Annotated in this window: 112 protein-coding genes and 3 tRNA genes (2 of these 115 only partly in view); 62 read left to right on the plus strand and 53 right to left on the minus strand. The window is 62.3% G+C overall.

The window, feature by feature from the left end; translation table 11 throughout:
* The 6 genes from addB to regB all read right to left on the minus strand — a co-directional run.
* Positions 1-2,476 carry the 5' portion of a double-strand break repair protein AddB gene (gene addB, locus TP2_RS07425; protein ID WP_038075448.1) on the minus strand. The gene continues 491 nt to the left of window position 1, outside the view, so only the first 2,476 of its 2,967 coding nucleotides appear in the window; it begins with the start codon at positions 2,474-2,476; its stop codon lies off the left edge, out of view.
* Entirely contained in the window at positions 2,466-3,152 is a 687-nt protein-coding gene (locus TP2_RS07430) for a nucleotidyltransferase family protein (protein ID WP_038075450.1), read from the minus strand. Before TP2_RS07430 ends, addB begins: the two co-directional genes overlap by 11 nt.
* Positions 3,136-4,122 carry an aminoglycoside phosphotransferase family protein gene (locus tag TP2_RS07435; protein WP_038075452.1) on the minus strand — a complete coding sequence of 329 codons (987 nt, stop codon included), beginning with the start codon at positions 4,120-4,122 and terminating at the stop codon, positions 3,136-3,138. The genes TP2_RS07430 and TP2_RS07435 overlap by 17 nt, the downstream gene beginning before the upstream one ends.
* Complete coding sequence (gene tsaE, locus TP2_RS07440) at positions 4,115-4,582, minus strand: tRNA (adenosine(37)-N6)-threonylcarbamoyltransferase complex ATPase subunit type 1 TsaE (protein WP_038075456.1); 468 nt, start codon at positions 4,580-4,582, stop codon at positions 4,115-4,117. Before tsaE ends, TP2_RS07435 begins: the two co-directional genes overlap by 8 nt.
* Positions 4,583-4,621: 39 nt before the next feature.
* Positions 4,622-6,217: a PAS-domain containing protein gene (locus tag TP2_RS07445; RefSeq protein ID WP_051692312.1), complete on the minus strand. Its 1,596-nt coding sequence runs from the start codon at positions 6,215-6,217 to the stop codon at positions 4,622-4,624.
* A 91-nt stretch (positions 6,218-6,308) separates the two neighbouring features.
* Positions 6,309-7,691: a sensor histidine kinase RegB gene (gene regB / locus TP2_RS07450; protein WP_051692314.1), complete on the minus strand. Its 1,383-nt coding sequence runs from the start codon at positions 7,689-7,691 to the stop codon at positions 6,309-6,311.
* Positions 7,692-7,801: 110 nt separating this feature from the next.
* Here regB and TP2_RS07455 point away from each other — a divergent pair, with 110 nt between their 5' ends.
* The 3 genes from TP2_RS07455 to TP2_RS07465 all read left to right on the plus strand — a co-directional run bounded on the left by TP2_RS07455 (position 7,802) and on the right by TP2_RS07465 (position 9,450).
* Positions 7,802-8,464, plus strand: a complete 663-nt coding sequence (locus TP2_RS07455; RefSeq protein ID WP_038075459.1) for an SCO family protein — start codon at positions 7,802-7,804, stop codon at positions 8,462-8,464.
* Between the two features lie 54 nt (positions 8,465-8,518).
* Positions 8,519-9,073, plus strand: a complete 555-nt coding sequence (locus TP2_RS07460; protein WP_038075463.1) for an ActR/PrrA/RegA family redox response regulator transcription factor — start codon at positions 8,519-8,521, stop codon at positions 9,071-9,073.
* A gap of 86 nt (positions 9,074-9,159) precedes the next feature.
* Positions 9,160-9,450 (plus strand): H-NS histone family protein, encoded by a 291-nt coding sequence (locus tag TP2_RS07465; RefSeq protein WP_240473722.1) that lies wholly within the window; start codon positions 9,160-9,162, stop codon positions 9,448-9,450.
* A 50-nt stretch (positions 9,451-9,500) separates the two neighbouring features.
* Here the strand turns inward: TP2_RS07465 and TP2_RS07470 are convergent, their stop codons facing one another.
* Positions 9,501-10,085: an HD domain-containing protein gene (locus tag TP2_RS07470; RefSeq protein ID WP_038075468.1), complete on the minus strand. Its 585-nt coding sequence runs from the start codon at positions 10,083-10,085 to the stop codon at positions 9,501-9,503.
* Positions 10,086-10,236: 151 nt separating this feature from the next.
* Between TP2_RS07470 and TP2_RS17940 the strand changes: the two genes are divergently transcribed.
* The 4 genes from TP2_RS17940 to TP2_RS07490 all read left to right on the plus strand — a co-directional run bounded on the left by TP2_RS17940 (position 10,237) and on the right by TP2_RS07490 (position 13,096).
* On the plus strand, positions 10,237-10,734 hold the full coding sequence (locus TP2_RS17940; RefSeq protein WP_051692316.1) for a hypothetical protein: 498 nt from the start codon (positions 10,237-10,239) through the stop codon (positions 10,732-10,734).
* A 75-nt stretch (positions 10,735-10,809) separates the two neighbouring features.
* The gene (gene ahcY / locus TP2_RS07480; RefSeq protein WP_038075471.1) at positions 10,810-12,201 is read left to right on the plus strand and encodes an adenosylhomocysteinase; all 1,392 of its coding nucleotides are present in this window, start codon (positions 10,810-10,812) and stop codon (positions 12,199-12,201) included.
* Between the two features lie 109 nt (positions 12,202-12,310).
* Positions 12,311-12,655, plus strand: a complete 345-nt coding sequence (locus TP2_RS07485) for a TraR/DksA family transcriptional regulator (protein WP_420804604.1) — start codon at positions 12,311-12,313, stop codon at positions 12,653-12,655.
* 99 nt (positions 12,656-12,754) lie between these two features.
* Positions 12,755-13,096: a DUF2853 family protein gene (locus TP2_RS07490; RefSeq protein ID WP_038075472.1), complete on the plus strand. Its 342-nt coding sequence runs from the start codon at positions 12,755-12,757 to the stop codon at positions 13,094-13,096.
* Between the two features lie 54 nt (positions 13,097-13,150).
* Here TP2_RS07490 and TP2_RS07495 read toward each other — a convergent pair whose 3' ends face one another.
* On the minus strand, positions 13,151-13,768 hold the full coding sequence (locus TP2_RS07495) for an enoyl-CoA hydratase/isomerase family protein (RefSeq protein WP_038076183.1): 618 nt from the start codon (positions 13,766-13,768) through the stop codon (positions 13,151-13,153).
* Between the two features lie 114 nt (positions 13,769-13,882).
* Here TP2_RS07495 and TP2_RS17945 point away from each other — a divergent pair, with 114 nt between their 5' ends.
* From TP2_RS17945 to TP2_RS07510, 3 genes are all read left to right on the plus strand, one after another.
* Positions 13,883-15,370: a DUF2125 domain-containing protein gene (locus TP2_RS17945; RefSeq protein ID WP_051692317.1), complete on the plus strand. Its 1,488-nt coding sequence runs from the start codon at positions 13,883-13,885 to the stop codon at positions 15,368-15,370.
* Between the two features lie 69 nt (positions 15,371-15,439).
* A complete protein-coding gene (locus tag TP2_RS07505; RefSeq protein ID WP_038075475.1) occupies positions 15,440-16,789 on the plus strand; it encodes a TldD/PmbA family protein in 1,350 nt (449 codons plus the stop codon).
* Complete coding sequence (locus TP2_RS07510) at positions 16,776-17,561, plus strand: 3'(2'),5'-bisphosphate nucleotidase CysQ (RefSeq protein ID WP_038075478.1); 786 nt, start codon at positions 16,776-16,778, stop codon at positions 17,559-17,561. Before TP2_RS07505 ends, TP2_RS07510 begins: the two co-directional genes overlap by 14 nt.
* Before the next feature lie 3 nt (positions 17,562-17,564).
* Here the strand turns inward: TP2_RS07510 and TP2_RS07515 are convergent, their stop codons facing one another.
* Both TP2_RS07515 and TP2_RS07520 read right to left on the minus strand, forming a co-directional pair.
* Positions 17,565-18,194 carry an NrsF family protein gene (locus TP2_RS07515; protein WP_038075481.1) on the minus strand — a complete coding sequence of 210 codons (630 nt, stop codon included), beginning with the start codon at positions 18,192-18,194 and terminating at the stop codon, positions 17,565-17,567.
* Complete coding sequence (locus TP2_RS07520; protein ID WP_240473723.1) at positions 18,191-18,766, minus strand: sigma-70 family RNA polymerase sigma factor; 576 nt, start codon at positions 18,764-18,766, stop codon at positions 18,191-18,193. Before TP2_RS07520 ends, TP2_RS07515 begins: the two co-directional genes overlap by 4 nt.
* Before the next feature lie 132 nt (positions 18,767-18,898).
* Here TP2_RS07520 and TP2_RS07525 point away from each other — a divergent pair, with 132 nt between their 5' ends.
* The 5 genes from TP2_RS07525 (at position 18,899) to TP2_RS07545 (ending at position 21,904) form a co-directional block, all read left to right on the plus strand.
* Positions 18,899-19,171 carry a BufA1 family periplasmic bufferin-type metallophore gene (locus TP2_RS07525; RefSeq protein WP_038075483.1) on the plus strand — a complete coding sequence of 91 codons (273 nt, stop codon included), beginning with the start codon at positions 18,899-18,901 and terminating at the stop codon, positions 19,169-19,171.
* A gap of 51 nt (positions 19,172-19,222) precedes the next feature.
* Positions 19,223-20,065, plus strand: a complete 843-nt coding sequence (bufB, locus tag TP2_RS07530) for an MNIO family bufferin maturase (RefSeq protein ID WP_038075485.1) — start codon at positions 19,223-19,225, stop codon at positions 20,063-20,065.
* Positions 20,049-20,822, plus strand: coding sequence for an HvfC/BufC N-terminal domain-containing protein (locus TP2_RS07535; protein WP_051692319.1), 774 nt, complete (start codon positions 20,049-20,051; stop codon positions 20,820-20,822). The genes bufB and TP2_RS07535 overlap by 17 nt, the downstream gene beginning before the upstream one ends.
* Positions 20,819-21,286 (plus strand): DoxX family protein, encoded by a 468-nt coding sequence (locus TP2_RS07540; protein WP_038075487.1) that lies wholly within the window; start codon positions 20,819-20,821, stop codon positions 21,284-21,286. Before TP2_RS07535 ends, TP2_RS07540 begins: the two co-directional genes overlap by 4 nt.
* Before the next feature lie 81 nt (positions 21,287-21,367).
* Positions 21,368-21,904: a flavin reductase family protein gene (locus tag TP2_RS07545; protein ID WP_240473734.1), complete on the plus strand. Its 537-nt coding sequence runs from the start codon at positions 21,368-21,370 to the stop codon at positions 21,902-21,904.
* Here the strand turns inward: TP2_RS07545 and TP2_RS07550 are convergent.
* From TP2_RS07550 to TP2_RS07565, 4 genes are read right to left on the minus strand one after another with little or no spacing between them, the layout of a single operon-like run.
* Positions 21,892-22,455 (minus strand): PqiC family protein, encoded by a 564-nt coding sequence (locus TP2_RS07550; protein ID WP_038075493.1) that lies wholly within the window; start codon positions 22,453-22,455, stop codon positions 21,892-21,894. The two genes, TP2_RS07545 and TP2_RS07550, sit on opposite strands and share 13 nt — an antisense overlap.
* A gap of 12 nt (positions 22,456-22,467) precedes the next feature.
* Positions 22,468-24,507, minus strand: coding sequence for a PqiB family protein (locus TP2_RS07555; protein WP_051692321.1), 2,040 nt, complete (start codon positions 24,505-24,507; stop codon positions 22,468-22,470).
* The gene (locus TP2_RS07560) at positions 24,507-25,139 is read right to left on the minus strand and encodes a paraquat-inducible protein A (protein WP_038075495.1); all 633 of its coding nucleotides are present in this window, start codon (positions 25,137-25,139) and stop codon (positions 24,507-24,509) included. Before TP2_RS07560 ends, TP2_RS07555 begins: the two co-directional genes overlap by 1 nt.
* On the minus strand, positions 25,115-25,750 hold the full coding sequence (locus TP2_RS07565) for a paraquat-inducible protein A (protein ID WP_038075497.1): 636 nt from the start codon (positions 25,748-25,750) through the stop codon (positions 25,115-25,117). Before TP2_RS07565 ends, TP2_RS07560 begins: the two co-directional genes overlap by 25 nt.
* Before the next feature lie 124 nt (positions 25,751-25,874).
* On the opposite strand from TP2_RS07565, the gene TP2_RS07570 reads away from it, so the two are divergent.
* The 5 genes from TP2_RS07570 to TP2_RS07590 all read left to right on the plus strand — a co-directional run bounded on the left by TP2_RS07570 (position 25,875) and on the right by TP2_RS07590 (position 31,740).
* Positions 25,875-26,723, plus strand: a complete 849-nt coding sequence (locus tag TP2_RS07570) for a flagellar motor protein MotB (protein ID WP_038075500.1) — start codon at positions 25,875-25,877, stop codon at positions 26,721-26,723.
* A gap of 97 nt (positions 26,724-26,820) precedes the next feature.
* Positions 26,821-28,155, plus strand: a complete 1,335-nt coding sequence (locus TP2_RS07575) for a flagellar hook protein FlgE (protein ID WP_038075502.1) — start codon at positions 26,821-26,823, stop codon at positions 28,153-28,155.
* Between the two features lie 30 nt (positions 28,156-28,185).
* Positions 28,186-29,640: a flagellar hook-associated protein FlgK gene (flgK, locus tag TP2_RS07580; protein ID WP_038076198.1), complete on the plus strand. Its 1,455-nt coding sequence runs from the start codon at positions 28,186-28,188 to the stop codon at positions 29,638-29,640.
* A 1-nt stretch (position 29,641) separates the two neighbouring features.
* A complete protein-coding gene (locus TP2_RS07585; protein ID WP_038075504.1) occupies positions 29,642-30,643 on the plus strand; it encodes a flagellin in 1,002 nt (333 codons plus the stop codon).
* Positions 30,643-31,740 (plus strand): flagellar basal body P-ring protein FlgI, encoded by a 1,098-nt coding sequence (locus TP2_RS07590; RefSeq protein WP_038075507.1) that lies wholly within the window; start codon positions 30,643-30,645, stop codon positions 31,738-31,740. Before TP2_RS07585 ends, TP2_RS07590 begins: the two co-directional genes overlap by 1 nt.
* A gap of 147 nt (positions 31,741-31,887) precedes the next feature.
* Here TP2_RS07590 and TP2_RS07595 read toward each other — a convergent pair.
* From TP2_RS07595 to TP2_RS07610, 4 genes are all read right to left on the minus strand, one after another.
* Positions 31,888-31,963, minus strand: a tRNA-Thr gene (locus TP2_RS07595).
* 52 nt (positions 31,964-32,015) lie between these two features.
* On the minus strand, positions 32,016-33,485 hold the full coding sequence (locus TP2_RS07600) for a heme biosynthesis protein HemY (protein WP_038075510.1): 1,470 nt from the start codon (positions 33,483-33,485) through the stop codon (positions 32,016-32,018).
* A gap of 10 nt (positions 33,486-33,495) precedes the next feature.
* The gene (locus tag TP2_RS07605; RefSeq protein WP_038075513.1) at positions 33,496-34,800 is read right to left on the minus strand and encodes a COG4223 family protein; all 1,305 of its coding nucleotides are present in this window, start codon (positions 34,798-34,800) and stop codon (positions 33,496-33,498) included.
* Between the two features lie 69 nt (positions 34,801-34,869).
* Positions 34,870-35,592, minus strand: a complete 723-nt coding sequence (locus TP2_RS07610) for a uroporphyrinogen-III synthase (protein ID WP_038075516.1) — start codon at positions 35,590-35,592, stop codon at positions 34,870-34,872.
* A gap of 73 nt (positions 35,593-35,665) precedes the next feature.
* On the opposite strand from TP2_RS07610, the gene tsaD reads away from it, so the two are divergent.
* The 11 genes from tsaD to phoB all read left to right on the plus strand — a co-directional run bounded on the left by tsaD (position 35,666) and on the right by phoB (position 45,362).
* Positions 35,666-36,760, plus strand: coding sequence for a tRNA (adenosine(37)-N6)-threonylcarbamoyltransferase complex transferase subunit TsaD (gene tsaD, locus TP2_RS07615; RefSeq protein WP_038075519.1), 1,095 nt, complete (start codon positions 35,666-35,668; stop codon positions 36,758-36,760).
* A complete protein-coding gene (locus tag TP2_RS07620) occupies positions 36,757-37,713 on the plus strand; it encodes an NAD(P)H-dependent glycerol-3-phosphate dehydrogenase (RefSeq protein WP_038075522.1) in 957 nt (318 codons plus the stop codon). The genes tsaD and TP2_RS07620 overlap by 4 nt, the downstream gene beginning before the upstream one ends.
* A 1-nt stretch (position 37,714) precedes the next feature.
* The gene (locus tag TP2_RS07625) at positions 37,715-37,984 is read left to right on the plus strand and encodes a YciI family protein (RefSeq protein ID WP_038075525.1); all 270 of its coding nucleotides are present in this window, start codon (positions 37,715-37,717) and stop codon (positions 37,982-37,984) included.
* The gene (locus tag TP2_RS07630) at positions 37,984-38,406 is read left to right on the plus strand and encodes an EVE domain-containing protein (protein WP_038075527.1); all 423 of its coding nucleotides are present in this window, start codon (positions 37,984-37,986) and stop codon (positions 38,404-38,406) included. Before TP2_RS07625 ends, TP2_RS07630 begins: the two co-directional genes overlap by 1 nt.
* A 314-nt stretch (positions 38,407-38,720) precedes the next feature.
* Entirely contained in the window at positions 38,721-39,344 is a 624-nt protein-coding gene (locus TP2_RS07635; RefSeq protein WP_240473724.1) for a CbiX/SirB N-terminal domain-containing protein, read from the plus strand.
* A gap of 130 nt (positions 39,345-39,474) precedes the next feature.
* Positions 39,475-40,515 (plus strand): substrate-binding domain-containing protein, encoded by a 1,041-nt coding sequence (locus TP2_RS07640; protein ID WP_038075533.1) that lies wholly within the window; start codon positions 39,475-39,477, stop codon positions 40,513-40,515.
* Between the two features lie 72 nt (positions 40,516-40,587).
* Positions 40,588-41,796, plus strand: coding sequence for a phosphate ABC transporter permease subunit PstC (gene pstC, locus TP2_RS07645; RefSeq protein ID WP_038075536.1), 1,209 nt, complete (start codon positions 40,588-40,590; stop codon positions 41,794-41,796).
* The gene (pstA, locus tag TP2_RS07650; RefSeq protein WP_038075539.1) at positions 41,793-43,142 is read left to right on the plus strand and encodes a phosphate ABC transporter permease PstA; all 1,350 of its coding nucleotides are present in this window, start codon (positions 41,793-41,795) and stop codon (positions 43,140-43,142) included. The genes pstC and pstA overlap by 4 nt, the downstream gene beginning before the upstream one ends.
* A gap of 12 nt (positions 43,143-43,154) precedes the next feature.
* Complete coding sequence (pstB, locus tag TP2_RS07655; protein ID WP_038075542.1) at positions 43,155-43,952, plus strand: phosphate ABC transporter ATP-binding protein PstB; 798 nt, start codon at positions 43,155-43,157, stop codon at positions 43,950-43,952.
* Positions 43,953-43,964: 12 nt separating this feature from the next.
* On the plus strand, positions 43,965-44,666 hold the full coding sequence (phoU, locus tag TP2_RS07660) for a phosphate signaling complex protein PhoU (protein ID WP_038075545.1): 702 nt from the start codon (positions 43,965-43,967) through the stop codon (positions 44,664-44,666).
* 3 nt (positions 44,667-44,669) lie between these two features.
* On the plus strand, positions 44,670-45,362 hold the full coding sequence (gene phoB, locus TP2_RS07665; RefSeq protein ID WP_038075547.1) for a phosphate regulon transcriptional regulator PhoB: 693 nt from the start codon (positions 44,670-44,672) through the stop codon (positions 45,360-45,362).
* Here phoB and TP2_RS07670 read toward each other — a convergent pair.
* Together TP2_RS07670 and TP2_RS07675 are read right to left on the minus strand one after the other, a co-directional pair.
* On the minus strand, positions 45,347-46,231 hold the full coding sequence (locus TP2_RS07670) for a ribokinase (RefSeq protein ID WP_038075550.1): 885 nt from the start codon (positions 46,229-46,231) through the stop codon (positions 45,347-45,349). The genes phoB and TP2_RS07670 overlap by 16 nt on opposite strands.
* An 81-nt stretch (positions 46,232-46,312) precedes the next feature.
* A complete protein-coding gene (locus tag TP2_RS07675; RefSeq protein WP_038075553.1) occupies positions 46,313-48,580 on the minus strand; it encodes an NADP-dependent malic enzyme in 2,268 nt (755 codons plus the stop codon).
* Positions 48,581-48,696: 116 nt separating this feature from the next.
* Between TP2_RS07675 and mutS the strand changes: the two genes are divergently transcribed.
* Positions 48,697-51,342, plus strand: a complete 2,646-nt coding sequence (mutS, locus tag TP2_RS07680) for a DNA mismatch repair protein MutS (RefSeq protein ID WP_038075556.1) — start codon at positions 48,697-48,699, stop codon at positions 51,340-51,342.
* 57 nt (positions 51,343-51,399) lie between these two features.
* Here mutS and TP2_RS07685 read toward each other — a convergent pair whose 3' ends face one another.
* Together TP2_RS07685 and hrcA are read right to left on the minus strand one after the other, a co-directional pair.
* The gene (locus tag TP2_RS07685) at positions 51,400-51,948 is read right to left on the minus strand and encodes a nucleotide exchange factor GrpE (protein ID WP_038075559.1); all 549 of its coding nucleotides are present in this window, start codon (positions 51,946-51,948) and stop codon (positions 51,400-51,402) included.
* 5 nt (positions 51,949-51,953) lie between these two features.
* Positions 51,954-53,015: a heat-inducible transcriptional repressor HrcA gene (gene hrcA / locus TP2_RS07690; protein ID WP_038075560.1), complete on the minus strand. Its 1,062-nt coding sequence runs from the start codon at positions 53,013-53,015 to the stop codon at positions 51,954-51,956.
* Positions 53,016-53,135: 120 nt separating this feature from the next.
* Here hrcA and rph point away from each other — a divergent pair, with 120 nt between their 5' ends.
* The 5 genes from rph to TP2_RS07715 are packed head-to-tail and all read left to right on the plus strand — an operon-like array spanning position 53,136 to position 56,346.
* A complete protein-coding gene (rph, locus tag TP2_RS07695; protein ID WP_038075563.1) occupies positions 53,136-53,849 on the plus strand; it encodes a ribonuclease PH in 714 nt (237 codons plus the stop codon).
* On the plus strand, positions 53,846-54,454 hold the full coding sequence (gene rdgB / locus TP2_RS07700) for an RdgB/HAM1 family non-canonical purine NTP pyrophosphatase (RefSeq protein WP_038075566.1): 609 nt from the start codon (positions 53,846-53,848) through the stop codon (positions 54,452-54,454). The genes rph and rdgB overlap by 4 nt, the downstream gene beginning before the upstream one ends.
* 1 nt (position 54,455) lies before the next feature.
* A complete protein-coding gene (locus tag TP2_RS07705) occupies positions 54,456-54,839 on the plus strand; it encodes a RidA family protein (protein WP_038075568.1) in 384 nt (127 codons plus the stop codon).
* Complete coding sequence (gene hemW / locus TP2_RS07710) at positions 54,839-55,993, plus strand: radical SAM family heme chaperone HemW (RefSeq protein ID WP_038076200.1); 1,155 nt, start codon at positions 54,839-54,841, stop codon at positions 55,991-55,993. Before TP2_RS07705 ends, hemW begins: the two co-directional genes overlap by 1 nt.
* Positions 55,993-56,346: a YbaN family protein gene (locus TP2_RS07715; RefSeq protein ID WP_038075571.1), complete on the plus strand. Its 354-nt coding sequence runs from the start codon at positions 55,993-55,995 to the stop codon at positions 56,344-56,346. The genes hemW and TP2_RS07715 overlap by 1 nt, the downstream gene beginning before the upstream one ends.
* On the opposite strand, the gene TP2_RS07720 is transcribed toward TP2_RS07715, so the two are convergent.
* The 7 genes from TP2_RS07720 to TP2_RS07750 all read right to left on the minus strand — a co-directional run bounded on the left by TP2_RS07720 (position 56,347) and on the right by TP2_RS07750 (position 63,731).
* Positions 56,347-57,228, minus strand: a complete 882-nt coding sequence (locus TP2_RS07720; RefSeq protein ID WP_038075574.1) for a ParB/RepB/Spo0J family partition protein — start codon at positions 57,226-57,228, stop codon at positions 56,347-56,349. It abuts the gene before it with no gap.
* A 3-nt stretch (positions 57,229-57,231) separates the two neighbouring features.
* A complete protein-coding gene (locus TP2_RS07725; protein ID WP_038075577.1) occupies positions 57,232-58,047 on the minus strand; it encodes a ParA family protein in 816 nt (271 codons plus the stop codon).
* Positions 58,040-58,669 (minus strand): 16S rRNA (guanine(527)-N(7))-methyltransferase RsmG, encoded by a 630-nt coding sequence (gene rsmG, locus TP2_RS07730; RefSeq protein ID WP_038075580.1) that lies wholly within the window; start codon positions 58,667-58,669, stop codon positions 58,040-58,042. Before rsmG ends, TP2_RS07725 begins: the two co-directional genes overlap by 8 nt.
* Entirely contained in the window at positions 58,666-60,528 is a 1,863-nt protein-coding gene (gene mnmG, locus TP2_RS07735) for a tRNA uridine-5-carboxymethylaminomethyl(34) synthesis enzyme MnmG (RefSeq protein ID WP_038075584.1), read from the minus strand. The genes rsmG and mnmG overlap by 4 nt, the downstream gene beginning before the upstream one ends.
* Before the next feature lie 12 nt (positions 60,529-60,540).
* On the minus strand, positions 60,541-61,824 hold the full coding sequence (gene mnmE / locus TP2_RS07740; protein ID WP_038075587.1) for a tRNA uridine-5-carboxymethylaminomethyl(34) synthesis GTPase MnmE: 1,284 nt from the start codon (positions 61,822-61,824) through the stop codon (positions 60,541-60,543).
* Positions 61,825-61,858: 34 nt separating this feature from the next.
* Entirely contained in the window at positions 61,859-63,130 is a 1,272-nt protein-coding gene (gene rho, locus TP2_RS07745) for a transcription termination factor Rho (RefSeq protein WP_038075590.1), read from the minus strand.
* A 136-nt stretch (positions 63,131-63,266) separates the two neighbouring features.
* Positions 63,267-63,731: a CopD family protein gene (locus TP2_RS07750; protein ID WP_038075593.1), complete on the minus strand. Its 465-nt coding sequence runs from the start codon at positions 63,729-63,731 to the stop codon at positions 63,267-63,269.
* Positions 63,732-64,134: 403 nt separating this feature from the next.
* Here TP2_RS07750 and TP2_RS07755 point away from each other — a divergent pair, with 403 nt between their 5' ends.
* From TP2_RS07755 to nadC, 7 genes are all read left to right on the plus strand, one after another.
* Positions 64,135-64,728, plus strand: coding sequence for a Maf family protein (locus TP2_RS07755; RefSeq protein ID WP_038075595.1), 594 nt, complete (start codon positions 64,135-64,137; stop codon positions 64,726-64,728).
* Entirely contained in the window at positions 64,725-65,564 is an 840-nt protein-coding gene (locus TP2_RS07760) for a shikimate dehydrogenase (protein WP_038075599.1), read from the plus strand. The genes TP2_RS07755 and TP2_RS07760 overlap by 4 nt, the downstream gene beginning before the upstream one ends.
* Entirely contained in the window at positions 65,561-66,160 is a 600-nt protein-coding gene (coaE, locus tag TP2_RS07765; protein ID WP_038075601.1) for a dephospho-CoA kinase, read from the plus strand. The genes TP2_RS07760 and coaE overlap by 4 nt, the downstream gene beginning before the upstream one ends.
* A complete protein-coding gene (dnaQ, locus tag TP2_RS07770; protein ID WP_038075603.1) occupies positions 66,153-66,851 on the plus strand; it encodes a DNA polymerase III subunit epsilon in 699 nt (232 codons plus the stop codon). Before coaE ends, dnaQ begins: the two co-directional genes overlap by 8 nt.
* A 102-nt stretch (positions 66,852-66,953) precedes the next feature.
* Positions 66,954-68,006 carry a quinolinate synthase NadA gene (gene nadA / locus TP2_RS07775; protein ID WP_038075606.1) on the plus strand — a complete coding sequence of 351 codons (1,053 nt, stop codon included), beginning with the start codon at positions 66,954-66,956 and terminating at the stop codon, positions 68,004-68,006.
* Complete coding sequence (locus TP2_RS07780; RefSeq protein WP_038075611.1) at positions 68,003-69,553, plus strand: L-aspartate oxidase; 1,551 nt, start codon at positions 68,003-68,005, stop codon at positions 69,551-69,553. Before nadA ends, TP2_RS07780 begins: the two co-directional genes overlap by 4 nt.
* A 1-nt stretch (position 69,554) precedes the next feature.
* Positions 69,555-70,391: a carboxylating nicotinate-nucleotide diphosphorylase gene (gene nadC / locus TP2_RS07785; RefSeq protein ID WP_038075612.1), complete on the plus strand. Its 837-nt coding sequence runs from the start codon at positions 69,555-69,557 to the stop codon at positions 70,389-70,391.
* A 4-nt stretch (positions 70,392-70,395) separates the two neighbouring features.
* Here nadC and TP2_RS07790 read toward each other — a convergent pair whose 3' ends face one another.
* The 7 genes from TP2_RS07790 to TP2_RS07820 all read right to left on the minus strand — a co-directional run bounded on the left by TP2_RS07790 (position 70,396) and on the right by TP2_RS07820 (position 77,349).
* Positions 70,396-70,881 (minus strand): RNA pyrophosphohydrolase, encoded by a 486-nt coding sequence (locus TP2_RS07790; protein WP_038075613.1) that lies wholly within the window; start codon positions 70,879-70,881, stop codon positions 70,396-70,398.
* 32 nt (positions 70,882-70,913) lie between these two features.
* Positions 70,914-72,308 carry a S41 family peptidase gene (locus TP2_RS07795; RefSeq protein ID WP_038075614.1) on the minus strand — a complete coding sequence of 465 codons (1,395 nt, stop codon included), beginning with the start codon at positions 72,306-72,308 and terminating at the stop codon, positions 70,914-70,916.
* Positions 72,309-72,310: 2 nt separating this feature from the next.
* Positions 72,311-73,453: a murein hydrolase activator EnvC family protein gene (locus TP2_RS07800; RefSeq protein ID WP_038075615.1), complete on the minus strand. Its 1,143-nt coding sequence runs from the start codon at positions 73,451-73,453 to the stop codon at positions 72,311-72,313.
* Complete coding sequence (gene gpmI / locus TP2_RS07805) at positions 73,450-74,973, minus strand: 2,3-bisphosphoglycerate-independent phosphoglycerate mutase (protein WP_038076202.1); 1,524 nt, start codon at positions 74,971-74,973, stop codon at positions 73,450-73,452. Before gpmI ends, TP2_RS07800 begins: the two co-directional genes overlap by 4 nt.
* Positions 74,974-75,032: 59 nt before the next feature.
* Positions 75,033-75,500, minus strand: coding sequence for a 23S rRNA (pseudouridine(1915)-N(3))-methyltransferase RlmH (rlmH, locus tag TP2_RS07810; protein ID WP_038075616.1), 468 nt, complete (start codon positions 75,498-75,500; stop codon positions 75,033-75,035).
* A gap of 10 nt (positions 75,501-75,510) precedes the next feature.
* Positions 75,511-75,867, minus strand: coding sequence for a ribosome silencing factor (rsfS, locus tag TP2_RS07815; protein WP_038076204.1), 357 nt, complete (start codon positions 75,865-75,867; stop codon positions 75,511-75,513).
* Between the two features lie 138 nt (positions 75,868-76,005).
* A complete protein-coding gene (locus TP2_RS07820; protein WP_038075626.1) occupies positions 76,006-77,349 on the minus strand; it encodes a mechanosensitive ion channel family protein in 1,344 nt (447 codons plus the stop codon).
* Between the two features lie 246 nt (positions 77,350-77,595).
* On the opposite strand from TP2_RS07820, the gene leuC reads away from it, so the two are divergent.
* The 5 genes from leuC (at position 77,596) to TP2_RS07845 (ending at position 82,402) form a co-directional block, all read left to right on the plus strand.
* Positions 77,596-79,020, plus strand: a complete 1,425-nt coding sequence (gene leuC, locus TP2_RS07825) for a 3-isopropylmalate dehydratase large subunit (protein ID WP_038075628.1) — start codon at positions 77,596-77,598, stop codon at positions 79,018-79,020.
* 12 nt (positions 79,021-79,032) lie between these two features.
* Positions 79,033-79,638, plus strand: a complete 606-nt coding sequence (gene leuD / locus TP2_RS07830; protein ID WP_038075630.1) for a 3-isopropylmalate dehydratase small subunit — start codon at positions 79,033-79,035, stop codon at positions 79,636-79,638.
* A gap of 117 nt (positions 79,639-79,755) precedes the next feature.
* Positions 79,756-80,268: an HdeD family acid-resistance protein gene (locus TP2_RS07835; RefSeq protein WP_051692322.1), complete on the plus strand. Its 513-nt coding sequence runs from the start codon at positions 79,756-79,758 to the stop codon at positions 80,266-80,268.
* Positions 80,269-80,537: 269 nt separating this feature from the next.
* The gene (locus TP2_RS07840) at positions 80,538-81,365 is read left to right on the plus strand and encodes a hypothetical protein (RefSeq protein WP_038075633.1); all 828 of its coding nucleotides are present in this window, start codon (positions 80,538-80,540) and stop codon (positions 81,363-81,365) included.
* 68 nt (positions 81,366-81,433) lie between these two features.
* Entirely contained in the window at positions 81,434-82,402 is a 969-nt protein-coding gene (locus TP2_RS07845; protein ID WP_240473725.1) for an endonuclease/exonuclease/phosphatase family protein, read from the plus strand.
* Here the strand turns inward: TP2_RS07845 and TP2_RS07850 are convergent.
* Positions 82,366-83,286, minus strand: coding sequence for an NAD-dependent epimerase/dehydratase family protein (locus tag TP2_RS07850; RefSeq protein WP_051692324.1), 921 nt, complete (start codon positions 83,284-83,286; stop codon positions 82,366-82,368). The genes TP2_RS07845 and TP2_RS07850 overlap by 37 nt on opposite strands.
* Before the next feature lie 215 nt (positions 83,287-83,501).
* On the opposite strand from TP2_RS07850, the gene leuB reads away from it, so the two are divergent.
* From leuB to TP2_RS07890, 8 genes are all read left to right on the plus strand, one after another.
* Positions 83,502-84,605: a 3-isopropylmalate dehydrogenase gene (gene leuB / locus TP2_RS07855; RefSeq protein ID WP_038075635.1), complete on the plus strand. Its 1,104-nt coding sequence runs from the start codon at positions 83,502-83,504 to the stop codon at positions 84,603-84,605.
* A 115-nt stretch (positions 84,606-84,720) separates the two neighbouring features.
* A complete protein-coding gene (locus tag TP2_RS07860; protein ID WP_038075637.1) occupies positions 84,721-85,704 on the plus strand; it encodes a DMT family transporter in 984 nt (327 codons plus the stop codon).
* 52 nt (positions 85,705-85,756) lie between these two features.
* A tRNA-Pro gene (locus TP2_RS07865) sits at positions 85,757-85,833 on the plus strand.
* Between the two features lie 100 nt (positions 85,834-85,933).
* A complete protein-coding gene (gene rfbC / locus TP2_RS07870) occupies positions 85,934-86,506 on the plus strand; it encodes a dTDP-4-dehydrorhamnose 3,5-epimerase (RefSeq protein ID WP_038075640.1) in 573 nt (190 codons plus the stop codon).
* Positions 86,503-87,540, plus strand: coding sequence for a dTDP-glucose 4,6-dehydratase (gene rfbB, locus TP2_RS07875; protein ID WP_038075642.1), 1,038 nt, complete (start codon positions 86,503-86,505; stop codon positions 87,538-87,540). The genes rfbC and rfbB overlap by 4 nt, the downstream gene beginning before the upstream one ends.
* Positions 87,537-88,382: a dTDP-4-dehydrorhamnose reductase gene (gene rfbD, locus TP2_RS07880; protein WP_038075645.1), complete on the plus strand. Its 846-nt coding sequence runs from the start codon at positions 87,537-87,539 to the stop codon at positions 88,380-88,382. The genes rfbB and rfbD overlap by 4 nt, the downstream gene beginning before the upstream one ends.
* On the plus strand, positions 88,379-89,248 hold the full coding sequence (rfbA, locus tag TP2_RS07885; RefSeq protein WP_038075646.1) for a glucose-1-phosphate thymidylyltransferase RfbA: 870 nt from the start codon (positions 88,379-88,381) through the stop codon (positions 89,246-89,248). Before rfbD ends, rfbA begins: the two co-directional genes overlap by 4 nt.
* 6 nt (positions 89,249-89,254) lie before the next feature.
* The gene (locus TP2_RS07890; RefSeq protein ID WP_038075647.1) at positions 89,255-90,169 is read left to right on the plus strand and encodes a glycosyltransferase; all 915 of its coding nucleotides are present in this window, start codon (positions 89,255-89,257) and stop codon (positions 90,167-90,169) included.
* A gap of 3 nt (positions 90,170-90,172) precedes the next feature.
* Here TP2_RS07890 and TP2_RS07895 read toward each other — a convergent pair whose 3' ends face one another.
* A complete protein-coding gene (locus TP2_RS07895) occupies positions 90,173-90,811 on the minus strand; it encodes a ChrR family anti-sigma-E factor (protein WP_038075650.1) in 639 nt (212 codons plus the stop codon).
* Positions 90,808-91,395, minus strand: coding sequence for a sigma-70 family RNA polymerase sigma factor (locus tag TP2_RS07900; RefSeq protein WP_051692381.1), 588 nt, complete (start codon positions 91,393-91,395; stop codon positions 90,808-90,810). The genes TP2_RS07895 and TP2_RS07900 overlap by 4 nt, the downstream gene beginning before the upstream one ends.
* Before the next feature lie 189 nt (positions 91,396-91,584).
* Here TP2_RS07900 and TP2_RS07905 point away from each other — a divergent pair, with 189 nt between their 5' ends.
* Genes TP2_RS07905 through TP2_RS07920 form a run of 4 tightly spaced genes read left to right on the plus strand, consistent with a single transcriptional unit; the run spans position 91,585 to position 95,375 of the window.
* The gene (locus TP2_RS07905) at positions 91,585-92,895 is read left to right on the plus strand and encodes an NAD(P)/FAD-dependent oxidoreductase (protein WP_038075652.1); all 1,311 of its coding nucleotides are present in this window, start codon (positions 91,585-91,587) and stop codon (positions 92,893-92,895) included.
* A complete protein-coding gene (locus tag TP2_RS07910) occupies positions 92,892-93,644 on the plus strand; it encodes a DUF1365 domain-containing protein (protein WP_038075654.1) in 753 nt (250 codons plus the stop codon). Before TP2_RS07905 ends, TP2_RS07910 begins: the two co-directional genes overlap by 4 nt.
* Positions 93,644-94,807, plus strand: coding sequence for an SAM-dependent methyltransferase (locus tag TP2_RS07915; RefSeq protein ID WP_038076212.1), 1,164 nt, complete (start codon positions 93,644-93,646; stop codon positions 94,805-94,807). The genes TP2_RS07910 and TP2_RS07915 overlap by 1 nt, the downstream gene beginning before the upstream one ends.
* A gap of 1 nt (position 94,808) precedes the next feature.
* Positions 94,809-95,375 carry a DUF3833 domain-containing protein gene (locus TP2_RS07920; protein ID WP_038075657.1) on the plus strand — a complete coding sequence of 189 codons (567 nt, stop codon included), beginning with the start codon at positions 94,809-94,811 and terminating at the stop codon, positions 95,373-95,375.
* Here TP2_RS07920 and mtgA read toward each other — a convergent pair whose 3' ends face one another.
* The 8 genes from mtgA to TP2_RS07960 form a co-directional block, all read right to left on the minus strand.
* Complete coding sequence (mtgA, locus tag TP2_RS07925) at positions 95,376-96,119, minus strand: monofunctional biosynthetic peptidoglycan transglycosylase (protein ID WP_038075660.1); 744 nt, start codon at positions 96,117-96,119, stop codon at positions 95,376-95,378.
* Positions 96,120-96,150: 31 nt separating this feature from the next.
* Entirely contained in the window at positions 96,151-97,077 is a 927-nt protein-coding gene (locus TP2_RS07930) for a Hint domain-containing protein (protein ID WP_038075663.1), read from the minus strand.
* 138 nt (positions 97,078-97,215) lie between these two features.
* Positions 97,216-97,791, minus strand: a complete 576-nt coding sequence (locus TP2_RS07935) for a DUF1269 domain-containing protein (protein ID WP_051692326.1) — start codon at positions 97,789-97,791, stop codon at positions 97,216-97,218.
* 75 nt (positions 97,792-97,866) lie between these two features.
* Entirely contained in the window at positions 97,867-102,405 is a 4,539-nt protein-coding gene (gltB, locus tag TP2_RS07940; RefSeq protein WP_038075666.1) for a glutamate synthase large subunit, read from the minus strand.
* Entirely contained in the window at positions 102,402-103,160 is a 759-nt protein-coding gene (locus TP2_RS07945; RefSeq protein WP_206198329.1) for a hypothetical protein, read from the minus strand. Before TP2_RS07945 ends, gltB begins: the two co-directional genes overlap by 4 nt.
* Before the next feature lie 36 nt (positions 103,161-103,196).
* Positions 103,197-104,630, minus strand: a complete 1,434-nt coding sequence (locus TP2_RS07950; RefSeq protein ID WP_038075669.1) for an NAD(P)-dependent oxidoreductase — start codon at positions 104,628-104,630, stop codon at positions 103,197-103,199.
* Positions 104,631-104,849: 219 nt separating this feature from the next.
* Positions 104,850-105,647 carry an undecaprenyl-diphosphate phosphatase gene (locus TP2_RS07955; RefSeq protein WP_038075672.1) on the minus strand — a complete coding sequence of 266 codons (798 nt, stop codon included), beginning with the start codon at positions 105,645-105,647 and terminating at the stop codon, positions 104,850-104,852.
* A gap of 64 nt (positions 105,648-105,711) precedes the next feature.
* Positions 105,712-106,698: a complex I NDUFA9 subunit family protein gene (locus tag TP2_RS07960; RefSeq protein WP_038075675.1), complete on the minus strand. Its 987-nt coding sequence runs from the start codon at positions 106,696-106,698 to the stop codon at positions 105,712-105,714.
* A gap of 160 nt (positions 106,699-106,858) precedes the next feature.
* Between TP2_RS07960 and TP2_RS07965 the strand changes: the two genes are divergently transcribed.
* Positions 106,859-106,943, plus strand: a tRNA-Leu gene (locus TP2_RS07965).
* 150 nt (positions 106,944-107,093) lie between these two features.
* On the opposite strand, the gene TP2_RS07970 is transcribed toward TP2_RS07965, so the two are convergent.
* From TP2_RS07970 to TP2_RS07995, 6 genes are all read right to left on the minus strand, one after another.
* Positions 107,094-107,444, minus strand: coding sequence for a hypothetical protein (locus tag TP2_RS07970; RefSeq protein ID WP_038075687.1), 351 nt, complete (start codon positions 107,442-107,444; stop codon positions 107,094-107,096).
* An 11-nt stretch (positions 107,445-107,455) separates the two neighbouring features.
* Complete coding sequence (locus TP2_RS07975) at positions 107,456-108,226, minus strand: DUF6478 family protein (RefSeq protein ID WP_240473726.1); 771 nt, start codon at positions 108,224-108,226, stop codon at positions 107,456-107,458.
* Between the two features lie 162 nt (positions 108,227-108,388).
* Positions 108,389-109,048 carry a hypothetical protein gene (locus TP2_RS07980; protein ID WP_038075688.1) on the minus strand — a complete coding sequence of 220 codons (660 nt, stop codon included), beginning with the start codon at positions 109,046-109,048 and terminating at the stop codon, positions 108,389-108,391.
* A 67-nt stretch (positions 109,049-109,115) separates the two neighbouring features.
* Positions 109,116-109,754 (minus strand): ATP-binding cassette domain-containing protein, encoded by a 639-nt coding sequence (locus TP2_RS07985; RefSeq protein ID WP_038075689.1) that lies wholly within the window; start codon positions 109,752-109,754, stop codon positions 109,116-109,118.
* On the minus strand, positions 109,751-111,406 hold the full coding sequence (locus TP2_RS07990) for an ABC transporter permease (protein ID WP_038075692.1): 1,656 nt from the start codon (positions 111,404-111,406) through the stop codon (positions 109,751-109,753). The genes TP2_RS07985 and TP2_RS07990 overlap by 4 nt, the downstream gene beginning before the upstream one ends.
* A gap of 7 nt (positions 111,407-111,413) precedes the next feature.
* Positions 111,414-111,880: the 3' end of an ABC transporter substrate-binding protein gene (locus tag TP2_RS07995; RefSeq protein ID WP_038075693.1), read on the minus strand. The gene runs 721 nt beyond the window's last position; only the last 467 of its 1,188 coding nucleotides appear in the window; the start codon falls outside the window, past its right edge; its stop codon occupies positions 111,414-111,416.

The raw sequence follows: 111,880 nt of genomic DNA on the forward strand, positions 1-111,880 counted from the left end.
CCGGGGTTCCTTTGACTCGTCGGCCCTCCTCGTCGCGGCAGAATTTCTCGGCAATGCCATGGATGCGTGCGAACCAGATGCGTTGCGTGCTGGGCCAGGGAATTTTGGCTTCGAGAACCTCCTGCGTGATTGCGAGAAGGCGCGTACGAGCGGCGTCGAGTGTCTCGCCCTCGACATGGGTTTTCACGAAGGTTTCGACGATCTCATGCAGCACCTGACCACGCAGGAGCGGATCGGGCTCGGGGCGCAACGGATCGAGCGGACGAAGACGCAGGATTCGGCGCGCATAGATCGCATAGGGGTCGCGGATCAGGGTCTGAATCGCGGTTACGGGAAGCTCGCGTGGGCGATCCTCGACCGGGGGCTTCGGCGAGGGGCGCGGCGCAGGCGTAAGCGTGATCTTCGGCCGCTCCAGCTCCTGCGCGAGATCGATCCAGCGCTGCCCGCGCGCTTCCATCGCCTTGAGCGCGGCCGCCCCGTTCTGCTCGGGCAGCCCTTTGATCAAGTTCAAAAGACGATTGAGCCAGCGCGAGGGAATCGTCTGTGCCTCGGCATCACGCCCGGCGCGGCTGAGGATGACCTGCGGCGCAGCTACGGCCTGCTGGAAGTCATGTGCGGAAAGGCCAATCTGCCTTTCAGGCAATAACAGACCCGATTCCAACCGCATCTGGCGGCTGAGCCACGGGTCGGGCGCTGGCGCCTCGGGCCAGCTTCCCTCGTTCAGACCGCCACAGATCACAAGCTCCGCACCTTGCGCGCGCGCCTCCAGCGTTCCCCAGATCGCGATCAGCGGATGGGCCGTCAGCGTCTGGCGGACCATCCCGCCTTGCAGATGCCGATTGATCAGATCGGCATAATCGGCGGCGCTGACATCCCCGGCATGTTCGGCCTGCTCGCGCAGATCGCTCATCAGGCGGAGCGCCTCGCGCCCACCCGCTTCGCGCCAGAGCTCGCTTGCAGCCGGATCGCCACCTGGGCCCGCGGCGATCGCTTCGCAAAGTGCAAGATGCGCCTCGACTCGAGTGGGGAGGTGATCGGGCAACGGGGCCACGATCTGCGACAGGATCCCGGCGAGCCATTCCGCCCAGATTCCGCGCTCCTCCGGGGATTTCGCAGCCCAATCGGCAAGCGCATCCGCGTCCGGGAAGGCCGGCCCGTTCCGGCGCAGATAAAGCTCCAGTTCGCGCGTGTTGCGCAGGTGACGGCCGCGCGCCTCACCCCCCGCCCCGGTTGCGCTGAGCGGATGCTTGAGCAGTATCATCAGCTCGGCAATCGGCAATTGCTGCCCGCCGATCTGAGCGACATGACGCAGCAGCCGCCCCGGCGCGGTCTGCTGGAGCGGCTGGCCCGCGCTGTCATCGGGCACAATCCCCCAACGGTCGAGCGCCGCCGCGACGCGCCGCGCAAGAAGCCGGTCGGGGGTGATCAGCGCCGCCTGTACCTGCCGTTCCGTCGCCTCGCGCAGGGCCAACGCAATCGCCAGCGCCTCCTCGCGCGGGTCACGGGCCGTAATCAGCGAGAGCCCAGTACAAGCCGTTTCGAGATCACCAAGCGAACCGCCCTCTTCGCGCCACTGATCGGTCACCGGCGCAGGCCGCAAAGCAAGCGAGACCAACCGGTTGCGCGCAGGATCGGGGGCCGCAATCGCGCGCCAATCCTGAACCGATGTAGGCGTGAGATCCAGGCCGCGCAGCAGTGCGAGAAAGCGATATTGGGGGTGATCTTCGATAGGAAACAGGCTGGAATCGAGACTATTCCATGCTTTATCCGTCATATCCCGGTCGAACCCTGGCAGGACGACCAGCCCTTCGGGCAGATGGGCCACCAGCCGCATGAACAGCGCCGTCGCGCCACGCGACCCCGTCGAGCCGGCAACGATCACCGGATCCGCGGACGGAGCGTCGCGCCAGGTCTGGGCCAGCGTCTCGACCACCAGCCTCTGACGCGCTTCGGCATCGAGCTCGCCATCAGTTTCGAAATAGCGCGCGATGATGCGAATGAAGGCGAGGCTCTGTTGCCAATGGCGCGCATGGGTCTCGGCGATATCGAGCCGGTCGAGCCTTTCGGGATGCACGCCCTCGCTCTGCATCTCGGCCATGAGGCTCGCGAGGCTTTCTGCCAGCGCGAAATGGCTAGATCCTGCCTCGAATTCCGGCAGACGGCGGGTCAGCTCCTCGACGAGGCGGGTCAATTCGAGTTTGCGGCGCAGGCTCGGGACCGGCATCGGCAGGCCCGCGAGCGGATCGGCGCCAAGATCGCTGATCAGCAAGAGCTGCGGCAGATACCGTGCACCACTCTCAAGGAAGTACTCGCGGACGCGCCGCCGCATCCGGCCGGAGTTGAGATAAAGCCGCACCCGCGCCATCGCTTCGGGCGGGCGGTCCGCGAACCGCTCAATCAGACCCGCGACCAGCTCGCGCGGGAAATCCACCCCGGGCGGCAGGGCGAAAATATGCGCGCCGGGGTCAACCACCATTGAGCATCCCCTCGGCCAGCGGGATCGACTCCGGGCGACCCACATCGCACCAGCCGCCCTCATGCACGATCCCGTAAAGCCGGCCCTCTGCGATCATCTGGTTCCAGAGCAGGTTGAGCGAGAATTTTTCCTCGGAAATCGTCTCTATTCCAGCAGGATTGATGATTTGCGCGCCTGTATAGACATAGCCCGGACCACGCGTCAGTCGCCCCTCTTCGTCGCAGGTAAAGTCCCCCGCGCCGGTATGACCCAATGCCCGGTCGGGTGGCACAAGCATCAGGAGCGCGCTCATCCGATCAGGATCCCAGGCGGCACGCAGCCGCGCAATCGCGTTCGGACCAGTCCAGATCGCATCGGTATTGAGCGTGAGAACCGGTCCCTCTCCCAGAAGCGGCAGCGCCTTGCGCAATCCGCCGCCGGTCTCAAGGATCTCGTCGCTTTCGTCCGAAATCACCACTCCGCGCCCAGCCAGATGCGCGACCATCTGATCAGCGAAATAATGGACATTCGCCACGATGCGGCGCGCACCGCCCGCCTGCGCCTGATCAAGCGCATGATCGATCAGCGGCTTTCCCGCCACTTCGACGAGCGGCTTGGGGCGGTCATTGGTCAGGGGGCGCATCCGCGTGCCCAGGCCCGCCGCGAAGACCATCATGGCGTCAGGGGCTGGGGGCATCGGCTTGCAGCTCCTTGATCAGATCCGGCGTGGGGCGCGGATAGGCCGCGCGCAGGAGCGCGGCAATATGGCCCAGAGTGGGATGGGAAAGGTTGCGCTCTATATAGGCCCAGACGCGCGGCATGAAGGCAAGGTAATGGGGCTTGCCATCGACCCGGCAGAGCTTGGCGAAGATGCCGAGGATGCGCAACGCGCGCTGGGTACCGAGAAGGGCGTAGATCGCAGTGAAGCGATCGAGGTCGAGCCCCGTCGCAGCGGCGTAATGCGCAATCTCGGCGCGTTCGACCGACGGAGAGACGTCGCGACGCGCATCCTGAAGGGCCGAAACGAGATCATAAGCCGGATGCGCCTGCACCGCGTCCTGAAAGTCGAGCAGCCCCAGCCGGGCAAGGCCTGGCCGGTCAAGAAGGATGATATTCTCGGCATGGAAATCGCGTAGGCACATCACGAACGGTTCTTGCGAGAGCGTCTCGAATGTCTCAGCGATGGCGGATTTCAACTGCGCGGCAGCGGTCTGATCCGTGCAGGGGTAATGAGCGGGCACGAGATCGAGAAGGGATGCGAGACCCGCCCCGTCAAGCCGTGCGAGATCCTCGGGCGGCGCGTGGCGATGCAGCGCGAGAAGCATCTCGGTGATCTCACGATACAGCGCGGGTTCTTCCTCAGGATGATCGGCCAAACGCCGCGCCATCAGGGCATCGCCGAAATCCTCAAGAAGCAGCAGCCCGTCCTCATCCGAGCGCGCCAGCGGTTGCGGCGTCGAAAACCCGGCCTCGGACAGCCACGCCCCGATCCGCAGGAAGCGCGCGATTTCGGGCCCGGGCGGAGCCTTCATCAGCACAGCGGTCTCCCCCGCGCGGGTCAGGCGTTCGTAACTGCGCGCCGAAGCATCGCCTGCGAGCGGCGCCCGGAGGGCATCTGACCATCCGGCGCGGGCGAGAAAGGCTGGAATAGAGCCTTTTTCAGTCATCCCACGCCTCCAGAACGGCGCTGACCAAGGGCGTTTGCGCGCTGAAACAGACCCGCCGGGCGGCCCCGTCGTCTGTTTGTTCAAAACGCAGATGCAAAGCGCCCTCGGGACTGGTGGAGCCCAAGCGGTCGGGCCATTCGATCAGGCAGATCGCGGACTCGAAAGCGGTGTCGAGGCCGAGCTCGTAAACCTCGTCGGGATGGCTCAGGCGATAGAGATCGGCATGCCAGATTTCGCAATCGGCCTCATAGGTCTGGACGAGGGTGAAGGTCGGCGAGGGCACGTCCTCCGCGCGGCCCAGCCGTGCCTGGATCAACGACCGCGCGAAATGAGTTTTTCCTGCGCCGATTGGCCCTTCGAGCAACAAGACATCGCCGGAATGCGCAAAATGCGCGAAAAGCGCCCCGAGGCGGGTCGTGGCATCCGGATCGGGAAGGTCAAGGCAAGGCGTCGAGGGCATGGCGCAAGTTTTAACCTGCCCCACGTCCGCTGCAAGCGGTTAACCCTGCCCGAGAACCGCCATCGCTTTGTGCTCGGCCATCGCGGTCTCGCGAGGTACGGGTTCGGAAAAACGAACCATCACGGCTCCGCTTGGCAGGCTTTGCAACGCGCAGCTGACGCGAAGCCCGTTCGTCAGGGCAATCATCTCAGAAAACGCTTCGGGCCGACCAAATTCGCGCGCCACCGCGCGCAGACGCGACCAGAGCGCGGTCGGTTCGGCCAGCGCCTCCCATTGGGCGATCGCATCCGACAGGGTGATCCGACCAAGTGTGGTTTCCGGCTCCAGCCCCCAGAGATGTGCATAGGCGGTATTGGAAAGTGCGAGCTCCCCCGACGGGTGGAAAACGACGACGGCATCGGGCAGCGCATCGAGCACATCCTGCCCCATCTCGATCTCGCCCCGAAAACGTCGGGTCAGCGAAACTTCGGCCGAGATATCCTCGAAGAGAAACGCCACAGCGCCGTCGGCATGCGGGCGACCGGTGACACGGTAGGTCTGGCCGTTGGGCAAGTTCCAGGTCTCGGAATGGAAGCCCGAGGCGGCGGCCTGCTCAAGCTCGGTCATCTGGATGCGCCAGCTACGGTAATCCTTCGGCTCGGGCATCATCCGGGTCTCGCGCAACCGGTCGAGAAAGGCATAGAGCGTCGGACGGCCTGTGAGGAAGTCCGGGCCGAGTTGCAGCAGATCGATCAACGCGGGATTGAACAGCTGAAGCTGGCGGTTACGGTCGAAAATCGCGAGCCCCGTGGTGAGATCGGCAAAGATCTTGGTGAGGGTTTGCACGAACTCACGCAACTGCGCTTCGGCGCGCACGGTCGCGTCGGCGGGCAGGGCAAAATGGATCGCGCCACCGGTCAGGGTGAAAGACTGGCAGTCATACCAGCGCGTACCCTCCTCTTTCTCCATCAGTTTCACGCGGACATGACCGGCCTCTTCATGCCCCTGCGCAGGCAGGTCGAAGAGGACCGGCAGAGGCCATGTGAACCCTTCGCCATCCTCCTCGAACGCGTCCGCACGCAGCAGATAGGCGCGATTGGCCCAGGTTACGGCACCTGTCGCATCACTGCGCCAGATCATCACCGGCGAGCGATCAAGCGTGGAGCGCATCATTTCCAGCTCGTCTTCAAGTGCACGTTGCGACAGGGAATCGACCCGAATTCCGCGCCCTTCCGCGCCCGGATCGATCAGGGTTATCCGGGCGAGGCCGCCGACATCTTCCGCGATCAGCCGCATGCGCTCGGAACCCGGTGTTTCCGAGCGTTCCGTCATTTCGACCTGCCCATGTTCGGCGAGACCCGCGATGCGGGTGTGAAAATCGGAAAACCGCGGCGCGATGAAGGCCGAGAGCCGCGCCCAGTCGCTGATCCCGATGGGCGTCGCCTCAAGCAGACGCCGCGCCGAAGGGGTCGCATCAACCAGCTCCTCATTGTCGAAGAGGAAAACCGTCTCCTCCAGCCCGTCGGAACTGGCGGGCTCCAGGCCTTGAGCGCGTTTGCGGCCGATCATCAGCCAGACGATCAGGAGCGCGATGACCGTCGCCCCGACCGAGGTCAGGGCAATCAATGCGGCTTCGAACCATGCGCTGTTCATCATCGGGCGCCTCCAAGCTATCCGGCTCGGAGCATGCCGCTCAAATAGTTAATTCCGCGTTAAGTCTTATTTTGCGTCTAAATCCGCGGGCGGATCAGAGCTCGATCGGCTGATTGAACCCCAGCGCCCCTTCCTGCTGCGCAAGGATGCGCTGGGCGGGCCAGACCACCTCGACCACCGCACCCGAGCGGGTCGGATTATCGGAGGCCGAGGCATAGGGCGCATCTCCATTCGCAAAGCTCAGCCGTCCACCGGTACGCTCGATCAGCGTCTTGGCGATGAACACGCCGAGGCCCATCCCCTCGTAATCCTTGCGCTCAGACGCGTTCGAGCGCGGCTGCAAGAACGGGTCGCCAATGCGGTTGAGCACATTCGTCGGAAAGCCCTTGCCGTCATCGATGACCCGCACGGTGATGCGTTCGGAATCCCATTCGGCCTCGATCCAGACGGTGGAGCGCGCGAAATCCACAGCATTCTGAATGAAGTTGCGCAGGGCATGGATCAGCTCGGGATAGCGATAGATCGTCGGCTGGCGATCAGAGCCCCCCTCGGCCGGGTGAGCATCGAAGATGATGTCGATGCCACGCTCGAGATGCGGGTCGGCCGCCTCGCGCAATACCGCCAGAAGGGGTGCGGTGCGCATGTGCAGATCATCTTTCCCGACACGCCCCATCGAATGCAGGATATCACGGCACCGATCCGCCTGCTCGCGGATCAGTAGCGCATCGTCGCGTAGCTCGGGCTTGTCGTCGAGCTCGTCGGCCAGCTCGGAACTCACCAGCTTGATCGTTGCAAGCGGTGTCCCCAGCTCATGCGCGGCCGCGGCGACGACGCCACCGAGATCGGTCAGCTTCTGCTCACGTGCGAGGGCAAGCTGGGTCGCACGCAGCGCATCTCCCATCGAGCGTACCTCCGTCGAGACCTTGTGCGCATAGGCCCCGAGGAACGCCACGCCAATGATGATCGCGAGCCAATAGCCGAATTCGAACACCTGAGGCACCGCGATCACCTCGCCGGTCTTGCTGACCAAAGGCAGGTAGATGACGGCCACGATTGAGATCATGACCATCGTCGAAAGACCCAGGAAGATCGTCGCGGAACGTTCGAGCGCGGTTGCGGCGATCGTTACAGGCACAAGGATCAGAAGGGCGAAGGGGTTGTTCATCCCGCCGGTGATCGACAAGAGCAGCGCCAGCTGCGCCATATCGAAAAGCAGCGTCGCAGCGGCTTCGGTCTGAGTCAGACGCTTGGTATCGGGAAACAGGAAGATCGCCACGAGGTTTGCCGCCACCGCCGCGCCGACCGTTGCAAGACAAAGTGGAAGATCCAGCCCGATATCATAGACATAATAGGTGACGAGGATCGCACCGAGCTGTCCAAGGATCGCCGTCCAGCGCAAAATGATGAGCGTGCGAAGCCGCACCCAGTCGTGATGCGTCTCGGCCGGGCCGGGCTGGGCCTCCAGGCGTTGGGCCATGTTTCCTCCGCGTCGAAACCGCGCAACGCGAAAGAAACGCTGCACGAAAACATTGATAATCGGCCCTCTTCGCGCGATCAATGCACCGCGGACACGAGGGAGACGAGCAAATGAACACTGTCGCGAAATATTCGGCCATTGGCGCCGCGATTGCCGTGGTGGCCGGGCTGGGGATTACCTGGTTTGCCAGCACCCGCGTCGCGAATGACGATATCTTCGCGCAATGCCGCTCGAGCGTGGTCGCAGGCGGCACGGGTCAGATCGGCGGGCCCTTCACCCTCACGGACGAGAACGGCAAGACGGTGACCGACAAGGATGTGATCACCGAGCCGAGCATAATCTATTTCGGCTATACCTATTGCCCCGATGTCTGCCCCCTCGACAGCGCGCGCAATGCCGAAGCAGTCGCCATTCTGGAAGGCCGCGGCTATTCGGTCACGCCGATCTTCATTTCAGTCGACACGGCGCGCGACACGCCCGAGACGCTGCGCGCCTTTACCGAACTTATGAGCCCGAAGATGATCGGCCTCACCGGCACGCCCGAGCAGATCCGACAGGCCTCTCAGGAATATCGTACCTATTTCAAGGTTCAGGATCCGGGCGACCCCTATACGCTGATCGACCATTCGACGCAGAGCTATCTCGTATTCCCGAAAATCGGCTTCGTCGAATATTTCAATCGCGACACCACGCCCGAGCAGATGGCTGACAAGGTGGGCTGCTTCGTCGATGCGTGGAAGAAAGCCGGAGAGACCGCCGAAAGCGGAAATTGACCCCGAAGGGTCAAGAGCTTAAAACCGGATCAGCAAAACAGGACGGGGGCTCTCATGGCCGAGGATAAAAGCGCGGATATCGGACCGGACAAGTCGCTTCTCATCGTGGATGATGACGTGCCGTTCCTGACGCGGCTTGCCCGCGCGATGGAAAAACGCGGCTTCGAGACGCAGACTGCCGAAACCGTCGCCGCCGGACGCGCGATCGTTCAGTCCAATCCGCCCGCCTACGCGGTGATCGACCTGCGTCTCGAGGATGGCAACGGGCTCGATGTGGTCGAGGCGCTGCGTGAAAAGCGCGCCGACGCGCGGATCGTGGTGCTGACTGGCTATGGGGCGATTGCCACCGCCGTCGCCGCGGTGAAGATGGGCGCAACCGATTACATCGCCAAACCCGCCGATGCGACCGACGTGACCAACGCGCTTCTGGCCAAGGGCGAAACCGCCCCGCCGCCGCCGGAAAACCCGATGAGCGCCGATCGCGTTCGCTGGGAACATATCCAACGCGTTTACGAATTGTGCGACCGGAATGTCTCGGAAACCGCGCGTCGTCTGAATATGCATCGCCGCACGCTTCAGCGTATTCTGGCGAAACGCAGCCCGCGTTAATTAAAAAAAAACCACTTGAAATTAAAGTTGGTATGTTATGAATGCTCCGGAAAAATTCCGGAGCATTTCTCATGAATCTCGAAACTATGAGCCTCGACGAACTGAAAACCCTGCGCAAACAGGTCGACAAGGCCATTGCCGGTTATGAAGACCGCAAGAAAAAAGAAGCGCTGGAACAGCTGGAAAAAGCAGCCCGCGATATGGGGTTCTCGCTGGCGGAACTGACCGGTGGCTCGTCGAAACCGCGCCGGACAGTTGCTCCGAAATACGCAAATCCCGACGATGCCAGCCAGACCTGGACCGGCCGTGGCCGCAAGCCGCGCTGGGTTGAAGCAGCGCTCGCAGCGGGTAAATCTCTGGACGATCTCGCGATTTAAAATTCGCGCCAGAATTGAAAATGCCCGCAATCCGCGGGCATTTTTATTTTTCAGATTTCCGCCAATAGCGCTTCGTGCCGCGCCGTATAATCCTTTCGGACTTCCGAAGGCGGGCGCAAATGAATTTTGAATCGCTCGGTAAATTCAGGGGCGATCTTGCCGAAAATCTTGTCGGCCTCCTGAGTCGAGAATCCCGCGATCTGTTCAGCCTCGAGCCGCGCGGAAACGATATCGGCCTTCTTGATCGCCCGCTTGATTTTCACTGGCAAAGCAGCAGGCAGGCCGAAGCGGATATGCACCGCCGCATCGAGCTTGGCGTCGAGTACACCATAGCCCTCGCCGATCGCGGCCTTTACCGGGCTGATCATGTCGCCCAGCACATATTCGGGCGCATCATGCAGCAGCGCCGCAAGTTTCCAGCGCGGGTCGATCTTCGGGTTCTGATAGGTGAAGATCTGTTCAACCAGAAGCGAATGCTCGGCCACCGAATAAGGCCAATCCCCGAAAGTCTGCCCGTTCCAGCGCGCCACGAAGGCCAGGCCGTGCGCGATATCCTCGATCTCGATATCGACAGGCGTCGGATCCAGAAGATCGAGCCTGCGCCCCGAAAGCATGCGTTGCCAGGCACGTTTCATGAGAGCCTCTCTGAATGGGTATGACGGCGCATTGGCCGGGTTTTCCTGCACTACCCAAACCGCCCCCGCCTGTAAACGCCAGAGCCTTTGGGAACATTTTGTCGCACCCAGAGTTTGCTTCCCGACACGGAGAGAAAAGGGGGGACGCATCATGCACGCCTCGAAGACATCCATTCTTTTAGCCGGGATCGCCATCGTTTCGATCCCAGCGACCATCGCGATCGCTAAGGTCACGAACGACATCGCCCCGCTGGAGAAAACCCCGCGGCAGATCATGCTCGACGGATATCAGGGTGACGGGCGTCCGATGGACGATATCGGCTCGAATATCCCCTATGGCGACCTGTCAGCTTTCGACAAGATCACGACGATCGGCGCCGCCCAAAGCCCCGATGTGCCCTATTGCGACCAGCGCGCGACTCTGCTGGAAACGCTCGATCACGATTTTGCGGAAAGCCCGCGCGTGAAGAAAGCTGTTGGCAAAAATCGCTCGGTGGAGCTTTGGGCGTCATCTGTCATGGGCACCTGGACAGCGGTTTACACCCGCGCGGATGGTGTATCCTGCGTCGTCTCGTCGGGGATGGGCTGGGAGCAGGGAGACAATCCGGTTGCGCTGCTCCATCGCGAGGGAATTCTGCCCGCGGCGTGACGGCACGGCAGGTTTCATTGCCGGTTCACCATTGCGGTGCTACATAGCGCCCAAATTCAGATTTGGGAGCCGCAAATGGCCGACTACATCATCAAGGATATCGCCCTGGCCGAGTATGGCCGCAAGGAGCTCGACATTGCCGAAACCGAGATGCCGGGCCTGATGGCTTGCCGCGCCGAATTCGGTGAGAGCCAGCCGCTGAAGGGCGCGCGCATCGCGGGCTCGCTGCACATGACCGTGCAGACCGCCGTGCTGATCGAGACGCTCAAAGCGCTCGGCGCGGATGTGCGCTGGGCCTCGTGCAACATCTTCTCGACGCAGGACCACGCAGCGGCGGCAATCGCCGCGGGCGGCACCCCGGTCTTCGCGATCAAGGGCGAGACGCTCGAGGAATACTGGTCCTATACCGACAAGATCTTCCAGTTCGAGGAAGGCACCTGCAACATGATCCTCGACGATGGCGGGGATGCGACGCTCTACATCCTGCTTGGCGCGCGCGTCGAGAATGGCGAGACCGATCTGATCGAAGTGCCCACCTCGGAAGAGGAAGAGGCGCTGTTCGCCCAGATCAAGAAGCGCATGAAGGAAAGCCCCGGCTGGTTCACCCAGCAGCGCGACGCGATCAAGGGTGTCTCGGAAGAAACCACGACCGGCGTGCATCGCCTTTACGATCTGCACAAGAAGGGCCTGCTGCCCTTCCCGGCGATCAACGTGAACGACTCCGTCACCAAGTCGAAATTCGACAACAAATACGGCTGCAAAGAGAGCCTCGTGGACGGCATCCGCCGCGCCACCGACACGATGATGGCCGGCAAGGTCGCCGTCGTCTGCGGCTATGGCGATGTGGGCAAGGGTTCGGCCGCGAGCTTGCGCGGTGCAGGTGCGCGCGTGAAAGTCACCGAAGTCGATCCGATCTGCGCGCTGCAGGCCGCGATGGACGGGTTCGAGGTCGTCGTGCTGGAAGACGTCGTGGACAGCGCCGATATCTTCATCACCACCACCGGCAACAAGGACGTCATCCGGATCGAGCATATGCGCGCGATGAAGGATATGGCGATCGTCGGGAACATCGGCCATTTCGACAATGAAATTCAGGTGGCCAGCCTGAAGAACCACAAATGGACCAACATCAAGGACCAGGTGGACATGATCGAGATGCCCTCGGGCAGCCGGATCATCCTGCTGTCCGAAGGCCGCCTGCTGAACCTCGGCAACGCGACCGGCCACCCGAGCTTCGTGATGTCGGCGAGCTTCACCAACCAGGTGCTGGCGCAGATCGAGCTGTGGACCAAGGGCGAAGAGTATGCGCCGGGCGTCTACATCCTGCCCAAGCATCTCGACGAGAAGGTCGCACGCCTGCACCTCGCGCGGATCGGCGTGAAACTCACCGAGCTGCGCCCCGATCAGGCCGAGTATATCGGCGTCACGGTCGAAGGGCCCTTCAAGCCCGAGCATTACCGCTACTGATCGACGCGAATTTCGCTTCGACAAGGCCGCGCCTTCGGGTGCGGCCTTTGTTTGTCGCAAGCGGGACTCCGCGTTAGGCTGCCTTATCCAACGGGTGAGGGAGGCGCGCGTGGAGCCGGAAGAGATGGCCGGGGTTTTCCGGCCCAGACTGGAAACCGAGCTTGCAGACCTGCGCTCGGACTCCGAAGACACCGCCGAGGCGCGCAAACCGGTCGAGCTGGATCAGCAAAGCGTCGGGCGACTGTCGCGGATGGATGCGATGCAGAACCAGGCGATGGCCAATGCGCTCGATGCACGGCGTCATGCCCGTATCTCCGCGATCGAAGCCGCGCTGGCCCGGATCGAGGAGGGTGAATTCGGCTATTGCGACAGCTGCGGTGAGCCGATCCCCCTCCGCCGGCTTGAACTCGATCCGACCTTCACTCAATGCGTCTCGTGTCGTGGGGGAAAGTGACTCGGCTTTTCCCAAGATTTTGGCTTTGTAATTTCTGGCGCTGGGCTTACCCTGCGCCTGCCTCGGCTTCAGAGGACACAATTATTACAGGTGGGACTTATGGGAAAAAGAGACGAGCTGATCGAAAAATATGCCGACGATCTGAAGAACAAGTGCGGCATGACCCCCGACATGGATCTTCTGACCAAGGTGACGATCGGCTGCGGCCCGTCGATCTATGATGCCGACGCGTCGACCGTGGCCGGTTCGGACAAGGGCGAGCTCGAAACCGTGAAAAACAATTTCCTCGTCAAGAAGCTCGGCCTCGCGGATGGCCCCGAGCTGATGGATGCGATCGACAGCGTCATCGAGACCTATGGCCGTTCGGAGCGCAACAAGTATCGCGCCGTGGTCTATTACATGCTGACCAAGCATTTCGGCAAAGAAAGCGTCTACGCCTGAGCGGACGCCTTTTGAGCCATGCATTCGGCCCGGGGTTTCCCGGGCCGTTTTCGTTCAGGGGATAAGCGCCTTGATCCCCGCGACATGCGACGGCTTGGCCCCGCGCGCATCCGCCGCGAGCCCCGTCACAGTCTCCATCAGCGCCTCGGGGGTCACGATGCGGTCGATCAGCCCCCAGCCCAACGCCTCCTCGGCCTCGACCTTCTGACCCGCCATCAGGATCATCTTCGCTCGCGCGGGCCCGATCAGCGCGGCCATGCGCGGCGGATCGGATGGCTGCGGCAGGAACCCGAGCTTCATCACCGGGTAGAAGAACTTGGCGCCGGGCACCGCGATCCGCAGATCGCAGGCGAGCACCATCCCCATCGCGCCGCCCGCCAGCGTGCCGTTGAGCGCGGCGATCGTCAGGCAGGGCAGTGCCGCGATCGCACCCGAGAGCCGCTCCCAAACCGGATCGGTCGCCAGCGTGCCACTGCGGGCCTCTTCCAGATCAGCCCCCGCGGAGAACACTTTCCCAGTGCCCGTCAGCACGAAAACCCGCGCCTCCTCGGCCTTGGCGCGCTCGGCGAGATCGGCGATTTCACTCAGCATCGCCTGCGTCAGAGAATTGGCCTTTTCGGGCCGGTCAATCGTCACGGTCCAAAGCCCGTCCTCGATCTGGTGGCGGATCATCACAATCTCCCGCTTTGCCATCTTCCCTTCGATCTAACAGCGATACCGGGCCTTGACCATTGCGCATCCCCACGGGAGGATGAGCCGATTTTGTTTCTATCGAAAGGTATCGTCATGTCCTGGTTGAAACCCGCCGGAACCGGCGCGGTGATTTTCACGCTTCTCTCGACCACTGCCGGTTTCGCGGATGTCACGCCCGAGCAGGTTTGGGAAGGCTGGCAGGAAGGCTATCAGAGCTACGGCTATGACGTGATGGTCGGCAGCTCCGACCGCAGCGGCGATACGCTTACCATCACCGATGTGAAGCTCACGAACGAGATGGACGGTACCAGCTTTGCAATGACGATCCCCGAGCTGAAACTGCGCGACCGCGGCGATGGCACGGTCGAAGCGACGATGTCGGAAAAGATGACCGGCGTCGCAAGCTCGGACCTGCCCGATCAACCGGCGCTGTCGCTTGATATGGTGATGACGCAGACCGATAGCTCGGTCGTGGTCTCGGGTACGCCCGAGGACATGATTTACACCATCGACGCACCCAAGGTGACCATGGAGATGGACCAGAGCGGCGATGCCGGCGATCAGGCGATCCCGGTCAAGGTCTGGCTCTCGATGGAAAACACGACCGGCACCTACGAGATGAAGATGGGCGAGGCACATGACGTGACCTCGGCGCTCAAGACCGGTCTGGTGAAATTCACCGCCTCGGGGGCCGATCCCGAAGGGGGTGGCACCTTCACGCTCGATGGGCAGGTCTCGGATATCACCTATGACGGTCGCTTCGTGCTGCCCAACGGCGTTCCGATGGAGAAGCTCGACGAGGCGCTCAATGCCGGGGCGAATATCCAGGTCGCGCTGAAATATGCGGGCTCGGAATATGCCATGAACGTGGACAGTCCCGACGGGCCGGTTTCGCAGAAGACCACCGACAATGGCGGCACGCTCGATATCGGCATGTCGAAGGACGGCATTCACCTCGCCGGCACGAGCGACGGCAGCGAGGTCCAGATGACCACGAAAGAGCTGCCCTTCCCGATCAATCTCGCACTGGAATCGGCCAATATGGATTTCGCGATGCCGGTGTCGAAAGGCGATGCAGAGCAGGATTTCAAAGCGAAGTTCGCGCTCAACGGGCTGACCGTTTCGGATGACCTGTGGAACATGTTCGATCCGGGCCAGAACCTGCCGCGCGATCCGGCAACGCTGAAGATCGACGTGACCGGCAAGATGCAACTGACCGACGATCTCTTCTCGCCGGCCGTCGCCGCCATGCCCGTGCCGCCGATGCAGGTGAACTCGGTCGACATCAAGGACGTGCACCTCTCCGTCGTCGGCGCGGAGCTTAACGGCTCTGGCGCGTTGGAAATCCAGAATGGCGGGCCGGTGCCGATGCCCAAGGGCGCGATCGACCTCAGCCTGACCGGGGCAAACGCGCTGATGGACAAGCTTGTCGCAATGGGTCTGGTTCCGCAGGACCAGATCATGTTCGGCCGCATGATGCTGGGGCTTTACGCCAAGCCGACCGGCGATGACGCCTATGAATCGAAGGTCGAGTTCAAGGATGGTGGGGAAATCCTCGTCAACGGCCAGCGCGTCCAGTAAGGACAATACATAACGGCGCGGAGCCGTCCGGGACACCCGGGCGGCTCCGGTCTTTCTCAAGAGGTGGAAATGTCCGAGCAGTCCCTGTCCGATCTGACCCAGGCGCTTCTGGAAGCTGCGAAACGCGCTGGCGCCCCTGCGGCGGATGCGATCGCGGTGGACGGACGGTCGGTCGCGATCGACGTGCGCGAAGGCAAGCTCGAACAGGCCGAACGCTCCGAAGGGATCGAGATCGGTCTGCGCGTGCTCTTTGGCGGCAAGCAAGCCTGCGTGTCCGCCTCTGATATTTCCAGCCGCACCCTTGACGAGATGGCCCAGCGCGCGGTCGCGATGGCGCAAGAAGCGCCCGACGATCCCTTTGCCGGTCTCGCCGATCCAACGCAGCTATCGGCCACTCGCGATGCCGCGGGGATGGAACTGGCCGATCCAAGCGCCGAGCCCTCCGCCGCCGATCTGCAACGCGATGCCTTGGAAGCCGAAGCGGCGGCATTGACTGTCGAGGGCGTCTCGCAGGTGCAATCCGCATCGGCCGCCTATTCCTACCGCCGGATGCATCTCGCCGCCTCGAACGGTTTCGCAGGCGGATACGATCGCAGTGCGCGATCGGTTTCGGCAGTCGCGATCTCGGGCGAAGGCCTGTCGATGGAGCGCGATTGGGCCGCCGAAAGCCGTGTGTTCCAAGCCGATCTGCCCAGCGCGCGCGAGGTTGGCCAACTGGCAGGCGAGCGTGCCGTGGCCCGCGCCAATCCCCGCCGCCCGAAAACCGGCGCCTATCCGGTCCTGATCGACGAGCGTGTCTCGGGCAGCCTGATCGGGCATCTGCTTTCGGCAATCAACGGCCAGTCGATCGCGCGCGGAGCCTCCTGGCTGCGCGATGCGATGGATCAGCCGGTGCTTCCCGATCATCTCTCGCTAAGCGAGGAACCCCATCGCAAGCGCGTCTCTGGCTCACGCCCCTTCGACGCCGAAGGCCTGCCGACTGCGCGCCGGATGATCGTCGAGAACGGCGTTTTGAAAGGCTGGACGCTCGACTTGGCCACCGCGCGCAAGCTGGGACTGCAATCGACCGCCAATGCCGGTCGCGGAACGTCAGCGCCACCTTCGCCCGGGGTCGGTAACGTCACCCTGACCCAAGGCGACCAGAGCCGCGAGGATCTGCTGGCCGAGATGGGCACCGGGCTTCTGGTGACATCTTTCATCGGCGCAACGATCAACCCCAATACGGGCGATTACTCTCGCGGGGCCTCGGGCTATTGGGTCGAGAATGGCGTGCCGGTCTATCCGGTCAATGAATGCACGATCGCGGGCAACCTGCGCGAGATGCTGCGCAGCCTGCGGCCCGCCAACGATGCGCGCCTGCACCTGAGCCATATCGTGCCCTCGCTGCTTCTCGAAGGGATGACGCTTGCCGGAGACTGATCTGACGCTGCTGACCGAGGCCGCGAAGGAGGCCGGGAAGCTCGCCCTGAAATACTGGAAGAAAGCACCGGCCTCTTGGGAAAAGGATGACGGGGCAGGCCCTGTGTCCGAGGCCGATCTCGCGGTGAATGCCCAACTCGAAGAGCATCTGCGCGGCGCGCGGCCCGATTACGGCTGGCTGTCCGAGGAAAGCGCGGACGATCCGGCGCGGCTTGCAGCGCCCGCGACCTTCATCGTCGATCCGATCGATGGCACCCGCGCCTTTCTCAACGATGATGGCAGTTTCGCCCATGCGCTTGCGGTCGCGCGCGGCGGCGAGGTCGTTGCGGGTGTGGTGCACCTTCCCGTTCACGACCTCACCTACACCGCGACAATTGACGGCCCGGCGCTGCTCAATGGCGTGCCGATTGCGCCAGGCGCGCGCGCTGAACTTGAGGGGGCGACCGTGCTCACCTCGAAGCTCTCGGACAATCCGACCCACTGGCGGCATGGTCTACCGGGCTACAAGCGCAGCTTCCGCTCATCGCTCGCCTGGCGTCTTTGCCTCGTGGCCGAGGGCAAGTTCGATGCGACGATTTCCCTGCGCAAGGCCTGGGAATGGGATATCGCCGCGGCCAGCCTGATCGCGCAACGCGCGGGGCTGCTGGCGACGGACCGGCATGGAAAGGATCTGCACTTCAATCGCGCGCCGCCGCTTTCGAACGGTGTGATCGTCTCGAATGCGAAGCTGCATGCCGCATTTCTCGAAAACCTCGCTTTCTGGCCGGAATAGAGCCTACCAGCGCAACAAGACCCGTCCCAAAAGCGCCCCCGCGATCACCGTGATCGCGATCCCCGCACCATACCAGGTGACGTAGAAAAGCGGACTGTCCTCGGTGCAGTGAAGCGCATAGATCGCCGTGCCGAGCCCCCCGGCCGCAAGTCCCGCCGCTACCCCCGCACGCTGGGGTGCGATCACCGCCCCCTGACGCAGACTGGTCAGGACAGCGACAAGGATCGGCGCTGAAAACAGCGGGATCGAGAGCAAGCATGGCAGGATCGTTTTGCCGCGGAAATCCATCATGCGCTGGCTTTCAGGTGTCGTGACAAAGGCATAACCGAGCAAGAGCAGTCCAATCGCCGGAAAAACCCATGCCCAGCTCAGCCGTACCCGTGCCAGCGGACGCGCGAATTTCACCGCGATCGGCATTGCAATCACCCCGAGCAGGAGCGGCAGGTAGAATTTCGGCGCGATCTCGGGCGTCATCAGGGTCTTTTCCATCGGAAACCGAACACCCAGTATCCCCGCCATCGCCAGCGCGGACAGGATCAGCGCCGGGATGAGCCAGCGCCAGAGCACCTGGCCTGCACGCGGCTCGCGCAGCTCGTCCTTCTCCAGCATTTCCAACAGGTCTTCGGTCTTCATATCTCGATCAGCCTCTCTCGAAGCGCGGCCAGTTTCTTGAGCGAACGATGCAACATCACACGCACCGCCCCCTCGCTCATATCCATCGCATCCCCCGTCTCGGCGATGCTCTTCCCCTCGAGCCCGATGGCACGGACCAGATCCGCGGCGCGCGGCTCGAGATGACTCAAAAACGTCTCTATATCGGCCTTTTCCGTTGGATCGGCCTCTGGGGCGGCGGGCAACATTTCCGCGAAATCCTCGACCGGCAGATGGATCCGCCGACCGCGCTTGCGAAACGCGTCCACCACCTTGTGCCGCGCGATCGCGTAACACCAGGGGGCCGCCGGTTCATCTTCGCGCCAGGTGTGGCGCTTGAGATGGATCGCGAGCAGAACCTCCTGAACCACATCCTCGCAATCGGCTTCCGGCAGGCCCGCCCCACGTGCCCGCACAACCGACCGCAGCACCGGCGTCACGGCTTGTAAAAACAGACCATAGGCACGCGTATCACCCGCGTTGGCGGCCCTGAGAAGCCGCGTCCAGTCTGCTTGCCGATCATGCATCATCGCCATCCATTCGTTGTCGATCATGCCTTCGTTACAGCGCTTGTGAAAAACTTTTTTCGATCACAGCGGCGTGAGCCTGTAACGACGCCGCGATCGGTCCCGAAGAGAGATCAGGACCGCAACGGGTCCGATAACGATCCAATCAGGGAGATCACCATGAAGACCGAAACCACTCTTGGCATCGCTGCCGCTCTGAGCTGTGCGATGGGCATCGCGAGCGCTGCCCATGCAGACGATATGAAGATGGAGAAGTGTTACGGCGTCGCGATGGCGGGTCAAAATGACTGCGCGGCGGGCCCCGGCACGACCTGCGCAGGTACGGCGACGATGGACTACCAGGGCAACGCCTGGAAACTCGTCCCGGCCGGCACCTGCGAGACGATCGAGACACCGCACGGGATGGGCTCGCTCATGCCGAAGGAAATGTGATCACAGGTCGGGGCGGATTGGTCCGCCCCTCCTCTTTCAAGGGAGGCCACGATGACTTTGCCGCGCAAACCTGGGCTGGGTTTCAAGCCCGAGCATTTCCCCGCCATCGCAGAAACCAAGCCCAATCTGGGTTTCTTTGAAATCCATGCCGAGAATTACATGGGCGCGGGGGGCATGCCTCATGCGATGTTACAGCGGCTGCGGGAGGATTACGCAGTTTCGATCCATGGGGTCGGCCTCTCGATCGGTGGCCCCGATCCGCTCGATCGCGACCATCTCGCAAGGCTGAAAACGCTTTGCGATCGCTACGAGCCCGAGAGTTTCTCCGAACATCTCGCCTGGGCGAGTCATGGCGGGGTCTGGATGCATGATCTGCTGCCCCTGCCCTATACGCAGGAGACCCTAGCGATCGTCTGCGATCATATCGACGAGCTGCAGGACCATCTCGGCCGCCGGATGCTGCTGGAAAACCCCGCGACCTATGTTCTCTTCGATAATTCCGACATTCCCGAGACCGAATTCCTGACCGAGATCAGCCGCCGCACCGGCTGCGGGCTGCTCTTGGATGTGAACAATGTTTTCGTCTCCTGCGTGAACCACCGACAGGACCCACGCGCTTATCTCGATGCCTTCCCGCTCGCCAAAATTAACGAGATCCATCTCGCCGGACATGAAGAGGAAGAGCTGCCCTCGGGACCGCTCCTGATCGACAGCCACGGCCGTGAGGTCGCGGAGCCGGTTTGGGCGCTTTATGGCGAAATAGTCTCGAAAATTGGACCTTTGCCCAGCCTGATCGAATGGGACAACGACGTGCCGGCCTTCGCGGTTCTGATGGCCGAAGCGGAGCGTGCGCGCTCCATATTGGAAGGACAGAGCCATGCTCTCGCATCGTGACTTCGCGCGCAGCTTCCGCGATGCGATCAATGGTGGCGCCGCACCCGAGAACGCAACCGCGCGCCAGCCGGGCGAGACCGAGCGCCGCTTCGATGTCTATCGCAACAATGTCGCGCATGGGCTCTCGCGGGCCCTGGCGCGCCATTATCCGGTGATCGAGCGGCTTCTGGGCGATGAATGCTTCAAGGGGGTGGCGCGGCTTTTCATTGACCGGCATCCACCGCAAACGCCGCTCCTGATCGCGTGGGGCGAAGAGTTTGCGGCATTTCTTGCTGAAATAGAGACGTTTCAGTCGTTGATCTACCTGCCCGACGTCGCACGGATCGAATGGGCGCGCAGCCGTGCCTATCATTCCTCAGATGCGCAGCCTGTGCCGCCTCAGAAATTGCAGGCGATTGCGCAAGAGGCCGGTGAGGACTTGCAGCTTTTCCTCCATCCGTCGGTGCAGGTTTTGCAGATGCTTACTCCGGCAGGGTCGATCTGGGTTTCGCAACAACCGGGTGGGCCGCCCGCGCCGACAGCCGCGCAATGGGCGCCTGAGACGGTTCTGATCGCACGCAAAGGGCTCGACGACGTGATCACCCAAGCGGTGCCTGCGCCGATCGGGCGTTTCATATCCGCCCTCGCCTACGGTCGCACCGTGGCCGAAGCCCAGGCATCCACAGGAGAGGGATTCGAGTTGAATGCAGCATTCCTGTTGCTCGTGAAGAACGCGCTGATCATCGGCGCGGACAAAAAGGGAGGAGACACGACATGACCAGCACATTCGGGACGAATCCGCCAAAACAAGGTCTGCCTCGGCTTTATCAGGGCATCATCAGGGCGACATCCTACATCCCGCGTGAGGTCATCCTGCTCGCCGCCCGGCTCTTTCCGGCCACAGTTTTCTGGATGTCGGGACGCACCAAGGTCGATGGGTTCATGATCAAGGACTCGACCTTCACTCTCTTCCAGTATGAATACGCCCTCCCCTTCATCCCGCATCACTGGGCTGCGGTCATGGCGACCTTTGCCGAGCATTTCTTCCCCATGCTTCTCATCCTCGGCCTCGCGACACGACTCTCGGCGCTGGCGCTTCTGGGGATGACCTTGGTGATACAGATCTTCGTCTATCCGGGCGCCTGGGTGACGCATGGGCTCTGGGCCGTGGCCTTTCTCACCGTGATCACACAAGGTCCGGGGCGGTTTTCTCTCGATCGGGTGATCGGATTGGAACGCTGAGCCTTGCCCTCCCCGCCCGGGCCATTATGTCTGGGCGCAGAGGGAGATCGGATGAGCGAAAGCGACGATATCGATGCCGCCATGAACCGGGCGGAACGCACGGTGCCTGGCGGGCAAGCGCCCGACCCGTTCGATGCACGACGCCTGCGTGATGCTTTGGGGCGTTTCGCCACCGGGGTAACCGTGGTCACGGCCTGTGAATGCGACGACCATCACGGGCCGGTCGGGATGACGGTCAACAGCTTTGCCTCGGTCTCGCTCGATCCTCCGCTGATCCTGTGGTCTGCGGCGCGCAGTTCGATCCGCCATGCCCATTTCACCCAAACGCCAGCATTCGCGGTGCATGTGCTGCGTCACGATCAGGAATATCTCGCGCATCGCTTCACGCGACGCGGCAACGGGTTTTCGGGGCTGGATTACACCCAGAACGAAGCGGGCGTACCGCTTCTGGCAGATGTCCTCGCCCGGTTCGAATGCGTCACCGAGGCACGCCATGATGGCGGCGATCACACGATCATCATCGGCCGGGTGACACGGTTCGAGAGCACCACGGATGGCGCGCCACTCATCTTCTCGGGCGGGCAGTTCGGCAGCTTCCGCCCCGATCAGTCGAGCTGAGCGATCCGCCGCGCGAGCACCGTCACCGCCGCGCTTTGCGCCTTGGCAATCGTGCCGGGCTCCTGATCCGCGATCGGCACGGTGAAATCGAAGCGCCGCACAACATCGCGCCCGCCTTCATAGCCTGCGGGCGTCACGAAATAGACCCCTGCGACATGCAGCTGACCATCCGCACCGGGCAGCATCTGCTCGATCCGGACCTCGACCCGACGCGCGGGCGGATCGGCGAGCGGCCAAGGCTCCGAGATCACGGTCGCGCCAGAGAGCGCCGAGATCTGCCGTGCCAGTGACAAGGTGAAAGCGCGGGCCGGATCATCCGCCCAGAGATTGTCCGGGTTCGAACGCAGCGCGCCATCGGCGGTCTGGAAAGCGATTTCCTGTGCGGTCGCGTATTGCGGCATCGAAACCTCGCGCAGCTCCGCCCGGCCCAGCCGGTTCGGCACTGCCTTCTCCGCGGTGGGCGGGTCGATCGGATAGCGCGCGATCTTCTCAGGATCCGAACAGGCGGCGAGCGCCAGCAGGCAGAGCGGCAAAATCTGGAAGGGTTTCATCGTCATCTCCTGTCAGCGGCCCAGAATGAAGGCCTGCGGATTACGTTCGATCATCCGCGCGAGCGAGCCGATATCGGCAATCGACCGGCGCAGCTCACGCAGCATATTGACCGTCTCGTTCGAGAAGTTCGAGCCCCGGCCATAGGTCGCGACCAGCGCCTGCGCCTGATCGACGAGCGATTGCAGCTGCCGGGTCAGCTCGGGCAGGCGGTCGGTCGCTTTCGAAACCGATTGCGCGGCGCTTTGGGCGGCATCGAGCGTCTCGTTGAGCTTGTCGGCGGCGCCCGCCTGACGCAGCTGCTCAAGGATCGCCGCGGTCTGCTCCAGCGTCGCATTCAGAGATTGCGGCAGATCCTGCGTGCCCGGCTTGTTCAGAAGGCCGTTGATATCGGCAAGAATCGTGTCGAGTTTCTCGCCCATATCCTTGAGCGGCATATCTGCGATGGCCGATGCGGCACGATCGGCAGAAGCCAGCGTCTGATCAAGGCCGGAGATTTCCTCAAGTACCGAACTGGCCGCCTCGGTGACCCGATCGAGCGCCGCCACGGTCTTGTCGGCCGCATCCTTCTTGTTGAGGTCGGCCGCGAAGGTCTTGAGCTGTTCGAGCAAGCCCGAAAGTTCGCCCGGCACCTTGCGCGTGTCCTCGCTCTCGGCCACGGCGGAGATCGAGTCGAGCGTGCGGATCGCGGAATTCATGAGGTCCTCGATCGGCAGCCCCTCGATGCGCTTGAACACGCCCTTGGCCGATTTCGCCAGATCGTTCTCGGAGGCCGGTGCGGTCGGGATCGACGGGAAGGGATCTGTCTCGAGATTCATCTCGGCCGCGGCCACATCAGGCACGTCGGAAAGCTCCACCACCATCGTCCCGCCCAGAAGACCGATCGCCGCGATACGGGCGCGCAGCCCGCCCTCGACCTCGCCTTGCAGGAATTGCGTGACCGATTCCGCATCGGCATCGCGCGCGAGCCCGAGCCGGTCGGGCGAGAGCGCAATCGTGACCTGCTGCTGGGCATAGCGCTGGCCTGTCGCATCGGTATGGATCTTGATCGCAAGCGCGGTCACCTCACCTGCCTCGACGCCGCGGAACTGTACCTTGGAGCCGACTTCCAGCCCCTGCACCGGGTCGTCGAAGAGAAGCGTGTAGCGCGGCGGGTCGACCACGTCGGACTGGAAGACCGAGTTCTCGGCCGTGTCCTTGCTGCCATAGAGCCTAAACGCATGGCCATTCTCGACGATATCCCCGCCCGAGGTGAACGTCTCGAACTCCACCCCGCCCTGCACCAGCGTCGCGAGCGAACGCACGTCGAGCGTCAGGCCCGAGGCATCGAATTTCACCGAGAAGCCTGACGTGTCCCAAAACCGTGTCGCGGTGGTCAGTAGCTGGTTATGCGGCGCCTCGATGAACGCATCGACCACGACGCCCGAGCCATCCTTGTCGAGACGCAGATTTTGCAGATGGCCCACCGTCAGCCCGTGATAAAGAACCGGCGCGCCATCGACGATCCCGCCCGCATCCTTGGCGCGCAGCTCGATGATCGTGCCGCGGGTCGGGTCGGGAGAGATCGGCGGCTGCTCGAGCCCTTCAAATCTCGTCTGCGGCGTGGCGGGCTTGTCGTTCCAGAAGCCCTCGATATAGGTGCCCGACAGCACCGTGCCGAGATTTTCGATCCCACGCGCGGAGACCTCGGGACGCACCAGCCAGAACTTCGTCTCGTTATCGACATAGGGCGCAACATCCTTGTCCACCCGCACGCCAAGCCGCACCTTTGTCAGGTCCGGCGTGAAACCGATCGTCTCGACCTTTCCGACCTCGACCTCGCGGAATTTCAGCGGCGTACCGATCTCGACGCCGGTGGCATCCTTGAAATCGATCTCGATCAGCATGCCCCGGTCGGAAAACGTCTTCCATGCAACCCCAAGGGTGATCAGAAGTGCGATCAGCGGCACGACCCAGACGACCGAAAGCCGCGTCCAGATCGGGCGTGGCGCTTCGGAGGTTTCGAGCTTGGCGGGCATGGGCCCGGAGGAGCCAGGATCAGAATTATCGCTCATCAAATCACTCTTTCAGGGCCACGCCATATCAGACGCGGGTCAAAACTTTGGGCGGAAAGCATGGTGAATGCAACCGACAGGGCGAATGAGGCCGCCGCCGGTCCGGGATGGATGGAGGCAACGAAGCCCAATTGCACAAGAGCCGAGAGGATCGCCACCACGAACACGTCGATCATCGACCAGCGACCGATGAACTCGACCACCTCGTAGAGATGCAGATGAGGATGTCCACCGCGGCGTTTCTCATTGCCGACGGCGAGCGCAAGATAGGCAACTGCGATGAACTTGCCGATCGGGATCATCACCGAGGCGACGAAGACGATCGTGGCCACGCCGTAATTGTGGTGCTTCCACAGCTCGATCGCGCCGCCGACGATGGTGTTTTGTTGTTCGGCTCCCAATGTCGCGGTGCGCAGCATCGGATAAAGGTTCGCCGGGATGTAGAAGATGAGCCCGGCCCACCACCAGGCCCAGACCTTCTGCAACCCGCTCTTGTCGACCGGACGCAGCGCCGCTCCGCAGCGCTCGCAATAGCCGTGATCGGGCGTCCAGACCTTGCCGCAACGCGTGCAGCCGATCAGCCCCGCATCGGTCGCTGTCAGCACGTTTACTTGCGTTCGATCGCGTCCCATATCGTCCACTTGCTAACAAAAGAATCTTTCAACGCGATCACGATGATCAACACGCAAAACGCCCAGAAGGCAGGCCCGAGCGAGACCTTGGCGAGCCCGGCGAGCTTCACCAGCGCCACAGCCGTCCCGATGATGAAAATCTCCGCCATCGCCCAGGGCTGGGACTCCTCGGCCAGACGGAACATCGTTGCCGCATGTGGCCAGGCGGGCTTGCCATTGGCCAGTGGCCAGAGCGTGTAGATCAGCGCGGCAAAGCGGAACACCGGGAGGGCCACGATCATCGACAGTACCGCAAAGGCCAGCGGTGCGAGCCAGCCCTCGGAAAAGGCCATCGCGACACCGAAGATCGAGCTTTCATGATGAAGGCCTCGGGTCGAGATCTCGAGAAACGGGAAGAAGATCGCCCCGATCATCAGGATCATGCCCGTAAAGGAAAACGCGATCACGTGCAGGAAAGACCGCTCGCGCGGAGAAATCAGAATCGTCCCGCAGCGTACGCAACGCGCACGCTGTCCGTCCGGCAGATGCTCCGCCTGATGCAATGCATCGCATTGCGGACAGGCCATCAACTGCGCCGGATCGAGTTTGGGTGGGGAGGTCTGAAAGCTCATTCGACAAATCTAGCAATTGGCCGCGCGACGACAAGCGATCCACGAAATAGGGCGCATTTTATCCGTAAACGGCCTGTTAATGCGGCGTTGCTACATCGGTCTGTGGGTGAAAAGAGGTGGTGGGATGAGCAACCGCGACAACGCGGCGCCAATCATCATCAAGCGTAAGAAGGTTTCGGGGGGCGACGGTCACCACGGTGGGGCGTGGAAAGTGGCCTATGCCGATTTCGTCACCGCCATGATGGCCTTCTTCATGCTGATGTGGTTGCTGAACGCGACAACCGAGAAACAACGCAAGGGGATCGCGGATTACTTCAATCCGACGATCCCGATCAACCGCATCTCCGGCGGCGGCGAGGGCGCCTTCGGGGGCGATTCCGTCTTTTCCGAAGATCAGATTGCCCAGACCGGAACGGGGGCAGCATCGTATCGGCCGACTGAGGAACGTCAGGCCCGCGGGCAGTCCTCGGCCGAGGACAAGCAGGACACCGACAAGGCTCAGTTCGATCAGATGGCCAAGTCGATTGAGCAGGCGCTGATGGGTGTGGGTGGCGAGTCGATGGTGACGCAGCAACTCGCGCGGCATATCGTGACCAAGGTGACGGACGAAGGGTTGATCGTCGAGTTTTTCGATCTGCCCGGAGAGCCGCTTTTCCTTGCCGACAGCTCTGCGCCCGCGCCGATCCTTCAGGAGCTGGCCGCCATGCTCACGCGAGTCTTCGGTCTGGTGCACAATGATCTCGCGATCAACGGACATACCCGTGCCTATCCGCAGATGCTCGCCCGCGATCCCGTCTGGGAGCTGTCGAGCGCCCGGGCGCAGGCGATGCGCGGCCTACTTGAAAATTCCGGTTTCGAGAAGCGCCGGATCCAGCGGGTCACTGGATTTGCCGATCGCAAACCGTCGGTGCAGCAGCCGATGGACGGGCGCAACAACCGGCTGGAAGTGATCTTGCTACGCGACCGGCGCTAACCCTGATTTCGAAATTTTGCGGATGTTAGGGGGATCTTAAACACCCGTGCGCCAGTGTGGCTGCCAATTTCGGACGCAGCAGCAGAAAGGCGCACTCATGTCCATTTCCTCCTCGCTGAACGCGGGCGTTGCCGGGCTGGCCGCGAATGCCACCCGACTCGCCACGATTTCGGACAATATCGCGAATTCGGGTACCTATGGCTACAAACGGGCGATTGCCGAATTCGAGAGCATGGTGATCAATCAGGCGCGTGGCGCGGGTTCTTATTCAGCGGGCGGCGTACGCGCAGCAACCACGCGCCTGATCGAAGAACGCGGGTCGCTTGTCTCCACCGCGAATGCTCTTGATATCGCGGTCTCAGGGCGCGGGATGCTGCCAGTAATCCCCTCGGTTTCGCTCGACAACACCACCGGCGATCAGCCGATGATGATGACGACCACGGGTGCCTTCCGCACCGATGCGGATGGGACGCTGAAGACGGAATCGGGCCTCGTTCTGCTCGGCTGGCCCGCCAATGCCGATGGTACGATCCCGGTTCTTCCGCGCGACACGACGGCGGGGCTCGTGCCGGTGGTGATCAATGCCAACCAGACCGCGGGCGATCCAACCACGCGGATGAATCTCGGGGTAAACCTGCCCGCCGTCGACACCGAGGCCGGCGCAACCGGAGAGGCATTGCCGCTCTCGGTCGAATATTTCGGCAATCTGGGCACCTCGGAAACACTCGACATCTCCTTCACGCCGACGATTCCGGCCACAGGTTCATCGAACACCTGGACGATGGTCATTCGCGACAGCGCGACCGTCGACGATCCGGCGACCGCCGCAACCGATGAAAGCATTATTGGCGAATATACACTGACCTTCGACGACAGCCGCGGCGCGGGAGGCACGCTCGCCTCGGTCACCGTGGTCTCGGGCGGCACCTATGACACCGCCACCGGAGCGCTCTCGCTCACCGTCGCTGGCGGCCCTCTCGAAGTGACGATCGGCAAGATCGGCGACACCAACGGCTTGACCCAACTCTCCGACAGTTTCGCGCCGACTTCGATAACCAAGGATGGCTCGCCAGTGGGCAATCTCACTGCAGTCGAGATCGATGAGAACGGCTATCTCAAGGCGACTTATGACACTGGCTTTATCCGCACCGTCTATCAAATCCCGCTGGTCGACGTGCCGAACCAGAACGGGTTGATCGCGCTCGACAATCAGACCTTTCAGGTCTCGCCAACCTCTGGGTCATTCTTTCTGTGGGACGCAGGTGACGGACCGACCGGCTCGATCGAAGGCTATGCGCGCGAAGGGTCAACGGTCGATGTCGCTCAGGAGCTGACCAATCTGATCCAGACGCAACGCGCATATTCCTCGAACGCGAAGGTGATCCAGACCGTCGACGAGATGTTGCAGGAGACCACGAATATCAAACGCTGATCCTGAACGGATCCGTCTGCGGAGGCCATGATGAGCATTTCTCAGTCCCTTTCCAACGCCTTGTCGGGGCTCAACGCTGCCTCACGCATGGCCGAGGTCGTGGCCTCCAACACCTCGAACGCCCTGACCGAAGGCTACGCGCGGCGAGAGATCCGTCTGGGCGCCCAGGTTCTGGGGGGCGACGGGGCAGGTGTCCGCGTGCTCAGCGTCGATCGCATGGTGAACGAGAGCCTGCGTAGCGATTTGCGACTCGCCGATGCCGCGGTCGGAAACGCGTCCCTGCGCAGCGATTTTCTCACGCAGCTCGAAGGTTGGCTCGGGACGCCCGAGGATCCGAATTCACTGTCACAGAAGCTCGCCGATTTCGAGGCGACGCTGATCGAGGCCTCAAGCCGCCCCGACAGCAACGAGCGCCTCGCAGCCGTTCTCGATAGCGCGGACGCAATCGCGACCCATCTCAACACAGTGTCGCGAAGCCTTCAGCAGAGCCGGATCTCCGCTGACCAGCAAATCGCCGATCAGGTCGCCTTTCTCAACGAGTCGCTCGCCCAGATTGACGAATTAAACGCAACCATCCTCTCCGAACGCGCCTCGGGCCACGACGCCAATGCGCTTCTCGACCAGCGACAGGCGCTCGTCGATCAGGTCTCGCAGATCGTTCCAGTGCGCCAGGTCGCACGCGAAAACGATCAGATAGCCCTCTTTACAACGGGCGGCGCCGTTCTGCTGGAGGGAAACCCTGCGCAAATCGGCTTCACCCCGACAGGCATCATCACCGCGGATATGACACAAGACACGGGAGCGCTTTCGGGCCTCACGTTGAACGGCATGGCGATTTCGAGCGCCGACGACCGGGTTATGGGCGGTGGCACGCTCGGCGCACTATTCGCGATCCGCGACGAGATCGCCCCTGAAGCCCAAAGCCAGATCGACGCATATGCCCGCGACCTGATCACACGCTTCTCCGATCCTGCGGTCGATCCCACGCTCCCGCTAGGCGCACCCGGTCTGTTTACCGAGAATGGCGGGCCGCTCGATCCTCTGAACGAGATCGGACTGGCGAGCCGGATCAAGATTAACGGGCTCGCCGATCCCGCCCAAGGCGGCGCGCTCTGGCGCTTGCGCGACGGTCTGGGTTCAACGGCGCCCGGCCCGGTAGGCAACTCAGAGCAGATCTCGGCGCTCGCGGATGCGCTACGACAGGAAACCCTGCCCGCCTCTGGCGATTTCGGTCCGTCCCTGCGCAGCAGTTCTGGTCTCGCCGCCGATATGCTGTCCCGCGTTTCGAGCGCCCGCCAATCCGCTCAATCACGCGAAACCTTTGCCTCAACACGCCATGAAACGCTCAACACGATGGCCCTCTCGGAAGGTGTCGATACCGATCAGGAAATGCAGAACCTGCTTCGGGTCGAAGAGCTTTACGCCGCCAATGCCCGCGTGATCCAGACTGTCGACGCGCTGATCCAACAACTTCTGGAGCTGTAAGATGAACTACCTTTCCGTCGGTGACATGGCGCAGAGCTTCCAGATGCGTCAGCATAACCTGCAACTGAAAACCGCGATGGCCAAGCTGACCGAGGAAGTGATGACCGGGCTCAAGCAAGATCTTGGGGTGGTGGTTTCCGGGGATTTCACTTCGCTTGCTGGCATCGACCGGAGCCGCTCGGTTCTCGATTCCTATGATATCGCGACGAGCGAGGCTGATCTGGTCGCCGGCACCGTGCAGAATTCGCTGCAAACGATCCGGTCGCTCAATGACGGTATCGGCGTTGCTCTGCTTTCGGCGGCAACAACCGCGACCAAACCGATGATCGACGCGACCGTCAACGACGCGGCGACACGGTTCGATACGCTGATCTCAATGTTGAATAGGAATGTCACCGGTCGCTATCTGTTCTCCGGAGGCGCCACGGATACACGTCCTTTGCCCGACTCCGTGTCAATTCTTGCTGCGCTGTCGGCAGAACTTGCCGGCGTAACCGATGCCAACGACGCGGTCGCACGGATCGACGATTGGTTTGATGATGCAGCCGGTTTCTCCGCCACGCAGTATCAGGGGAGCACGCCCCAATCCGAATTCCGGATCGCCGAGGGCGAAACCGCACGGATCGAGATCACCGCGAGCGATCCGGCTCTGCGCGATGCGATGAAGGGTATCGCGATGGCGGCGCTGCTGTCAGACGGCTTGTTTTCCGGCAATCTCGAAGCCCGCAGCAGCATGGCCAATGCTGCCGGGGCGCGGGTGATCGAAGGGGATGATGCGCTTGCCGGTCTGGCGGCCAAACTCGGAACAATCGAGGCCAAGATCGCCGATGCCGCAGTACGAAACGCGGCGGAGCGTTCGGCACTGGAGATCGCGCGCAACGAGCTGATCGGAGCGGACCCCTATGAGAGTGCAAGCGCGCTCGAAGCGGTCCGCACCCAGCTTGAGACTCTCTACACGCTCACATCGCGGCTCTCGTCGCTTTCGATGACGGATTATATGTAATGAAATTTGTCCTTCTGATCCTCACCTTGCTTTTGCCTGGGCTCGCAAGCGCTGCGCCGATCCGGATCAAGGATCTCGTCGAATTTGACGGGGTCCGGGGCAATGATCTGATCGGCTATGGGCTCGTGGTCGGGCTCAATGGCACAGGAGATGGGCTGCGCAATGCGCCTTTCACGGAAGAGATCATGTCGAACATGCTCGAACGGCTCGGCGTTAACGTTACCGGAGAGCAGTTTCGGCCGAAAAACGTCGCAGCGGTGATGGTGACGGCGACCCTGCCGCCCTTCGCCCGTGCAGGCAGTCAGATCGACGTGACGGTCTCGGCGATTGGCGATTCCAAAAGCCTTCTAGGCGGAACGCTGGTGATGACACCACTCAAGGCCGCTGATGGCGAGATTTATGCGGTCGCACAGGGCATGATCATTGCCGGCGGCGCAAGCGCCGAAGGACAGGGAGCTTCGGTGACACAAGGCGTACCGACATCAGGCAATATTCCCTCGGGCGGCCGCGTTGAGCGCGAAATCGATTTTGCGATCAACGATCTCTCGACTATCCGTCTTGCTTTGCGGACACCCGATTTTACCACCGCTGCGCGGATCGAGACCGCGATAAATCGCGACTACGGCAGACGCGTTGCCGAGATGATGGATGGCGGAACGGTCGCACTGAACATCCGCTCGACCGGAGCACGCTCTGTCGCTCATGCGATCGGCCGGGTCGAGAATCTCTCGGTAGAGCCTGAACAGCGCGCCCGCGTCGTTGTCGATCAGCGCTCAGGCACGATCGTCATGGGGCAAGACGTGCGTATTTCCCGCGTGGCCGTCAGCCAGGGGAACCTAACGCTCAAAGTCGAAGAACGCCCTCTCGTCGTGCAGCCAAACCCCTTCGCGCAAGGCGAGACGGTGATCGTGCCGCGCTCTCAGGCAACGCTGACCGAAGAACCCGGCATTCGCATGGCCGAAGTGTCTGAGGGAAGCTCCCTCTCCGAGGTGGTTGCCGGGCTCAACGCGCTCGGCGTGAGCCCACGCGACATGATCGACATCCTCAAAAGCATAAATGCAGCCGGTGCGTTACACGCTGAATTCATTGTGAATTGAGGTCGTCGGCACCAATATCGGTATGGCGCCCCATCGAGTCAGCCGTCGAGGCTTCATTCAACGCCTCGACCCGCGATCTTTTCGGTTATCGAGACGAAAGAAGCCGCCCCTTGGGACGGCTGTCTTCTCGACTATCTCGGAGGATAGTGGTGCCGGTGAAGGGACTCGAACCCCCGACCCCATCATTACGAATGACGTGCTCTACCAGCTGAGCTACACCGGCACTGTGGCGGGCGATTAGCATGCCATTTCGGGGATGTGTAGCCCCAAAATGCTCACTTCGTCGCGGTTTCCGCCTCTTCCTTTCCGTCTTCGGCCCCCTCGACGATCTCCGCCTCGGGAATCTCGGCATCCACCATCGGCTCGCTCGGCTTGCCCACGATCAGCGGCAGCATCTCCGCACCGTGCGGCAGCGGCGCGGAACCCTGCTGCGGTTCGCGCCAGCTCAACGTGTCAAAGCCACCGCAATTGTCACAGGTCGGCGCCCATTCTGCCTGAATGTTCTGACACTTGTCACAGCACCATTGCGGGCCGCGCGGCGCCGTCAGCGCCCGAGCCAGCCAACCGCGCACAACCACATCTTCCGCGCCTTCACCACGTTCGACCGCCGCCATGATCGTCAGCACGCGCGCGGTGGGATGGGTTTCGACCAGATCGCCCAGCGCACGGCGTGCTGCCGGAAAATCTTCGGCGGCGATATTCAGCTCGGCTTTCAGCAGGCGAGTCTCTTCGTGATCGGGCCGCGCCGAGAGGAAGGTCGCGAAACGTTTGAGCCGCGCCTCAGCGCTCTCGTCGGGCTTGATCTCGGCATAGGCGGCAGCAAGGTCGGGATGCGGTTGCGCCTCCCATGCCTTGCGCAAAATCCGCTCGGCAGCGCGCGGCTTACCCTTGTCGATATAGGCACGCGCCGCCATCACCACGGCCGGGATCAGGTCGGGCGAGGATTTCGCCGCAGCGATCGCTGCCTCTCGTGCCTCGACGCTCGCGCCTTCCTCCATCACGCCTTTGGCTTCTTGCAAGGCGAGCACAGCATCGCGACGCTTGTGCACATCACGCGGCAATTCACCCTGACGCAGCTTGGCCTGAAGAATCTCCCGCGCGCCTTTCCAGTCACCCTTTTCGGTCTGGAGCGACAACAGCGTGTCCTGCATCTCACGATGACGCGGCTTGAGCGCGTAGGCTTTCTGCGCCAGCTTAAGCGCGGTCTCGGTGTCGCCCTCTTCAAGCTTCTGGCGAAGCAGCCCTCGGATACCGACAAAACGCGTGCGGTCATCCGACAGCAGTCGCTTGTAGCCCTCGGTGGCGCGCTTCTTGTCCCCCGCGATCTCCGCCGCCTGAGCCATAAGAAGGTTCGTCAGTTCGGGACGTTGCAGATACCGCTCGGCCTTCGCCGCCTTGGAAAGCGCCAGGCGCCCCTCTCCGGAGGCTGCCGCAAGCATGCCCTCAGAAAGCGCCTGATAGCCTTTGCGTTCGCGATTGCGGTCGAAATAGCGGGTGATCGCCGTTTCATCTCCCGCGAGAAACCGCAGGAAAGCGACGACCAGACCGACAATCTTGATCACCAGCCAGATCAACACGAAAACGACGATCGCCGCGATCACCGCCTGAAGCGGTCCAAGGGTGAATTCCATGCCCATCGTGGTGAGCCGCAGCCCGCCAGACATATCGGCAAGATGGGCAAGCCCCAACGTGGCCGCCGCAACGACGATCAGGAAGAGCGCGATTTTGATGAAAGACCAAAGCATCTGCGTCTCCTTACTGCGCCGCGCCAAGCTGGTTGGCCGCGTCGATCGCCGCCACCCGCACCTGCGCCTTGCTCACCCAATCGGCCAGCGGTGCTTGCGCGGGCTCGGGCAGTTTACCGATTTCCTCAAGCGCGGCACCGATCTGCCCCGCATCCACATCCGCCTGCGCCCGCGAGAGCACCGCATCGGGTCCATCTCCGTCTTTCGGGGAGACCGAGCGGGCACCAATCTGCGACAGTAGGAAGGCGCCGGCGCGATCGCCGAGGCTGGACCCAGCTTCGGCCCTCCGCGCCGCATCAAGCGAAGCGCGCGCCGCATCCGGGAAGCTCGCCTGAAGCGATTGCAGGGTCGGAATGTCACCCGAAAGCGCCGCAGGAACCGCGATTCCGGCTGCGCGCATATCCGCCAGTGGCGCGTCGAGCGGCACACCCGCATCAAGCGCAGCCTTTACCCGGGCCGCCGCGGCTTGGATCATCGCAGCCTTGGCCGCCGCCTCCGATTGCGCCTTGAGAGCTTGTGCCTGCTCTTCGGCTTGCTTGATTCGCTCCTCCGCCGCTTTCGCCGCAGCCTCGATCCCGGCCTGCGCGGCGGCGTTATCGCCTTGAACCATGCCTGCGATCTGGGTCTTCAGATCTTCGACCGCGGATTTGTTTCCGCGAACTTCAGCCGAAATCTGGTCCAGCGCCGTTTGCACGCCCGAAAGATCCGGGGCAGGCGGCTGAGCCGATTTAAGGCTTGCAAGCTCCTCGCTGAGCGCATCGATCTTATTGGCCTGGGCATCGAGCTTGGCCGCAAGCGCCGCCTGCAGGTCGGCGCCTTGGGTCGAACCACCCAATCCCAGCTTTTCCGTGATGGAGGGAGGCAATTGCGGCAAGGCGTAGATCGCAACCCCTGCACCGATCACCGCAGCCGCGACACCGCCAAGCAGGGCAGAACCGAAACCACCTTTCTTGACGACAACCTGTTCAGGCTGCGTCATCGGTTCGGGGCTCGGTTCGGGTTGAGTTTCAACCTCTGCGCTTTCTTCCGGCTCCGGCGTATCGATCGTCTCTGAATAGCCTTCAGAGCTATCCTCGGTCGCAGCTTCTGCATCTGCGACTTCGGTTTCTGCCGCCGCGCTCTCGACCGTATCGCTTTCCGTCGTCTCGGTTACAGGATCGGTCGCCTCGACCGCCTCCTGCGCCGAAGCGTCCTCGGTTGGGGGCGTATCATCAATCTTGGGGGTCTCGGTCGCCGCCTCTTCAACCACGGCATCTTCCTGCAGATCTCCCGGCTTGTCTTCACTCTTGGAACTGCGGGTTGTTCGTTTCGCCATGATCTGCACCCTCCACTGCCGCACTGAAATTGCGCGTCGAAATCAATCTAGAAGCCCGTCTCGTTCGGCTCAACCCGCCTTTTGCGCGCGCAGCAAGGCAGCGAGCGCGTCGAGCATTCCCTCCAAATCGGGTCGCGGCGCGACTTGCATCGCCGTGAAACTAGGGTTTTTGCAGGCATTGGCCACTGCCTCGCTCATCATGGCGACCCACAGGGGCCCGGTCTTGGGCGGCAAGATTTCGCAAAGCCGCCGGGCCGCATTTGGTGAAAACAGCGGGATGAGGCAGGGCGCATCTCCGGTCAGCGCAGTCATCGCCGCATTGCTGGGAGGCAGGGGTTCCTGACGGTACAAAATTGCCTTTTTCGTCTCTATTCCAGCGGAACTAAGCCAATTTCCCAGATCGAATGCCACCTCTTCCCCCCGCGCGAAAAGCAAAGCTCCCTGCGGTTTTTCCGCGACAATCAACTCTCCGAGGGCTTGCGCATCACCCGGCCCGGTGACGGGGACGAAACCCGCCGCGCGGGCAGCTTGCGCGGTGCGTTGACCGACGCAATAGGCGACCCGGCCTGCGCCTTGCTCGCGCGCGGCCAAAGCTGCAACCGCATGCTGGGAGGTGAAGATCACCGCATCCGCCGACGGAATATCCGCTTCAATTTGCCGTATCCGCATCAGGGGTGAGAGCACGATGGGCCAATCGGCACCGAATCTCTCACGAAACCGCGCCGCAAAGCGCTCGGCCCCGGCACCGGGCCGGGTCACGAGAAGAATCGGTCGCGCGAGCTCCTGGACCATTCGCCGCCCCGGGATTGTGTGAACGCTCCCCCGGTGTTACCTGCGTTGAAACACCCACGCAACATGGCGCCGGATGACGAAGACGCTCACCTTTCTCGGTCTGGAATCGAGCTGCGACGATACCGCGGCGGCGATCGTGCGCGTCAATGACGGCCAGCCCGAGATCCTGTCCTCCGTCGTCGCCGGCCAAACCGAGCTGCACGCGCCCTTCGGAGGGGTTGTCCCGGAGATCGCCGCACGGGCCCATGCTGAAAAGTTGGATCTCTGTGTCGAGGAGGCGCTGGAGCAAGCCAATCTGGGGATCGATGCGCTCGACGGGATCGCCGTGACGGCAGGTCCCGGGCTGATCGGAGGCGTGATGTCGGGCGTGATGTTCGCCAAGGGCATTGCTGCCGGATCTGGGCTGCCGCTGGTCGGCGTCAATCACCTCGCAGGCCACGCGCTGACACCGCGACTGACTGATGGGCTGGCCTTTCCCTACCTGATGCTGCTCGTTTCGGGAGGGCATTGCCAGTTCCTGATCGCGCATGGGCCGGAGGACTTCACCCGGCTTGGCGGCACGATCGACGACGCACCGGGCGAGGCTTTCGACAAGGCCGCGAAACTGATGGCGCTGCCGCAGCCCGGCGGGCCTTCGGTCGAGGCTGAAGCCGCGAAGGGCGATCCGAAAGCCTTCGCCTTCCCGCGCCCGCTGCTTGATCGCCCGGGATGCGATATGTCTTTCTCCGGGTTGAAGACCGCTCTGCTGCGCGCCCGCGATCAGGTCGTGGCGGCGCATGGCGGGCTGCCGCGTCAGACGCGCGCCGATCTCTGCGCGTCGTTTCAACAGGCCGTGGCCGATGTCCTGGTCGAGAAATCGCGCCGTGCCCTGGCCGAATATCTTACGCATGACCCTGGTCATCCGGGCTTCGCCGTGGCGGGTGGCGTGGCTGCAAATAAGGCAATTCGTGCCGGTTTAGAGACTGTTTCTCAGGAAATGGGCGCAAGATTTCATGCTCCGCCCCTGCGGCTTTGCACCGACAACGCGGCCATGATCGCCTGGGCGGGGATCGAGCGCTATGAAAGCGGGGCACGCGACGGGATGGACCTGATGGCCCGCCCGCGTTGGCCGCTCGACAGAACCGCGGCGCCCCTGCTGGGCTCGGGCAAGAAAGGGGCGAAGGCATGAGCATCGCAGTTCTCGGAGCGGGCGCTTTCGGCACAGCCCTCGCGGCCAGCCTCGCGCAGAAAGGGCCGGTCACACTCTGGGCGCGCGATCCCGATCAGGCGAAGGCGATGCAGACGACGCGCGAGAATACGCGGCGGCTTGCGGGCGTAAAGCTGCCCGCGAACGTCTCTGTTACTTCAGAAATCGCATCGGCTTTCGCATCCGATACCCTGCTTCTCGCAATGCCGATGCAGCAGATGGCCGGGTTTCTGAACTCCCATGCCGAGACGCTTACAGGCAAGACTCTGGTGTCCTGCTCGAAAGGGATCGACCTGGCGACCGGTCAGGGCCCGACCGGACTGATCCGCTCGCTCGTGCAGGGCGCGCGCGCGGCGGTGCTCACGGGGCCGAGCTTTGCTGCCGATATCGCGCGCGGCCTGCCGACGGCATTGACGCTCGCCTGCGCGGATCACTCCGAGGCGCTTCAGGCCGAACTCTCGACCCCGACGCTCCGGCTTTACCGCACCACCGATACGACCGGGGCGGAGCTGGGGGGCGCGCTGAAGAATGTCTACGCAATTGCCGCTGGCACGGTGATCGGTGCGGGTCTTGGCGATTCCGCGCGCGCGGCACTGATGACCCGAGGCTTCGCCGAGATGTTGCGCGTCGCACTGGCACTGGGTGCGCGGGCCGAGACGCTTTCGGGCCTTTCGGGCTTCGGGGACCTCGTGTTGACCTGCACCTCCGAGCAGTCGCGCAATTTTCGACTCGGCTATGCGCTCGGATCGGGAGCAGGTTTCGATGCCGCAATCACCGTTGAAGGCGTCGCCACCGCGAAGGCGCTCAATGCGCTGGCCGAAAGACATCAGATCGAAATTCCGGTCGCGGCGATGGTCAACGCCCTGACCCAGCAGGAAATCAGCGTGAGCGAGGCAATGCAGATCCTGCTCGCGCGTCCCTTGAAGGAGGAATAATATGTTCTTTGCCGTCATCTGCCGCGACAAACCCGGCGCGCTTCAGATCCGTCTCGACACCCGCGAGAAGCACCTCGCCTATATCAAGGAGACGGGCATCGTCTTCATGGCGGGTCCGTTCATCGAAGAAGGCCAGATGGCTGGCTCTCTCGTGATCCTCGAAACCGACAGCCTCGACGCTGCAAAAGAATGGGCGGCCGGCGATCCCTATGCCGCAGCGGGCCTTTTCGAGACCGTGAGCGTGCAGGAATGGAAGAAGGTGATCGGCTGATGCGCTACTGGCTGTTCAAATCCGAGCCCAATAAATTTTCCTGGGACGATCTCGTCGCGAAGGGTGATGCGGGCGAGGAATGGGACGGAATTCGCAATTATCTCGCGCGCAACAACATGCGCGAGATGAAGATCGGTGATCGCGGCCTCTTCTATCATTCGAATATCGGTAAGGAAGTCGTGGGGATTTGCGAGGTTGTAGCCGAGAGCCATCCCGATTCGACCACCGACGATCCGCGCTGGGATTGCGTGGATCTCAAGGCGGTGCGCCCCTTCACCAAGCCCGTCACTCTGGCCGATGTGAAAGCCGAGCCGCGCCTGTCGGACATGTCGCTGGTGACTTCCATGCGCCTCTCGGTACAGCCAGTGACCGAGGAAGAATGGAACATCGTCTGCGCCATGGGCGAGACTGATCCAAACTGACTTGAAAAGACATGGAGGGTTCCGGCACCCCTACCAGAACCCTCCGTCACCCACGTGCTCCCCTACGCACCACACGTGAAACTGTAAATCGGGTCTGGCCATCCTGGCCGGTCTCTTTTGCATAGCCGAACGGCTGGCTTCGCGCAAATTTATAGTCCTGCAAATCTTTCTCAAATTCAGGCTGTTATTCTTTTTCTGCTGCTATCTCCGAGCCGTTTGCACATCGACCAAAGACCGTTAGTTTACTCGCTATGAACCCGGTCATCCTCATCGCGCACGGCTCGCCGTCTGATCCCGAACCCCAAGAAAAGGCGTTGCGCGCTTTGGCCGAGGCGGTCGGCGCGCTTTTGCCCGATCGCGAGGTCCGGGGCGCGACGCTGGCGATGCCTGGCTCGCTCGAAGCCGCGCTCGATGGGCTCGATGCACCGTGGATCTATCCGTTCTTCATGGCAGAGGGCTGGTTCACCCGCACGGAATTACCGCGCAGACTGGCCGCGCTGGGGGTGGAGGCTCGCCAACTCGCACCGTTCGGAGTGGACCCGGCCCTGCCCGCTCTGATCACGCGGGTCTTGGAAGCTGCGGCACGCGAGACCGGCAATCGTTTGTCCGACTCACCGCTGATCCTCGTCGCGCATGGGTCGAAAATTGCACGCAAATCGCGCAACTCCGTCTACGATATGGCGGAAACCCTACGCCAAAATCCCGACATGCCCGCGGTGCATGTCGCGCTGATCGAAGAGCCGCCTTTTCTGAAAGACGTGGCCGAAAAGGTGCCGGACGGGCTTTGCCTGCCCTTCTTCGCCCTGCGCGCGGGTCATGTCATGGGCGATATTCCCGAGGCACTTCAAGAGGCTGGCTATCGTGGGCAGCTCTTGGCTGAGATCGGTGCCCATCGTGAGGTGCCCACCCTTATCGCGCAGGCGATTTCGCGCGGTTGATCACGGTCATTCACGCAAGCGTGGATTGTCATTAACCTGTTACAAAAGGTTTGCATAAGCGTCACCCAAGCGCCGTAGGACCCCCTCGAGGCCCAAGTTGGCCCGAGTATATGAACACTGGGAGTGATCCATGAAATCCGTGAAACTCGCCGTCTCCGCGATCGCGATCGTCGCCGCCACCGGCACCACCGCCTTCGCCCGCGACAACATCCAGGTTGCCGGTTCCTCGACCGTGCTGCCCTACGCCTCGATCGTCGCCGAAGCCTTCGGCGAGAACTTCGACTACCCGACCCCGGTCGTGGAATCCGGCGGCTCGTCCTCGGGCCTGAAGCGTTTCTGCGAAGGCGTTGGCGAAAACACGATCGACGTGGCAAACGCCTCGCGCAAGATCAAGGACAAGGAAATCGCGACCTGCGCCGAGAACGGCGTGACCGATATCATGGAAGTCCGCATCGGCTATGACGGCATCGTCTTCGCCAGCCAAAAAGACGGCCCGGCTTTCGACGCCTTCGACCCGTCCGACATCTACAACGCGCTCGGCGCGAAGGTGATGAAAGACGGTCAGCTCGTCGACAACACCTACGCGAAGTGGAACGAGTTCAACGCAGCCCTTCCCGACGCTGACATCATCGCCTTCATCCCGGGCACCAAGCACGGCACCCGCGAAGTCTTCGAAGAGAAGGTTCTCGAGGCTGGCTGTGAGGCCACCGGCGCCATGGAAGCCTATGTCGCTTCGGGCATGGACGAGAAAGCCGCCGCGAAAGAGTGCATGAAAGTGCGCACCGACGGCAAGGCCGTGGACATCGACGGCGACTACACCGAAACCCTCGCCCGTATCGGCTCGAACCCGAACGGCATCGGCGTCTTCGGTCTGGCCTTCTACGAGAACAACACCGACAAGCTGAAAGTCGCGACCATGTCCGGCGTGACCCCCTCGACCGAAACCATCGCTTCGGGCGACTACCCGGTGTCGCGTCCGCTCTTCTTCTACGTGAAGAAAGCACATATCGGTCAGATCCCGGGCCTGAAGGAATATGCCGAGTTCTTCGTCTCCGACGACATGGCTGGCGCCGATGGTCCGCTCGCTCAATACGGCCTCGTGTCGGATCCGGAACTGGCCCAGACCCAGGAAGCCGTGGCCGCCGAGACCACGATGAACTCGGGCATGTAAACCTTGCCCCGGGGGCGGCCCAGCGCCGCCCCCAACGCCTTTTTGGTCCTTTTCCAAAGACAAGAGTTCCCGATGGCTGTTTTGTGGATCGCTGTGCTCCTCGCGGCACTGACGCTTGGCGGGTTTTTCGCCGGACGTATGCGTGCGTTGCAAACCGCAGGCGGCGACCCTCGCCTGCTGCATTCCCTGCCGAGCTATTCGGGCATGCTGGTCGCGATGGCGACGCTCCTGCCCGCGCTCGTTCTCTATGTGCTGCTGGTTATCTTCCAGGCCAATCCGATCCTGCAAATCGTGGTGACGGCAATCGCCGCGCTGATTGGCCTCGCGTTGAGCCTGCGGCTGATCGCGCGCGATTTCCGCGCCCGCAACGCGGTCGAAGCAGGGATCAAGGGTCTGCTGATCGCGGCGGCAAGCCTCGCAATCCTGACCACGATCGGCATCGTTCTTTCGCTCGTCTTCAACACGATCGAGTTCTTCCGCCTCTATCCGATCACCAAGTTCTTCTTCGGCACCGAATGGACCCCGAGTTTCGGTGGCGGGTCGGAGCTGGGGATCCTGCCGCTTCTGTGGGGCACGCTTTATATTTCCTTCATCGCCCTCGCGGTCGCCGTGCCGATCGGGCTATTCGCGGCGATCTACCTCTCCGAATACGCGACACGCTCGGTGCGCGGCGTGGTCAAGCCGCTGCTCGAGGTGCTCGCGGGTATCCCGACCATCGTTTACGGTCTCTTTGCGCTTCTCACCGTCGGCCCGTTCCTGCTGTCGATCTTCGGTCCGGCCGGTCCCACGGCCGCTTTCGCCGATGGTGGCTGGATGCATGCGGGTACTGCGGTGATGACCGCTGGCCTCGTGATGGGGATCATGCTTATCCCCTTCGTCTCCTCACTCTCCGATGACATCATCAACGCGGTGCCGCAGAGCCTGCGTGACGGTTCCTACGGGCTGGGCGCGACAAGATCCGAGACCATCAAGCAGGTCGTGCTGCCCGCCGCCCTTCCCGGCATCGTCGGCGCCGAACTGCTGGCCGCATCGCGCGCGATCGGCGAGACGATGATCGTCGTGCTCGGCGCCGGTGCTGCTGCTCGTCTCAGCATGAACCCGTTCGAAGCAATGACGACCGTCACCGCGAAAATCGTCAGCCAGCTCACCGGCGATGCCGATTTCGCATCGCCCGAGGCACTGGTCGCCTTCTCGCTCGGCATGACGCTCTTCATCCTGACGCTGGGGCTCAACATCTTCGCGCTCTACATCGTGCGCAAATATCGGGAGCAATACGAATGAGCGACGCGACCCTGCACGACGCGCAGCCGACGAAACGCTCGCTGCACCAGATCGACGCGCGCACCAAGCGCCGAAACGCCGCCGAGTCCCGCTTCAAGATGCTCGGCATCGGCGCAATCGGCATCGGTATCGCCTTTCTGATCATCCTGCTCTCGACGATTGTCGTGAACGGCGCTTCTGCCTTCCAGCAGAGCTTTCTCGAAGTGCCGGTCTACCTGGACCCGGCGAAGCTCGACAAGAAAGGCAATCGCGACCCGGCCGATCTGAAGAAGGCGACGACCTTCACCTATGCCCCGCTGATCGAAAAAGGGCTGCTCGACGCGGTTCAGAGCGCCGGGATCGAGACTCCGCTTTCGAAGACAAAGGACATGAAGAACCTGATCTCCAGCTCGGCCGCGGCCCAGCTGCGTGATCGCGTTCTCGCCGATCCCTCTCTGATCGGGCAAACGGTAACCGCGAAAATCCTCGCCTCCTCGCGGGTCGACGGTTACCTCAAAGGCCGGGTTCATCGTGCCGAGATCGCGCAGGACAAGAACATCACCGTCGAACAGCTTGATCTCGCCGACGCGCTGATCAAGGCCGGGATCCTGCACAAGAGTTTCAACCTCGATTTTATCCTCGGCTCCGACGCGTCCGACAGCCGCGCCGAACAGGCCGGTATCGGGGTGTCGATGCTCGGCTCATTCTACATGATGCTGGTGGTGCTGGTGCTGGCCCTGCCGATCGGCGTCGCCGCTTCGATCTATCTTGAGGAATTCGCGCCGAAAAACCGTTTCACCGACCTGATCGAAGTGAATATCTCGAACCTCGCGGCTGTCCCCTCGATCGTCTTCGGGATCCTCGGCCTCGCGGTGTTCATTCAGTTCGCGCACCTGCCGCAATCGGCCCCGCTGGTCGGTGGCCTCGTGCTGACCCTGATGACGCTGCCGACGATCATCATCTCGACCCGCGCTGCACTGAAGGCCGTGCCGCCCTCCATCCGCGATGCGGCGCTGGGCATCGGCGCCTCGAAAATGCAGGCTACGTTCCACCACGTTCTGCCGCTCGCGATGCCCGGCATCCTGACCGGCACGATTATCGGTCTTGCTCAGGCGCTGGGTGAAACCGCTCCGCTCCTGCTGATCGGGATGGTGGGCTTCATCGCCACGAATGCGCCGGACGGGTTCTGGGACGGTTTCGTCTCGCCGAACTCGGCCATGCCCGCGCAAATCTACGAATGGGCCAAGCGCGCCGACCCGGCATTTTACGAACGCGCTTGGGGGGGTATCATCATTCTGCTGATCTTCCTTCTGGGCATGAACATCATCGCCATCATCCTGCGCCGCAAATTCGAGCGTCGCTGGTAAGGAGGCAGGATCATGAACGATATGACGTTTACGGAGAGAGCCGTGACTACGGACGAGATCAAGATCACCGCGCGCGACGTGCAGGTCCACTACGGCGAGACCCACGCCATCAAGGATGTCAGTGTCGATATTCTCGACAAGACGGTCACCGCCTTCATCGGCCCGTCGGGCTGCGGGAAATCGACCTTCCTGCGCTGCCTGAACCGGATGAACGACACGATCGACATCTGCCGCGTAGATGGCGATATCCTGCTCGATGGCGAAGATATCTACGACAAGCGCGTCGATCCGGTGCAGCTGCGCGCGAAGGTGGGCATGGTGTTCCAGAAGCCGAACCCCTTCCCCAAGTCGATCTATGACAATGTCGCCTACGGGCCGAAGATTCACGGGCTGACCCGCTCGCGCGCCGAACTCGACGAGGTGGTGGAGAGCTCGCTGCGCAAGGCCGCTCTCTGGAACGAGGTGAAGGATCGCCTCCATGCGCCCGGCACCGGCCTTTCGGGTGGTCAGCAGCAGCGCCTGTGCATCGCGCGTGCCGTCGCGACTTCGCCTGAAGTGCTTCTGATGGACGAGCCGTGCTCGGCACTCGACCCGATCGCTACCGCCCAGGTCGAGGAATTGATCGACGAGCTGCGCGCGAATTTCTCTGTGGTGATCGTGACGCACTCGATGCAGCAAGCCGCGCGCGTGTCGCAGAAGACGGCCTTTTTCCATCTCGGCAACCTCGTGGAATACGACGATACCGACAAGATTTTCACCAATCCGACCGACCCGCGGACGGAAAGCTACATTACCGGCCGCATCGGCTGAGGAGGAACAGGCATGAGCGAGCATATTCTTTCCGCCTTTGACCGCGATCTGGAGAAAGTTCAGGCGCTGGTCGTGAAAATGGGCGGTCTTGTTGAAGAGCAGATCCTGGAAAGCGTCCGCGCATTAGAAGAGCGCGATGGCGAACTTGCACAGCGCGTCCGCGATCAGGACAAGGCCGTCGATGCGCTGGAAGAGACGATCAATGACGAGGCTGCGCGCCTGATCGCCCTGCGCGCCCCGGCCGCGCGTGACTTGCGCGTGACCCTTTCGGTCATCAAGATCTCCGCCAGCCTCGAGCGCGTCGGTGACTATGCCAAGAACATCGCCAAGCGCAGCCAGGTTCTGCTTGAAAGCCCCCAGATCAACGGCACAACCGCCGCGATCCGCCGCATGGCGCAAGCGACCGAATCGATGCTGCGTGACGCGATCGACAGTTATATCCAGCGCGACGCACAGCTCGCCGCGGATGTGCGCGGCCGCGATATCGAAGTCGACCAGATGTATAACGCGCTGTTCCGCGAATTCCTGACTTACATGCTGGAAGATCCGCGCAACATCACGCCCTGCATGCACCTGCACTTCATCGCCAAGAATATCGAGCGTATGGGCGACCACGCGACCTCGATCGCCGAGCAAGTGATCTATCTCGTCACCGGCGAGCTCCCCGAGGATTCGCGCCCGAAAAGCTCGAGCGTGGTGAAGACGGAGTCCTGATAGATGTCGCCCGCTCAACAGCCCTGCGTTCTTGTCGTCGAGGATGAATCCGCCCAGCGCGAGGTTCTCAACTACAACCTCGAAGCCGAAGGATTCCGTGTCGTGATGGCGGAAAATGGCGACGAAGGGCTGCTGCTCGTGAACGAGGAAAAGCCCGACCTTATCGTGCTGGACTGGATGCTGCCCAATGTTTCGGGCATCGAGATCTGCCGCCGCGTCAAGGCCAATTCCGAGACCCGCAACATCCCGATCATCATGCTCTCAGCGCGCTCCGAAGAAGTGGATCGCGTGCGCGGGCTGGAAACCGGCGCCGATGATTACGTCGTGAAACCCTATTCGGTTGTCGAGCTGATGGCCCGCGTGCGCACCCAGCTGCGCCGCACCCGCCCCGCCACGATGGGTGAGAGACTCAGCTACGAGGATATCCTGCTTGACGCCGAGGAACACCGGGTCTTCCGCGACGGCCAGCCCCTGAAACTCGGGCCGACCGAGTTCCGCCTGCTCTCGACCCTGATGGAAAAGCCCGGTCGCGTCTGGACGCGCGATCAGCTTCTAGACCGGGTCTGGGGCCGCGACATCTATGTCGATACCCGCACGATCGACGTGCATGTCGGGCGGTTGCGCAAGGCGCTGATGGCCTATGGCGGCTCCGATCCGGTACGCACGGTGCGCGGAACCGGTTACGCCCTCGGCTGAGCGGACAGGAAATCGGCAACCTCGGCACCGGTTGGAATCGCATCCGCCGTGCCGGACCGGGTGACTTTCAGCGCCGCAGCCGCAGCCGCGACCCGCATCGCTTCATCCACGGCGAGCCCTTCCGAAAGGCTCGCGACGAGGTAACCGGTATAGGTGTCGCCCGCGCCGGTCGTATCGACCGCCTCGACAGGAAACCCCTTAACCCGGATCTCGTGGCCCCGAGCGACATCATGCCAGACGGCACCCTTGGCCCCGAGCGTCACCAGAACATTCTCGACCTCAAGCTCCCCAAGCGTCACGCCAAGCGCCGAACAAAGCTGCGCGGCCTCGATCTCATTCACGATAAGGAGCGAGACAAAGGGCAGCACCGCCCGCGTCGCTTCCGCATCGAAAGGGGCCGCGGAATAGATCACGAATAGACCCTGTTCCTGCGCAAATCGCGCCGCCTCGACCTGCAACCCTGTCTCATTCTGCAAGATCAGAGCATCACCCGCCCCGGCGCCATCGAGAGCCTGTTTCACATGCGACTCCGCGATCTCGCGGTTCGCACCGGCATGGATCACGATGGCATTCTCACCACCCGCATCGACCGTGATGATCGCGTGCCCCGAAGCGCCTTCGACTTCGCAAACATGGGCGCAATCGACCCCGGCCGCCTCCAGGCGCTCGAGCATCCAACGCCCATCGGCCCCGATCGCCCCGATATGGCGCACCTTTGCCCCGGACCGTGCAATCGCGACAGACTGGTTCGCACCCTTGCCACCAAGACCCAGCGTATAGCTCTCGGCTGCGAGCGTCTCTCCCGGTGCGGGCAAGTGTTCGAGCCGATAAAGATGGTCCGCATTGATCGATCCGAGATTGTAGATCATCGGCCCATCCTTCTTCTTGATATCAAATATCTCGGGGGCTGCGCGCGAGCGCAGCGGGGCAGAGCCCCTCCCCGTCCAGAATCAATCCTTCAGACAGAGCTTGCACGACGCCAGTGCCGCCATGTTCAGGATGTCGTTCACCGTCGACGAGGTCGAGCAGAGCTGAACCGCATGGCTCGTTCCAGTCAGGATCGGCCCGATCACCGTGGCCCCTGCCATCTCCTGCATCAGCTTCACCGAGATCGAGGCCGAATGGCGCGCCGGGACGACAAGAATATTCGCCGGACCGGTCAGACGACAGAACGGGTAGTTCTTCATCTGATCCATGTTCAAGGCCACATCGACGGTCATCTCACCATCATATTCGAAATCCACCCCGCGCGCGTCGAGCACTTTCGGCGCGACATGCATCTTCGTCGCGCGTTCCGAGACCGGATACCCGAAGGTCGAGAAGGAACAGAAGGCCACGCGCGGCTCGAGACCCAGCCCCCGCGCCACATGCGCCCCCGCCGTCGCGATATCGGCCAGGTCTTCCTCGTCGGGCCATTCATGCACCAGCGTATCGCCGATCAGCACGACCCGGCCCTTGTTCAGCACCGCCGTGATCCCCACCGCGCCATCCGAGGGCTTGGCGTCGATCACCTTGTTGATGAGTTCCAGCACATGCGCCGATTTCCGCGTGGCCCCGGTCACCATCCCGTCGCCATGCCCATGCACCAGCATCAGCGCCGCAAAGACATGCCGGTCGCGGGTCGCCAGCTTATGCGCGTCTTCCTTGTCCACGCCCTGACGTTGCAGGCGCGCATAGAGGAAATCCTTGTAGGTCTCGGTATGTTTGGAGTTTGCCGAGTTGACGACGCGCAATTCGCGATACGCATCTCCAAGACCCGCCGCTTCGAGTTTTTCCTTCACATCCTGCTCGCGGCCGACGACAAGCGCCTGCCCCATGCCCGAGCGCTGATAGGCAACGGCCGCACGCAGCACACGCGGATCGTCACCTTCGGCGAAGATCATTTTCGCTTGCGCCTGACGCGCGCGGCTCTGGATGCCCTGCAGGATCGAGGCGGTCGGGTCCATCCGCGCCTTGAGGCTTTGCGCATAGCCTTCCATATCGATGATCGGACGGCGCGCGACGCCGGTATCCATCCCCGCTTTCGCCACCGCCGGCGGGATCACATGGATCAGGCGCGGATCGAAGGGCGTGGGAATGATGTAATCGCGCCCGAAGCTCAGCTTGCGGCCATAGGCCATCGCGACCTCATCAGGCACATCCTCGCGGGCCAGCTCGGCCAGCGCACGGGCGCAGGCGATCTTCATCTCGTCATTGATCGCGCGCGCATGAATATCGAGCGCGCCGCGGAACAGGTAGGGGAACCCGAGGACGTTGTTCACCTGGTTCGGATAATCCGAGCGCCCAGTCGCCACGATCGCATCCGGGCGCACCGATTGGGCCTCTTCGGGCGTGATCTCGGGATCGGGGTTCGCCATCGCGAAGATCACCGGATTATCGGCCATCGCCTGCACCATCTCGGGCGTGACAGCTCCCTTGGCCGAGACGCCGAGGAACACGTCGGCCCCCTCCATCGCCTCTTCCAGCGAGCGCGCCTCGGTCACCGCCGCATGGGCCGATTTCCACTGGTTCATGCCCTCGGTGCGACCCTGATAAATCACACCCTTTGTGTCGCACATGATGCAATTGTCGTGCTTGGCGCCCATAGCCTTCACAAGCTCAAGGCACGCGATCCCGGCCGCGCCCGCACCGTTGAGCACGATCTTGCAGTCCTCGATCTTCTTGCCCGACAACTCCAGCGCGTTGATCAGACCTGCGGCACAGATCACCGCCGTGCCGTGCTGATCGTCATGGAACACCGGGATGTCCATCATCTCCTTGAGCCGCTGCTCGATGATGAAACATTCCGGCGCCTTGATATCCTCGAGGTTGATCCCCCCGAAGGTCGGCCCCATCAGCTTGACCGCGTTGATGATCTCGTCGGCATCCTCGGTATCAAGCTCGATATCGATCGCGTTCACATCCGCGAAGCGCTTGAAGAGGACCGCCTTGCCTTCCATCACCGGTTTCGAGGCCAGTGCACCGAGATTACCCAGCCCCAGAATGGCCGACCCGTTCGAGATCACCGCAACCATGTTGCCCTTGACCGTGTAATCATAGGCCAGCTCGGGGTTCTCCGCGATCGCTTCGACCGGAACGGCAACGCCCGGGCTATAGGCCAGCGACAGATCGCGCTGCGACGTCATCGGCTTGGATGCGGTGATGTCGTACTTCCCCGGACGCGGGTCGAGGTGATATGCCAGCGCCTCTTCGGGCGTGATACGGTTCTTGGTGGGCATGGGCCGGTGCTCCTCCTGCAATTCGCCCCTCTTAACGTCCCGTGATCCTTCACTCAACGGAATTGCGCCCGAATCCGGGGTTTTGTAGGGTCGCCGGACAGCGATTTGGGGGGCACATGGCCAAGCCGACCGTCACACCGATGATGGAGCAATATCTGGGGATCAAGGAGGCCAATCCGGGCGCGCTCCTGTTCTACCGGATGGGCGACTTCTACGAGATGTTCTTTCAGGATGCGGTCGATGCGGCCGCCGCCCTCGATATCGCTCTGACCAAGCGTGGCCAGCACCTGGGGGAAGATATCGCGATGTGCGGCGTCCCGGTCCATGCCGCCGAAGGCTACCTGCTGACCCTGATCCGCAAGGGCTTCCGCGTGGCGATCGCCGAGCAGATGGAAGATCCCGCCGAGGCGAAGAAACGCGGCTCGAAATCTGTCGTGAAACGCGATGTCGTGCGATTGGTGACCCCCGGCACGCTGACCGAGGAAAGCCTGCTCGAAGCACGTCGCCATAACTTCCTCGCCGCCTGGACCGAAGTCCGCGACGAGGCGGCGCTGGCCTGGGTCGATATCTCCACCGGCGAGTTTCGGGTCACACCCTGCCCGCTCTCGCGGCTGGGACCCGAGCTTGCACGCCTTGCCCCGCGCGAAGTGCTGGTCAGCGAGGCAAAAGAGGCCGATTGCGCCGAAATAGTCTCTGATATGCGCGCAGCAATGACTCCCCTCTCGCGCGCGAGCTTCGACAGCCAGGCGGCCGAGACGCGGCTGCAAGCGCTCTATTCCGTCGGCTCGCTCGACGCTTTCGGAAGTTTCTCCCGTGCCGAGATGGCGGCGATGGGCGCGATCGTCGATTACCTCGAGATCACCCAGAAAGGGAAACTTCCCCTGCTGCGCCGCCCGATCCACGAGGAAAGCGACGCCGCGATGCAGATCGACGCCGCGACCCGGCGCAATCTGGAACTGACGCAGGCCTTGTCTGGCGGGCGCGACGGCTCGCTGCTGAATGCGATCGACCGCACCGTGACCGCAGGCGGCGCGCGACTGCTCGAACGGCGTCTGTCCGCCCCCTCGCGCAAGCTCTCGGAAATCCACACCCGTCACGACGCCGTCCGATTCCTGCTCAACGAGACCCGTTTTGCCGAGGATCTGCGCGCCGATCTCAAGCGCTGCCCCGACATGGACCGCGCCCTGTCACGCCTCGCGCTCGATCGGGGCGGCCCGCGTGACATGGCCGCGATCCGCAACGGTCTGGAACAGGTCGAACGGATCGCCGGGGCGCTTGGCTCGGTCGATGCACCGGATCTTCTCTCCGGTGTGGCCAAGGCATTGGTCGGCCATGAAAGCCTCACCGCGCTTCTCGATGCCGCCCTGATTGCCGAGCCGCCGCTTCTGGCGCGCGATGGCGGGTTCATCGCCTCCGGCTATGACGAAGAGCTCGACCAGACCCGCCAGCTGCGCGACGAAGGCCGCGGCGTGATCGCGAAGATGCAGGCCGAATATATCGAGGCCACGGGGATCAATTCCCTGAAGATCAAGCACAACAACGTGCTGGGCTATTTCATCGAGACCACCGCCACCCATGCCGAGAAGATGCTCGCCCCGCCGCTGTCCGAACGCTTCATCCATCGTCAGACCACCGCCAACCAGGTGCGTTTCACGACCGTCGAACTGAGCGAGATCGAAACCCGGCTTCTGAACGCAGGCAACCATGCGCTGGAGATTGAAAAAAGGCTCTATTCGAGCCTGAAACAGGCCATTCTCGACCATGCCGGGCCGATCAACGAGGCCTCGCGCGCCCTAGCCGAAATCGACCTCGCCGCCGCCTTCGCAACGCTTGCGCGCGCCGAGGACTGGACAGAACCCAAGGTCGATGACAGCCGCGCCTTCATCGTCGAGGGCGGGCGTCACCCGGTCGTCGAAGCCTCGCTGAAGAAATCCGGCGAACCCTTCATCGCCAATGATTGCGAACTCACGGAAGGTACGACCCCCGCGATCTGGCTGCTCACCGGCCCGAACATGGCCGGTAAATCGACCTTCCTGCGCCAGAACGCCCTGATCGCGCTTCTCGCCCAGGCCGGCAGCTTCGTCCCGGCGAAAGCTGCGCATATCGGTCTTGTTTCACAACTCTTCAGTCGCGTCGGCGCCGCGGACGATCTCGCGCGCGGACGCTCGACCTTCATGGTGGAAATGGTGGAGACCGCCGCGATCCTGAATCAGGCCGATGACCGCGCCCTCGTTATCCTGGACGAGATCGGCCGCGGCACTGCGACCTATGACGGCCTCTCGATCGCCTGGGCGGTGATGGAACACCTTCACGCCAGCAACCGCTGCCGCGCGCTTTTCGCCACGCATTACCACGAGATGACCGCACTTTCCGCGAAACTCGACGGCGTGGAAAACGCGACCGTCGCGGTCAAGGAGTGGGAAGGCGAGGTGATTTTCCTCCACGAGGTCCGCAAAGGCGCGGCCGATCGGTCCTATGGCGTTCAGGTCGCCCGGCTCGCAGGGCTCCCCCATTCCGTCGTGGAACGGGCACGTGTCGTTCTCGATGCGCTTGAAAAAGGCGAGCGCGAAGGCGGCGGAAAGAAACAGGCGGTAATCGACGATCTGCCGCTCTTTTCAGTCTCTAACACGCCGCAACCGGCCCCGGCACCCGCCGGAAATTCCGAGCTGGAAGACCGCCTGAAAACACTGATCCCCGACGACATGACGCCGAAAGAAGCGCTCGACGCCCTCTACGAACTTCGAGCCCTCCTCACGGAATGATCTTCTTCTTGATGCAAATATCTCGGGGGTCTGGGGGCAGAGCCCCCAGCTACACCGTCAGCTCTTCGGCGTGGAGCTGACGCCCACTTTCGCCGGGCGCAGCAGCCGGTCGTGAATCATGAACCCGTTTTCCATGACCTGGATGATGTCGCCGGCCTTGGTGCCGGGCACAGGCGCCTCGAACATCGCCTCATGCATCTGCGGATCGAACTTCTCGCCAAGCTCCGGTTTGACAGCGGTGATGCCGTGGCGGCCGAAAACGTTGAGAAGCTCGCGCTGGGTCAGCTCGACGCCTTCAACGAGCGCACCAGCCTGGGCCCGGACCTCTTCACTCGCCGCTTCCAATGCGCGCGAGAGCGCGTCGAACACCGGCAACATATCACGTGCCAGACGCGTGCCACCGTAATTCGCCGCTTCCTGACGTTCCTTGTCGGCCCGCTTGCGCGCATTCTCGGCATCGGCCAGCGCACGCATGAAACGGTCTCGGAACTCGTCGCGCTCGGCGCGCAGCGCCTCAAGCTCGTCGCTCTCTTCTGCCATTACGTCTTCGAAGGTTTCGTCAATCTGCGCCTGATCTTCGGCAATCTCGTCTTTTTTCTCGCTCATGCCATTCACCCTTTGCCCTGGCCGGAAATCATCCGCCCGACCAGCTGCGCTGTGTAATCCACGATCGGCACGATCCGCCCGTAATTGAGCCGCGTGGGCCCGATCACTCCGACCGCACCAATGATCTTTCGGTCAGCGTTCATATATGGAGAGACCACCAAAGAGGAACCCGAAAGAGAGAAAAGTTTATTCTCCGAGCCAATAAAAATGCGCACGCCCTCACCATCCTCGGCCAGATCGAGGAATTCAGCGATATCGCGCTTGCGCTCGAGGTCGTCGAAGAGCGATCGGATCCGGTCGAGATCATCTTCGGAGCCCAGCAAATTCGCCCGCCCACGCACGATCAGACGCTCGTAGCTCTCGCCCTTGTTCTCCCAGGCCGCCAATCCGCTATCGATCAGCGCGGTCGCGAGCGAATCGATCTCGGAGCGATGCTTGGCGATCTCTCGCTGAATATGACCGCGCAGCTCGGAGAGCGTCCGGCCCTCGGCCATCGCATTGAGGAAATTCGCGGCCTCGCGCATCGAGGACGGCGTTTGTCCGATTGGCGGCGTGAAAACGCGGTTTTCGACCTGCCCATCCGCAAAGACCAAGACGACCAGCGCACGGTCAGGCGCGAGCGAGACGAACTCGATGTGCCGGATCGGCGCTTCATGCTTCGGCGCAAGAACAAGGCTCGCCCCTTGGGTCATGCCCGAAAGCGCGTTCGACACCCGGTCCAGCAAAGACCCGACATCGCCGGAATTCGCGCCCATCGTCGCATCCAGCGCCGCGCGGTCTTCATCGCCCAGATGGTTCACTTCCATCACGCCATCGACGAAAAGCCGCAGACCCATCTGCGTCGGAATCCGCCCTGCCGAGACATGCGGGCTGTCGAGAAGACCGAGGTATTCCAGGTCCTGCATCACGTTGCGGATCGTCGCCGCCGAGAGCTTTTCGCTCATCGCGCGCGTCAAGGTGCGCGAGCCAACCGGGTCGCCCGTCGAGAGATAACCCTCAACCACCCGCCGGAACACCTCACGGGAGCGGTCATTCAGTTCGGAAAGAATGTTGTTCTGGTCGCTCATCGCACCTCATCCACCGTGAATTAAAGCTGCGTGAGGCCGAAGGTCAATCTCGGCCGGGGGGTTGCATCGCTGCTTGAGCGCGATCAAATGGGACGCAAACCAATTCAAAGGATCTCAGAAATGCGCCCTTCCGGTAGAGAGCTAAGCGACCTTCGCCCGATTTCAATCGAGACCGGTGTCACGAAACACGCGGAAGGGTCGTGCCTGATCAAGATGGGCGACACGCATGTGCTGTGCACCGCGACGATCGAGGACCGCGCGCCGTCGTTCCTGAAGGGCTCGGGCCTTGGCTGGGTGACGGCGGAATACGGGATGCTGCCGCGCGCCACCAACACGCGCAACCGGCGCGAGGCTGCGGCGGGCAAGCAGGGCGGTAGAACCGTTGAAATTCAACGCCTTATCGGTCGCGCCCTGCGCGCTGGCGTGGATCGTTCCGCGCTGGGTGAGCGTCAGATCGTGGTCGATTGCGATGTGATTCAGGCCGATGGCGGCACGCGCTGCGCCTCGATAACCGGCGGCTGGGTCGCGCTGCGTCTGGCGGTGAACAAGCTGCTGAAGACCGGCGCCTGCACCTCCGATCCGCTGATGGACCATGTCGCCGCGATTTCCTGCGGGATCTATGCGGGCCAGCCCGTCGCCGATCTCGACTATGCCGAGGATAGCGAAGCGGGCACGGACGGCAATTTCATCATGACCGGCGCGGGTAAGCTGATCGAAGTTCAGATGTCGGCCGAGGGCGCGACCTTTTCGCGCGATCAGATGAACAAGCTGCTCGATCTGGCCGAAGCGGGCGTCGCCCAGCTGGTCGCTGCACAGAAGGCCGCCACCGCATGAGGGCTTTCACCGACAAGAAGCTGCTGGTCGCCACGCATAACGCGGGCAAGCTCGAGGAGATCAAGGCGATCCTTGCGCCTTTCGGCATTGAGGTTGTCGGCGCGAAGGAGATGAACCTCCCCGAACCCGAGGAGACCGAGAGCACCTTTGTCGGCAACGCCCGGATCAAGGCCCATGCCGCCGCGAAGGCGACGGGCCTGCCTGCGCTGGCCGACGATTCCGGCATCGAGGTCGATTGCCTGAACGGTGCGCCGGGCGTCTACACCGCCGATTGGGCAACCACGCCGACCGGGCGCGATTTCACCATGGCGATGGAGAAGACCTGGAAAGCCTGCGACGAGATCGCGGCCCCTGCTCCACGCACCGCCCGGTTCCGTGCGACCCTCGTTCTGGCCTGGCCCGACGGGCATGACGAAGTCTTCGACGGTCGCGTAGAGGGCCAATTGGTTTGGCCGATGCGCGGCAAGCTCGGCCACGGCTACGATCCGATGTTCCAACCCGACGGCTACGACCTGACCTTCGCCGAGATGGACGCCGAGCAGAAGAACGAGATCTCGCATCGCGCCGATGCATTCCGCAAATTCGTGAAAATCTTCGAGGCCTGACATGTCCAAGCGGCAAAATATCTCCGGCGGATCGCCCTACGAGCCAAAACTCGGCTATTCCCGTGCCGTCGTCCAAGGCGATTGGTGCTTCGTCGCCGGCACTACCGGAGCGGACCCGGAAACCAAGGTTTTTCCCGATTCCGTGCTGGAACAGGCTCGAAATACGCTCACGACGATCCGTGGCGTGCTCGACCAGGCGGGCTTTTCGATGAGCGATGTCGTCCGGGCGAATTACATCATCACCGACCCCTCCTACATGGAAGAGATCATCCCCGCGCTGAGCGAAGCGTTCGGTGATATCCGCCCGGCGGCAACGATGATCGTCGCCGGTCTGGTCAATCCTGCGATGAAGGTCGAGATCGAAGTCACGGCCTTCCGCGGATGATCGAAGATTGGCGGCACGGGGGCTTCGGCCTCTATCTCCACTGGCCGTTCTGTGCCGCCAAATGCCCCTATTGTGACTTCAATTCCCATGTCGCGACTGCGATCGACCAAAAGCGTTGGCAATCCGCCTATCTCTCCGAGATCGACCGCGCCGCTCGGGAAACCGAAGGACGAATTCTGAACACGGTCTTCTTCGGTGGCGGCACGCCATCGCTGATGGATCCCGACCTTGTCGCCGCAATCCTCGACAGGGTTCGTGCTTCTTGGCCACTTTCGAACGATCTTGAGATCACCCTCGAAGCAAACCCCACAAGTATCGAATCCGGCAAGTTTAGAGCCTTTTCCGAGGCAGGCGTGAACCGGATTTCGATGGGGATGCAGGCGCTGAACGACGATGATCTGCGCCGACTGGGACGGATGCATTCGGTGGCCGAGGGGCGCCGCGCCTTTGATATTGCGCGCAACCAATTCGACCGCGTCAGCTTCGACCTGATCTATGCCCGTCAGCATCAGACGCTCGACGCCTGGGGCGCCGAACTGAATGAAGCGCTGAACATGGCGATCGACCACCTGTCGCTCTATCAGCTTACAATCGAACCCGGCACGGTTTTTGGAGCACGGCATGATCTGGGCAAGCTTCCCGGGCTGCCGCAGGACGAAAGCGCGGCGGATATGTATTTCCTGACGCAAGAAATCTGCGAACGGCATGGGCTGCCAGCCTATGAAATCTCCAATCATGCGCATCCGGGCGCGGAAAGCCGGCACAACCTGATCTACTGGCGCTATGGCGACTATGTCGGGATCGGTCCGGGTGCGCATGGGCGCCTGACACTGAACGGGCGGCGCCACGCAACAGACACGCCGAAGCAGCCAGGCGCCTGGCTGAAACAGGTCGAAGAAACGGGGAGCGGCGAAAACACGCGGGAAGCGCTGGATGACGAAGAACAGGCGATCGAGTATCTTCTTTTTTCTATGCGGCTCTCCGAGGGTCTCGAAGCGGCAAGATTCGAGCAGATTTCCGGCGCGCCGCTCGATCCGAACGCCGTCGCACATCTTGAGGAAATTGGCATGATTACGCAGAAACAGGGTCGAATTTCAGCAACGAAAGAAGGTCAGCCCGTTCTCAATGCCATCATCCGAGAGCTGATGCCCTGATGCGCATCCTCTGGCTCATTCTCGGCCTGATATCTTTCGCGATCGGTGTGATCGGGATCTTCCTGCCGCTCGTTCCGACCGTACCGCTCATGCTGCTTGCGACGTTTTTCTTCGCCCGATCTTCCGAACGATTGCACCAATGGCTGGTCACCCACCCGCGCTTTGGGCCCTCGATCCTCGACTGGCAGGAGCGGCGCGCAATCTCGAAACGTGCGAAAATCGCCGCATCCATCTCGATCGCGGCGGCCTTCACGATTTCGGTGCTGATCGGGCTCAAACCAATGCTGCTGGCAATTCAGGCGATCACACTGGTCGGCGTTTCAATATTCATCTGGACGCGGCCAAATACGTGATCAGCGACCGCTGCTGAGCAGCTGACAAAGCCGATCGAGCGCCTCGAGGTCGTCATAGGACACGACAAGCTTGCCCGAGCCGTTGCTGCTGTGTTCGATCGCGACTTTCATCCCGATCGTCGCCGAGAGATCGCCCTCAAGCGCCCGCGTATCGGCATCTTTCTGGGGCTTCGGCCGCGGTGCGCGTTCTGGAGCGTCGGATTTCTTCGCCAGGCGCTCGACATCGCGCACCGAAAGCGACTTCGACACCGCCTGACGTGCAAGCGCCACAGGATCCGGCGCCGTGATCATCGCCCGCGCATGCCCGGCGGAAAGCTTGCCCTCGCGCAGATAAGTCTGAACTTCGTCGGGCAATTGCAGCAAACGCATAAGGTTCGCGATGTGGCTGCGGCTTTTCGAAAGCGCTTCAGCAAGCTTCTCTTGTGTATGACCGAAGCGGGACATCAACTGCTTGTAGGCAAGCGCCTCTTCCAGCGGATTGAGATCTGCGCGCTGGATGTTTTCGATGATCGCGACCTCGAGCACTTCCGTGTCGTTGAACTCGCGCAGGATGATCGGCAGCTCATGCACCTTCGCCATCTGCGCCGCGCGCCAGCGACGCTCGCCGGCAACGATTTCGAAATGATCCGGCTTGGTCGGGTGCTTGCGAACAATGAGCGGCTGAATGACGCCCTTCTCGCGAATCGATGCCGCCAGTTCCTCCAGCGCACCCGGTTCGAAATCTCGGCGCGGCTGGTCAGGATTGGGCTCGATCCGCTCGACGGGAACATATTGCTCGGCGCGACGCGGCGCAGCGGTCGGTTCGCGCGGATTGAGATCGACATCTGCCATCAGCGCCGAAAGACCACGCCCGAGACCCCGTTTTTCACGCTTTTCCGCCATGGATCATGCTCCCTTTTTCACTGCTGCATGGCGCGAGACCAACTCGGTCGCCAAGGCGCGATAAGCAACCGCCCCGCGCGACGCGCTATCGTAGCTGAGCACCGGCATTGCATAAGACGGCGCCTCGGACACGCGCACATTGCGCGGAATCATCGTCCGGAACACCAATTCCCCCAATGTTGCGCGCGCATCAGCCTCGACCTGCTGCGAGAGGTTATTGCGCACATCATACATCGTCAGGACGACGCCCTCGATCCGCAGGCTGCGATTGGCACTTTGCCGAATTTCTCGGATCGTCAGCATCAGCTGCGAAAGACCTTCAAGCGCAAAGAATTCCGCCTGGAGAGGCACCAGAACCGAATGCGCCGCGACCATCGCATTCACCGTCAGCAAGCTGAGCGAAGGCGGGCAGTCGATCAAGATATAGTCAAACTCATACGCATCTACATCAGGATGTCGTAGGGCATCGTGAAGAAGGTAGCTGCGCTTCTCGGTCGAAACGAGCTCCATATCCGCCGAGGACAGGTCGGTCGTCGCCGGACACAGGTAGAGCCCTTCGATTTCCGTCTTGTGCAGAACCGCTGACACCGGCGCGTCTTCGATCAGAAGATCATAGGTCGTCATATCGCGCTGATCGGGCTCGATGCCCAACCCGGTCGAGGCATTTCCCTGCGGATCGAGATCGATGAGCATCACCTTCTGCCCGGATTCGACAAGTGCGGCAGCCAAATTGATCGCCGTCGTCGTCTTGCCCACCCCGCCCTTCTGATTCGCGATCGCGATGATCTTCGGTTCTTTCACGCGAATTGGATCAGACACGCTTGGCTCCGTTTATCTTGAGGACAACACTGTTCGGATCGCTCAGGCTTGGACTCGCCTCGCAGTCAAAGGACCAGCTTTCCCGGGCCTGTGCAAGTTCTTCCTGCCAGCGCGCGCCCTTCGGAAAAAGCGCGGTGCCGTCGGGCCGCAGGTGGCGCTCAGCAAATTCCAGAAGCTGAGATAGCGGCGCGAGTGCCCGAGCTGAGAGAATTTCGACGCCGAGCGGGTCAAGTTCTTCGATTCTCTTCGCCAAAATACGGGTTTTCAAGCCAAGCTCTCGGCTCACGGTCGAAAGAAAAGCAGATTTACGCAGATCGGATTCGACGAGAACCACTTCTCGTTCCGGCGTTTTCTCAAGCGACATCACCGCGATCACCAGGCCGGGAAAGCCGCCCCCTGCCCCCAGATCCGCCCAAGACCGCGCTTCAATCGGCGCGAGATCAAAAAGCTGCGCTGAATCGAGGAAATGGCGCGCCCAAGTATCGGCGAGAGTCGACTTGGAAACGAGGTTGATCGCGGGATTCCACTTCGCAAGCAGCGATTCGTAAGCCTCAAGCCGCTCCAATGTTTCACGTGAAACATCAAAGCGCGCCCCGAAGCGCTCCGCCTCAGACTGGCTCATGCCGTTTTTTCCCGCTTGGCCTGGCGCAGCTTCGCGAGAATCAAGGTGAGCGCGGCCGGGGTTACACCATCGACGCGACCCGCCTGGCCGAGCGTCCGCGGACGGGCTCGCTCAAGCTTTGCCTTGAGTTCATTGGAAAGGCCGTTCAGCGCGGAATACTCGAAACCTTCCGGAATTTCCCAACCTTCATCGCGCTTGAGAGATGCCGCATCGAGCTGCTGCCGCGCGACGTAATTGGCATAAAGCGCATCAATGGAAAGCTGCGCGGCAACATCCGGAGACAAATCAGCAAGCTCAGGCAAGGCCTGCTGCAACTGCTCCATCGTGATGTCCGGGAAAGACAAAAGGTCGAAGGCCGAGCGGCGACTGCCATCTTGATTGACCTTGAACCCTTTATCCTTGGCAGCCTTCGGCGTCAGGGTGATCGATTCCATCAATTCTCGGCCAGCGGTCAGGGCATCCATCTTCGCCTCGAAGGCTTCCCGCCGCCCTTCGCTCACGCAACCCAGGTCGATACCCGTTTGGGTAAGGCGCTGATCAGCATTATCCGCACGCAGCGTCAAACGAAACTCAGCGCGGGAAGTGAACATGCGATAGGGCTCGGTTACACCGCGCGACACAAGGTCATCGATCATCACGCCGATATAGCTCGAGGTCCGGCTGAAATGGACCGGCTCCGCATCGCGGGCGGCAAGCGCCGCATTAAGACCCGCGACAAGACCTTGTGCGGCAGCCTCCTCATATCCTGTGGTTCCGTTGATTTGACCTGCAAGATATAGCCCCGGAAGCACACGAAGCTGCAGGGAAAGATCCAGCGCGCGCGGATCGACGAAGTCATATTCGATCGCATAACCGGGCTGAACGATCTTCGCCTCCTCCAATCCGAAGATGGAGTGAACGTAATCCTCCTGCACTTCTGCCGGCAACGAAGTAGAAATTCCGTTCGGATAGACCGTATCGTCGTCCAAGCCTTCCGGCTCGAGAAAGATCTGGTGCGAAGACTTTTCGGCAAACCGCACGATCTTGTCCTCGATCGAGGGGCAATAGCGCGGACCAACGCCCGAAATATGACCGCCATACATTGCCGAACGGTCAAGATTATCTCGGATAATCTCGTGCGTCTTCTCGTTCGTGTGGGTGATGCCGCAAGCGATTTGCCGCACGAACGGCTTCTTGTTGAGGAAGGAAAACATCACTGGGTCATCATCGCCCGGTTGCGATTCCAGCCGCGACCAGTCGATCGTTTTCCCGTCGAGCCGCGGCGGCGTGCCGGTCTTGAGTCGTCCGAGCGGCAGATCAAGCGCTTTCAGCCGCTCCGCCAAAGCAACTGACGGCTTATCACCAATTCGTCCACCAGGACGCTTCTGATCCCCGATATGGATAACGCCATTAAGGAAAGTGCCCGAGGTCAAGATCGCAGCGCTGCAATCAAGCTGCGCACCATCCGCGAGGGTTACGCCCGTCACGCGCCCCCCCTCAACACGCAGGTCGGTCACCTCCCCTTCAATCACCGTCAGGTTCGGTTGCGCCGCAGTCAGTCGCTGCGCCGATTCCCGGTAGAGCTTGCGATCCGCCTGCGCTCGTGGGCCCTGCACTGCGGGCCCCTTCCGGCGGTTCAAAAGTCGAAACTGGATCCCCGCCTCATCGGCAATCCGGCCCATGACACCATCCAGCGCGTCAATCTCGCGGACCAGATGACCCTTGCCCAGGCCGCCAATCGCCGGGTTGCAGGACATCACCCCGATCGCATCGGCGCGCAACGTCACCAGCGCGGTATCCGCACCCATCCGGGCCGCAGCATGGGCTGCCTCGGTGCCGGCGTGCCCGCCGCCAATCACGATGACGTCGTAATGTTTCACGTGAAACACTCCTTACTTACCGATGCAGAAGCTCGAGAAAATCTCGTCCAGAAGGTTCTCGACATCCACCCGACCGAGCAGCGCCTCCAGCGCCCACGCCGCCTGGCGCAGCGATTCCGCCGCCAGCTCACTCCGGTCAGACCCGCGCAATACCTCATCTCGCGCTGATTCCAAAGCCCCGAATGCGCGTTCCATCGCAAGCCTGTGGCGCTCGCGCGTCATCACGCCAGCACCCTCGCTGAGCCCGGACAAGCGCTCTTCGATCGCGGCAAGCAGTTCCGTCAGCCCCTTGCCGGTCTTACCCGACACGCTCAGCCCTTCGGCGCTCGCGACATCGGCCTTGCCGTGAACAATCAGATCGCCCGGTTCCGGTGTAATTAGCGGAACCTCAGCCCCATCGAGCAGGAACAGCCGCAAGTCGGATTGACGTGCCCGATCGAGGGCACGCTCTACCCCGATCGCCTCGACGACATCCTCGGTCTCACGCAAGCCAGCGGTATCGAGCAAAGTAACTGCCTGTCCGCCGATCTCCATGCGCACTTCGATCACATCGCGCGTCGTGCCCGCGATTTCGGAAGTGATCGCGGCCTCACGACCCGCGAACGCATTCAGGAGCGTGGATTTTCCCGCGTTCGGACGCCCCACGATCGCAACCTCGAAACCCTCGCGGATACGTTCCGCCGCCCCGATCCGGCGCAGCTCGTCGCGCAGCCCGGAGGCCACTGCGTCGATCAACTCAAGTACCTCGGGCGAGACATCGACCGGAACTTCCTCATCCGCGAAGTCGATCGTCGCCTCGATCAGTGCTCCCGCCCGGATCAGTTTCGCGCGCCAATCCTCCACCAAATCCCCGACGGCCCCCGACAGAACTTTCAACGCCTGTTTCCGCTGGGCTTCGGTCTCGGCCTCGATCAGATCGGACAGACCTTCGACCTGCGCCAGATCGAGCCGCTCATTCTCGAGTGCGCGCCGGGTGAACTCCCCCGGTTCCGCCAAGCGTAGCCCATCGATCTGCCCCAACGCGCGCAGCACCGCGGAAACTGTCGCGATTGCCCCGTGGATATGCAGCTCGGCGACCTCTTCCCCGGTGAAGCTCGCGCCGTGCTCGAAGCACAGGACGACAGCCTCGTCGAGTTCCTCCCCCTCAAGCCGCAGCTTGCGCAGCCCGGCCACACGCGGCTCCGGCAGCGATCCTGCCAGCGCGCGCGCGGCCTCCCAGGCCCGCGGTCCCGAAATACGAATGACGGCCACGCCCGCTTTCCCGCGGGCCGTGGCCAGAGCATAGATCGTGTCCATCGCAATCCTCTTCCTTGCGGAAGATAGAGCGGCCTCAGCCGTTCATCGAGTCGAAGAATTCACCGTTGGTCTTCGTCTGCTTGAGCTTCGAGATCAGGAACTCGATCGCATCCGTCGTCCCCATCGGGTTCAGGATGCGGCGCAGCAGATAGGTCTTCTGCAGATCTTTCTGATCGACGAGCAGATCTTCTTTCCGGGTGCCGGACTTGAGGATGTCCATCGCCGGGAAGACGCGCTTGTCGGCCACCTTGCGGTCGAGCACGATTTCCGAGTTACCCGTGCCCTTGAATTCTTCGAAGATAACCTCGTCCATCCGCGAGCCGGTATCGATCAGCGCGGTCGCGATGATCGTCAGCGAGCCGCCCTCTTCGATGTTCCGTGCGGCACCGAAGAAACGCTTCGGACGCTGCAGAGCGTTGGCGTCCACACCACCGGTCAATACCTTGCCCGAGCTCGGGACAACAGTGTTGAAGGCGCGGCCCAAACGAGTGATCGAGTCGAGCAGGATCACCACGTCGCGCTTGTGTTCGACCAGACGCTTGGCCTTCTCGATGACCATTTCCGAAACAGCCACGTGCCGCGTTGCCGGTTCGTCGAAAGTCGAGGAGATCACTTCGCCTTTCACCGAACGCTGCATGTCCGTCACTTCTTCCGGACGCTCGTCGATCAGTAGCACGATCAGGTAGCACTCGGGGTGATTGCGCTCGATCGAATGTGCGATGTTCTGCAACAGGACCGTCTTACCGGTCCGCGGCGGCGCCACGATCAGCGAGCGCTGCCCCTTCCCGATCGGCGCCACGAGGTCGATGATCCGGGCCGAGCGATCCTTGATCGTCGGATCCTCGATTTCCATCTTCAGACGCTCATCGGGATAAAGCGGCGTGAGGTTGTCGAAGGCCACCTTGTGGCGGGCTTTTTCCGGTTCTTCGAAGTTGATCTGCTCGACCTTGGTCAGCGCGAAGTACCGTTCGTTTTCACCCGGCGCGCGGATCACACCTTCGACCGTGTCACCGGTGCGCAGGCTGTGCTGACGGATCATGTCAGGCGAAACATAGATATCATCCGGGCCCGGAAGATAGTTGGCCTCGGTCGAGCGCAGGAAACCAAAGCCATCCTGAAGGACTTCGAGCACACCATCCCCGCCGATGACCCAGTCATCCTCGGCATGCTCCTTCAGGATCGAGAACATCATCTCGCCCTTGCGCATCGTCGAGGCGTTTTCGATTTCCCATTCTTCGGCCAGGGCCAGCAGTTCCTTGGGGCTCTTGGCTTTGAGATCGGAAAGATTGAGGCGGGTTTCGCTCATGGCATCACCTGAAGCTGGCGCCGCACCAAGGACCGGTGGGCGCGAAATATCGTCATGTCTCAGAAAAACCGGTCGGCCAGGACGGCCGGGGCTTGTCGCGGGAGATAAGCGCAACGGCGCTCGGAGTCAATGAAACTTAGAATTTCACGATCACCGAGGAGACAATCACGATCATGAAGACCGTCGGCACCTCGTTCATCATCCGATAATAGCGACCCGTGCGATTGGCGCTTCCATCAGCCAATGCCTTGCGCTCCTTCGCGCACCACATGTGAAACCAGGTCATCCCCAGCACAGCTACCGCCTTGGTCCAGGGCCAGATCGTCGACCAGTCCACGATCCCAGGCGTGAAGACCAGCATCAAACCAAAGAGCCAGCTCGCGATCATTCCGGGGTTCATGATCGCTTTCAAAAGCAGCCGTTCCTGATGGCGAAACAGAAGCTCCTGATCGGTATCGCGTACGATGCCTTTCTTCTTCAGTCCTTCGACGTGATAGACGTAAAGCCGGGGCAAGTAGAACAGACCTGCCATCCAGGTGATGATCGACATCACGTGCAGGGCCTTGATCCATGGGTACCAGTTGCTCAGGAAATCGGTCATCTCGCCTCCGGGGTCACCAGCTCTTCTTCTAAAATAAATATATTTAAGAAAAGAGATGATGTTGTTGTTGGTCCTGTTGATGGTGTGGATTAACACTTTATCAAGGATTTCTCCACAGTCGGGAAAGCCGCACCCCAAAGAAGTCATTCCTCAGAAAAAATATAGTTAACATACTGAATAAAAACATATTTTTTAGTGATTACGCCTAGGTCATCCTGTGGATAAACCTCTGGATGATCTTCTGGATCACCGATTTCTCCCCCATCCCGGGACAAGCGCGTTCCCCAGGTAGAAAACTTTCGCAAACTTGCCCTGAAGGTGCCGGATTTTGTGGAGATATCGGTTCAACCCGGTTATGCCCAGTTTCGCCCAGAGAGTTCTGCATCCGCTTATCCACAGGTCCATGAACATCCTTCTCGCTTCCGCTTCTGAAATCCGCGCCCAGCTTCTGCGCAATGCCGGGCTGACCGTTACGGCTGAACCTGCGCGCATCGACGAAGAGGCGATCAAGCATAGCCTCGAGGCGGAAGGCGCGAAGCCGCGCGATGTCGCCGATTTCCTTGCCGAGATGAAGGCTGCGAAATTGTCATCGCGCAATCCGGCTGTCCTCGTGATCGGGGCCGATCAGGTGCTCGAACTCAAGGGCACGGTGTTTTCCAAGCCCGAGACGCCAGAAGATGCGAAATCGCAACTGCGCGCCTTGTCCGGTCAGACGCACAAGCTTTTGTCTGCGATGGTGGCGATCCGCGATGGCGAACCGCTTTGGCGTCATGTGGGAGAAGTGCGGCTGACGATGCATGAGCTCTCCGACGCTTTCATCGACGACTACGTGACCCGCAACTGGGACAGCATCCGCTGGTCGGTCGGAAGCTACAAACTCGAGGAAGAGGGCGTTCGGCTTTTCTCCCGCGTTCAGGGCGATTACTTTGCAGTTCTGGGCCTGCCCCTTATCGAATTTCTGAATTGGCTGCATGCCCGAGGAGAGTTGTTGACATGAGTGATCATCCGCGGATTCCCCTGGCCGGTGTCATTGGCTCTCCGATTGCGCATTCCCGCTCTCCCGTGCTGTTTCGTCATTGGCTCGATCAATACGAGATCACGGGGTACTACGTGCCGATCGACGTGGACGCCGAGGATCTCGAGACCGTTCTGCGCACCTTGCCCAAGGCCGGGTTCGTCGGCGTGAATGTCACGATCCCGCACAAGATCCGCGCACTGGAGATTGCCGACGTGATCTCGGATCGCGCGGCGCTGATCGGCGCGGCCAATACGCTGATTTTCCGCCCGGACGGAAAGATTTACGCTGATAATACAGATGGTTATGGCTTCATCGCCAATCTGAAACAAAACGCCCCTGGTTGGGACGCGACCATTGGGCCGGCCGCCGTGCTTGGTGCGGGCGGTGCTGCGCGGGCGATTGTCGCTTCGCTTCTTGAAAGCGGCGCGCCCGAAATCCGGATTTCGAACCGCACCCGTGCCCGCGCTGATGCGCTGCGCGCGGAGTTTGGTGCGCGGCTCGTCGTTTATGACTGGGTTCAGGCGGGTAACATGCTCGAAGACGCGACGACCGTGGTGAACACAACGTCTCTCGGCATGGTCGGCAAGCAGGAATTCCGCGTCCCGCTCGACGCGCTCAAACCCGGCGCGACCTGCTGTGATATCGTCTATACGCCGCTGAAGACGAAATTCCTTATCGAAGCCGAAGAGGCTGGCTGCGTGATTGTCGATGGTCTCGGCATGCTGCTGCATCAGGCTGTCCCCGGTTTCGAGCGTTGGTTTGGTCAGCGCCCCGAGGTCACAGAAGGCCTGCGCGAAGCGGTCCTGAACGCATGAGCCGCCCTTTCCTCCTCGGACTGACCGGGTCGGTTGGGATGGGGAAATCGACGACCGCCACGATGTTTTCCGAGGAAGGCGTGCCGGTCTGGGATGCGGACCGCACCGTGCATGAGATCTATGAAAAGGGCGGCGCGGCCGTCGCACCCATTGCCGCGGTCTTTCCTTCGGCAATCATCGATGGTGCCGTGGATCGCGGCGCACTGAAAAAGATCCTTTCTGCGGATAAACAGGCTCTATCTCGCCTTGAATCGATCGTTCATCCGCTGACGACCGCGTCACGTGAAGCCTTCATCGCGGATCATCCGAAAGCCGATCTGATCCTGCTCGATATCCCGCTTCTATTCGAAACGGGCGCCGACAAGAGCTGCGATGCAACCCTTGTCGTCTCGGCCCCGCTCGAGGTTCAACGCGCCCGCGTCCTTGCACGTCCCGGCATGACAGCGGATCAGCTTGATTTTATCCTGTCGCGCCAGATGCCCGACGCCGAGAAACGCGCGCGGGCGACCTATGTCATCGAAACAGTGAACCTTGAGGACACCCGTCGAGATGTGCGAAACCTGATTTCGAAGATCAGGGAGGATCGACATGCGTGAGATCGTTCTCGATACCGAGACCACGGGCTTCGAGCCCGATGAAGGCGATCGCATCGTCGAGATCGGTGCGGTCGAGCTGTTCAATCACATGCCGACCGGAAAGACCTATCACCAATATATCAACCCCGAACGCTCGATGCCGCAGGAAGCGTTTCAGGTTCACGGGCTGGGTGATGAGTTTCTCGCTGACAAGCCGAAATTCGCACAGATCGGCTTCGAGTTTCTGGAGTTCATCGGCACGGATTCCGTTTTGGTGATCCACAACGCCAGGTTCGACATGAAATTCCTCAATGCCGAACTGCGCTGGGCTGGAATGCCGCTGATCGAGGATCACCGTGCGCTCGACACGCTCGCCATGGCGCGGCGAAAATTTCCTGGTTCACCCGCTACGCTTGATGCGCTTTGTCGCAGGTTCAGCATCGACAATTCGTCCCGGACGCTGCACGGCGCCCTGCTCGACAGCGAGATCCTGGCCGAGGTCTATCTGGAGCTGATCGGTGGGAGACAGCCGGGATTTGGTCTCCAACCTATTGACACGGGACGAAAATCCGGCGCTAGCGCCCAAGAGGCGTGGCGCCCGAAACCGCGCCCGGAGCCCCTGCCGCCGCGGCTCACCGCCGAGGAGGCCGAAGCCCACGCTGCCTTTGTCGGGAAGATCGGAGAGGGTGCGATCTGGCATCGCTACGACTGAAAACTCCATTTTTGCGGGGTTTCCCGCAACTTTCCCATTTAACCGGACGTCAACACTCTTTAAATCCAAGGCCTGTTCCGGGAACGAGCGGGAGGAAAGCCCATGCTGGACCTGACCGAAATGCGCGCCACGCTGGCCGAGAGCTATGATCTCGCGCCGTCGATCGAACTCGCCGAGGAGATGCACGAGATCCATGAAAAGATGGACCGCGTGATCCCCCTGCCCGATTTCGCGCGCTATGCCCCCTATATCCGCGCGATCAACAAGTTGAAGCGCGAGAAGAACGCGGTGATCCTCGCGCATAACTACATGACGCCGGAAATCTATCATGGCGTTGCCGATGTCGTGGGCGACAGTCTTCAGCTCGCAATCGAGGCCACGAAGGTCGAGGCGCAGACCATCGTGCAATGCGGCGTGCATTTCATGGCGGAGACCTCGAAGATCCTGAACCCTTCCAAGACGGTTCTGATCCCCGACATGAAGGCGGGCTGCTCTCTCGCGGAGTCGATCACCGCCGATGGTATTGCCGAGATGCGCGCGAAATATCCCGGTGCGCCCGTCGTGAGCTACGTCAACACGACCGCCGAGGTGAAAGCCGCCTCCGATATCTGCTGCACCTCCTCGAACGCCGCTCAGATCGTGCGCGCGATGGATAGCGATACGGTCATCATGACGCCGGATCAGTACCTTGCGCAGAACGTGGCCAACGAGGTGCCCGAAAAGAATGTGGTCTGGTGGGAAGGCTCCTGCATCGTGCACGAGCAGTATACCGCTAAGGATATCAACGACTTCCGCGCGATGCATCCGAACACCCGGATCATCGCGCATCCCGAATGCCCGCCGGATGTGGTCGCGGCGTCCGATTTCTCGGGCTCGACCTCGGGCATCATCAACTACGTCGAGACCAACAAGCCGAAAGAGGCGATGTTGGTCACCGAATGCTCGATGGCCTCGAACATTGCGGACGCACTGCCGGAGGTCGATTTCGTCGGACCCTGCAACATGTGCCCCTACATGAAGAAGATCACGCTCGAGAAGATCCTCTGGTCGCTGCACACCGGCACCGAAGAGGTCATCGTGGATCCCGAAATCGCCGCGAAGGCCCGCATCGCGGTAGAGCGGATGATCGAACTCTCGCAGGCGACCGCGAAGTGATCGACACGCAGCGGATCGTCATTGTCGGCGCGGGGCTCGGAGCGCTTTACGCGGCATTGAGCCTTGCGCCGCGCCCGGTTCTGGTGATCTCGCCTGAAACTCTGGGTGAGGGTGCGTCCTCTGCCTGGGCCCAAGGCGGCGTTGCGGCGGCGATGTCGGTCGGGGATACGCCCGCGTCGCACGCGCGCGACACGATGACGGCAGGCGCAGGCACCGTTTCGCCCGAAATCGCACGATTGGTAACGGAAGATGCGCGTCAGCACATCCTTGCGCTGACCGAACTTGGCACACCTTTCGACCGCAACGACGCGGGCGACTACGTCATGTCGCGCGAAGCCGCGCACAGTCAGGCGCGCGTCGTGCGGGTGAAGGGCGATCAGGCGGGTCGCGAGATCATGCAGACCTTGATCGGTGCAGTCCGGCAAACGCCATCGGTTCAGGTGCTTGAAGGGGTTCTGGCCTCTGGGCTCGAAGTCGAGGACGGTCGCGTGACTGGCGTCTGGATCGAGCGCGCCTATGAGCCTTCCGGCGCAATTCTGGTGAAATGCCCTGCGGTTTTGTTGGCGGGCGGGGGCTCGGGCGGACTTTTTTCTGTCACGACGAACCCTCCGCGCATTCGGGGCCAGGTGATCGGGATGGCGGCGCGCGCCGGCGCCCGGATTGCCGATCCGGAATTCGTACAGTTCCACCCCACCGCGATCGCCAGCGGCGAAGACCCTGCCCCGCTCGCAACCGAAGCTTTGCGCGGTGAAGGCGCGACGCTGATCAACAATCGCGGTGAGCGGTTCATGATTCCGGTCCATCCCGATGCTGAATTGGCCCCGCGCGATATCGTCGCCCGCGCTGTCTATGTCGAACGACAAGCGGGGCGTGAGCCTGCGCTCGATACTCGGGCTGTTCTGGGCGAGGAGGTGCTGACGCGCTTCCCGGCGGTGGCCGATGCGTGCAAACGTGCTGGAATAGACCCTGTTTCTCAGCCCATCCCGGTCGCGCCGGCTGCGCATTACCACATGGGCGGCGTTGACACGGATGTGGGCGGGCGTAGCTCACTCGACCGTCTTTGGGTATGCGGTGAGGCGTCGTCGACCGGATTGCATGGGGCCAACCGTCTCGCATCGAATGGGCTGCTCGAGGCTTTGGTCTTCGCGCGGATCTGTGCTCTGGGGATTGCGGCGGAACTAGGAAACAGCGACGCGGCACCCGAGGTTGCACCCGATTTCCCGCCGGGCGATATCCCGGTGAACGAGGCGGCGCTGCAGCGGATGCGCAAGGCGATGACCGACGGGGTCGGGGTGGTGCGCGATGCGGAGGGGCTGAAATCGGCGCTGCGCGTCATTGCCGAGGTCGAAGCCAACGCGATGACCGAAACGATGCGGAACATGACAGCGACTGCCACGTTGATCGCAGCGGCCGCACTCGCGCGCGAGGAAAGCCGCGGTGGTCATTTCCGGTCTGATTTCCCCGAAACAGATCCCAAAATGGCGCATCGAACGAAAATAACGCTAGCCGAGGCGCTGAACATTCGCGCCGCCGCCTTGGAGGACTGACATGCTGCCCGATCTCCTGCTCGAACCGATTGTCCGCGCCGCTCTGGTGGAAGATCTCTCCCCGATGGGCGATGCCACGACCAAAGCGGTGATCCCGGCGGGCAAGACCTATTCGGCGCGGCTCAATGCTCGTGAAGACGGTGTCGTGTCCGGAATGCAGGTTGCGGCGATGGCTTTTCGGCTGGTCGATCCCGGTTTGCGTGTTTCGACCCTCGTTCCTGATGGCAAGCCTTGTCAAAAAGGCGAGACGCTGATGACGATCGACGGATCGGCAGCTTCGATCCTCATGGGGGAACGCGTGGCGCTGAATTTTGCGGGCCGGCTGAGCGGCATTGCGACGAAAACGGCGGGCTTCGTCGAGAAAACCAAAGGTACGAAGGCGCGGATCACCTGCACGCGCAAGACGACGCCGGGGCTGCGTGCGCTGGAAAAGGCGGCCGTTACTCATGGCGGCGGGTTCAATCACCGCTACGGCCTGTCCGACGCGATCCTGATCAAGGACAACCACATTGCAGCGGCGGGCGGCATTCGTCAGGTGCTCGAAGCCGCAAAGGCCGCGCGTAGCCACATGATGCGGATCGAACTTGAGGTCGACACGCTGCGCCAGATGGAAGAGGCGCTGAAGATCGGCGGCGCGGACGTCATCCTGCTCGACAATATGGATAGCTCCGAGCTGCGTGCAGCCGTGGCGCTGAATGCAGGCCGCGTTGTCCTGGAGGCCTCGGGTAACATGACGCTCGAGCGCATCGCGGAAGTCGCGGCAACCGGTGTCGATTATATCTCCTCAGGTGCGCTGACCCATTCGGCGCGCACCCTGGATCTGGGTCTCGATTTCTGAAGATTCAGCCGAGATAGTCTCGAAATTCGGCGCGAACCGCCTCATAGACCGAGCGTTTGAACGGCACGATCTTTTCGACGAGTTCGTTGAAGTCCATCCATTGCCAGACCGAGAATTCCGGGTGATCGGTCTCGATCTTCACCTGATCGTCCGAACCCAGAAAGCGGTAGAGGAACCATTTCTGTTCCTGCCCGCGCCAACGCCCGTTCCAGATCTTCGGCACCAGATCATGCGGCAGGTCGTAAGTGATCCAATCGCCGGTCTTCGCGACAAACTCCACGAGATCGGGCGTCACCCCGGTCTCTTCCTCCAGCTCGCGCAAAGCCGCTTCTTTCGGTTTTTCGCCCTTGTCGATCCCGCCTTGCGGCATCTGCCAGGCGGGATCAGGATTGTCGATGCGCTGACCGGCAAAGACGAGCCCGGCCGGGTTCATCAGCACGACGCCGACATTGCGGCGATAGGGAAGCTTGGCAATTTCTTCGGGCGTCATGTGAAAAAGGGGCCCTCGCAGGCCCCCTCCCCTCAGTTTTTCTTGGTTTCGTCGGTCGTGGCCGGGGCGGCAGCGGCTTTCTCGCCCTGCATTTCCGGCGCCAGCGCAGCGAGCCCTTTGATCAGATCGACCGCGTAGGACATCTGGAAGTCGTCGAGGCGACGCTTTGCGGCGTCTTCGGCCTTGGCGCGTTCGTCCTCGGCCTGCTTCTTCTCATCCTCGGTCATCGAGTCATTGGTGATCGCGCCCTTCAGATCTGCTTCCGAAGTCATCTGATGCGCGGCCTTGTCATCCTCGGCCTTCTGATCGGCTTTCGGCTGATCGGGTTGCGGTACCACCACGTCAGGCGCGATGCCCAGCGACTGGATCGAGCGACCCGAGGGCGTGTAATACCGCGCCGTCGTCAGGCGCATCGCACCTTCGCCCTGGATCGGCATGACGGTTTGCACGGACCCTTTACCGAAGCTCTTGGTGCCAACGACGATCGCGCGGTGATGATCCTGAAGCGCACCGGTCACGATCTCCGAAGCCGAGGCCGAACCTCCATTGATCAGCACAACGATCGGCTTGCCATCGGCCTGATCGCCCGGCGTCGCATTGAACCGCTCGCTGTCTTGCGGGTTGCGGCCACGGGTCGAGACGATCTCACCTTTGTCGAGGAAGGCATCGGCGACCTTGATCGCCTGGGTCAGCAACCCGCCGGGGTTGTTGCGCAGGTCGATGATGAAGCCGTCGACCTTGTCCATGCCACCGATCTCGGCGACCTGTTTCTTGATCGAGTCTTCGAGGTTCGGATAGGTCTGGTCGTTGAAGGTCGTGATGCGAAGGATCACGGTGTTACCGTCATGGCGGCCACGCACGGCAGTCAGCTTGATCGTGTCGCGGGTCAGGGTCACGTCGAAGGGTTCCTGTTCGCCTTCGCGCACGAGAGTGATGGTGATCTCGGAGCCAACCGGGCCGCGCATCTTGTCGACCGCCTGATCGAGTGACATGCCCATCAGGGACTCGCCGTCAACCGCGGTGATGAAGTCACCCGACTTGATCCCGGCCTCGGCGGCAGGGGTGCCATCCATCGGCGATACGACCTTCACGAAACCGTCTTCCTGCGTGACCTCGATCCCGAGGCCGCCGAACGAGCCGCGAGTCTGCACGCGCATATCGGCGTAATCATCGGGCGGCAGGTAGCTCGAATGCGGGTCGAGCGAACTCAGCATCCCGTTGATCGCGGCCTCGATCAGCTTCTTGCTGTCGACGGGCTCAACGTAATCCTGACGGATCTTTTCGAAGATGTCGCCGAACAGGTCGAGCTGCTGATAGACGGTCTCGGGCTGCTTGGTCTCCTGGGCCATCAGCGGGGCCGCCACCTGCGTCGAAAGAACTGCGCCTGCGATCGTGCCGCCCAGCGCTGCCATCATGAACTTTTTCATACTCAACCCTTGTCGTCTTTCGTCTGGGTGAACCACGGTGTCGGGTCCACGGGCTTGCCGCCCTCTCTCAGCTCCAAATAAAGCGTCTCGCTGCGATCTGCACCAGCGCCATCTGACGCGGCCTTGACGAATTCCTGGCCGAATTCCTTCGCTCCCGGCTGGATTCCGCCCATCAGGCCGATCGGCGTTCCCTTCTGCAAGACGTCTCCCACCTCACCATAGACGGTCCCGAGCCCCGCAAGAACCAGAAGATAGCCCTCGGCCGGTTCCAGCACCATCACATTTCCGTAGTCCAGCAAGGGGCCGCGATAGCGGATCGTGGCGGGCCACGGTGTGATGACGAGTGCTGCCGGCTCCGTTGCGATCACGAAACCGGGACGCTTGATCCCGGCCGCATCGGTTTCATTGAAACCGCGCAGGACCGACCCGATCACCGGCAATTTCAGGCTACCTTTCGCGGCCCCGAAATCTTCCATCGGCGGGCCAATATCATTCTCGAGCCCGCTCAGGCCGCTCGCGAACCCCTCCAGAGTATCGGCGCTTTGCACGAGCTTCGTCAGTTCCTCGGGCTCCTCGAGATAGCGGCGCGGGAGTTTGTCGCGTTCCGAAATCGCCTCCGATAGGGCGGTGCGCGCCTTGGTCACCGAAATCATCCCGTCTTCGAGGACCGCCCGCGCCCCCTCTTGCAGCTTGCGCAAGGTCGCGATCTCGTCGAGCTGCTTGCTCAGCGCCTCGGCCTCTTCCTGAAGTGCGGGCGCGACTGAGGACAGCACCATACCCGAGCGTGCCGACCCCTCGGGGCCGGAGGGATGGAGTAGCAGAAGTGGCCCGTCCGATTGCTGCATCGTCGACATCACCGCGAGCAGGCCGCCCAGTTCGTTGCGCTTCGCATCGAAGCCCTGCTTGATCTCGCGTTCGCGGATCGCCGCGCGGCGCAGACCATCGCGCAGCGCACCAAGGCCGATCTCGTAGGCCTGAATGGTCTGGGTCAGCGCAGCGATCCGATCCGCCTTTGTTTGCGCATCGTCGAGTGCGGTGATCGCATTGCGCAGATCGGCCGAAGCCTTGATGGCCGTATCGGCCGCGCTTTGAGCCCAAAGCGGCGCGGCCGAGATCAGAAGAGCTGCAAGCGCTAGGCGGATCACGATACGATCAGGCTCTTTCCGGTCATTTCTTCGGGCTGGGGCAGTTGCATCAGCTCCAGCAGAGTCGGGGCGAGATCGGCAAGACGACCTTCGCGCAGCTTCGCCCCTTCCGGCCCGCCGATCATCGCGACCGGCACGAGGTTGGTGGTATGCGCGGTATGCGGCCCGCCTGTCACCGGGTCGATCATGGTTTCGCAATTGCCGTGATCGGCAGTGATGATCATCGCGCCCCCGGCCTTTTCCAGCGCCTCTACGACACGGCCGATATCGCGGTCGATCTCTTCCACCGCAGCGATCGCGGCTTCGAGCGAGCCGGTATGGCCAACCATGTCGGGGTTGGCGTAGTTCACGATGATCAGGTCATAGCCCTTCTCGATCGCCTCGACGAATTTGTCGGTCACCTCGGGCGCGCTCATCTCGGGCTGCAGGTCATAGGTCGCCACTTTCGGCGATTTCGGCATGTAGCGATCCTCGCCATCCCAAGGCTCTTCCTTGCCGCCGTTGAGGAAGAAGGTCACATGCGGATATTTCTCGGTCTCGGCGAGGTGGAACTGCGTAAGCCCCTGTTTCGACACCCATTCACCCAGCGTATTGACGAGTTCGCGCTTCGGATAGGCGGTGGTCATATAGGCGTTGTGCTTGTCGGAATATTCGACCATCCCCAGCAGCGCCGCCCAATCCGGGCGGGTGCCCGTGTCGAATTCCGAGAAACCCGGCTCACCTATGGCACGCAGGATCTCGCGTGCACGGTCGGCGCGGAAGTTGAGGCAGAAGAAGCCGTCCCCATCCTTGGCACCTTCGTAATCGCCGATCACGGTGGGCTTGATGAACTCGTCCATCTCCTTGCGCGCATAGCTTTCCTCGACTGCGGCAACAGGTGTCTCGGCACTCGACCCCTTGCCGTTGATCATCGCGTCATAGGCAAGGCCCACCCGCTCCCAGCGGTTGTCGCGGTCCATCGCGTAGTAGCGGCCATCGACCGTCGCGACGGTGCAGCCTTCAGGCAGCCGATCACAAAGATCGCCGACAAACCGTTTGGCACTGTCGGGCGCCACGTCGCGCCCGTCGGTGATCGCATGGATCAGCACCGGCACGCCCGCCTCCGAGACCATCTTCGCGGCGGCCAGCGTGTGCTCGATATGGCCATGCACCCCGCCATCCGAGATCACGCCCATCAGATGCGCCCGCCCGCCGGATTGCTTCAGCGTGTCGATGAAGGCCAGGATCGCTTCGTTCTTGAAGAAAGACCCATCTTCGATCGCGAGGTCGATCTGGCCGAGATCCATCGCCACCACCCGGCCCGCACCGATATTGGTGTGGCCGACCTCGGAATTGCCCATCTGACCGCTCGGCAGCCCGACATCGGGGCCGAACGTGATGAGCGTCGACTTGTTCGGGTTGTTCCAGATGATCCGGTCGAGGTTCGGGCTATTGGCCAGCAAGGGCGCGTTGCCCTCGCGTTCCTTTCGCTCACCAAAGCCATCGAGAATGCACAGGACGACGGGTTTCGGGCGGGTCATGGCGGCCTCCGTGATGTGTTGCCCCCTCTTACGCCTCGCGGGGCTTCGCGGCAACCGGATCAGACCCGGTGATAGGGTGTGCCGGCGATGATCTGACCGGCGCGGTAGATCTGTTCGCTCAGCATGACGCGCGCCAGCATATGCGGCCAGACCATCTTACCAAACGAGATCGAGAATTCGGCGCGCTCGCGTAAGGACGGGTCGATCCCGTCCGCGCCACCGATGACGAAGCAAACATCGCGCGCGCCGTCGCGCCAGCCTTCCAGCTTTTTCGCAAAGTCCGGCGAGGAGATCAGGCTGCCGCGCTCATCCAGCGTGACGATGACAGCGCCGTCGGGGATTGCGCGCGCCAGCAATTCCGCCTCCGCGCCCTGCCCCAGTCCCTTTTTGTCCTCGACCTCTACGACGGAAGCCGGGCCGAGCCCGAAGGCTCGCCCGGATTTCTCGAAACGTTTGAGGTAGTCGTCGATCAACTCACGCTCGGGGCCCTTGCGCAAGCGGCCCACTGCGCAGATCGTGATCTTCATATCATCAAGCTCAGACGGGAGCGCCCGCGGGCATCCACATCTTCTCGAGCTGGTAGAACTCGCGCACTTCGGGGCGGAAGACGTGAACGATCACGTCGGAGCTGTCGATCAGCACCCAGTCACCCTGGTCTTTCCCCTCGACCTTGCAGATGCGGCCGAACTCTTCCTTGAGCCGCTCGGTCAGCTTTTCAGCGATCGCGCCAACCTGACGCGAACTGCGACCCGAACAGATCACCATGTAATCACCGATCGAGGACCGGCCACGCAGGTCGATCGTCACGATGTCTTCGGCTTTGTCATCTTCGAGGGAAGAAAGAACGCGAGCGAGGATCTCTTCGCTCGTAGCTTCGGCGTTCACGGCCTTCATGCTCATGGCCGCCGCCTTTGTGCCGGCATCACTCGGCACGAGAGAAAGATGAGACAGGACATGGTCCTCCAGAGGTTGCGCGCCGAAAGGGCCCCGGCGCAGGCCATATTTTTAAGGTAGCATCGCCTCTGCGCGATTTCAATTTTCCTGCGGCGGATTTTCGCGGTCAGGCTGAACGGCAAGTTGCGAGCCCTCCAGCACGCGCACTTCGCGTTGCGGGAAGGGAATTGTTATGCCGTTCTCGTGGAAAGCGTCCCAAAGTGCAAGATAGACCGCGCCGCGCACATTTGTGAGGCCTTCGACCGGATCGGTGATCCAGAAACGGAGGATATAATCGACCGAGCTGTCGCCAAAACCCGTTATATGACAGACGGTTGGCCGGTCCTTCAGCACGCGGCCCACCGATTGCGCGGCTTCGACGGCAAGCTTGCGCACCCGATGCGGATCGTCGTGATAGGACGTGCCGAAATGCAGGTCGATCCGCACGAACTCATTGGAGTGGGACCAGTTGACCACCTGCCCGGTGATCAGATCCTCGTTCGGGATCAGGTACTCCTTGCCGTCGCGCGTGACCACCGAGACATAGCGCGCGCCCAGAGAATTGATCCAGCCGAAGGTTTCACCAAGGCTGATCACGTCGCCCGGCTTGATTGACTTGTCCATCAGGATGATCACGCCGGAGACGAGATTCGACACCACTTTCTGCAAGCCGAAGCCGAGGCCCACGCCAATCGCGCCCGACAGAACGGCAAGCCCGGTCAGATCGAATCCCACGGCCTTGATGCCGATGAAAAGCGCCGCGCCGTAAAGCAGGACCTGCATGACCTTGATGACCAGCTCGCTCATCGAGGGGCTGATATCCTCGTTGGTGCGGATGCGCGCGGAGGTCTGGCCCGAGACGATCCGGGCGATCGACAGCAGGATCGTCGTCAGTACCATCGCCTTCAGAAGTGCATAGGCGGTGATGCGGAAGCCGCCGAATTCGACCGCTGCGCCATCGAGGATCTTCACGGTCTCGTCCCAGAGTCCGAGGTAGTAAAGCGTGACCCAGATCCACGCGCCCCAGCGCACGATGGCGCGCAGGAAGCCGTTGCGGATCAGGCGCGCAACAAGTCCGACGATCAGCCAGGCGGTGACGAGCGTTGCGGCGAGGACCACCAGAAAGCGCCATGAATAGAAACCCTTGACCGCATCGAGAGTGATCACGGATCCCCAGGCGAAAATGATGAACAGGATCCCGCGAAGGCGCTGGCGGAACAGGATGAGGGTGCGCAACTGGCGCGACGACAGCTCACGCTGACGGCCCCATTCGTCGACTTTCGGCGCCAGCCAGATCCGACCCAGATGGGCCAGCGCGAAGCAGCCAGCGATGATCGCGAACTGCCACAGCCGCGAAGGGAGCACCATCGAGCGGAAGAAAATCTCTACCTGGCTCCAGATTGAGGCCAGCGTGTTGAGCATGTCGGTGTTCGCGAAATCCATAGGGTCACGTTAGCTTGCTTTGTCACGCGCGCCAAACGCAGACTCTTCGATTGCCAGATCGCAGGATTCGCCGTATTTAGCGCGCCATGACATTCGTTTTCGACATGGATGACCGCGCCCGTCTTCGCGAGCGCTTCTACGGCGAGAGCCGCTCGGTGCTGGCCCGACTTTGACGGCGCGCCGCCCCTGGGCGTTCGCGCCCGCATTCCCATGTCCAAAACCAGCTATCCAAGGAAAGTGAGAGCCATGTCCGCTCCGAAGACCCTCTATGACAAGATCTGGGACGCGCATGTCGTGTCCGAAGACGAAGACGGCACCTGCCTGCTCTATATCGACCGTCACCTGGTCCACGAAGTGACCTCGCCGCAGGCGTTCGAAGGCCTGCGCATGGCCGGTCGCAAGGTTCACGCACCCGAAAAGACCATCGCCGTTCCGGACCATAACGTGCCGACCACGACCGACCGCGCCTCGGGCGTGATCGAGAACGAGGAAAGCCGCATTCAGGTCGAGGCGCTCGACAAGAACGCCAAGGAATTCGGCGTTAACTATTATCCGGTGAACGACATCCGTCAGGGTATCGTGCATATCGTCGGCCCCGAACAGGGCTGGACCCTGCCGGGCATGACCGTCGTGTGCGGCGATAGCCACACCGCGACCCATGGCGCTTTCGGCGCGCTCGCCCACGGGATCGGCACCTCGGAAGTCGAGCACGTTCTGGCAACCCAGACGCTGATCCAGAAGAAATCGAAGAATATGAAGGTCGAGATCACCGGCCATCTGCGCCCGGGCGTGACCGCCAAGGACATCACCCTCTCGGTGATCGGCGCGACCGGCACCGGTGGCGGCACCGGCCACGTCATCGAATATTGCGGCGAAGCGATCCGTGATCTGTCGATGGAAGGCCGCATGACGGTCTGCAACATGGCAATCGAGGGTGGCGCGCGTGCTGGCCTGATCGCGCCGGACGAGAAAACCTTCGAATACGTGAAGGGCCGGGCCCATGCGCCGAAGGGCGCCCAGTGGGAAGCCGCGCTGAACTGGTGGAAGACCCTTTACACCGACGAAGGCGCGCATTTTGACAAGGTCGTGACGATCAAGGGCGAGGATATCGAGCCCGTCGTGACCTGGGGCACGTCGCCCGAGGACGTTCTGCCGATCTCGGGCGTTGTTCCCGCGCCGGAAGATTTCACTGGTGGTAAGGTCGAGGCGGCACGCCGATCGCTCGATTACATGGGTCTCGAGCCGGGCACCAAGCTGACCGACATCAAGATCGATGTGGTGTTCATCGGGTCCTGCACCAACGGCCGGATCGAAGATCTGCGCGCCGCAGCCGAAGTGCTCAAGGGTCGCAAGATGGCTCCGGGCGTGCGCGGCATGGTCGTGCCGGGCTCGGGCCTCGTGCGCGCGCAGGCCGAGGAAGAGGGTCTGGACAAGATATTCACCGATGCCGGCTTCGAATGGCGCATGGCGGGCTGCTCGATGTGTCTCGCAATGAACCCCGATCAGCTGGCCGAGGGCGAGCGCTGCGCCTCGACATCGAACCGCAACTTCGAGGGCCGTCAGGGCTACAAGGGCCGCACGCATCTGATGAGCCCCGCGATGGCTGCCGCCGCTGCCGTCACCGGACATCTGACCGATGTGCGCGAGATGATGGAACTGGAAGACGCGTAAGGAGCGACGAGAATGGAAAAGTTCGAAAAAGTTACCGGGATCGCCGCCCCCATGCCGCTGGTCAATATCGACACCGATATGATCATCCCCAAGGGCTTCCTGAAGACGATCAAGCGCACCGGGCTCGGTGTGCATGCGTTCGACGAGATGCGTTATGATCGTCAGGGCAACGAGATCCCCGATTTCGTGCTCAACAAGCCGCAATACCGTGAAGCCTCGATCCTGATCGCGGGTGACAATTTCGGCTGCGGCTCCTCGCGTGAGCACGCGCCCTGGGCGCTGGCGGATTTCGGCATCAAGGTGATCGTCTCGACCTCCTTCGCCGACATCTTCTACAACAACAGCTTCAAGAACGGCATGCTGCCGATCGTGCTGCCGCAGGAGCAGGTCGATCTGCTGATGAAGGATGCCGAGAAGGGCTCGAACGCCCGGATGACGGTGGATCTCGAAAATCAGGAGATCACGACCTCGGAAGGCGAGACGATCAAGTTTGACGTCGATCCCTTCAAGAAGCACTGCCTGCTCGAAGGTCTCGACGATATCGGCCTGACGCTCGAGAAGGCCGCCGCGATCGACGCGTTCGAGGCGCAAGCCGCACAAGCGCGCCCCTGGGTCTGACCGCGCTTCACATTTGAGCGAAGGCCGCCTGTCGGGCGGCCTTTTGCTTTGAAGACAGGGAACCCGCGCCCATGCTGCGGGTTTGTCATTTGACATATAAGGTGCAGGAGAATTGCGATGAAACCCTCCACGCTCTTTCTGGCAACCGGTGGCGCGATGATCCTGTTTGGGCTGCTGGCGCTCGCCAATCCCTTCGCCGCCTCGCTCGCGATCACGACGTTTCTCGGCGCGCTTTTCCTGATTGGCGGCGTCATTCAAGCGTGGCTCGCCTATAATGACCGCGATGGCGCGCATCGCCTCTGGCACGGGCTTGTGGCGTTTATCAATATCGTCGTGGGCGTCTGGCTAATGGCCAACCCGCTCTCGGGAACGGTTTCGCTTGCCGCAGTCGTTGGTGTGCTCTTTCTGATCATGGGGGCGCTGCGACTCGCGATCGGGATTCAACTTCCGGGGGGCCAACTTCGCTGGATGCTGCTGCTGACCGGGCTGGCCTCGATTCTGATCGGGGTGCTCGTTTTTTCTGACTTTCAGCATGCGGCGACGGCGCTTTTGGGGCTTTTGCTGGGAATCCAGCTGCTCGCCGATGGAATCGGTTTGGTGGTTCTTGGCCTCTCGTCGCGCAACCTGTGATTGAGTAGAGGTCAAAAAGCATCTAGCCACAATATTTTGTGGCATCGTCTAGAGTGCCACATTTTTGCGCCTTTTTTGATGCAAAGCCGCACCAGTTCTTCCCCCAAATCGGCAGAAACAAACTGTTAATCTTAGGGAAAGATTGCCAGGGGGCATGAAAATGGGCAAATTCATGGCAAGAATGAGGCAGACCGTCACAATTGGCGGCGATCACGAGAAAATGCGGTTCGGCAATGTATCGAACCCGGCCGTGATAGAGGGGTAGGGCAGTGTTTTCACGTCTGGCAGGGGCGCTTCTACGCGCAATTCTGGTCGCGGTGGTGATTTCCATCCCCGCGTTGATCCTTCCTGATACCAGCAGCGATACCGCACAGATCGTGGCGCTGATCGCGCTGTTCGCAGCGGCGCTGACCTTCTTCGAATACGCGTCGGTCTACCCCGGTCTTGTCGAATTCCGCGACGCGCCGCCTTTCAACCGCATCCGCTTCATCTCGCTTTTCGCGACGGTGTTGTTGCTGACGCTGGCGGAGCTGTCGCAATTCTATCCCTCCACCCTGACGCGCTTCATTGAGGTCATGGGCTCTACTGTGGCTTCCTCGATCGACGTGCCTTACAGCCCGGTGCGCCTGCTGCAACTTGCGCTCCCGGCTGATGCGGGGGCACAGCATATCGCAATGGTGCGCACGGCTGCGGGGATGGCGTATCTCATCTCGCTCATCACGCTGGGCTATTTTGTCGTGATCCTGCGCCTGATCGGCTGGCCGCAAGCACAGACCAAGTTCAACGTCTGGGTCAACCTGCCTACTTTCGACCCGACCGCTGGTGGGGATGTCGTCGAGCGCCTGCGCCGCGACGCCTGGTTCAACATTGCGTTGGGCTTCCTTCTGCCCTTCCTCATTCCCGCGGTGCTCAAGATTGTCTCGATCAATTTCGTTGTCGTGACCTTGGAAAGCCCGCACACGCTGATCTGGATGGTGACCGCATGGGCTTTCCTGCCTGCAAGCCTGTTCATGCGCGGCATCGCGCTGGGCCGGGTCGCGCACATGATCGAAGAAAAGCGCCGCCTTCAGGACGCAAACGAGTATTTGCCGGCCTGATCATCGCGCTGTCTCTCTCGGGACCTGCGGCCTCTGAAACCCTGCGCGTTGCCACTTGGGATGCCGGGTTGAGCCGCTCCGGGCCGGGTTTGCTGTTGCAAGACATCGGAAAAGACGATCCGCAAATCGCCGCCGTGCGCGGGATCATCGCAGCAATATCGCCCGATATCTTGCTGCTCACCGGGATCGACTGGGATTTCGACGGGCAGGCGCTGGGCGCGCTCAATTTAACGTTGGCCGAGCCTTACCCCTATTTCTATGCGCCTCGCCCCAATAACGGGATGGAAAGTGGCGCCGATCTCGATGGCAATGGGCTGCTTGGTGAGGCGCGTGATGCGCAGGGCTATGGCCGGTTTCCGGGGCAGGGCGGAATGGCGCTTCTGTCGCGCCGCCCGATCCTTGCCGATGAGGCGCGGGATTTCACGGGCCTGCTTTGGCGGGATCTGCCGGGGACGATGATCGGCAAGGCGGACATCTCGGAGGATGCGCAGGCGGTGCAACGGCTCAGTTCCAGCGCGCATTGGGACGTGCCGGTCGAGATCGGGGTGGGCGCGCAGCTGCACATTCTTGCGTTTGCCGCGACACCCCCGGTTTTTGACGGCCCCGAGGATCGCAATGGTTGGCGCAATCATGACGAGGCGGCATTCTGGCTGCGCTACCTCGATGGCGACCTGCCTGAGCCGCCACCGCCACAGCCCTTCGTTCTGATGGGTGATTTCAATCTCGATCCGGTCGATGGCGAGGGACAGCGCGCCGCGTTTCATGCCCTTCTTGCCAGCGGCCATTTGCAAGATCCCAAGCCTCGCAGCGCAGGCGCGGCGCTCGCTGTCGATGCAGACCACATGGGCGACGCCGCGCTTGATACGGCGGATTTCGATGGGCCGGGCAATCTGCGCGTCGAGTATGTCTTGCCCTCTAGCGATCTGACCGTCGCAGCGGCCGGGGTGGTCTGGCCTCCGCCGAATGCACCCCTGGCAGACGCCGCCGCGACGGCTTCGCGTCAGAAGCTCGTCTGGGTCGACATCGTCCTGCCCTGATCCGGCACGACCTTGAGGCCGCGAATGTAGAGATGCTCAAACACGATCCGCTCGAGCGTCTTCGGAGTCATATCGGGAAAGCGCGCAGAAAACTCGGAGCCGTCGATCGAGTGGCTCATATCGTAGAGGTAACGCATCTCGCGCAGTTCCCGAGCCAGCTCCCAAACCGGAGATGCTAATAGCAGGGCCATCCAGGGAAAGCGTTTGATTGCGATTTCGCGGCCCATCTGGCGCGACAGTTCCTCCGCCAGTTCCCGCGCCGAGAAAACCGTACCCGGAAATCCAAGATCAAGCAGCCCCGGTTCTGCGTCGCCCGTCTCGGCCAGCCGCACCGCGACACGTGTCAGATCATCGAGATCGGCATAGGTCCGGCGGGCTTCGGGTTTACCAAGCGACGTGATCCGACCTTTGCGCAGATCCTTAAGCATAAGCCGGTTGAGGATCGTATTCGCCGCTTCGGGGTGGATAAAATCGCCGCTACGCAGGATCACGACCGAATGCCCATCCTCTGCATGGGCGCGATACCGCTCCTCCATCTCGGCGCGAACGCGGCCTTTGCGGGTGCAGGGATGATGGGGCGTCTTTATTGACCAGGGTGAGGGCTCGCGCCCGTAGACATAGACATTGCCCGGCACCATGACCGAGGCGCCGCTGTCGCGTGCGGCCGCGAGAACCTGGCTCGTGATCTTCGGGATTTCCCCGGCCCAATCGTGATAGTTCGGCGGGTTCATCGCGTTCACGATCCAGCGCGCACCGCGCGCCGAAATCCCCATGTCGGTTCCGCGCCTGTAGCGATCGACATCCCAGCCGGCTGCCCGGAATGCCCGCGCCGCGGCGGTACCGAACACGCCGCCCATTCCCAGGATCAGCACCCTGCGAGTCATTTCCGGCCTCATTTCTTTTTCTGCTCTTGCGCGCAAGCATGCGCCGATCCGCGCGCGGGTGCCACTCGGTTCCTTCGCGATCCGCAAAACCTCGCCGAACCCTCGGCAAGCCATTGCCGATCGTCCAGACACGCTTTCGAGAGTGCTGCGGCTTGACCAAGGGGCGGGCAGGGGATAGGCCCATCCCGACCCTGTTTTCTTGGGAGATAAGCCTCATGTCCAACCCCTCCATCCTCATCCTGCCCGGCGACGGGATCGGCCCCGAAGTCATGGCCGAGGTTCGCAAGATCATCGACTGGTTCGGCGCCAAGCGCGATCTCGCCTTCGATGTCAGCGAAGACCTCGTAGGCGGGGCCGCCTATGACAAGCACGGCGTGCCGCTGGCCGACGAGACCATGGCCAAGGCGCAGGAAGTGGACGCGGTGCTGCTCGGTGCCGTGGGCGGGCCGAAATACGACGTGCTCGACTTCTCGGTGAAGCCCGAGCGCGGTCTGCTGCGTTTGCGCAAGGAGATGGACCTGTTCGCGAACCTGCGCCCCGCGCAGTGCTTCGATGCGCTGGCCGATTTCTCGTCGCTCAAGAAGGATGTTGTGGCCGGCCTCGACATCATGATCGTGCGCGAGCTGACCTCCGGTGTCTATTTCGGCGAGCCGCGCGGCATCTTCAACGAGGGCAACGAGCGTGTGGGCATCAACACCCAGCGCTACACCGAGTCCGAGATCGAGCGCGTCGCCCGCGCCGCCTTCGAGCTTGCGATGCGCCGCAATAAGAAGCTCTGCTCGATGGAGAAGGCCAACGTGATGGAATCGGGCATCCTCTGGCGTGAAGTCGTGACCCGCGTCGGTCAGGACTACCCCGAGGTCGAGCTGTCGCACATGTATGCCGACAACGGCGCGATGCAGCTGGTGCGCGCGCCCAAGCAGTTCGACGTCATCGTGACCGACAACCTCTTTGGCGACATCCTCTCGGATTGCGCGGCGATGCTGACCGGCTCGCTCGGGATGCTTCCTTCGGCCTCGCTCGGCGCGCCGATGGAGAACGGTCGCCCGAAAGCGATGTACGAGCCCGTGCACGGCTCGGCGCCCGATATCGCGGGTCAGGGCAAGGCCAACCCGATCGCCTGTATCCTCAGCTTCGCGATGGCGCTGCGCTACAGCTTCGATCAGGGCGACGAGGCGACCCGTCTGGAAACCGCGATCGAAAAGGTGCTGGCCGATGGCGTGCGCACCGCGGATCTGATGGGCCCCGAAGGCGGCGTGCCGGTCTCGACCTCCGAGATGGGCGACAAGATCGTTGCGGCGCTCGACGCATCGCTCTGATCCAGTCGGACACTCAAACGAAAGGCGCGGGCGAAAGCTCGCGCCTTTTTCCATTCCCGCCTTGCAACTCCGGCGCAACCGCTCAAAATGTGAGCGTTAACACCCGGAGCCTCCCATGCCCGAATTCGGCAAAAAGTCCAACGCGCGCGGCGCGGGTCTCGGCCTGCTGTCGATGGGTATCTATGCAACCCATGACGTGATCATCAAGCATCTCGGCCAGGCCTATTCGCCGGTGCAGATCGTGTTCTTTGCAGCGCTTCTGTCTTTTCCGCTCCTTTCGGTGATCCTGCTCAACGACAAGCGTGAAGGGAGCCTGCGTCCCATCCATCCCGGATGGGTGATCGCGCGGGTCGTAACCACTGTCATCACCGGTCTTTGCGCGTTCTACGCGTTTTCGACCCTGCCGCTGGCACAGGTCTACCCGCTGCTTTTCGCGCTGCCGCTTCTGGTGACCGTCTTCTCGATCCCCCTTTTGGGGGAGAAGGTGGGCATTCATCGCTGGGCGGCTGTGATCCTTGGCTTGATCGGCGTGGTAATCGTGGTGCGCCCAGGTCAATCCGATCTGGCGCTGGGCCATTTCGCCGCGATGACGGCGGCGGTGACGGGTGCATTGGCCTCGGTAATCGTGCGTCGTATCGGCTCGGAGGAACGCTCGGTCGTGCTGCTCCTCTCTCCGCTTCTGGGCAATGTCATCGCTATGGGGCTCTCGCTTCCCTTCATCTGGGTGCCATTGCAGCTGCCTGATCTTGGACTGATGGCGGTGATCGCGATCTTCGGGCTCACCGCATCTTTCCTGCAGATTCTGGCCTATCGGGCGGGCGAAGCCGCGATTGTCGCGCCGATGCAATATTCGCAGATCCTCTGGGCGATTTTCTACGGCTGGATCATTTTCGACGAGAGCGTCGACTCGACGACTCTGATCGGTGCGGGCGTGGTGATCGCATCGGGTCTCTACATCGTTTTCCGTGAGGCGACGGCGCAGACCTCGGAAAACCAGCCCGTGTTGCGCACCCGTGGCCGGAGCGAGACCGTGACCGCGCCTCGCTCGTCACTTCTGGGCCGCGTTTTGGGCCTTCGCGCACGCAATTCAAGAAGCTGAGCCAGACCCCCTTGCAAAAGCCTGCGCAAGCCGCTAATTCCCCGCCCACGGTCGGAGCGTAGCGCAGCCTGGTAGCGCACCTGCTTCGGGAGCAGGGGGTCGGAGGTTCGAATCCTCTCGCTCCGACCATTTCCCGAAATTCCCCAGATTTCGAGCCACGCTGCAAAGCGACTGGCTTTTGTGGCCCGGCTTTGGCACAAATTCCTCAAAGCAATAATGGGCAGGGCGAATGCAGGTTGAAACGACCCCATTGAGCGGCGTTCTGGTGATCACACCGCAGAGATTCGGCGATCACCGCGGGTTTTTCTCGGAGAGCTTTTCGGCGAAGCGGTTCGCCGAGGCCGGGATCGAGATTCCCTTTGTGCAGGACAACCATTCCCTTTCCGAGGCCGTGGGCACGGTGCGCGGGCTGCATTTTCAGGCGCCACCCCATGCGCAGGCGAAGCTCGTGCGCTGCGGTCGCGGGCGGCTTTGGGATGTCGCGGTCGATATCCGCAAGGGCAGCCCGACCTATGGCCAGTGGTTCGGCACCGAGTTGAGCTTCGAGAACGGCAAGCAGCTCCTGATCCCGGCGGGTTTTGCGCATGGGTTCGTCACGCTCGAGCCGGGCACCGAGATCGTCTACAAATGCTCGGATTACTACGCGCCCGAATGTGAAGGCGCGATCCGCTGGGACGATCCGGATTTGGCCATCGACTGGCCGCTTTCCGCAGGAATAGAGCCTGTTTTGTCCGGCAAGGATGCCGAGGCGCCTGCCTTCGCCGACCTCGACAGCCCCTTCACCTGGGAGGGCGTGGCATGAAGATTCTCGTCACCGGCGGCGCAGGCTTCATCGGCTCGGCCGTCGTGCGTCTGGCCATTTCGCGCGGGTATGAGGTCGTGAACCTCGACGCGCTGACCTATGCCGCCTGCCTCGAAAATGTCGCGCCCGTGGCCGACAGCCCGCTTTATGCCTTCGAGAAGGCCGACATTCGCGACGCGGACGCGCTTGCCGCGATCTTCGCCCGCCATAAGCCCGACGCGGTGATGCATCTGGCGGCGGAGAGCCATGTCGACCGCTCGATCGACGGCCCCGGCGCTTTCATCGAGACGAACGTGATGGGCACCTACAACCTGTTGCAGGCGGCCCGCGCCTATTGGGAGGCCGAGGGTCGCCCCGAGAGCTTCTGCTTCCACCACATCTCGACCGACGAGGTCTATGGCTCGCTCGGCCCCACGGGCCAGTTCACCGAAGAGACGCCCTACGCCCCGAACAGTCCCTATTCCGCCTCGAAAGCGGGCTCGGACCACCTCGTGCGCGCCTGGCATGAGACTTACGGCCTGCCGGTCGTGCTGACCAATTGCTCGAACAATTACGGCCCCTATCACTTCCCCGAAAAGCTGATTCCGGTCGTGATCCTCAACGCGCTCGCAGGCAAGCCGCTTCCGATCTATGGCGACGGCTCGAACGTGCGCGACTGGCTTTTTGTCGAAGATCACGCCGACGCGCTGCTTCTGGTGCTGGAGAAGGGCATTTTGGGCCGCAGCTATAATATCGGTGGCGAGAACGAGCGGTCGAATCTCGAGCTGGTCCAGACGATCTGCACCATTCTCGACACGCTGCGCCCGGGCGATGCACCCTATGCCGAGCAAATCACCTTCGTCACCGACCGCCCCGGCCACGACGCCCGCTACGCCATCGACCCGACCCGCATCCGCGAGGAGCTGGGCTGGCGGCCGAGTGTGACGGTCGAGGAAGGGCTCGAGCGTACCGTGTGCTGGTATCTCGAGAACGAGGACTGGTGGCGGCCGCTTCTGGAGCGCCACGGTGTCGGCGAGAGGCTGGGCAAAGCATGATCCTCGTCTTCGGACAGACCGGCCAAGTCGCGCAGGAACTACAGCGCCTTATGCCAGATGCGGCGTTTTTAGGCCGGAATAGGGTCGATTTGAGCGATCCCGACGCCGCCGCACAGGCGATCCGGGACGCCGAGCCTGAGGCGGTGATCAACGCCGCCGCCTACACCGCCGTGGACAAGGCCGAAGATGAAGAGGGGCTGGCGCAGATCGTCAATGGCGACGCCCCTGGCGCGATGGCAAATGCTTGCCACGACCTTGGCATCCCGCTTGTACAAATCTCCACTGACTATGTCTTCGACGGCTCCGGCGACGCGCCGTTCAAACCGACCGATCCGACCGGCCCGCTGGGTGCCTATGGCCGCACCAAGCTCGCCGGCGAACAGGCGATCCGCGCCGAAGGCGGCCCCTTCGCCATCCTGCGCACCAGCTGGGTCTTTTCGGCGCATGGCGGGAATTTCGTGAAGACGATGGTGCGCCTGTCGGAAAGCCGCGATCGCCTGAGCATCGTCGCCGACCAGATCGGCGGACCGACGCCCGCCCGCGCCATCGCCGAAGCCTGCCTGACGATGGCAGCGCAGTTGCAGCGCGCGCCCGAGAAGAGCGGCGTTTACCATTTCTCAGGGGGTCCCGATATAAGCTGGGCAGGCTTCGCGCGAGAGATCTTCTCGCAGGCCGGGCGCGACGTGGTGGTCGAGGATATCCCCTCCGCCGCCTATCCGACGCCCGCAAAACGGCCGCTCAACTCGCGGCTCGACTGCAGCGATCTGGCCGTCTTCGGCCCGAACAGACCCGATTGGAAAGCGGGATTGAAGGAAGTGTTAACCGAACTGGGGACGATATGACGCGCAAGGGGATCATTCTGGCGGGCGGCTCGGGCACGCGGCTTTATCCGATCACGATGGGCGTCTCGAAGCAGCTCCTGCCGGTCTATGACAAGCCGATGATCTACTACCCGCTGACGACGCTGATGCTGGCGGGCATTCGCGAGATCGCGGTCATCACGACGCCCCACGATCAGGAGCAGTTCATCCGCACGCTGGGCGATGGCAGCCAATGGGGGCTGAGCCTGACCTATATCACCCAGCCCTCGCCGGACGGTCTGGCGCAGGCCTATCTGCTGGCCGAGGATTTCCTTGCCGGCAGCCCCTCGGCGATGGTTCTGGGCGACAACATCTTCTTCGGCGCGGGGCTTCAGAACGTGCTAAAGGCCGCGGATGAGCAGACCGAGGGCGGCACTGTTTTCGGCTACCGGGTCCGAGATCCCGAACGCTACGGCGTAGTCGATTTCGACGGGGACGGCAAAGCCCGCGCGATCATTGAGAAACCCGAGGTGCCACCCTCGCAATTCGCGGTCACGGGGCTCTATTTCCTCGATGGCACCGCGCCGGAACGGGCAAAGACGATCGCCCCCTCGGCGCGTGGCGAGCTGGAGATCACGACGCTTCTCGAAACCTACCTCCATGAAGGCAAGCTCTCGGTCACCCAGATGGGCCGCGGCTTCGCCTGGCTCGACACGGGGACGCATGGCAGCCTGCTCGATGCAGGCAACTTCGTGCGCACCTTGGAGGAGCGGCAGGGTCTGCAAAGCGGCTCGCCCGATGAAATCGCCTTCGAGAAGGGCTGGATCAGCGCCGAGGCGCTGGCGACCCGAGCAAAGAAATTCGGCAAGAACAGCTATGGCGAGTATCTTCTGCGTTTGATCGAGTGAGTGGCGATGGGCCGCGTCACGATTCTGATGGCCGTGCATGAGCCGGGGCCAGATATCGCGGATCAACTCGCCAGCATTTCGGCGCAGAGCCACGCGGATTGGCAATTGATCGTCGGCGACGATAGTTCGGGCCAATCAGCGCGTGAGGCTTTGGATCGATTTGAAGCGCAGGGCCACAAAGTTCACCGGCACTCAGGACCCAAAGCGGGGGCAGGCCCGAATTTTCAATCTCTTCTGATAAAAACAGACCCTAATTCAGCGGATTTTGTCGCCTTCTCCGATCAGGACGATATCTGGTTTCCAGAGAAGCTCGCGTGGGCACTGTCGGAATTGCGCGACGCGGACGGACCTGCGTTGTACTGCTCTCGAAGCCTCGTGACGGGGGCAGAGCTTCAAAAATCCCACCCCTCGCCACCACGCCCACGCCCGCTGGGGTTTCGCAATGCGTTGGTGCAGAATGTCGCCGCGGGCAATACGATCGTGCTCAACCCGGCGGCGGCGCGGCTCGCGCGGGAGGCGGCGGCCGAGGCCGGGCCGATCCTCAAATTCGACTGGTGGCTTTATCAGCTCATGTCGGCCTGCGATGCGCGGTTGATCCACGATGATCGCCCCACGCTCTACTATCGACAGCACGGGCGAAATGCGGAGGGAGAAAACCTCAGCGCACGTGCAAGGATCAGCCGGTTGAGCCGGTTTCTTCAAGGTGAATGGCGGGACTGGACCGAGGCGCAACTTGCGGAACTGGCCGCCTCGCGTCATCGGTTTACACCAGAAAACCGGTCGGTTTTTGATGACTTCGTTCGGATGCGCCAGGCGCCTTTGCCCTCTCGCATCGTGCAATTCGCCCGGCTCGGGCTCTATCGCCAAAGCCGGGCGGGGACGGTTGCGATCTGGATTGGGGCGCTATTTCGCTTGATTTAGGGTCTAAATCCGGAAAATCGGCTGCAACAGACGCGGCAGGAAGCTCTTGAACTTCAAGGGCGCATCGGTTGCCGCGAGGCAGATGCAGACATCCTCCATACCGGCGATCGGTGTGTGATCGAGATCATCGCTCGCAACCTCCACATCGCCGACCCCGAACCGCCCCGTCTCGTCCGAGAATGATCCTTGCAGGACCAGCGTCAGCTCCAGGCCGTTATGGCCGTGATCGGGCACAGCCATCCCCGGGGGAATATAAAGCAACCGGGCGGAACCGTCGCGATCCTCGCTCAGGATGGCCTGCCGGATACCGCCACCAAGTGCACGCCACTTCGGTTGGGCGCCACCCATCGCCTCGACTACGGCGCCGGGGTAGATCCCCGAGCGCTCAGCCGCGGTGAAGGCGGCAGGGGGATCACTGTCGAGCCCGTCGAACACTCTCTTGCGCAGATCGTCACTTGCCGAAACCGCGCCGAGGGATTCCAAAACCAGCCCGCCCGCCAGTTCCTCGGCCTCGAGCCGCGCCCGGCAATCGTCGCACTGGCTGACATGCGCCGCCACGACCAGCGAAAACGCATGGCCCAGCGAGCCGGTCGCGTAGGACCGGATCAGCCAATCGGGCAAGTGATGCGTAATCTCCGTCATTCCTCTCTCAAATCCTTCAATTCGTGTCGCAGTTTTTCCAGCGCGAGCCGGATCCGCGACTTGATCGTCCCAAGTGCAAGGCCCGTGGCCTCGCGAATTTCCGCCTGCGTGAGCTCGCCCACATAGGCGCGCTCGATGATATCCCTCTGCGCTTCGGGCAGGGTTTCGAGCGCCTGACGCAACTGCATCGCCTCCTGCTCCAGCCCGACGACCGCATCAGCCTCGGGCGTCTCGCGCGTCTCGGCCTCCGCGACCATCTCGTCAGGAACGGGGCGCGGTCGCCTGCGGATCACATCGATCTGACGATTACGCGCGATCCTGTAAATCCAGGCTGAAGCCCGCGCCCGGCTTTCATCATAGAGATGGGCCTTATGCCAGATCGTCAGCATCACATCCTGCACCACGTCCTCGGCTGCAGCGCCCGGCATCCCCGAGCGCATCAGCATGCCCTTCAGGCGCGGCACGAAATGATCGTAAAGCCGTGCGAAGGCCTTTTTGTCGCGACGATCCCGCACCGCGACCAGCCATTCGGTCTGTTCGCAGACGGTTTCGGGCGATTTCGCTGACGTTTTGCGGTCGTCCATTCTCTTCCCGGCAGAGGCGAGCCCCGCCGCCATCGGCGCGGGCATTTCCGTCTCAAGGTTTGTTGTCGCATCCCTCAGCATGAACCGTCTACGCGCCCAAAGCGCAGGCAGATCACAGGAAGGCTAAAAAACTTCTGATCCAAACCCTAACATCCGGCGTTACGTCTTCAAGTCTTTGGGAGAATTGCGATGTCCTTCGATGCCTTGCATCCTCACGCCCAGCGGATCGCGATCATTGGATCGGGGATCTCGGGGCTTGCCTCGGCGTGGCAGCTGGCGCCTCACAACCGCGTAACGGTGTTCGAGGCGGAAAATCGTCTTGGCGGGCATTCACGCACCATCGTTGCGGGGCGCAATGGAAATCAGCCGGTCGATACAGGCTTTATCGTGTTCAACTACGCAAACTACCCGCATCTGACGCGGCTATTCTCGGAGCTCGATGTGCCGGTGGAGAAATCCGACATGGGCTTCGGGATCACAATTGATCAAGGGCGGATCGAATATGCGCTGCGCGACCTCGGCAGTCTGTTTGCGCAAAAGCGTAATCTGCTGCGGCCGGGATTTGCCCGGATGATCGCCGATATCGCAAAATTCAACACCAAGGCCGTCGCGATGGGGCAAAGCGATGATGTGACGATCGACCAGTTGCTTGACGAGTTGCGCATGGGCGAGTGGTTCCGGCGCTACTATCTGCTGCCGATCTGTGGCGCGATCTGGTCCACCCCGGCGGACAAGATCGGAGAGTTTCCGGCCCGCAGCCTTCTGCGCTTCTTCGAGAACCACGCGCTCTTGTCGGCGACCGGGCAGCATCAATGGTGGACGGTCTCGGGCGGTTCGATCGAATATGTGACCCGGTTGGAGCGTGCCTTGCGCCTGCGTGGGGTAGATTTCCGCGTAGGCTCGGCAGTGAAAGCGGTGCAGCGCAGCCCGAAATCAGTGACTATTACGGCGGAAAATGCGCCTCCTGAGCAGTTCGACCAGGTGATCATCGCCACTCATTCCGACCAGGCGCTCAAGCTTTTGCCAAACCCGACCGGAGAGGAACGCGCAGCGCTCTCGGCGGTGCGTTACCAGCCCAATGATGTCTATCTGCATCGCGACGAACGGCAGATGCCGCGGCGCCGTGCCTGCTGGTCGAGTTGGGTCTATCAGGCGCAGACCCGGGCCAACGAGACCCGGCTCGGCGTGACCTATTGGATGAACCGGCTACAGAATATCCCGGAGAATGATCCTCTCTTCGTTACGCTCAATCCCGAAAATCCAATCGCCGAAGAGGCCATTTACGACCACGAAGTCTTCTGGCATCCGGTTTTCGATCGCGCCGCCCTGCGCGCGCAGGAGCAAATTCAGGCGATCCAGGGCCATAACCGGACGTGGTATGCGGGTGCGTGGCTTCGTCACGGGTTTCATGAGGACGGGTTTGCCTCTGCGGTGCGGGTGGCCAGGGCGCTCAATCGCGGTGCGATCCCCGCACCTGAGCTTGAGGCGGTGCCCGCATGATCGCTCAATTCTGCCCCGGCGAGACGATCCATGCGCGCCGCGGCGCGATCGGGCACAAGTTCCGCTACCATGTCGATTACGTGCTGCTCGATCCCGAGGCGCCGGGCCCGTGGCCCCGGCTTTTCTCGCGCAAAGGTGTCAATCTGGCGCGGGTGGACGATCGCGATTACGGCGGTGCGCCGGGGCAGGGCGAGGGGGCTGCATGGGTGCGCCGGAAATTGGCCGCGCTCGGCGCGCCGGAGCCGGCGCGGCTCCTGCTGCTGACACAACCGCGGATCTTTGGCTCGGGCTTCAACCCGGTGAATTTCTGGCTGGCCTATGATGAGGACGATCAGCTCCGTTCGGTGATCGCGGAGGTGAACAACACCTTCGGCGATCGGCATTCCTATCTCTGCGCGACACCTGAGTTCGAGCCTATTACAGCGGAAACCGAGCTTGAATCCGAGAAGATCTTCCACGTCTCGCCCTTCCAGAAGATCGCGGGCGACTATCGTTTTCGCTTCCATATCGACGCCGAGCGAATTCGTATCCGTATCGACCATCGCAACGGCGAAGAGGGTGTGATCGCCACGCTGTCCACCATGCGCCAGCCGCTGACCTCGAAGGCGTTGCTTTTCGCGGCCCTACGCCGTCCGCTTACCCCAATCCGCACGCTTGGCCTGATTTATTGGCAGGCGCTGCAACTCAAGCTCAAGGGCGCGCGCTACCTGCCGCGCCCGACACCCCCCAGCGAGGAGATCAGCCGATGATGCCTTTCCTGACGAACCGCATCCGCGCGGAATTTCTCGAGATGTGCGAGCAGATCGCGCATGGATCGCTGACCCTGCGCCTGCCCGACGGATCGCGCCGCCATTTCGGACGCGGTCAGCCGCAGGCCGAAATGGAGATCCGCGACTGGCAGGCTATCGTGATGATGGCCTCGCGGGGCGACGTCGGTCTGGGTGAGGCCTATATCGCGGGCCTCTGGGAAACGCCCTCGATCGAGGCGCTGCTGAGCCTCGCGCTGAAGAACCTCGAACTGGTCGACAGTTATGCCTATGCGGGTTTCTGGTCGAACCTGAAATTCCGGATCATCGACCGGCTGATGCGCGCGAACTCGCTGCGCGGCGCCTCGCGCAACATCCGCGCGCATTACGATGTTGGCAATGAGTTCTACCAGATCTGGCTTGACGAGGGGATGAGCTATTCCTCCGCGCTTTTCGCGCCGGGCGATAATGACTTGCACCGGGCTCAGAACCGCAAGCTCGACAGGATCCTCGATAGCCTGGGCGGTGGCGAGCGGGTGCTGGAGATCGGATGCGGCTGGGGCCATTTCGCCGAACGCGCCGCCGAGCAGGGCCGTCATGTCACCGGCATCACCATCTCGCCCAGCCAGAAGGGCTATGCTGATGCGCGTCTCGATGGCCGGGCGGATATCCGGCTTCAGGACTACCGCAAGACCCCCGGAAGTTTTGATCATATCGTCTCGATCGAGATGATCGAGGCGGTGGGCGAGCGCTACTGGCCGACCTATTTCAGCACACTCAAGGAGCGCCTCTCCGAGAGTGGCTCTGCAATGATTCAGGCCATAACAGTCTCTGATTCCTACTTCCCAACCTATCGCAACACCTCCGATTTCATCCGCCAATATACCTTCCCCGGTGGGATGCTTCTGTCAGACGGGGTGATCCGCGATCAGGCGGCGAAGGCCGGTCTTGCCGTGAAAGAAAGCTTCGCCTTCGGCCAGGACTATGCGGAGACCTGCCGGCAATGGGCGACCCGACTCAAAGAGCGCAGCGCCAGGGCGGCACAGCTCGGCTTCGGGCCGGAGTTTCTGCGCAACTGGCAATATTACCTCGAGGCCTGCGCTGCCGCCTTTGCGGTTGGCCACACCAATGTCGTGCAGGTCCAACTGGCACATGCGAGGGCTTGAAATGTTGACGAAGATTCTTCTGACACTGGCGATCCTCATCCTGGCGGCGATCCTGATCCGCCATCTCTTCTTTGCCTTTCCCGCGCAAAGCAGTGGGGATTACGCAGCCGAAACCCCGGAATTTGACATCCGACGCGCCTTCGAGGGACCCGTCGAGGCGCATGGGATGATCTACGGCCCCACCGGTCGCGTCACCTCGCGGTTCCGGGCCATCATGCGAGGCAGCTTCACCAATGAAGGCGGTGTGATCGAGGAAGAGTTCGACTATGCTTCGGGCCGCCGCCAAACCCGCGCCTGGAATATCCAGTTCGGGCCGAACGGCGAGATCAGCTCCACTGCTGCCGATATCGAAGGCACGGCCGAAATGGAGCAGATGGGCAATGCGCTGCGGATGCGCTACCGGCTGCGCCTGCCCGAAGACGCGGGCGGACATGTTCTGGACGTGACGGACTGGATTTATCTGATGCCGGACGGAACGATGCTGAACCGTTCGCAAATGCGGAAATTCGGGATCAAGGTTGCCGAGCTTTTCGCGGTCATGCGTCCCATGGCTGAACCGGCAGAGTGATCACTCGAAGCAGTTTGCGCGCCCGTCATTCTTGATCGTGGCTGCGCCGTCCATAATCGATTGAGCGCGCCGCGCGAGGAATTTCGTGGGTTTCGCAGCGGAGCGATCTTTCGGATCGGGCAGCACAGCGGCGATCAGGGCGGATTGATACGGGCTGAGCTTGTCGGGCGAGGTGCGGAAATAGCGGAATGCCGCCGCATCCACTCCGAAGGCGCCCTCATCGAACTCGGCCACGTTCAAGTAAATCTCAAGGATACGGCGCTTGCCCCAGATCGCCTCGACAAAGGGGGTCAGCATCGCCTCCATTGCCTTGCGCGGCCAACTGCGCCCCTGCCAGAGAAAGACGTTCTTCACCGTTTGCTGGGTGATCGTCGAGGCGCCACGATTGGCGCCCTCGTCGAGCGCCTCGCGGATCGCGCGCATGTCGAAGCCCCAGTGATTGCAGAAATTCGCATCCTCCGCGGCGACCACGGAGCGCGCGAGTACCGGGGCGACATCCTCGAGCGCGACCCATTGCTGGTCGACCGCGCCGAGACGCTGGCGTTCACTCCATATAGTCCAGGTGGTTGGCGGGTTGACGAATTTGAACGCCACGATGAGCGCCAGAAACACGGCGACGAGGACGAGCGCCGCCCTTCCAAGCCATTTCAGCGCCAGCCGAAACGGGGCGCTTGCCGCTTGCTTGAGTCCCGAGCGAGCCTTGCTCTTGCCCGCGGATCTGCTCGATTTCTTCTTCGTCGCCATGCGCCCATAAGTCATGGGGAGACGGGACCGGTCAAGCCGCCAGAAGCGCGATTTCCGGACCACGCGCGACCTGTCGCGCAGTTACCATGGTCTCGATCGGCGCGGCGTTGTGCTGGAGCCACGCCGCGCGGATTTCGGCGCTGATCTGACGGTCATCCTCGAGGATCATGTTGCCGGGAAAGAGGCTCTCGCTCGGCGCCCCTTCGGCGAGAAGAATGTGATGCGCGTCGAGCAGCAGATGCACATAGTGCACATACGCCATCTCGGTCACGCGAACCGAGCGGCCATCAGTCAGATGTTTCGCTGCGACCAGTACCTCGTCGGAGCCGCACGCAAGCTCGGCGCGCCAGCCGCTCACCAGCATCCGGTGTTGCTGCGAGACGAGAAGAGGACGGGTATTGCCCAGCGTTCCGGGTTCGAAGCGTACCGGCGCGTAGCTGCCATAGCCGCGCACCCGCCGGCCGCCCGCCCAAAGGATGGGTTGCGGCCCCGCATCGCGCGTCATCACCAGGTCGCCCGCGCGCAGCCATTCGACGGGCCGTTCCCCGTCAGGCGTCGCGATCATCGTGCCGGCGACGAAACATTCCGGCCCAAGATCGCCCACCGCCATCTGCGTGCTCTGGGTGACATAGGTCGAGCTGATGAAGGTGGAATTGTGCAGGATCGAGCCGTCGGTCGGCGTGAACACCGCGCGCCCGTCTTCGAGATAGAAAGTGGTGCCTGTAACCGTGTATTCCACGCCATTGGGCTTCGCGAGCGTGATCGTGTCGCCTTCCCAGACCGCCGTGACGCGCACCCCGTCGATCTGGTCATATCGACCACCGCCCTGCGTCGTGGGGGTGATCCAGCCGTCATTGTTTCGGTCGTTGATCGAGAGAGTCTCAGGCGAAATGGCAGTTCCCGAGGAAGGCGGGTTCCCCGGATCGAGCGTGTAAAACTGATCGTAGTAGATTGCCATTTGCGCTGCTCGACGGCGATTTTCGCCCTATGATTGTTTCCAATTTAGCGGCGAAATGTGGCGCAAATGGGGCAGACGCGGGTGACCGCGTCCACGCTTACGTGAGTTTGGAATAGGTTTCGAAGGGGTTTGGGGCCTTTATAGCGCCGAGGGGCCGACCATTCTTGCCAACGATCCTGTCGCGCCCTCCGCGATTTCTTCACCGGTAAAGGCCGTGGTGCCGCCGGTCTTGAGCGCGGTTTCGAGCCGCTGATGGAAATCCTCGGGCACGGGAATCTGGAGAACGCGACCTGTCGCATGACCAAGCGTCTGCATCCGCTCGAGCATTTCCGCCGCACTACCCTTGCGCAAGAGCACGAAGACCGCAGAGCCGCCCAGCGGCAGGCTTTGACCCGCATCGCGCAGGAAATCGTCATTGATCCCGAGATCGGTCGCGTGACCGGCCACGGCTCCCGCCCCGGCGCCAATCGCGGCACCGACCACAGGCGACATGAAGACGAGACCGATCAGCCCACCCCATACCGCGCCGCCGATCGCGCCCATCGCGGTCGTGTTCGCGCCTTGATGAAGACGGACCTCGCCGGTCTCTTCGCGGGTTACGACGACGATATCCTCGGCATCGAAGAATCCCTCCTTGCGCAGCGCCTCCAGTTCCTCGCGCATCGCGAAGCCGGCGGCTTCCGTTTCATGGGCCATGACGAGCAGTTCTGACATCGTTACCTCCAGACAAAGCAAAAGGGCGAGACTTGCGCCTCGCCCTCTCAACGTGTGCTTTGCGGGAAGGTTCCCTCATTCGGCCGGAACCGCCTGCGGCTCGTCGCTCAGCGGGTAGGGCAGATGGATGAGCATTTCCTTCGGGCAGATCTGCAGGAAGTTCGCACGCTCTGCCTCCCAATGCTGAAGGATATCGGCGGCCTTGCGCGAGCCGGTCTCGGCCACATGGCGTTCGATCAGGCCCTTCAGCTGCGCTTCCCAATGCTCGTGGCCCAGTCCGCAGGTGACGAGGCTTTCGAGGTTGATCTGCTCCTCGGCGATGTTCTCCGGGTCGTAGATATAGGCCATGCCGCCCGTCATGCCCGCGCCGAAGTTCGGCCCGATCGAGCCGAGGATCACCGCAACGCCGCCGGTCATGTATTCACAGCCGTTCGAGCCGCAGCCCTCGACCACGACCTTCGCACCCGAGTTGCGCACTGCGAAACGCTCGCCCGCGCGGCCAGCCGCGAACAGGTAACCGTCGGTCGCACCGTAAAGCACGGTGTTGCCGATAATCGTGTTCTCGGCCGCGACCAGCGGCGAGATCATCGGCGGACGCACGACGATCGTGCCCCCCGAGAGACCCTTGCCCACATAGTCGTTCGCATCGCCCGACACTTCCAGCTTGAGCCCCGGCGCCGCGAAAGCGCCCAGCGACTGGCCGCACGAGCCCGTCAGCTTCACCGTCAGGTGGTCGGGCTGCAGCGCGTTGCGCATCCCGAAATTCTTGACGATATGGCTCGACGCGCGCGTCCCGATGGTGCGCAGCGTGTTACGCACCGCGTAGCTGAGCTGCATCTTCTCGCCATCCTCGAAGAAGCGGTGACCATCCTTGATGATCTCCGCATCGAGCGTATCGGGCACCCAGTTGCGCGGCTTGGAGCGGTCGTAGACGATCTTGTCCCAGCCATCGACGGTGATCAGAAGCGGGTTCAGGTCGAGGTCGTCGAGATGGGCCGAGCCACGGCTGACCTGCGTGAGCAGATCGGCGCGACCGATCACCTCGTCGAGCGAGCGTGCGCCGATCGAGGCGAGGATTTCGCGCACTTCCTGGGCGTAGAAGGTGATGAGGTTCACCACCTTGTCTGCCGTGCCGGTGAACTTGGCGCGCAGCTCGGGGTCTTGCGTGCAGACGCCCACCGGGCAGGTGTTCGACTGGCACTGACGCACCATGATGCAGCCCATCGCGATCAGGGCCGCGGTGCCGATGCCGTATTCCTCGGCCCCCATCATCGCCGCCATCACGATGTCGCGGCCCGTGCGCAGACCGCCATCGGTGCGCAGAGTGACGCGTTCGCGCAGGTTGTTCATCGCGAGCACCTGATGCGCCTCGGTCAGGCCCATCTCCCACGGAAGACCCGCGTATTTGATCGAGGTCGCGGGCGACGCGCCCGTGCCGCCGTTGTGGCCCGAGATCAGGATGATGTCGGCCTTCGCCTTCGCCACGCCGGCCGCGATCGTGCCGACGCCGGACGACGCCACCAGCTTCACCGTCACTTTGACCTTCGGGTTGATCTGCTTGAGGTCGTAGATCAGCTGCGCGAGGTCTTCGATCGAGTAGATGTCATGGTGCGGCGGCGGCGAGATCAGCGTCACGCCCTTGGTCGAGTGACGCAGACGCGCGATCAGGTCGGTGACCTTCATCCCCGGAAGCTGACCACCCTCGCCGGGCTTGGCGCCCTGCGCGACCTTGATCTCGAGCTCTTCGCAGTGGTTGAGGTATTCAGCGGTCACGCCGAAACGGCCCGAGGCCACCTGCTTGATCTTGGCCGAGGGGTTGTCGCCATTGGGCTCGGGCACGAAATGCGCCGGATCCTCGCCGCCTTCACCCGAGTCCGACTTGGCGCCGATCCGGTTCATCGCGACGTTGAGGAGCTTGTGCGCCTCGGGCGACAGGGCACCAAGCGACATGCCGGGCGTGACGAAGCGCTTGCGGATCGAGGTGATGCTCTCGACCTCTTCGATCGGCACCGGCTTGCCCAGCGACTTGATGTCGAGCATGTCGCGGATATGGATCGGCGGGTTCGCCCGCATCATCGAGCTATACTGCTTCCACAGATCATAGCTCGCGCGGTTGCAGGCCGATTGCAGCATATGCATCGACTGCGCGCCCCAGGCATGCGCCTCGCCGGTGCGGCGCGCTTTGTAGAAGCCGCCGATCGGGAGCACGTCCTGACCACCTTTCCAGCCCTTCGCGTGCACCTGCTCCAGCTTGTGCTGGATGCCGTGCAGACCGATGCCGGAAATGCGGCTGTGCATGCCGGGGAAGTATTCCGCGACCATCGCGCGCGACAGGCCCACTGCTTCGAAGTTCAGACCGCCGCGATACGACGAGATCACCGAGATCCCCATCTTCGACATGATCTTCAGCAGGCCGGAATCGATCGCATCGCGATACTTGCGCATCGCATCGACGAGCGTGCCGCCAAGCAGGCCGCGATCAATGCGGTCGGCCAGCGTGTCTTGCGCGAGATAGGGGTTCACGGTCGTTGCGCCAGCGCCGATCAGCACGGCGAAGTAATGCGGGTCGATACATTCGGCCGAGCGAACGTTGATCGAGCAGAAGGTCCGCAGGCCTTTCTGCGTCAGCCAGCTATGCACCGCCGAGGTCGCAAGGATCATCGGCATCGCGACCTTGTCCTGGTTCTGACCCTTGTCGGTCAGCACGATATGGAGCGAGCCCGAGCGCACCGCGTCTTCCGCCTCGTGGCGGATCCGGGTCAGACCGTCGCGCAGCGCTTCCTGATCGGCATTGGCCGGGAAGGTACAGTCGATCATCGTGACCTGCTCACCGAATTCCTTGAGCATCACGTCGAATTCGGAATTCGCGAGGAAGGGGCTTTCGAGGATCCAGATCTCGGTTTGCGAGCTGTCTTCGTCGAGCACGTTCTTGAGGTTGCCGAACCGCGTCTTGAGCGACATCACGCGGCTTTCGCGCAAGCTGTCGATCGGCGGGTTGGTGACCTGGCTGAAGTTCTGACGGAAGAAGTGGCTCAGCGGGCGATATTGCTTGGACAGAACCGCGGGCGGCGTGTCGTCACCCATCGAGGCGATGGCTTCCTTGCCGTCCTCGGCCATCGGCGCAAGGATCTGTTCGATCTCCTCGACCGAGAAGCCCGCAGCGATCTGACGCTTGCGCAGTTCGGCGCCCGAATATTTGGGCTCCTCAGGCACGTCCACGAGGATTGCATTGAGGTCAGTGACCTTGCCAACCCATTCGCTGAACGGCTGGGCTGCGGCCAGTTTGTCCTTGATTTCAACGTCGTGGTAGAGCTTGCCCTCGGCCATGTCGACCGCGATCATCTGGCCCGGGCCAAGCGCGCCCTTCTCAACGACCGAGGCCTCGTCGACCGGCACCATGCCTGCTTCCGAGCCAGCGATCAGCACGCCGTCGCCGGTGATGACGTAGCGCAGCGGGCGCAGACCGTTGCGGTCGAGACCGCCACAGACCCAGCGGCCATCGGTCATCGCAAGTGCTGCGGGCCCGTCCCAGGGCTCCATCACCGCGTTGCAATAGGCATACATGTCCTGCCACGCCTTGGGCATGTTCTCCGTGGATTTCGACCACGGCTCGGGCACGAGCATCGTCTTCACCATCGGCGCGTTGCGGCCCGAGCGGACCATCAGTTCGAACACCGCATCGAGCGCGCCCGAATCCGAGGCGCCCGCCGGAATGATCGGCTTGATATCCTCGGCGCTTTCGCCAAAGGCCGAAGAGGCCATGCGGATCTCGTGGCTCTTCATCCAGTTGATATTGCCCTTGATCGTGTTGATCTCGCCGTTATGGGCGAGCATCCGGAACGGCTGGGCCAGCCACCATTGCGGGAAGGTGTTGGTCGAGTAGCGCTGGTGATAGATCGCAAAGGCCGACTCGAAGCGCTCGTCTTTCAGGTCCGGGTAGAACTCGGCGACCTGCTCGGCCAGCATCATGCCCTTGTAGATGATCGAGCGGCAGCTCAGCGAGCAGATGTAGAGCCCGTTGATCTGCGCCGCGATCGCCGCTTTCTCGATGCGGCGGCGGATGATGTAGAGCTCGCGCTCGAACTGCTCCTGATCGATATCCTTCTCGTTGCGGATCAGGATCTGTTCGATCTCGGGGCGCGTCGCGTTGGCCTTCTCGCCCAGCACTTCGGTGTTCACCGGGACATGGCGCCAACCGTAGATGTAGTGGCCCATCCGCAGAACTTCGGATTCAACGATCGTGCGGCAACGTTCCTGCGCGCCGAAATCGGTGCGCGGCAGGAAGACCTGACCCACGGCGACCATTTTCTCCATGTCCGGCTCATGGCCGGTGCGGCGGATCTGATCGTAGAAGAACGGGGCGGGGATCTGGACGTGGATGCCAGCGCCGTCGCCGGTCTTGCCATCGGCATCCACCGCGCCGCGGTGCCAGATCGCCTTAAGCGCGTCGATCCCGCTCTCGACGACCTTGCGCGAGGCCTTGCCGTCGATCGCCACGACGAGACCCACGCCGCAAGACGCTTTCTCGTCATCTTCTTTCCAGAGCGAATGCTCATTCATCCACTGGCGCTTGGCTTCCTCGGCGGCCACCCAGGCTTCATCATATTTGGTCATCTCAGTGCCTCCTTGGAGAATGAGCGGAAATTGGGGACGAACCCGATGCGGGTGGGCGCCAGATCGGTCGCCTCGGTCATCATCAGGTCGCAGTCATATTCAGGCGTCTCGGTCGAGAAACCGGGATCGCCGGGAAAGTCGAAGCGTATGGGGCTGTCGTCATATTCGACGACATCGCCCTGCGCGTTCTCGAACCGCTCGGCGCCGCTGAGAAACAGGCGGTGCTTGCGGCTGATATATTGCGTGCCGGTGCGGTGCGAGAGAAGCGCGCCGGTCTCATCATCCTCGCGCAACTCGAAAGTGATCGTCTCGAGGGACACATCGTCGATCGTGACCGATTTGCCGGTCAGCGTGTCGACTCCGCGATAGCGCTGAAGACCACGGAAATTGCTGCGCGTGACGAAATCGTAATCGTCCTTGCCATCCGAGAGCAGCGCCGAGAAGGACGGTGCATCCTTCGAGGAACCCGCGTCGAAAAGCTCGATCTCGCCGGTATCGGTCGAGATGCTTTCAAGCCAGCGCGTCTCAGCATCGATATGGCTGATGTAATAGACGCCTTCGCCATCGGCATAGGCCGACCATTGATCGCCGGCCGGATCACCAGCGCAGGTGTAGTAATTGGCAACCTGACAATTGTGCATCTGCACGGTCATGTAGACCTCGCAGCCCGTGGGCGGCGCGAAATTCGCGGCATGGGCGGACAGGGCGCTGAAGAGCACCCCGCCGATCGCCAAGCCGAGAGAGTTCGACCGCATTGCCAGTTCATCCTTTCGCGAAAACGCGGGGGTGGATCACTCCGCCGCCACCGCCGCCTGGTTCTCGAGATAGCGCAGGATCGCATCGCCCGCTTCGCGACCGTCGCGGATCGCCCAGACAACGAGGCTCGCGCCGCGCACGATGTCGCCCACCGCATAGACGCCGGGGATCGAGGTCGCGTGGGTTCCGAAGGATGCCTTCACCGTACCCCATCGGGTCGTTTCGAGATCCTTGCTCTCCCATTGGCTCGCAAGATCCTCGGGTTCGAAACCGAGCGCCTTGATCACGAGATCGGCTTTCTCCTCGTAGAGACCGCCCTCGATCTTCTCGGGGCTTTGACGGCCCGACGCATCCGGCGCGCCGAGGCGCATCTTCTGCACGGTCACCGAAGAAACAGGGTTGCCCGAGAAGCCGGCCGGAGCGGCGAGCCAAACGAATTCCACGCCCTCTTCCTCGGCGTTCTGCACTTCGCGCTGCGAGCCCGGCATGTTCGCGCGGTCGCGGCGGTAAAGACATTTCACCGAGGTCGCGCCCTGGCGGATCGCGGTGCGCACACAGTCCATCGCGGTGTCGCCGCCGCCGATCACGACGACGCGCTTGCCTTCGGCATTCAGCGTGCCGTCTTCGAACTCGGCAACCTCGTCACCGAAGCTGAGCTTGTTCGACACGGTCAGATAGTCGATCGCGCGCACGATGCCCGCCGCGTCCGCACCCGGATCGGTCAGCTCGCGCGTCTTGTAGACGCCGGTGGCGATTAGCACCGCGTCATGCTTGCCGCGGATCGCGTCGAAGGAGATATCGGTGCCGACATTGCAGTTGAGCACGAACTCGACGCCGCCATCTTCAAGCTGCTTCACGCGCTGCATGACGATGTCTTTTTCCAGCTTGAAGCCGGGGATGCCATAGGTCAGCAGCCCACCCGCGCGGTCATAGCGGTCATAGACCGTGACCTGCACGCCCGCGCGACGCAGCACGTCGGCCGCCGCGAGGCCGCCGGGGCCAGCGCCGATGATGCCGACGCTTTCGGCGCGATCGGTGGCGGGCTTGATCGGCTTCACCCAGCCCATGTCGAAGGCCGTGTCGGTGATGTATTTCTCGACCGCGCCGATGGTGACGGTGCCGTGGCCCGACTGCTCGATCACGCAATTGCCTTCACACAGGCGGTCCTGCGGGCAGATGCGGCCGCAGATCTCGGGGAAGGTATTGGTAGCCTGGCTCAGCTCATAGGCTTCCTGCAACCGGCCCTCGGCGGTCAGGCGCAGCCAATCGGGGATGTTGTTGTGCAGCGGGCAATGCGTGTGGCAGTAGGGCACGCCGCACTGGCTGCAACGGCTCGCCTGCTCGGCAGCCTTGTCGGCGGCGAATTCGCGATAGATCTCGTTGAAATCATGGGAGCGCACATCTGCATCGCGCTTTTGAGGCATCTCCTTCGCCGTGTGGACGAACTTGAGCATCGGTTGCTTGGCCATGTCGGCGCCTCCCTGGGTAAAACGTGGGTGCGCATTGCTACACCGCTTCGCGGAGCATTAAAAGTAAGCTCTGCTGACCTAAATGACAGAAAATCCGCGTTGAGCGTCACGAATAAGCGTCAGGATCGTGAAATTTAGGTCAGCTGGCGTTACCTTAATCTCAAGAAGCCCTGATATTCTTGAGGCTACGCGGATACGAATCGTTGATTCGCGGACCCATCAACCGAGCACGCCGAGGCCCGCAAGCGTCAGCAGAAGCCCGCCGAAGAGGATCCGGTAGATCGCAAAGATCGTGAACCGGTGCCCTTGAATGTATCCGAGAAGCCATTTCACCGCGATGAAGGCGGTAACGGTCGAAACCACGAACGCGATGCCGAGGCCGGTCCAATCTTCCGATTGTGCGCTGCCCGAGGTGAATTGCTTGAGCAGCTCATAGCCGCTCGCTGCATACATCGTCGGGATGCCCACGAGAAACGCGAATTCCGTCGCCGCGGCCCGGTTCGAGGTGCCCAGCAGCATCGCAACGAAGATCGTGGTGGCCGACCGCGAGGTGCCCGGAAAGATCCCGGCCACGATCTGCGCGATGCCGACAGCGATCGCAACGCGCCAGAAGATTGTGGAATTGTCTGCCTGCCGGTCGGCAACACGTTCGGCAAAGAGCATCCAGAAACCGCCGATCACCAGCGCCCAAGCGACCGGCTGGATCGTGGTGGGCAGCTCGAACCCCATCTTCTTCACGATCAGACCCAGAACAGCGGTGATCAGGAAGGCGACGGTCAGTTTCGCTAGGTAATCGCGGTTCTCCGGCTCGCGCCAATTGAACAGCAGCTCCATCAGCCGGCGCCAGTAGATCAGCGTCACGGCAAGGATTGCACCCGCCTGAATGACGATATTGTACGTATCCGAGCGCGTACCGAGCCAATGTTCGGCGAGGATCAGGTGCCCGGTGCTCGAAATAGGAAGAAACTCGGTGATCCCCTCGATCACACCGAGCAGTACATCGTTGAGATAATTCACGAAATATCGCCTTGTTCAGATGCGCGACGTGCGCCGGACACTCGTATCAGACCCCGCGCAGATCTCAGATCTTGCGCAGGTTCTTCGCCGAAGCCTTGATCGCGTCATACTGTCCACCCGGACGGAAGCGCCACAGGTAGCCCGGCAGCACCGCGCCCATCGCGATCGGCTGGATGCCGAGATCGGCAAAACCCTTCGCGCCCTCGGCGACGACATTGTCCGTTTGCAGGTTTTTCACCTGATCACGCGTGAGAATGCGGTTGACCACAAGCCCGCCGGTGACTGTCTGAACCAGATCGAACACACCGCCCATGATCGACGCGATCCAGCGCGGCAGCGACAGCACGACGCGGCGGCGATTGATCACCCCCAGCATCTGCTTCATCAGGTCGTGGAAGGTTTCGACATCGGGCCCACCAAGCTCGTAAATTCCCGGAGCAGCCTTGCCCTCCGCGCCCAGAACCGCAGCCTTGGCCACGTCATCGACGAAAACCGGCTGGAACTTCGTGTCGCCGCCGGTGATCGGCAGAACCGGGGTAAACCGCGCCATCGAGGCGAATTTGTTGAAGAACCCGTCTTCGTTGCCGAAGATGATCGAGGGCCGAAGGATGACCGCATTCGGATAGGCGTCGAGCACCGCTTTCTCGCCGGCGGCCTTGGAGCGCGCATATTCGCTCTCGCTATTGGCGTCGGCCCCGATCGCAGAGATCTGCACCAGCGACTTCACACCCATCTCCGCGGCGATCTTGGCCACGCGGCCCGCACCCTCGGTCTGAACCGGGCCGAACTTGTTCTTGCCCTCGTTCACGAGGATGCCCACGCAGTTGATCACCGCATCGGCGCCCTGCATCGCGGCGCGCACGCTTGCATCATCACGGATGTTGCACAGAACGGGTTCGACCTGACCCACAGCGCCGTAAGGCTTGACGAAGAGCGCCTCGTTCGGACGACGCACCGCGACGCGAATGCGCCAGCCATCCTTGGCCATGCGCCGCGCGATGTAGCGCCCTACGAACCCCGAACCGCCATAGATCGTGACCAGCTTGGACATGGGCAGAGGCCTTTCCTTGCGACAAATTTGTCCCTTGATTACCGCCAAGACCCCACAGGAACAAGGGTAAAGACCCGCAACCGGCATAGGCGCGAAAATTTCCTGCCGATCCCCGTTGACAGTGCTCGCGGGCCTCTGTATCTCGCGCTCCACGACACCTGCCCAGGTGGCGGAATTGGTAGACGCGCACGGTTCAGGTCCGTGTGCCGCAAGGCGTGGAGGTTCGAGTCCTCTCCTGGGCACCAAATACAGCCAAGAGCCCCGAGACCATCTGGTTTCTCGGGGCTCTTGCTTTTCCGGCTATAGGAAATTCGCTCAGAACGTCCGATGTCTCGCGGTCTTCACGACCACAGAAATTCGGGCGAGCGCATTGAAGTAAATGGCTTTTACTGAGATCAGCCTTCGCTTTCGGCGCAATGCTGGCGGAAGGCGCGCTTGAGCAGGTCAAGTTCGGCACGCAGCAATGCGATCTCGGCACGCAGATCCTCGGCCAGAGGGGCTCCCGCGACGAGGGTGAAGCGGTCGACGATTTCCTCGCGCCCCTTGCGGCAGACGAGGAAGGTCAGAACGCCTTCGTTCAGAAGCTCGCGGGGAATCGGTTGCACGATCCGCCAGTCGCCCGGTCCACCGCTCACCTCGAGACCCTCAAGCACCTCGCCCAGATGGCGTACTTCCAACTCGGGGCGATCCTGCGCTTTTGACCGGGCTTCCCAGCGCCCACCCTTGATCCGCGTCGTCTCCAGCATCCGCGCCTCCCTCAGATTTCCGCCCGCGGATAGCGCGCGAAGGTCACGTCCCGCAGCTCGATCTCGTTGAGGCGGGGGCTTTCAAAGATGATGTCGACCCAGGCCTTCTCGAGGCGTTTTTCGTTCATCCGCGTATAGGCGAGGTCGAATTCAACGAACTGTGCCCCCCCGCCACCGGGCAATTCGCGAACCAGTTGCTCGTGATTGGGGCCGTGTTTGATATTGAGCCGGCAGAAGATCTCGAGCGGGCGCTCCAGCGCCAGATCCATCTCGAGTCGCAGAAGGTGATTGAGCTGCAAGCCGCGCAATGCGCTTTCGGGAAGGTCGATCACCAGCGACAGGAAGCTGCCATCGAAACCTAGCACATCCATGCGCAGCCCATACGGCGCAATCGTGTCGGACGCCCAATTGCGTTGTTGGCGCAACGTGATCTCGGAATGCGTGCAATCGTGGAACAGGGTCAGTTCGCGGCCAAGCTGCGCCCGGTTTTGCGCCCCGGCAAGTCCCACCGGCTGTACAGGCGTGCGCCAGAGTTCGGGCCGCCAGGCCCAATCGCTGCCAGCGGGCTGAGTAAGCGCCACCGTGTCGGGAAAGGCCGCTTGCAGCCGAGACTGCGTTGCGCGCAACACACCGTCGATTTCATTGCGCAGGTTGCGAGCCTGACCACGCAAGCTGCGCAGCCCGTCAGCCCCCAGATGATCGAGCGATTGCGCCGCACGTTGCCAGCGTCGAAGGGTACGACGCTCGTTGATACGGTCAAAGAAGGAAGAGCCACGCCCCACGGCCATCATCCTCAAAACGTTTAAAAAAGATCAGGCTCGCAAGACGCGACGCCATCCTATTGAACTGTGTTATTTCTTAAAATCCGCCTTCACGAAAGGGGAATTCTGAGAAAAACAGCGCATAAATCAGGGCCTTGGCGTCGCAGTCCGGGCGCTCAGGTGTCAGTTCGCGGCCCGGATCGCCGCCGCGAAATCGCGCATCAGGCCGCGCTGGGCATCGGCGCTCATTGCGCCGTCTTTCAACGGCATGACCGCGAGCGCGGTGATGCGGCCGCCCAGATCGGTGATCCCGCGAAGATAGGTCGTCGCGATCGGCGGGCCGCCCGTTTTCGAGCCGTCGCTGATCGTCAGGAGCAGCATGTCGTCGGTGATTTCGGATTTGCGGATCGTCACGTCACTGGCCTCGCCGGAGCGCGCCAGCGCAGCGCGGCCAATCTCGGAACCGAAGAACTCCCCGATCTTCTGAAGCCGCGCCTTCGACAATTTGCCGGCTTCGTCCTCTATCGCGGGCGGGCCGACGGTGACGCTCAGCAGCGCGGGCAGGCGCGCATGGGCATCATCGGGGTTTTTAGAGATCGCGGCGCAATTTCCGAAAAGCGCAAAGCCTCCGGCCCCGGAGTTGCGCAGGCTCTTGGGGTCGATGCACCACCCTTTTGGCGCCGCCACTGTCAGCGCGCCATTGGCAAGCGAGGTGCGCGCTTGCGCGACTTGCGCTGTGCCGAACTCGCCCGGCACGCAGCCGCTCAGAAGCCCCGCGATCGCGAGGGTCGCGGCAAGCGCGGTAAGGGGGCGGAACGCGGAAAACGAGACTCGGCCAAACATGGAGAAAGGGGATAATTCCTGCGTTGCGTTCCCGCAAGCCCGTGCGAGGCGGCAAAGCGGCGCGCATTCAGCGGCGCAAGGTTACCGTGCGCGCGGCGGCCTTCGCATCGCTTTCGTCATGGCTGACCATCAGGGCGGGGATATTGCGCGCTCGGATGTGGTCGAGAACGAAGCTGCGGATCTCGGCGCGCAGACCCGTATCGAGGGCGGCAAAAGGCTCGTCGATCAGGATCGCGCGCGGCTGGGCCAGAAGCGTGCGCATCAGCGCCGCGCGGGTGCGTTGCCCGCCCGAGAGAGTCGCCGGATCGCGGTCTTCCATCCCCGAAAGCCCGGCCTGATCGAGCGCCTCGCAAACCGCCGCGCGCCGCGCGGACTTCCCGCGCAGTTTTGGGGACAGCCCGAAGGCGAGATTGTCGCCCACCGAGAGATGCGGGAAAAGATGCGCCTGCTGGAACAGCATCCCGATCCCGCGTTTCTCGGCGGGCAGCGCGGTGACATCCTGCCCGTCGAGCCGGACCTCTCCCTGCACGGTGAAACTGCGCGAAAGATGCCCGCCGATATGGGCGAGCAGGCTGGACTTTCCAATCCCCGACGGACCCATCACGCAGACGACCTCACCGGGCGCCACGACCAGTGAGAGGGGCGCGAAAAGTGGGTCCTCCGTCCCCGGCGCAGTCAGGCTCAGCGCGATCAGCTCCAATGTCATAGCGCCCCTCCGCGTAGCCCACGCCGGTTACGATGCCACCATGCCGGGATCGCGAGCGCCAGGGCAAACCCCGCCCAGGGAAGCGCCGCCTGCATCAGCGCGAGGATTGCCGCCAGCCGCCGATCCGCGCCAGAGGCCAGCGCCACGGCTTCCGTCGCCAGCGCCTGCACCCGGCCCGCGCCCGGCAGCAGCACCGCGAGATATTGCGCCACCGACACCGCCACCCCGATCGCCGCCGCGGCGCAGATCGGACCAAGCAGCATCGGCAGCTTCACCGCGACGAGCCGGCGCCAAGGCCCCGCCCCGAGGCTCGCCGCGCTCGCCAGTTGCGCGCGGTCCAGCGCCCGCCACGGCCCGGCCAGCGCGATCATCACATAGGGAAAGACAAACAGCAGTTCCGCCCAAGTCACGGCCAGCGCGCCCGGCGGCAGGCCCAGCCAGAGAAACCCGGTCGTCAGCCCCTGCAGGAACCCGATCTGCGGCAAGAGAAGCGGCAGAACGATCAGCGCACCCAGCGGCAGGCGCCTCCCCGCGCGATCCTCGCTTTCCAGCCAAAGCACGGCAAGGATCATCGCCAGCGCCGTCGAAGCCAGCGCGAGCGTCAGGCTCGTCAGCGCAGGCCCCGCCCAATCGGCACTGGCCCAGCGTTCGAGCGTCAAATCTGCAGGCAGTGCATCGGGGAACCGCCAGAAGCTCGCGAGACTCCAGAGGATCAGCGCGCCGAGTGCCCCCAGCGCCAGCGCGCCGCCCCCACCGATCAGCGCGACCGCAGGCCAGTTCTTGCCCGAACGCCCGCGATGCCCCTGCCAGATCGCTGCTTTACCGATCCGCGCCACCGCTTTCTCACCCGCCAGCCAAAGCGCAGCGCTCCCCGCCATAACCGCCAGCAGCAACACCGCCAGCGCCGAGGCCGGGACCGCCTGCGCTGGATCGGGCGCACCGTAGAGCCGCAGGATACGCACCGCGAGCGTCGGCGGGTTCGACGGCCCGAGGATCAGCGCCATGTCCACGACCGACAGCGAAAAGGCGAGCACGATCAACACCGGCAGCCGCAGCGCGGGGTAAAGCTGCGGCCAGACGATCCGCGCCCAGGCACGCCCCGGCGCATAGCCAAGCGCACGCCCCGCCGCCATCTGCTCGGAGACCGGGCGCTGCGCGGCGGCCACCAGCGTCATCAGGGTCAGGAACGGCACCTCTTTCAGCATCAGCCCGAGGATCAGCGACACCCCCCAGGGGTCGCCCACCGTCACGATCTGCGGCGGCAGCGCCCACCCCGTCGCCCAAGGAGAGACCAGCCGCGATGCCCAACCCGAGGGCGCGATCAGAAAAGCCAGCCCGATCGCCAGCGCCGCATGGGGCACCGCCAGCAACGGCGTCATCCAGCGCGAGGCCGATTGCCGCGTCACCAGCCAGCGCGCCAGCGGGATCGAGGCCGCCAGCGACAGCACCGTCGCGCCGATCCCCGTCACCAGCGTCAGCCGCAGCGAGGTCAGGATACCCGGCGCGCCGACCCCTTCGACAAACCCGCCAAAGCCCAGATCGACCCGCCCCAGCCCCGGCTGCCAGCCGAACGCGGTCGCAATCGTCAGCACCGCGCCAATCATCACGGGCGCGCCGATCACCAGCGTCACGATCGCGCCCGCAAGCCGCATCAGGACCTCACTTCGTGTAGCGCTGCGCCCAATCCTCGGTGAGCTTGGTCATCCAGCTCGGATGCGGCTCGGACAGGGTCGGGCCGAGATCGTCGAGCGTCGGCAGCGCAGGCGCGGTCGGCAGCGCCGCGAAAGCCGCCTTCGCTGCATCATCCAGCTTGGAAGGATCGAGCACCGAGAAACTGCCCAGCACGCGGATGTCCTGCATATGCGCCTGCGTGGCCGGGTCGAGCAGGAAATTCGCCACCAGCTCCGCCCCCGCCTTATGCGCCGCGTTATAGGGGATCGCGACATAGGAGATATTCCCGATCGTGCCCCCCTCCGGCACCCAGACCCGGACCGAGGGCGGCAGCACGCCCTGCTCGATCATCGCCGCCGGGGCGGCCGGGTCGAAATGCATCCCGAAATCGACCTCTCCATCGGCCAGCAATTGCGCCTGCACGCTCTCGTTTTCCGGGAAAGCCGTGCCCTCGC

The sequence above is a fragment of the Thioclava pacifica DSM 10166 genome (assembly GCF_000714535.1).
Classification (GTDB): Bacteria; Pseudomonadota; Alphaproteobacteria; order Rhodobacterales; family Rhodobacteraceae; genus Thioclava; species Thioclava pacifica.

What these genes read in the sequence shown, in the direction of transcription:
- rfbC (WP_038075640.1), top strand. Translation starts at nt 85,934, where the DNA reads ATGCAGGTTGAAACGACCCCATTGAGCGGCGTTCTGGTGATCACACCG.
- bufB (WP_038075485.1), top strand. Translation starts at nt 19,223, where the DNA reads ATGACTTTGCCGCGCAAACCTGGGCTGGGTTTCAAGCCCGAGCATTTC.
- TP2_RS07515 (WP_038075481.1), bottom strand. Translation starts at nt 18,194, where the DNA reads ATGAAGACCGAAGACCTGTTGGAAATGCTGGAGAAGGACGAGCTGCGC.
- TP2_RS07900 (WP_051692381.1), bottom strand. Translation starts at nt 91,395, where the DNA reads ATGGACGACCGCAAAACGTCAGCGAAATCGCCCGAAACCGTCTGCGAA.
- gltB (WP_038075666.1), bottom strand. Translation starts at nt 102,405, where the DNA reads ATGACCAAATATGATGAAGCCTGGGTGGCCGCCGAGGAAGCCAAGCGC.
- TP2_RS07820 (WP_038075626.1), bottom strand. Translation starts at nt 77,349, where the DNA reads ATGGATTTCGCGAACACCGACATGCTCAACACGCTGGCCTCAATCTGG.
- TP2_RS07600 (WP_038075510.1), bottom strand. Translation starts at nt 33,485, where the DNA reads ATGCTTTGGTCTTTCATCAAAATCGCGCTCTTCCTGATCGTCGTTGCG.
- TP2_RS07985 (WP_038075689.1), bottom strand. Translation starts at nt 109,754, where the DNA reads ATGACATTGGAGCTGATCGCGCTGAGCCTGACTGCGCCGGGGACGGAG.
- TP2_RS17940 (WP_051692316.1), top strand. Translation starts at nt 10,237, where the DNA reads ATGCACGCCTCGAAGACATCCATTCTTTTAGCCGGGATCGCCATCGTT.
- TP2_RS07750 (WP_038075593.1), bottom strand. Translation starts at nt 63,731, where the DNA reads ATGACCGATTTCCTGAGCAACTGGTACCCATGGATCAAGGCCCTGCAC.
- phoB (WP_038075547.1), top strand. Translation starts at nt 44,670, where the DNA reads ATGTCGCCCGCTCAACAGCCCTGCGTTCTTGTCGTCGAGGATGAATCC.
- TP2_RS07455 (WP_038075459.1), top strand. Translation starts at nt 7,802, where the DNA reads ATGAACACTGTCGCGAAATATTCGGCCATTGGCGCCGCGATTGCCGTG.
- TP2_RS07540 (WP_038075487.1), top strand. Translation starts at nt 20,819, where the DNA reads ATGACCAGCACATTCGGGACGAATCCGCCAAAACAAGGTCTGCCTCGG.
- TP2_RS07835 (WP_051692322.1), top strand. Translation starts at nt 79,756, where the DNA reads ATGAAACCCTCCACGCTCTTTCTGGCAACCGGTGGCGCGATGATCCTG.
- TP2_RS07920 (WP_038075657.1), top strand. Translation starts at nt 94,809, where the DNA reads ATGTTGACGAAGATTCTTCTGACACTGGCGATCCTCATCCTGGCGGCG.
- TP2_RS07640 (WP_038075533.1), top strand. Translation starts at nt 39,475, where the DNA reads ATGAAATCCGTGAAACTCGCCGTCTCCGCGATCGCGATCGTCGCCGCC.
- leuB (WP_038075635.1), top strand. Translation starts at nt 83,502, where the DNA reads ATGTCCAACCCCTCCATCCTCATCCTGCCCGGCGACGGGATCGGCCCC.
- TP2_RS07960 (WP_038075675.1), bottom strand. Translation starts at nt 106,698, where the DNA reads ATGTCCAAGCTGGTCACGATCTATGGCGGTTCGGGGTTCGTAGGGCGC.
- TP2_RS17945 (WP_051692317.1), top strand. Translation starts at nt 13,883, where the DNA reads ATGTCCTGGTTGAAACCCGCCGGAACCGGCGCGGTGATTTTCACGCTT.
- regB (WP_051692314.1), bottom strand. Translation starts at nt 7,691, where the DNA reads ATGGCCCAACGCCTGGAGGCCCAGCCCGGCCCGGCCGAGACGCATCAC.
- TP2_RS07520 (WP_240473723.1), bottom strand. Translation starts at nt 18,766, where the DNA reads ATGATCGACAACGAATGGATGGCGATGATGCATGATCGGCAAGCAGAC.
- TP2_RS07685 (WP_038075559.1), bottom strand. Translation starts at nt 51,948, where the DNA reads ATGAGCGAGAAAAAAGACGAGATTGCCGAAGATCAGGCGCAGATTGAC.
- TP2_RS07430 (WP_038075450.1), bottom strand. Translation starts at nt 3,152, where the DNA reads ATGCCCCCAGCCCCTGACGCCATGATGGTCTTCGCGGCGGGCCTGGGC.
- TP2_RS07755 (WP_038075595.1), top strand. Translation starts at nt 64,135, where the DNA reads ATGAACATCCTTCTCGCTTCCGCTTCTGAAATCCGCGCCCAGCTTCTG.
- mnmE (WP_038075587.1), bottom strand. Translation starts at nt 61,824, where the DNA reads ATGGACACGATCTATGCTCTGGCCACGGCCCGCGGGAAAGCGGGCGTG.
- TP2_RS07910 (WP_038075654.1), top strand. Translation starts at nt 92,892, where the DNA reads ATGATCGCTCAATTCTGCCCCGGCGAGACGATCCATGCGCGCCGCGGC.
- TP2_RS07905 (WP_038075652.1), top strand. Translation starts at nt 91,585, where the DNA reads ATGTCCTTCGATGCCTTGCATCCTCACGCCCAGCGGATCGCGATCATT.
- TP2_RS07990 (WP_038075692.1), bottom strand. Translation starts at nt 111,406, where the DNA reads ATGCGGCTTGCGGGCGCGATCGTGACGCTGGTGATCGGCGCGCCCGTG.
- TP2_RS07465 (WP_240473722.1), top strand. Translation starts at nt 9,160, where the DNA reads ATGAGCCTCGACGAACTGAAAACCCTGCGCAAACAGGTCGACAAGGCC.
- TP2_RS07670 (WP_038075550.1), bottom strand. Translation starts at nt 46,231, where the DNA reads ATGATCTACAATCTCGGATCGATCAATGCGGACCATCTTTATCGGCTC.
- TP2_RS07970 (WP_038075687.1), bottom strand. Translation starts at nt 107,444, where the DNA reads ATGCTGGAGACGACGCGGATCAAGGGTGGGCGCTGGGAAGCCCGGTCA.
- TP2_RS07675 (WP_038075553.1), bottom strand. Translation starts at nt 48,580, where the DNA reads ATGCCCACCAAGAACCGTATCACGCCCGAAGAGGCGCTGGCATATCAC.
- TP2_RS07605 (WP_038075513.1), bottom strand. Translation starts at nt 34,800, where the DNA reads ATGGCGAAACGAACAACCCGCAGTTCCAAGAGTGAAGACAAGCCGGGA.
- TP2_RS07585 (WP_038075504.1), top strand. Translation starts at nt 29,642, where the DNA reads ATGAACTACCTTTCCGTCGGTGACATGGCGCAGAGCTTCCAGATGCGT.
- rfbB (WP_038075642.1), top strand. Translation starts at nt 86,503, where the DNA reads ATGAAGATTCTCGTCACCGGCGGCGCAGGCTTCATCGGCTCGGCCGTC.
- TP2_RS07980 (WP_038075688.1), bottom strand. Translation starts at nt 109,048, where the DNA reads ATGTTTGGCCGAGTCTCGTTTTCCGCGTTCCGCCCCCTTACCGCGCTT.
- rlmH (WP_038075616.1), bottom strand. Translation starts at nt 75,500, where the DNA reads ATGAAGATCACGATCTGCGCAGTGGGCCGCTTGCGCAAGGGCCCCGAG.
- TP2_RS07525 (WP_038075483.1), top strand. Translation starts at nt 18,899, where the DNA reads ATGAAGACCGAAACCACTCTTGGCATCGCTGCCGCTCTGAGCTGTGCG.
- TP2_RS07890 (WP_038075647.1), top strand. Translation starts at nt 89,255, where the DNA reads ATGGGCCGCGTCACGATTCTGATGGCCGTGCATGAGCCGGGGCCAGAT.
- TP2_RS07610 (WP_038075516.1), bottom strand. Translation starts at nt 35,592, where the DNA reads ATGGTCCAGGAGCTCGCGCGACCGATTCTTCTCGTGACCCGGCCCGGT.
- TP2_RS07630 (WP_038075527.1), top strand. Translation starts at nt 37,984, where the DNA reads ATGCGCTACTGGCTGTTCAAATCCGAGCCCAATAAATTTTCCTGGGAC.
- leuC (WP_038075628.1), top strand. Translation starts at nt 77,596, where the DNA reads ATGTCCGCTCCGAAGACCCTCTATGACAAGATCTGGGACGCGCATGTC.
- TP2_RS07470 (WP_038075468.1), bottom strand. Translation starts at nt 10,085, where the DNA reads ATGAAACGTGCCTGGCAACGCATGCTTTCGGGGCGCAGGCTCGATCTT.
- TP2_RS07850 (WP_051692324.1), bottom strand. Translation starts at nt 83,286, where the DNA reads ATGACTCGCAGGGTGCTGATCCTGGGAATGGGCGGCGTGTTCGGTACC.
- phoU (WP_038075545.1), top strand. Translation starts at nt 43,965, where the DNA reads ATGAGCGAGCATATTCTTTCCGCCTTTGACCGCGATCTGGAGAAAGTT.
- TP2_RS07930 (WP_038075663.1), bottom strand. Translation starts at nt 97,077, where the DNA reads ATGGCAATCTACTACGATCAGTTTTACACGCTCGATCCGGGGAACCCG.
- nadC (WP_038075612.1), top strand. Translation starts at nt 69,555, where the DNA reads ATGCTGCCCGATCTCCTGCTCGAACCGATTGTCCGCGCCGCTCTGGTG.
- TP2_RS07860 (WP_038075637.1), top strand. Translation starts at nt 84,721, where the DNA reads ATGCCCGAATTCGGCAAAAAGTCCAACGCGCGCGGCGCGGGTCTCGGC.
- tsaE (WP_038075456.1), bottom strand. Translation starts at nt 4,582, where the DNA reads ATGCCCTCGACGCCTTGCCTTGACCTTCCCGATCCGGATGCCACGACC.
- TP2_RS07790 (WP_038075613.1), bottom strand. Translation starts at nt 70,881, where the DNA reads ATGACGCCCGAAGAAATTGCCAAGCTTCCCTATCGCCGCAATGTCGGC.
- TP2_RS07945 (WP_206198329.1), bottom strand. Translation starts at nt 103,160, where the DNA reads ATGCGGTCGAACTCTCTCGGCTTGGCGATCGGCGGGGTGCTCTTCAGC.
- rph (WP_038075563.1), top strand. Translation starts at nt 53,136, where the DNA reads ATGCGCCCTTCCGGTAGAGAGCTAAGCGACCTTCGCCCGATTTCAATC.
- gpmI (WP_038076202.1), bottom strand. Translation starts at nt 74,973, where the DNA reads ATGACCCGCCCGAAACCCGTCGTCCTGTGCATTCTCGATGGCTTTGGT.
- TP2_RS07570 (WP_038075500.1), top strand. Translation starts at nt 25,875, where the DNA reads ATGAGCAACCGCGACAACGCGGCGCCAATCATCATCAAGCGTAAGAAG.
- TP2_RS07895 (WP_038075650.1), bottom strand. Translation starts at nt 90,811, where the DNA reads ATGACGGAGATTACGCATCACTTGCCCGATTGGCTGATCCGGTCCTAC.
- pstA (WP_038075539.1), top strand. Translation starts at nt 41,793, where the DNA reads ATGAGCGACGCGACCCTGCACGACGCGCAGCCGACGAAACGCTCGCTG.
- TP2_RS07720 (WP_038075574.1), bottom strand. Translation starts at nt 57,228, where the DNA reads ATGGCGGAAAAGCGTGAAAAACGGGGTCTCGGGCGTGGTCTTTCGGCG.
- TP2_RS07555 (WP_051692321.1), bottom strand. Translation starts at nt 24,507, where the DNA reads ATGAGCGATAATTCTGATCCTGGCTCCTCCGGGCCCATGCCCGCCAAG.
- TP2_RS07950 (WP_038075669.1), bottom strand. Translation starts at nt 104,630, where the DNA reads ATGGCCAAGCAACCGATGCTCAAGTTCGTCCACACGGCGAAGGAGATG.
- TP2_RS07935 (WP_051692326.1), bottom strand. Translation starts at nt 97,791, where the DNA reads ATGTCAGAACTGCTCGTCATGGCCCATGAAACGGAAGCCGCCGGCTTC.
- rho (WP_038075590.1), bottom strand. Translation starts at nt 63,130, where the DNA reads ATGAGCGAAACCCGCCTCAATCTTTCCGATCTCAAAGCCAAGAGCCCC.
- TP2_RS07625 (WP_038075525.1), top strand. Translation starts at nt 37,715, where the DNA reads ATGTTCTTTGCCGTCATCTGCCGCGACAAACCCGGCGCGCTTCAGATC.
- TP2_RS07575 (WP_038075502.1), top strand. Translation starts at nt 26,821, where the DNA reads ATGTCCATTTCCTCCTCGCTGAACGCGGGCGTTGCCGGGCTGGCCGCG.
- rsmG (WP_038075580.1), bottom strand. Translation starts at nt 58,669, where the DNA reads ATGAGCCAGTCTGAGGCGGAGCGCTTCGGGGCGCGCTTTGATGTTTCA.
- TP2_RS07535 (WP_051692319.1), top strand. Translation starts at nt 20,049, where the DNA reads ATGCTCTCGCATCGTGACTTCGCGCGCAGCTTCCGCGATGCGATCAAT.
- TP2_RS07495 (WP_038076183.1), bottom strand. Translation starts at nt 13,768, where the DNA reads ATGATCCGCCACCAGATCGAGGACGGGCTTTGGACCGTGACGATTGAC.
- TP2_RS07565 (WP_038075497.1), bottom strand. Translation starts at nt 25,750, where the DNA reads ATGAGCTTTCAGACCTCCCCACCCAAACTCGATCCGGCGCAGTTGATG.
- TP2_RS07590 (WP_038075507.1), top strand. Translation starts at nt 30,643, where the DNA reads ATGAAATTTGTCCTTCTGATCCTCACCTTGCTTTTGCCTGGGCTCGCA.
- nadA (WP_038075606.1), top strand. Translation starts at nt 66,954, where the DNA reads ATGCTGGACCTGACCGAAATGCGCGCCACGCTGGCCGAGAGCTATGAT.
- rfbD (WP_038075645.1), top strand. Translation starts at nt 87,537, where the DNA reads ATGATCCTCGTCTTCGGACAGACCGGCCAAGTCGCGCAGGAACTACAG.
- TP2_RS07550 (WP_038075493.1), bottom strand. Translation starts at nt 22,455, where the DNA reads ATGAAACCCTTCCAGATTTTGCCGCTCTGCCTGCTGGCGCTCGCCGCC.
- TP2_RS07545 (WP_240473734.1), top strand. Translation starts at nt 21,368, where the DNA reads ATGAACCGGGCGGAACGCACGGTGCCTGGCGGGCAAGCGCCCGACCCG.
- TP2_RS07715 (WP_038075571.1), top strand. Translation starts at nt 55,993, where the DNA reads ATGCGCATCCTCTGGCTCATTCTCGGCCTGATATCTTTCGCGATCGGT.
- TP2_RS07705 (WP_038075568.1), top strand. Translation starts at nt 54,456, where the DNA reads ATGTCCAAGCGGCAAAATATCTCCGGCGGATCGCCCTACGAGCCAAAA.
- pstB (WP_038075542.1), top strand. Translation starts at nt 43,155, where the DNA reads ATGAACGATATGACGTTTACGGAGAGAGCCGTGACTACGGACGAGATC.
- rsfS (WP_038076204.1), bottom strand. Translation starts at nt 75,867, where the DNA reads ATGAAGGCCGTGAACGCCGAAGCTACGAGCGAAGAGATCCTCGCTCGC.
- TP2_RS07760 (WP_038075599.1), top strand. Translation starts at nt 64,725, where the DNA reads ATGAGTGATCATCCGCGGATTCCCCTGGCCGGTGTCATTGGCTCTCCG.
- rdgB (WP_038075566.1), top strand. Translation starts at nt 53,846, where the DNA reads ATGAGGGCTTTCACCGACAAGAAGCTGCTGGTCGCCACGCATAACGCG.
- TP2_RS07435 (WP_038075452.1), bottom strand. Translation starts at nt 4,122, where the DNA reads ATGACTGAAAAAGGCTCTATTCCAGCCTTTCTCGCCCGCGCCGGATGG.
- ahcY (WP_038075471.1), top strand. Translation starts at nt 10,810, where the DNA reads ATGGCCGACTACATCATCAAGGATATCGCCCTGGCCGAGTATGGCCGC.
- hrcA (WP_038075560.1), bottom strand. Translation starts at nt 53,015, where the DNA reads ATGAGCGACCAGAACAACATTCTTTCCGAACTGAATGACCGCTCCCGT.
- tsaD (WP_038075519.1), top strand. Translation starts at nt 35,666, where the DNA reads ATGACGAAGACGCTCACCTTTCTCGGTCTGGAATCGAGCTGCGACGAT.
- TP2_RS07795 (WP_038075614.1), bottom strand. Translation starts at nt 72,308, where the DNA reads ATGAAAAAGTTCATGATGGCAGCGCTGGGCGGCACGATCGCAGGCGCA.
- TP2_RS07445 (WP_051692312.1), bottom strand. Translation starts at nt 6,217, where the DNA reads ATGATGAACAGCGCATGGTTCGAAGCCGCATTGATTGCCCTGACCTCG.
- pstC (WP_038075536.1), top strand. Translation starts at nt 40,588, where the DNA reads ATGGCTGTTTTGTGGATCGCTGTGCTCCTCGCGGCACTGACGCTTGGC.
- TP2_RS07620 (WP_038075522.1), top strand. Translation starts at nt 36,757, where the DNA reads ATGAGCATCGCAGTTCTCGGAGCGGGCGCTTTCGGCACAGCCCTCGCG.
- leuD (WP_038075630.1), top strand. Translation starts at nt 79,033, where the DNA reads ATGGAAAAGTTCGAAAAAGTTACCGGGATCGCCGCCCCCATGCCGCTG.
- TP2_RS07490 (WP_038075472.1), top strand. Translation starts at nt 12,755, where the DNA reads ATGGGAAAAAGAGACGAGCTGATCGAAAAATATGCCGACGATCTGAAG.
- mtgA (WP_038075660.1), bottom strand. Translation starts at nt 96,119, where the DNA reads ATGGCGACGAAGAAGAAATCGAGCAGATCCGCGGGCAAGAGCAAGGCT.
- TP2_RS07505 (WP_038075475.1), top strand. Translation starts at nt 15,440, where the DNA reads ATGTCCGAGCAGTCCCTGTCCGATCTGACCCAGGCGCTTCTGGAAGCT.
- TP2_RS07460 (WP_038075463.1), top strand. Translation starts at nt 8,519, where the DNA reads ATGGCCGAGGATAAAAGCGCGGATATCGGACCGGACAAGTCGCTTCTC.
- mutS (WP_038075556.1), top strand. Translation starts at nt 48,697, where the DNA reads ATGGCCAAGCCGACCGTCACACCGATGATGGAGCAATATCTGGGGATC.
- TP2_RS07560 (WP_038075495.1), bottom strand. Translation starts at nt 25,139, where the DNA reads ATGGGACGCGATCGAACGCAAGTAAACGTGCTGACAGCGACCGATGCG.
- rfbA (WP_038075646.1), top strand. Translation starts at nt 88,379, where the DNA reads ATGACGCGCAAGGGGATCATTCTGGCGGGCGGCTCGGGCACGCGGCTT.
- coaE (WP_038075601.1), top strand. Translation starts at nt 65,561, where the DNA reads ATGAGCCGCCCTTTCCTCCTCGGACTGACCGGGTCGGTTGGGATGGGG.
- flgK (WP_038076198.1), top strand. Translation starts at nt 28,186, where the DNA reads ATGAGCATTTCTCAGTCCCTTTCCAACGCCTTGTCGGGGCTCAACGCT.
- TP2_RS07915 (WP_038076212.1), top strand. Translation starts at nt 93,644, where the DNA reads ATGCCTTTCCTGACGAACCGCATCCGCGCGGAATTTCTCGAGATGTGC.
- dnaQ (WP_038075603.1), top strand. Translation starts at nt 66,153, where the DNA reads ATGCGTGAGATCGTTCTCGATACCGAGACCACGGGCTTCGAGCCCGAT.